Origin of the sequence: Glycomyces sp. NRRL B-16210, assembly GCF_000719515.1 — a bacterium.
GTDB lineage: Bacteria > Actinomycetota > Actinomycetes > Mycobacteriales > Micromonosporaceae > Glycomyces.
In genome coordinates, this window is the sequence record NZ_JOGR01000001.1 from 1 (window position 1) to 115,343 (window position 115,343).

Annotated in this window: 99 protein-coding genes and 1 tRNA gene (1 of these 100 running past the window's edge); 59 read left to right on the forward strand and 41 right to left on the reverse strand. The window is 68.6% G+C overall.

Features of this window, described 5'->3' with window-relative positions; all coding sequences use genetic code 11:
• Positions 1-408: 408 nt before the first annotated feature.
• Positions 409-1,260, reverse strand: coding sequence for a hypothetical protein (locus IF12_RS23530; RefSeq protein ID WP_133884107.1), 852 nt, complete (start codon positions 1,258-1,260; stop codon positions 409-411).
• A 259-nt stretch (positions 1,261-1,519) separates the two neighbouring features.
• The gene (locus IF12_RS0100015) at positions 1,520-2,353 is read right to left on the reverse strand and encodes a hypothetical protein (RefSeq protein ID WP_030144222.1); all 834 of its coding nucleotides are present in this window, start codon (positions 2,351-2,353) and stop codon (positions 1,520-1,522) included.
• Positions 2,354-2,749: 396 nt separating this feature from the next.
• On the opposite strand from IF12_RS0100015, the gene IF12_RS0100020 reads away from it, so the two are divergent.
• Entirely contained in the window at positions 2,750-3,940 is a 1,191-nt protein-coding gene (locus IF12_RS0100020) for a hypothetical protein (protein ID WP_133884108.1), read from the forward strand.
• Between the two features lie 108 nt (positions 3,941-4,048).
• Here the strand turns inward: IF12_RS0100020 and IF12_RS0100025 are convergent, their stop codons facing one another.
• Entirely contained in the window at positions 4,049-4,750 is a 702-nt protein-coding gene (locus tag IF12_RS0100025; protein ID WP_051703774.1) for a sensor domain-containing protein, read from the reverse strand.
• A 668-nt stretch (positions 4,751-5,418) separates the two neighbouring features.
• Between IF12_RS0100025 and IF12_RS23535 the strand changes: the two genes are divergently transcribed.
• Entirely contained in the window at positions 5,419-6,156 is a 738-nt protein-coding gene (locus IF12_RS23535; RefSeq protein ID WP_051703775.1) for a hypothetical protein, read from the forward strand.
• A gap of 258 nt (positions 6,157-6,414) precedes the next feature.
• Complete coding sequence (locus IF12_RS22410) at positions 6,415-7,161, forward strand: hypothetical protein (protein WP_133884109.1); 747 nt, start codon at positions 6,415-6,417, stop codon at positions 7,159-7,161.
• 10 nt (positions 7,162-7,171) lie between these two features.
• Here the strand turns inward: IF12_RS22410 and IF12_RS0100040 are convergent, their stop codons facing one another.
• Complete coding sequence (locus IF12_RS0100040; protein WP_197034550.1) at positions 7,172-8,110, reverse strand: UbiA family prenyltransferase; 939 nt, start codon at positions 8,108-8,110, stop codon at positions 7,172-7,174.
• A gap of 308 nt (positions 8,111-8,418) precedes the next feature.
• On the opposite strand from IF12_RS0100040, the gene IF12_RS0100045 reads away from it, so the two are divergent.
• Together IF12_RS0100045 and IF12_RS0100050 are read left to right on the forward strand one after the other, a co-directional pair.
• On the forward strand, positions 8,419-9,342 hold the full coding sequence (locus IF12_RS0100045) for a hypothetical protein (protein ID WP_030144227.1): 924 nt from the start codon (positions 8,419-8,421) through the stop codon (positions 9,340-9,342).
• Positions 9,343-10,824: 1,482 nt separating this feature from the next.
• The gene (locus tag IF12_RS0100050) at positions 10,825-11,076 is read left to right on the forward strand and encodes a hypothetical protein (protein WP_030144228.1); all 252 of its coding nucleotides are present in this window, start codon (positions 10,825-10,827) and stop codon (positions 11,074-11,076) included.
• 548 nt (positions 11,077-11,624) lie between these two features.
• Here IF12_RS0100050 and IF12_RS0100055 read toward each other — a convergent pair.
• Genes IF12_RS0100055 through IF12_RS0100085 form a run of 6 tightly spaced genes read right to left on the reverse strand, consistent with a single transcriptional unit; the run spans position 11,625 to position 19,238 of the window.
• On the reverse strand, positions 11,625-12,788 hold the full coding sequence (locus IF12_RS0100055) for a M23 family metallopeptidase (protein ID WP_231492256.1): 1,164 nt from the start codon (positions 12,786-12,788) through the stop codon (positions 11,625-11,627).
• A complete protein-coding gene (locus IF12_RS0100060) occupies positions 12,785-13,324 on the reverse strand; it encodes a hypothetical protein (RefSeq protein ID WP_030144230.1) in 540 nt (179 codons plus the stop codon). Before IF12_RS0100060 ends, IF12_RS0100055 begins: the two co-directional genes overlap by 4 nt.
• A 3-nt stretch (positions 13,325-13,327) precedes the next feature.
• Positions 13,328-15,283 carry a hypothetical protein gene (locus IF12_RS0100065; RefSeq protein ID WP_051703776.1) on the reverse strand — a complete coding sequence of 652 codons (1,956 nt, stop codon included), beginning with the start codon at positions 15,281-15,283 and terminating at the stop codon, positions 13,328-13,330.
• Positions 15,280-18,525, reverse strand: coding sequence for an ATP-binding protein (locus IF12_RS0100070; protein ID WP_081912792.1), 3,246 nt, complete (start codon positions 18,523-18,525; stop codon positions 15,280-15,282). The genes IF12_RS0100065 and IF12_RS0100070 overlap by 4 nt, the downstream gene beginning before the upstream one ends.
• Complete coding sequence (locus IF12_RS0100080; RefSeq protein ID WP_030144233.1) at positions 18,522-18,911, reverse strand: hypothetical protein; 390 nt, start codon at positions 18,909-18,911, stop codon at positions 18,522-18,524. The genes IF12_RS0100070 and IF12_RS0100080 overlap by 4 nt, the downstream gene beginning before the upstream one ends.
• 48 nt (positions 18,912-18,959) lie before the next feature.
• Complete coding sequence (locus tag IF12_RS0100085; protein ID WP_030144234.1) at positions 18,960-19,238, reverse strand: hypothetical protein; 279 nt, start codon at positions 19,236-19,238, stop codon at positions 18,960-18,962.
• Positions 19,239-19,693: 455 nt separating this feature from the next.
• Here IF12_RS0100085 and IF12_RS0100090 point away from each other — a divergent pair, with 455 nt between their 5' ends.
• The 18 genes from IF12_RS0100090 to IF12_RS23555 all read left to right on the forward strand — a co-directional run bounded on the left by IF12_RS0100090 (position 19,694) and on the right by IF12_RS23555 (position 33,156).
• The gene (locus IF12_RS0100090; protein WP_030144235.1) at positions 19,694-20,569 is read left to right on the forward strand and encodes a hypothetical protein; all 876 of its coding nucleotides are present in this window, start codon (positions 19,694-19,696) and stop codon (positions 20,567-20,569) included.
• A 116-nt stretch (positions 20,570-20,685) separates the two neighbouring features.
• Entirely contained in the window at positions 20,686-21,033 is a 348-nt protein-coding gene (locus IF12_RS0100095; RefSeq protein WP_030144236.1) for a type VII secretion target, read from the forward strand.
• A 4-nt stretch (positions 21,034-21,037) separates the two neighbouring features.
• A complete protein-coding gene (locus tag IF12_RS0100100; RefSeq protein WP_030144237.1) occupies positions 21,038-21,568 on the forward strand; it encodes a hypothetical protein in 531 nt (176 codons plus the stop codon).
• Between the two features lie 16 nt (positions 21,569-21,584).
• Positions 21,585-22,160 carry a nucleic acid/nucleotide deaminase domain-containing protein gene (locus tag IF12_RS0100105; RefSeq protein WP_030144238.1) on the forward strand — a complete coding sequence of 192 codons (576 nt, stop codon included), beginning with the start codon at positions 21,585-21,587 and terminating at the stop codon, positions 22,158-22,160.
• Between the two features lie 42 nt (positions 22,161-22,202).
• The gene (locus tag IF12_RS0100110) at positions 22,203-22,583 is read left to right on the forward strand and encodes a hypothetical protein (RefSeq protein WP_030144239.1); all 381 of its coding nucleotides are present in this window, start codon (positions 22,203-22,205) and stop codon (positions 22,581-22,583) included.
• A complete protein-coding gene (locus IF12_RS22415) occupies positions 22,580-23,374 on the forward strand; it encodes a nucleic acid/nucleotide deaminase domain-containing protein (protein ID WP_035747989.1) in 795 nt (264 codons plus the stop codon). Before IF12_RS0100110 ends, IF12_RS22415 begins: the two co-directional genes overlap by 4 nt.
• A gap of 223 nt (positions 23,375-23,597) precedes the next feature.
• On the forward strand, positions 23,598-24,332 hold the full coding sequence (locus IF12_RS23545; RefSeq protein ID WP_051703778.1) for a hypothetical protein: 735 nt from the start codon (positions 23,598-23,600) through the stop codon (positions 24,330-24,332).
• An 11-nt stretch (positions 24,333-24,343) separates the two neighbouring features.
• The gene (locus tag IF12_RS0100125; RefSeq protein WP_030144241.1) at positions 24,344-24,619 is read left to right on the forward strand and encodes a hypothetical protein; all 276 of its coding nucleotides are present in this window, start codon (positions 24,344-24,346) and stop codon (positions 24,617-24,619) included.
• Between the two features lie 135 nt (positions 24,620-24,754).
• Positions 24,755-25,456: a hypothetical protein gene (locus IF12_RS0100130; RefSeq protein WP_030144242.1), complete on the forward strand. Its 702-nt coding sequence runs from the start codon at positions 24,755-24,757 to the stop codon at positions 25,454-25,456.
• 60 nt (positions 25,457-25,516) lie between these two features.
• The gene (locus IF12_RS0100135; RefSeq protein ID WP_030144243.1) at positions 25,517-26,269 is read left to right on the forward strand and encodes a hypothetical protein; all 753 of its coding nucleotides are present in this window, start codon (positions 25,517-25,519) and stop codon (positions 26,267-26,269) included.
• A complete protein-coding gene (locus IF12_RS0100140; RefSeq protein WP_030144244.1) occupies positions 26,266-26,580 on the forward strand; it encodes a type VII secretion target in 315 nt (104 codons plus the stop codon). Before IF12_RS0100135 ends, IF12_RS0100140 begins: the two co-directional genes overlap by 4 nt.
• Positions 26,581-26,583: 3 nt before the next feature.
• Positions 26,584-27,546, forward strand: coding sequence for a hypothetical protein (locus IF12_RS0100145; RefSeq protein WP_030144245.1), 963 nt, complete (start codon positions 26,584-26,586; stop codon positions 27,544-27,546).
• Positions 27,547-27,652: 106 nt separating this feature from the next.
• Entirely contained in the window at positions 27,653-29,215 is a 1,563-nt protein-coding gene (locus tag IF12_RS23550) for a hypothetical protein (RefSeq protein ID WP_133884110.1), read from the forward strand.
• A gap of 15 nt (positions 29,216-29,230) precedes the next feature.
• Positions 29,231-29,569: a hypothetical protein gene (locus tag IF12_RS0100155; RefSeq protein WP_030144247.1), complete on the forward strand. Its 339-nt coding sequence runs from the start codon at positions 29,231-29,233 to the stop codon at positions 29,567-29,569.
• Positions 29,570-29,765: 196 nt separating this feature from the next.
• Positions 29,766-30,071, forward strand: a complete 306-nt coding sequence (locus IF12_RS0100165) for a hypothetical protein (RefSeq protein WP_030144248.1) — start codon at positions 29,766-29,768, stop codon at positions 30,069-30,071.
• Positions 30,072-30,321: 250 nt separating this feature from the next.
• Positions 30,322-30,648: a hypothetical protein gene (locus IF12_RS0100170; protein ID WP_030144249.1), complete on the forward strand. Its 327-nt coding sequence runs from the start codon at positions 30,322-30,324 to the stop codon at positions 30,646-30,648.
• A 91-nt stretch (positions 30,649-30,739) separates the two neighbouring features.
• Complete coding sequence (locus IF12_RS0100175; RefSeq protein ID WP_133884111.1) at positions 30,740-31,456, forward strand: hypothetical protein; 717 nt, start codon at positions 30,740-30,742, stop codon at positions 31,454-31,456.
• Entirely contained in the window at positions 31,453-33,156 is a 1,704-nt protein-coding gene (locus tag IF12_RS23555; RefSeq protein ID WP_051703780.1) for a hypothetical protein, read from the forward strand. Before IF12_RS0100175 ends, IF12_RS23555 begins: the two co-directional genes overlap by 4 nt.
• Positions 33,157-33,231: 75 nt before the next feature.
• On the opposite strand, the gene IF12_RS0100185 is transcribed toward IF12_RS23555, so the two are convergent.
• Together IF12_RS0100185 and IF12_RS0100190 are read right to left on the reverse strand one after the other, a co-directional pair.
• A complete protein-coding gene (locus IF12_RS0100185; RefSeq protein ID WP_030144252.1) occupies positions 33,232-34,311 on the reverse strand; it encodes a hypothetical protein in 1,080 nt (359 codons plus the stop codon).
• The gene (locus tag IF12_RS0100190) at positions 34,311-34,637 is read right to left on the reverse strand and encodes a type VII secretion target (RefSeq protein ID WP_030144253.1); all 327 of its coding nucleotides are present in this window, start codon (positions 34,635-34,637) and stop codon (positions 34,311-34,313) included. Before IF12_RS0100190 ends, IF12_RS0100185 begins: the two co-directional genes overlap by 1 nt.
• 155 nt (positions 34,638-34,792) lie before the next feature.
• Between IF12_RS0100190 and IF12_RS0100195 the strand changes: the two genes are divergently transcribed.
• The 5 genes from IF12_RS0100195 (at position 34,793) to IF12_RS0100215 (ending at position 38,264) form a co-directional block, all read left to right on the forward strand.
• Complete coding sequence (locus IF12_RS0100195; protein ID WP_030144254.1) at positions 34,793-35,647, forward strand: Bax inhibitor-1/YccA family protein; 855 nt, start codon at positions 34,793-34,795, stop codon at positions 35,645-35,647.
• A gap of 96 nt (positions 35,648-35,743) precedes the next feature.
• Positions 35,744-36,556 (forward strand): hypothetical protein, encoded by an 813-nt coding sequence (locus tag IF12_RS25305; protein ID WP_030144255.1) that lies wholly within the window; start codon positions 35,744-35,746, stop codon positions 36,554-36,556.
• Positions 36,557-36,588: 32 nt separating this feature from the next.
• Positions 36,589-36,921, forward strand: a complete 333-nt coding sequence (locus IF12_RS25310) for a YbaB/EbfC family nucleoid-associated protein (protein WP_030144256.1) — start codon at positions 36,589-36,591, stop codon at positions 36,919-36,921.
• Positions 36,918-37,304 (forward strand): YbaB/EbfC family nucleoid-associated protein, encoded by a 387-nt coding sequence (locus tag IF12_RS0100210; protein ID WP_030144257.1) that lies wholly within the window; start codon positions 36,918-36,920, stop codon positions 37,302-37,304. Before IF12_RS25310 ends, IF12_RS0100210 begins: the two co-directional genes overlap by 4 nt.
• A gap of 78 nt (positions 37,305-37,382) precedes the next feature.
• A complete protein-coding gene (locus IF12_RS0100215) occupies positions 37,383-38,264 on the forward strand; it encodes a hypothetical protein (protein ID WP_133884112.1) in 882 nt (293 codons plus the stop codon).
• Positions 38,265-38,309: 45 nt separating this feature from the next.
• Here the strand turns inward: IF12_RS0100215 and IF12_RS0100220 are convergent, their stop codons facing one another.
• Positions 38,310-39,302, reverse strand: coding sequence for a Gfo/Idh/MocA family protein (locus tag IF12_RS0100220; protein WP_030144259.1), 993 nt, complete (start codon positions 39,300-39,302; stop codon positions 38,310-38,312).
• Between the two features lie 180 nt (positions 39,303-39,482).
• Here IF12_RS0100220 and IF12_RS0100225 point away from each other — a divergent pair, with 180 nt between their 5' ends.
• Entirely contained in the window at positions 39,483-40,136 is a 654-nt protein-coding gene (locus IF12_RS0100225) for a copper resistance CopC family protein (RefSeq protein WP_051703781.1), read from the forward strand.
• Between the two features lie 65 nt (positions 40,137-40,201).
• On the opposite strand, the gene IF12_RS0100230 is transcribed toward IF12_RS0100225, so the two are convergent.
• From IF12_RS0100230 to moaC, 5 genes are all read right to left on the reverse strand, one after another.
• On the reverse strand, positions 40,202-41,401 hold the full coding sequence (locus IF12_RS0100230; protein ID WP_030144261.1) for a sulfotransferase: 1,200 nt from the start codon (positions 41,399-41,401) through the stop codon (positions 40,202-40,204).
• Between the two features lie 123 nt (positions 41,402-41,524).
• Positions 41,525-41,938, reverse strand: a complete 414-nt coding sequence (locus IF12_RS0100235) for a molybdenum cofactor biosynthesis protein MoaE (protein WP_030144262.1) — start codon at positions 41,936-41,938, stop codon at positions 41,525-41,527.
• Positions 41,935-43,128: a molybdopterin molybdotransferase MoeA gene (locus IF12_RS0100240; protein ID WP_030144263.1), complete on the reverse strand. Its 1,194-nt coding sequence runs from the start codon at positions 43,126-43,128 to the stop codon at positions 41,935-41,937. The genes IF12_RS0100235 and IF12_RS0100240 overlap by 4 nt, the downstream gene beginning before the upstream one ends.
• Complete coding sequence (locus IF12_RS0100245; protein ID WP_030144264.1) at positions 43,128-43,649, reverse strand: molybdenum cofactor biosynthesis protein B; 522 nt, start codon at positions 43,647-43,649, stop codon at positions 43,128-43,130. The genes IF12_RS0100240 and IF12_RS0100245 overlap by 1 nt, the downstream gene beginning before the upstream one ends.
• On the reverse strand, positions 43,646-44,143 hold the full coding sequence (moaC, locus tag IF12_RS0100250; protein ID WP_030144265.1) for a cyclic pyranopterin monophosphate synthase MoaC: 498 nt from the start codon (positions 44,141-44,143) through the stop codon (positions 43,646-43,648). Before moaC ends, IF12_RS0100245 begins: the two co-directional genes overlap by 4 nt.
• Before the next feature lie 114 nt (positions 44,144-44,257).
• Between moaC and IF12_RS0100255 the strand changes: the two genes are divergently transcribed.
• Together IF12_RS0100255 and IF12_RS0100260 are read left to right on the forward strand one after the other, a co-directional pair.
• Positions 44,258-44,623, forward strand: a complete 366-nt coding sequence (locus tag IF12_RS0100255; RefSeq protein WP_030144266.1) for a hypothetical protein — start codon at positions 44,258-44,260, stop codon at positions 44,621-44,623.
• On the forward strand, positions 44,616-45,038 hold the full coding sequence (locus IF12_RS0100260; RefSeq protein ID WP_030144267.1) for a hypothetical protein: 423 nt from the start codon (positions 44,616-44,618) through the stop codon (positions 45,036-45,038). Before IF12_RS0100255 ends, IF12_RS0100260 begins: the two co-directional genes overlap by 8 nt.
• Here the strand turns inward: IF12_RS0100260 and IF12_RS0100265 are convergent.
• From IF12_RS0100265 to IF12_RS0100285, 5 genes are all read right to left on the reverse strand, one after another.
• A complete protein-coding gene (locus tag IF12_RS0100265) occupies positions 45,035-45,655 on the reverse strand; it encodes a hypothetical protein (RefSeq protein ID WP_133884113.1) in 621 nt (206 codons plus the stop codon). The two genes, IF12_RS0100260 and IF12_RS0100265, sit on opposite strands and share 4 nt — an antisense overlap.
• A gap of 15 nt (positions 45,656-45,670) precedes the next feature.
• The gene (locus IF12_RS0100270; protein WP_030144269.1) at positions 45,671-46,918 is read right to left on the reverse strand and encodes a hypothetical protein; all 1,248 of its coding nucleotides are present in this window, start codon (positions 46,916-46,918) and stop codon (positions 45,671-45,673) included.
• Positions 46,919-47,112: 194 nt separating this feature from the next.
• Positions 47,113-48,006, reverse strand: a complete 894-nt coding sequence (locus tag IF12_RS0100275) for a DUF4351 domain-containing protein (RefSeq protein ID WP_051703782.1) — start codon at positions 48,004-48,006, stop codon at positions 47,113-47,115.
• Between the two features lie 163 nt (positions 48,007-48,169).
• Positions 48,170-48,796: a hypothetical protein gene (locus tag IF12_RS0100280; RefSeq protein WP_030144271.1), complete on the reverse strand. Its 627-nt coding sequence runs from the start codon at positions 48,794-48,796 to the stop codon at positions 48,170-48,172.
• Complete coding sequence (locus IF12_RS0100285; RefSeq protein WP_051703783.1) at positions 48,793-51,237, reverse strand: FtsK/SpoIIIE domain-containing protein; 2,445 nt, start codon at positions 51,235-51,237, stop codon at positions 48,793-48,795. The genes IF12_RS0100280 and IF12_RS0100285 overlap by 4 nt, the downstream gene beginning before the upstream one ends.
• A 417-nt stretch (positions 51,238-51,654) precedes the next feature.
• On the opposite strand from IF12_RS0100285, the gene IF12_RS0100290 reads away from it, so the two are divergent.
• From IF12_RS0100290 to IF12_RS26955, 3 genes are all read left to right on the forward strand, one after another.
• Positions 51,655-52,326, forward strand: coding sequence for an OB-fold-containig protein (locus IF12_RS0100290; RefSeq protein WP_030144273.1), 672 nt, complete (start codon positions 51,655-51,657; stop codon positions 52,324-52,326).
• Between the two features lie 139 nt (positions 52,327-52,465).
• Positions 52,466-54,535: an SPFH domain-containing protein gene (locus IF12_RS0100295; RefSeq protein ID WP_030144274.1), complete on the forward strand. Its 2,070-nt coding sequence runs from the start codon at positions 52,466-52,468 to the stop codon at positions 54,533-54,535.
• Between the two features lie 135 nt (positions 54,536-54,670).
• A complete protein-coding gene (locus IF12_RS26955) occupies positions 54,671-59,623 on the forward strand; it encodes a DNA repair ATPase (RefSeq protein ID WP_030144275.1) in 4,953 nt (1,650 codons plus the stop codon).
• A gap of 121 nt (positions 59,624-59,744) precedes the next feature.
• Here the strand turns inward: IF12_RS26955 and IF12_RS0100305 are convergent, their stop codons facing one another.
• From IF12_RS0100305 to IF12_RS0100315, 3 genes are read right to left on the reverse strand one after another with little or no spacing between them, the layout of a single operon-like run.
• Positions 59,745-60,464, reverse strand: a complete 720-nt coding sequence (locus IF12_RS0100305; protein WP_030144276.1) for a hypothetical protein — start codon at positions 60,462-60,464, stop codon at positions 59,745-59,747.
• A gap of 5 nt (positions 60,465-60,469) precedes the next feature.
• A complete protein-coding gene (locus IF12_RS0100310; protein ID WP_030144277.1) occupies positions 60,470-61,576 on the reverse strand; it encodes a hypothetical protein in 1,107 nt (368 codons plus the stop codon).
• Positions 61,576-62,046 (reverse strand): hypothetical protein, encoded by a 471-nt coding sequence (locus tag IF12_RS0100315; protein ID WP_133884114.1) that lies wholly within the window; start codon positions 62,044-62,046, stop codon positions 61,576-61,578. The genes IF12_RS0100310 and IF12_RS0100315 overlap by 1 nt, the downstream gene beginning before the upstream one ends.
• A 304-nt stretch (positions 62,047-62,350) precedes the next feature.
• On the opposite strand from IF12_RS0100315, the gene IF12_RS25315 reads away from it, so the two are divergent.
• The 10 genes from IF12_RS25315 (at position 62,351) to IF12_RS0100365 (ending at position 75,508) form a co-directional block, all read left to right on the forward strand.
• Complete coding sequence (locus IF12_RS25315) at positions 62,351-63,019, forward strand: hypothetical protein (RefSeq protein WP_051703784.1); 669 nt, start codon at positions 62,351-62,353, stop codon at positions 63,017-63,019.
• Between the two features lie 237 nt (positions 63,020-63,256).
• The gene (gene clpB, locus IF12_RS0100325; RefSeq protein ID WP_030144280.1) at positions 63,257-65,860 is read left to right on the forward strand and encodes an ATP-dependent chaperone ClpB; all 2,604 of its coding nucleotides are present in this window, start codon (positions 63,257-63,259) and stop codon (positions 65,858-65,860) included.
• Between the two features lie 602 nt (positions 65,861-66,462).
• Complete coding sequence (locus IF12_RS0100330; protein WP_030144281.1) at positions 66,463-67,479, forward strand: hypothetical protein; 1,017 nt, start codon at positions 66,463-66,465, stop codon at positions 67,477-67,479.
• A 22-nt stretch (positions 67,480-67,501) separates the two neighbouring features.
• Positions 67,502-68,317, forward strand: a complete 816-nt coding sequence (locus IF12_RS23565) for a hypothetical protein (RefSeq protein ID WP_030144282.1) — start codon at positions 67,502-67,504, stop codon at positions 68,315-68,317.
• 42 nt (positions 68,318-68,359) lie between these two features.
• Positions 68,360-69,418, forward strand: a complete 1,059-nt coding sequence (locus IF12_RS0100340; RefSeq protein ID WP_030144283.1) for a hypothetical protein — start codon at positions 68,360-68,362, stop codon at positions 69,416-69,418.
• A 105-nt stretch (positions 69,419-69,523) separates the two neighbouring features.
• Positions 69,524-70,354 carry an MOSC domain-containing protein gene (locus tag IF12_RS0100345; RefSeq protein ID WP_030144284.1) on the forward strand — a complete coding sequence of 277 codons (831 nt, stop codon included), beginning with the start codon at positions 69,524-69,526 and terminating at the stop codon, positions 70,352-70,354.
• 11 nt (positions 70,355-70,365) lie between these two features.
• Positions 70,366-70,971, forward strand: coding sequence for a DUF4291 domain-containing protein (locus IF12_RS0100350; RefSeq protein ID WP_030144285.1), 606 nt, complete (start codon positions 70,366-70,368; stop codon positions 70,969-70,971).
• Positions 70,972-71,088: 117 nt separating this feature from the next.
• A complete protein-coding gene (locus tag IF12_RS0100355; protein ID WP_197034552.1) occupies positions 71,089-73,317 on the forward strand; it encodes a DEAD/DEAH box helicase in 2,229 nt (742 codons plus the stop codon).
• 139 nt (positions 73,318-73,456) lie between these two features.
• Positions 73,457-74,293 (forward strand): DUF6585 family protein, encoded by an 837-nt coding sequence (locus tag IF12_RS0100360; protein ID WP_030144287.1) that lies wholly within the window; start codon positions 73,457-73,459, stop codon positions 74,291-74,293.
• Positions 74,294-74,404: 111 nt separating this feature from the next.
• A complete protein-coding gene (locus tag IF12_RS0100365) occupies positions 74,405-75,508 on the forward strand; it encodes a hypothetical protein (RefSeq protein WP_030144288.1) in 1,104 nt (367 codons plus the stop codon).
• A 60-nt stretch (positions 75,509-75,568) separates the two neighbouring features.
• On the opposite strand, the gene IF12_RS23570 is transcribed toward IF12_RS0100365, so the two are convergent.
• The gene (locus IF12_RS23570; RefSeq protein ID WP_081912803.1) at positions 75,569-75,937 is read right to left on the reverse strand and encodes a ribosomal protein L7/L12; all 369 of its coding nucleotides are present in this window, start codon (positions 75,935-75,937) and stop codon (positions 75,569-75,571) included.
• A 197-nt stretch (positions 75,938-76,134) separates the two neighbouring features.
• Here IF12_RS23570 and IF12_RS25320 point away from each other — a divergent pair, with 197 nt between their 5' ends.
• Together IF12_RS25320 and IF12_RS0100375 are read left to right on the forward strand one after the other, a co-directional pair.
• Positions 76,135-76,536: a hypothetical protein gene (locus tag IF12_RS25320; RefSeq protein WP_133884115.1), complete on the forward strand. Its 402-nt coding sequence runs from the start codon at positions 76,135-76,137 to the stop codon at positions 76,534-76,536.
• A gap of 99 nt (positions 76,537-76,635) precedes the next feature.
• On the forward strand, positions 76,636-78,735 hold the full coding sequence (locus IF12_RS0100375) for an AIPR family protein (RefSeq protein WP_030144290.1): 2,100 nt from the start codon (positions 76,636-76,638) through the stop codon (positions 78,733-78,735).
• Between the two features lie 12 nt (positions 78,736-78,747).
• On the opposite strand, the gene IF12_RS0100380 is transcribed toward IF12_RS0100375, so the two are convergent.
• Both IF12_RS0100380 and IF12_RS24565 read right to left on the reverse strand, forming a co-directional pair.
• Positions 78,748-80,091, reverse strand: coding sequence for a hypothetical protein (locus IF12_RS0100380; protein WP_030144291.1), 1,344 nt, complete (start codon positions 80,089-80,091; stop codon positions 78,748-78,750).
• Between the two features lie 117 nt (positions 80,092-80,208).
• Positions 80,209-80,955 carry an MGMT family protein gene (locus tag IF12_RS24565; protein ID WP_197034553.1) on the reverse strand — a complete coding sequence of 249 codons (747 nt, stop codon included), beginning with the start codon at positions 80,953-80,955 and terminating at the stop codon, positions 80,209-80,211.
• A gap of 265 nt (positions 80,956-81,220) precedes the next feature.
• Between IF12_RS24565 and IF12_RS25325 the strand changes: the two genes are divergently transcribed.
• Positions 81,221-81,391, forward strand: a complete 171-nt coding sequence (locus IF12_RS25325; RefSeq protein WP_156036786.1) for a hypothetical protein — start codon at positions 81,221-81,223, stop codon at positions 81,389-81,391.
• Between the two features lie 144 nt (positions 81,392-81,535).
• A complete protein-coding gene (gene tcmP, locus IF12_RS0100390; protein ID WP_030144293.1) occupies positions 81,536-82,774 on the forward strand; it encodes a three-Cys-motif partner protein TcmP in 1,239 nt (412 codons plus the stop codon).
• Here the strand turns inward: tcmP and IF12_RS0100395 are convergent.
• The 3 genes from IF12_RS0100395 to IF12_RS0100405 all read right to left on the reverse strand — a co-directional run bounded on the left by IF12_RS0100395 (position 82,758) and on the right by IF12_RS0100405 (position 85,294).
• Positions 82,758-83,519, reverse strand: coding sequence for a phage Gp37/Gp68 family protein (locus tag IF12_RS0100395; protein ID WP_030144294.1), 762 nt, complete (start codon positions 83,517-83,519; stop codon positions 82,758-82,760). The two genes, tcmP and IF12_RS0100395, sit on opposite strands and share 17 nt — an antisense overlap.
• Positions 83,520-83,668: 149 nt before the next feature.
• On the reverse strand, positions 83,669-83,857 hold the full coding sequence (locus tag IF12_RS25330) for a hypothetical protein (RefSeq protein WP_133884116.1): 189 nt from the start codon (positions 83,855-83,857) through the stop codon (positions 83,669-83,671).
• Positions 83,858-83,962: 105 nt separating this feature from the next.
• The gene (locus IF12_RS0100405) at positions 83,963-85,294 is read right to left on the reverse strand and encodes an SWIM zinc finger domain-containing protein (RefSeq protein WP_030144295.1); all 1,332 of its coding nucleotides are present in this window, start codon (positions 85,292-85,294) and stop codon (positions 83,963-83,965) included.
• Positions 85,295-85,440: 146 nt separating this feature from the next.
• On the opposite strand from IF12_RS0100405, the gene IF12_RS0100410 reads away from it, so the two are divergent.
• The 4 genes from IF12_RS0100410 (at position 85,441) to IF12_RS0100425 (ending at position 87,389) form a co-directional block, all read left to right on the forward strand.
• A complete protein-coding gene (locus IF12_RS0100410) occupies positions 85,441-86,292 on the forward strand; it encodes a Scr1 family TA system antitoxin-like transcriptional regulator (protein WP_133884117.1) in 852 nt (283 codons plus the stop codon).
• Positions 86,289-86,486 carry a DUF397 domain-containing protein gene (locus tag IF12_RS0100415; RefSeq protein WP_030144297.1) on the forward strand — a complete coding sequence of 66 codons (198 nt, stop codon included), beginning with the start codon at positions 86,289-86,291 and terminating at the stop codon, positions 86,484-86,486. Before IF12_RS0100410 ends, IF12_RS0100415 begins: the two co-directional genes overlap by 4 nt.
• 110 nt (positions 86,487-86,596) lie before the next feature.
• Positions 86,597-86,869, forward strand: a complete 273-nt coding sequence (locus IF12_RS0100420) for a DUF397 domain-containing protein (protein WP_030144298.1) — start codon at positions 86,597-86,599, stop codon at positions 86,867-86,869.
• A gap of 208 nt (positions 86,870-87,077) precedes the next feature.
• The gene (locus IF12_RS0100425) at positions 87,078-87,389 is read left to right on the forward strand and encodes a hypothetical protein (RefSeq protein ID WP_030144299.1); all 312 of its coding nucleotides are present in this window, start codon (positions 87,078-87,080) and stop codon (positions 87,387-87,389) included.
• A 642-nt stretch (positions 87,390-88,031) separates the two neighbouring features.
• Here the strand turns inward: IF12_RS0100425 and IF12_RS0100435 are convergent.
• The 7 genes from IF12_RS0100435 to IF12_RS0100460 are packed head-to-tail and all read right to left on the reverse strand — an operon-like array spanning position 88,032 to position 99,950.
• On the reverse strand, positions 88,032-89,594 hold the full coding sequence (locus tag IF12_RS0100435) for a serine/threonine-protein kinase (protein WP_369807668.1): 1,563 nt from the start codon (positions 89,592-89,594) through the stop codon (positions 88,032-88,034).
• Positions 89,595-89,632: 38 nt separating this feature from the next.
• Entirely contained in the window at positions 89,633-92,806 is a 3,174-nt protein-coding gene (locus tag IF12_RS0100440; RefSeq protein WP_030144302.1) for a type I restriction endonuclease subunit R, read from the reverse strand.
• A 13-nt stretch (positions 92,807-92,819) separates the two neighbouring features.
• Positions 92,820-93,434: a DUF4276 family protein gene (locus tag IF12_RS0100445; protein ID WP_051703786.1), complete on the reverse strand. Its 615-nt coding sequence runs from the start codon at positions 93,432-93,434 to the stop codon at positions 92,820-92,822.
• On the reverse strand, positions 93,431-94,666 hold the full coding sequence (locus IF12_RS0100450; RefSeq protein ID WP_030144304.1) for an AAA family ATPase: 1,236 nt from the start codon (positions 94,664-94,666) through the stop codon (positions 93,431-93,433). Before IF12_RS0100450 ends, IF12_RS0100445 begins: the two co-directional genes overlap by 4 nt.
• On the reverse strand, positions 94,653-95,939 hold the full coding sequence (locus IF12_RS24570; protein ID WP_133884120.1) for a restriction endonuclease subunit S: 1,287 nt from the start codon (positions 95,937-95,939) through the stop codon (positions 94,653-94,655). The genes IF12_RS0100450 and IF12_RS24570 overlap by 14 nt, the downstream gene beginning before the upstream one ends.
• Complete coding sequence (locus IF12_RS0100455) at positions 95,939-97,927, reverse strand: class I SAM-dependent DNA methyltransferase (protein ID WP_030144305.1); 1,989 nt, start codon at positions 97,925-97,927, stop codon at positions 95,939-95,941. Before IF12_RS0100455 ends, IF12_RS24570 begins: the two co-directional genes overlap by 1 nt.
• Position 97,928: 1 nt before the next feature.
• Entirely contained in the window at positions 97,929-99,950 is a 2,022-nt protein-coding gene (locus IF12_RS0100460) for an N-6 DNA methylase (protein WP_166659553.1), read from the reverse strand.
• A 155-nt stretch (positions 99,951-100,105) separates the two neighbouring features.
• On the opposite strand from IF12_RS0100460, the gene IF12_RS22435 reads away from it, so the two are divergent.
• The 7 genes from IF12_RS22435 to IF12_RS27100 all read left to right on the forward strand — a co-directional run bounded on the left by IF12_RS22435 (position 100,106) and on the right by IF12_RS27100 (position 115,093).
• Positions 100,106-101,977 carry an AAA family ATPase gene (locus tag IF12_RS22435; RefSeq protein ID WP_035747993.1) on the forward strand — a complete coding sequence of 624 codons (1,872 nt, stop codon included), beginning with the start codon at positions 100,106-100,108 and terminating at the stop codon, positions 101,975-101,977.
• A 324-nt stretch (positions 101,978-102,301) separates the two neighbouring features.
• On the forward strand, positions 102,302-105,001 hold the full coding sequence (locus IF12_RS25340; RefSeq protein ID WP_030144307.1) for a hypothetical protein: 2,700 nt from the start codon (positions 102,302-102,304) through the stop codon (positions 104,999-105,001).
• Positions 105,001-109,542: a DEAD/DEAH box helicase gene (locus IF12_RS0100475; RefSeq protein WP_197034555.1), complete on the forward strand. Its 4,542-nt coding sequence runs from the start codon at positions 105,001-105,003 to the stop codon at positions 109,540-109,542. The genes IF12_RS25340 and IF12_RS0100475 overlap by 1 nt, the downstream gene beginning before the upstream one ends.
• 316 nt (positions 109,543-109,858) lie before the next feature.
• On the forward strand, positions 109,859-111,769 hold the full coding sequence (locus IF12_RS22445) for a hypothetical protein (RefSeq protein WP_051703787.1): 1,911 nt from the start codon (positions 109,859-109,861) through the stop codon (positions 111,767-111,769).
• Entirely contained in the window at positions 111,766-112,323 is a 558-nt protein-coding gene (locus IF12_RS23580) for a hypothetical protein (protein ID WP_133884122.1), read from the forward strand. The genes IF12_RS22445 and IF12_RS23580 overlap by 4 nt, the downstream gene beginning before the upstream one ends.
• Before the next feature lie 75 nt (positions 112,324-112,398).
• On the forward strand, positions 112,399-113,130 hold the full coding sequence (locus IF12_RS0100485) for a replication-relaxation family protein (protein ID WP_051703789.1): 732 nt from the start codon (positions 112,399-112,401) through the stop codon (positions 113,128-113,130).
• Positions 113,131-113,434: 304 nt separating this feature from the next.
• Positions 113,435-115,093: a recombinase family protein gene (locus IF12_RS27100; RefSeq protein ID WP_369807670.1), complete on the forward strand. Its 1,659-nt coding sequence runs from the start codon at positions 113,435-113,437 to the stop codon at positions 115,091-115,093.
• On the opposite strand, the gene IF12_RS0100500 is transcribed toward IF12_RS27100, so the two are convergent.
• A tRNA-Arg gene (locus IF12_RS0100500) sits at positions 115,056-115,131 on the reverse strand. The two genes, IF12_RS27100 and IF12_RS0100500, sit on opposite strands and share 38 nt — an antisense overlap.
• 115 nt (positions 115,132-115,246) lie before the next feature.
• Positions 115,247-115,343: the 3' end of a hypothetical protein gene (locus IF12_RS0100505; RefSeq protein ID WP_030144312.1), read on the reverse strand. The gene runs 593 nt beyond the window's last position; 97 of the gene's 690 nt are visible here — the last part of the coding sequence; its start codon lies off the right edge, out of view; it ends in the stop codon at positions 115,247-115,249.

Below are 115,343 nucleotides of genomic sequence, written 5' to 3' on the forward strand. Positions count from 1 at the left end.
TCCCGCACGGCCTCACCCACCCCGCCCTCACCCTCGCCCACCCACCGCTAACCACCCACCAGCCGCCCGCCGCCATGCGGCTCATGGCCAAGAGGCCTGTTGCCCTTCGGGCCGCTTGCCGCCAGCTCCGCTGAGCTGCCCGCCGGGGCCGCGGTCACCTGTCGCGCGCTGACAGGTGCCGCGCCCTCGCCGCCCTCCCTCTGCCGACCGGGCCGTTTCCCCTAGCCCTCTCTGCCCTCTCGACCCAGGCCCTCCACCTGGCCCCTCCACTCCGGCCCTACCCCTGGCCCTTCCCTCTGTTCTCCCTCTCGGCCGGCTCCGCTCGGCCCTTCCCTTCGGCCTTCCCCCGGGCTCCCCATCGGTCCGGCGGGCGGGAGGCGCCTTCCCGTCCCGCCGGATCTGCTTTCACTACTGCTGTTGCAAGGCCATCTGCACCGCTTCGATGCGGGCGTTGACATCTTTGAGCCTGCTCGTGTCCGGGTCCCAGCCCCGCCGCAGGAGCGTGTCCCTCAATTGCTCCAGCCATGGGCGGGGGTGGTCCATCACGTCAGTCGCCGTCAGGACCTGGACTTCCCATCCGAGGTTTCGCAGCACCACATGGCGACGCCGGTCCGAAGTCTCGGCGGCCAGCCCCAGATGGGTCGCCATGCCGTCGTACTCGACCCCGACCTTCCACGGCTCCCAGCCGAGATCGAGGAATGCCGACCTCCCGTTCGGCTGCCGTACCCGCAGTTGCGGGACCGGCGCTGGCAGCCCGGCGTCGCCGATGAGGCATCGGGTCCAGGACTCCATCGGCGATTCCGCCCTCGGATCGGCCGCGAGGAGCGTCGCGTTGGCCCGGTGCAGGCGCTCGCCGTGCACCCGTTCGAGCGTCGCCGCGAGTGATGCCGTGTCGACCCCCGCCCGAAGGAACTGGTCCGCGGCGGCCACCGCTTCCAGCCGCGGCAGGTCCGCGGCGCAGTCGATCAGGGTGCGCGCGAGCGTGGTCACCGGAAGTCCGTCGACCACCGTGATGTCCTCCAAGGGCGGATCCGGTGAGGTCTCCACCGGCCACTCGCGCTGGTCGGCACCCGGAGGCAGGACATCGAAGCCGTGGATCCAGGCCGCGGTGCGGCCGGTCGCCACGAGACTGAAGTCGGCCTCGAAGGCCGCCTCGGATCGCAGCAGGAGATCGTCCGCCGGTTCGGCGGCCTCCTCCGAAGCGAAGAACGGATCGGTCCTCGTGGCGGTCGCTGTCCGGTACATCGGTATTTGGGTCATGCATCAACTGTGATTTGTCGATGACCCAGCGTCAACTTTTTCTTTTCGCCTGTGGATAACTCGGTGTTTTGGTGGTGAAGTTCCAGTACACGGCCTGTGGATAACTTTCTCTTCAGTGTGACCCTCCGGGGCTTCGCGTGCTTCTGGTGGTCCTTCGTTGGGGTGGCACGATGCGCTCTTCGCCTTCGGGGACGGCTGTGGGCCCGACACCTACCGGTGCCGGGCCCACAGCCGTTCGAACAGGGCGCTCCGCGTCTTGCTACGGAGCCCCGTAGACCAGGTCGTAGAGCTTCCACTCGCCGTTCTCTTCGACCAGCGTGTACGTGTAGCCCGAGCTCAGGTCGTCCTCGCTCGCCGGAGGCTCGTCGGTCCACGTCCAGCCGGCCCACGCCTGGACCTCGCCGTTGTACTCCCGCGACACGCCCCAGATGAGGAAGTCGTAGGACGTGTCGTCGTTGAGCTCGTAGTCCAGGTCCCACGCCATGCTCTCGGTCGGGTTCGAACTCACCAGCGACTCCAGGGTCGCGTTGTCGTTCGAGTACCCCGCGAGCACGTACGAGATCGCCACGCCCACAGGGGACTTGGGGTCGAAATCGTCGTCGGAGCTGATCGGGGCGTCCCAGCCTTCGAGGCCGCCCGCCGGCGCCGCCTCGGTGGGCGTCGGATCGGGCTCCGGCTCCTCCTCCGTCGGCTCCGGTTCCGGCTCCTCGCTGGTGGTCGCGTCGCCGCCCCCCGCCTGCGGGTCGTCGTCATCGTCGTTGAGCATCCCCGGGATGATCAGCACCGCGGCGACGCCGAGCACGACAACGAGACCGACGATCACCGCCAGGATGACGCCGAGGTTGCCGCCCTGCTGCGCGGGCGGAATCGGCGGAGGCAGCACCGACCCGGGCGCCGTCGGGTAGCCCTGCTGCACGCCGACCGGCGGCATCAACGGCTGGCTCTGCGGCTGCGTGTAGTTCGGCTGCTGCTGGTAGTAGTTCCCAGGCGGAGGCGTGCTGCCGTACCCCTGCATGTAGGGGTCAGTGGGCGGCTGCGGCTCGGGTTGCAGTTGGTACTGCGGGTTCTCGCCGCCGGGGGGCGGATACGTCATCGCTCTAACACGCCTCGTCTTCTCAGGGGGCATCGGACGCGGTGAATGGATTTCACCGTGGGCTTTTCTCGATCGTACAGGCCCCGCGCGACATTGTGGCAGCCAGAAAGCCCGGCCACAAGCCTCGCACCCTGCGACAACGGTCCCAAAACGGCACGAACCGCGCCCGAATCGAGCCAGCGACGACCCCGCACCGGCGCCCGCCGCACACCCTGTGCGACCGTGACAGGCCAACGGGGACTACGATTTATGCCCAGCACTCCGCAGGCGGCCCCTCCACCTCGATGCCGAGGCCGCCCCGCGAGACCGCGATGAAAACCCCACTGCGGCCGCCGGCGGAGCCGTACCGAGAAGTTCTGGCAGCAAAGAGAGACGCTTCTACCCGAGGTTCGACGTATGGCGAATGCCAATGCAATGCAGCTTTGGACGCTCCGATTCTCCGCCGTGCTCGCACCGGTCCCGGTCGTCGAGCTCCTCGGCGTCAACCGCCTGTGGGGCTACGGCCTCATCGGGCCCGCGATAGCCGCGACCTGGGCGACCGGCCGCTGGCAGCGCCGCCGCCAACTCGCCCGACTCCGCGACGCACCCGCCCCCGAATCCGCCGCGATTTCGGCGACGCGCGCCGGCTTCTGGGACCGGGCCCGCACGAACGCGAAGGCCCCCGCAGGCCCGCTCGGCGCCGCGGGCGAGTCCGCGATCGGCACGGCCGTCTCCGACACCGTCGACGCCGCCGCGGTCGACGTCCCGGTCGAGCGTCGTGACCGCGCCATGGGCAACCTGGTCCGCTCGATCCAGAACGAGACCATCGACGCCGACCTGCGCGTCCAGCTCATCCAAGACCTCGTCGACCTCGGCGGTCGCGACATGGCCATGCGCCTCTCACCCGTAGCCACGGCGTCCGATGTGGATGTCGAGGTGCGGCTCGAAGCGGCCGAGCACATGAGCCGCTACAGCATCGAGGAGGCCGCCCGCGCCCTCGAATCGATCGCCGCCGACCGCGCCGTCGACGACAAGTACCGCCTCGACGCCGCCAGCGCCCTCGTCGACTGCGCGATGCGCCCGGCCGGGATCGTGCTCATGCAGCTGGTCACCGACGAGTCGGTGAGCGAATATGTGCGGCACAGTGCGGCGAACATGCTGCGGCAGGTCAACGGGTCCGCCGCGGCGATGGCGCTGCGGCATCTGGCGATCTCGCCGCTGGTGACGTCGCGGCTGCGGATCATCTGCGTGGAGCAGCTCGCCGAGTACTGCGTCTCCGATGCCGAGAACGCGCTGTGGCGGCTGATCAAGGGCGTCGAGGCGGTCATGGACTATCACTTGGGGATCGATGCGGCCGAGGCGATGTACGGGATCAGTCCGGTGGTCGGGGTCGAGGCGTACTCGGTGCTGGCGGCGGACGCGTACTTCCATTGGTTCGGGCGGATCGAGGCGGCGTTCCGGCTCGGTCGGCTCGGGGTGCGCGACGGGTTCGACCTGTTGAGCGATTTCGCGTGCGCGGAGGGCCTCGACGACGAGTACGGCATCGCGGCGTTGGACCGGTTGTTCCAGTTGGAGATCGAGTCGGGTTCGCTCGGTCCGGAGGATTGAGCGCCAAGGTTCGGCGGTCAGGTCGATCGTCTCGGTGGGGTGACGTGCGCGGGCGGCCGCGAAGTCGCGGCCGCCCGGTCGGTGCTCTGGGGTCGTCGTCGCCGGCCCTCAGGCGGCGGAGAGCTGCTCCTGGACCCGGGTGATCTCGGCGTCGGCCGTGGTCGTGCGGACCGGGTGGTGCGGCGTGTCGTGCTCGGTGAGGGACGCGAGGAGCCCGTTGGCGAGTCCGGCCTGGACGAGCGCGAAACCGCGCAGCACCAGCGGCAGGAACAGGGCCAGGACGAGTCCGCCGAGGACGGCGAGTGCGGCGGTGGCGGCGTAGGAGTCGCCCCAGCCGAGCCAGCGCGTCGCGTGTTCGAGGCCGTCGCCTTCGCCGGTGGCGCGGCGGATCGCCCAGGCGTAGAGCGGGTAGGTGAGGGAGGCGAGGGTGGCCGCCCACCAGGCCAGTGCCGCGACGAAACCGGCGAGGGCCACGGGGAAGTTGACCAGGCCCCACAGGAGGTTGAGCCAGGATTGGCCGTCGGCCAGCGGGGCCAGGAACCGGCGGGCTCCGGTGGATTCGGTGTGCCGGTAGTGCGGGGCGGTGGCGGGGCGGCCGGTGACGGCGGCGAGTTGGCCGCGTCCGGCGGCGGCCAGGCCGCGCATGGCGAAGAGGGTCGCGGCGAGGATCGGCGTGCCGATCCAGATGACGAGGGTGCTCAGTCCGGCGGCGAGTCCGGTGACGGTGATGAGGAAGGCGGGCAGGGCGATCGGGAGCGAGGCGAGCAGGTAGCCGGTGTCGGCGCCGAGCTGCTTGAAGATCTTGTTCATGGGGACAATCCTCGTCCGAACAAGGGCCGCTTTCGAGCCTGCGAGCAGGCATTTCGCGGGTAGGGCCTGCCTTACCCGGCTGTTCGGGGTCACCCCCGGCGCTCGCGCCACCGGGAACGTGAGCCGTGGCGTCGGCGGGGCCGTTCGGGTTCAGGTCCGGTATTTCCAGCAGGCGCGTCTCGGGCGGCGGTTGTTCGTCACTGCGAGAAATCTGCGCCGGATCGTTAAGAAGTCGGCCTCGACGGTCGGGAGGAGGTTGAGGCCGGTGTCCCTCGTCCGGGGGAAGTCGCTGAGGGGGAATCGGGTCGGTTCGGGTGGGCCCGACCAGGTGCGATGCCGTCTCGATGCCCGGCCTGGGTTTCCAGGGGCGGTGGTGGCCACGAGTTTCAAAAGTCCGTGTTTCAAGCAATATGACTCTGGGGTACTCACGGATGCAGCCCGCGGTCCGCCCGGCCCTGACCGATCGGATGGACGCCGGGTCCTACGATGATCGAGGCCGCCCTGGGGGGTCCGGCCGCGTCACGGCGAACGCCGTATGTGCGCAGCATCCTGCCATCGCCGACAGGTGGGCAGGTCGAATCCCGGAGCTTGTGCACGGACCGCGCCGGGAACAGCGAACACGCCCGCTGACCGGAAGCCGAGCGGACGTTTCGCGGACGGAGGGGCAGATGATCACGCGACTGGCCGAATCACTCGGCTACCAGGTGGTGGAGGTCGATGACGGCGACGGCACGATCGCCGTCGGCGGCCACGACGGGGCGAGCGCGCTCCGCGTGGGATGGAAACCGGTCATCGTCGAGGGCTATACCGGTTCGGGTTCGATCGACCGGTTCGCGATACGAGCCAAGGATCCCGCGCTGCGCACCTCGTTGCGGGAACTGCGCGGCCGCCTCCAGGTGCCGGCGGTCGACGACGACCCGGTCGAGCTGGCCGAGCCGCTGCTGCGGCTGCTCGAACCCGGCGACTACGGCGTGCGGACCTGGCACGACGCGAACGTCCACATCGAACCGTTCGGGGAGAACGAGACCGCCTGGTGGTACCCGTACGAGCCGATCGGCACCGAGGGGACCGCCGTGATCCCCACCGACTCGTGGCCGCCGCCCGACGACGAGGCCGTCGAGCGGTACACCGACGCGATCGAGCACGGCGAACGGCCCCTCGCCGTGCTGCTGCGCTCCGAGCCGCCGGGCGACGAGCAGGACTGCGCCGCGTTCCTCATCGACGGGCACCACAAGCTCGCCGCCTACCGCCGGAACGAGATCGCCCCGCACTTCCTCGACATCGCCCACCTCGCCGACCGCCACCCCTGCGCGCCGGACGACCTGCGCGCCGTCACGGCCGGAGACGAGCAGTTGGAGCAGTCCGCCGCGAACCTCCTGCGCTACCTCGAACGCGACCGCCACTAGGGCGTGTTTGGGAATCCCGGGCGGCCGTTATCCGGCCCATTTGCCCGCTCGCTTCGTTGTCGGCCTACCCGATACAACACCGGTATCGGGAAGGCCTTCCGCCTCGCGAGCGAACAAATGGACTCGGATACCGACTCACCGGGGATTCCCAAACACGCCCTAGCGCCGCCGACCCGCCCGACCGAGGTGCGAAGCCGCTTAGCGGTCGTTCGATATGGTGGGAATTCACCCTTCGCGAGCGACCCCTTGAGGCCCACCATGAGCTACCCTCCCCATCCTCCGAGCCGGATGCCCGACCCGAACGCGCGCAACCGGGCGAACCTGTGGATCATCGGCAGCGCCATCGTGGTCATCCTGGCCATCATCCTGGGCGTGGCCCTCATCCTCACCAAGCGGAGCGCCGAATACAACCGGGCGGACGGCGCCGACGGGGCCGGCGACTCGTCGGGTTCGGCCACGGTCACCGGCACGACCGAGGCGCCCTCGGAGGATCCGACCGACGAACCCGCCGGCGGCGACGGCCCGGGCGAGGGCGCGGGATTCACCGACGAGACCTGCGCGGCATTCGACCTCACCGCGTTCGCCGAGGCCTTCGACTCGCCGCGCAAGACCGAGAACGACCACACCTACGCCGACGGCGACGAGGACAACTACGGCTCCCTCATTTGCAGCTTCTACACCGAGAACAACGACGACCTGATCATCAACGTCACCGCCTACGGCTCCGCCGAGACCACGCTCGACTCCCTCATCGGGGACTGGGAAGTGAACGAGAACTCGAGCGACCACGAGGTCACCGAACTCACCGACCTCGGCGACAACGGCTACCGGAGCGTGACGGACGAGGGCGGGAAGCTGCACATCGAGTACCATTTCGTGCACGGCATCGTGGACGTCACCATCCTCACCGAGGTCGACACCGACGAGCACGACCTGGCGGCGGTCGACGCCATGGTCACCGGCATCGGCGAGCAGGCCATCGTCCTGTTCGACGGCTACTCCTGACACCGCCGGGTCAGAGCGACTCCACGTAGGTGAGGGCGAAGGCGGCGCACGGCACCAGGTAGGCGCAGGCCACGACGGTGATCGCACGGAAGGCCGGCTTGTCCTTCAACAGGATCCGGTACATCACCAGCAGGACCGGCGTGGCGACCACCTGGATCGGCAGCAGCGACCGGTCCAGCACGACATCGTTGAGCGCCAACCAGAAGGCCAGCGCCGCGCTGGCCGTCCACAACCCGAAGCCGAGCTCGAAGGTCGCCCGCGCACCGAGCCGCACCGCGATCGTGTCGATCCCCGCACTCCGGTCCGCATCGGCGTCGGCCGCCGTGGTCGGCAGGTACAGCGCGGCCGCCGCCAGCACGCCGAGGACCGCGATAGGCCACGGGAAGCCCTGCGCGCCACCGGTGAACGCCACCCAACCGCTCAGCGGGCCGAGCACCCCGACGACGGCGTTGGCCAACAGATCCGCCCCGGGCCTGGCCTTCAAACGGACCGGCGGGGCGCTGTAGGCCCAGCCGAGCAGCACCACCAAGGCGGTGCCGGTGGCGAAGAGCGACCCGAGCGGTAGCGCGGCCAGGACCGTCGACGAGGCCGCGAGAAGTGCGATCCGCACGGCGCCCCGAGGCGAGATGCGGCCCGCGACCAGCGGCGCGTTCGCCTTGCGCGGATTCACCCGGTCGCTGTCGAGGTCGTGCGCGTCGTTGACCGCGAGCACCGCCAGCCACAGGAGCGGACCGGTGACGAGGACGACGTGCCCCAGAGTCACCAGCTCGAAGCCGCGCGGGACGATCCGATGCGTCGCGAGCACGAACCCGATCTCCGCCATGACAACGGACGCGGTCCAGAACCGGGGCCGAGACATGGCAAGCACGTCCCGCACGAAGCGAATCCGGTGCCCCGCAGCAGGATCAGCCGCTGCGGCCTCCGGCGAGTGGCGAAGCTTGAGGCTCATGCGACCCAGTCTCGGTTCGCGGGCCTTCGCAGACCTCCCTCCGAAGCGTGGACCCGATCCCTCCCACGGGGGACCGGAGGCGGACACCGGGACCGCTCGATGTGCTGAGGGCTGACCACACCAGCATGTTCCTCGGATTGGCGGTTCTATGGGCCGTCGCTGCGGGGCAAGGGATTTCGGTATCGCCTGCTTTTGCTTGAAGTCGGTGGGGCCGGTCCAATAGGGTGTTCCTCATGCGTAGAGGTTTGTTCCGGCGTGTCGCTGGGCGTGGGCGTGCGAAGCGGGCAGCTCAACGCGCCTCGGTCCCGGTGGTCCAGAACGCCTCCGGCAGGCGGTACCGGGTCGTAGAGGTCGATGAGACCGAGGCCGCCGAGTTCGCCGATCCGCCCCGCACCTGGGGCCGCGTCGGCGCCATGGTCGCGGGCTGGGCCATCGTCCTGGCAGTCGGAGCCTGGGTCGCACCCGGTTTCGCGGCGGGCAGCAGCGACCAGGACCAAGATTCCCGTGACGAGCCCGCGACTGATGCAGTGGGCGCAGCCTTGCGATACCTCCGTAACGGCTCTGATGAGGATCTCAAGAGGGCCGAAGATGCGCTCTGCGATGATGCCGACCCCGAATTGAGTGCTGAGGGCCTCGACGAGATTCGCCAGTCCTACGTCGATTCGCTCGGGGGAATCACCCGTATCGATCTGAAGCCGGACGACCCCGTAGGCGTGGCGGATGGCGTGGTCATCCCCGTTACGGTTTTCTACATCTCCAAGGACACACAGCGCGATGAGGACTTCATAGTCACCGTCAGGCAAGAAGGCGAAGCGTTCTGCGTCGCCAACGCAGTTAGGGTGCAGGACGAGGAGCCCAGTTCTGGTGAGACCTCTGCTGAAGCGGTCGATCCCAAGGTGGTTGCGAACGACTTCCTGCGCTTGATCGTCGTGGAGAACAATGCGGCGGCCGCGGCTCTGCTCGAGTGCTCTCCGGCCCCCGAACTCGGTGCTCAGGACCTCGAAGCGGCGATCGAGGAATGGGCGAACCGCAACACCACGGCCGATGGCTCGGCAAAGGGCTTCATCAACAGCCTTGACGCCGCTGAGTCCGCAGAGAGCTCGATCACGGTCTTCTCTGCCGAAGTTTCCCTCCGGGGGGACCTGGAGAACGAAACGGTGACCTTTGAGGTTGGAGTGCAAGGGGATTGCATCGCATCGCTCGCCAACGAAGACGGCTTCTTCGATCGCTAGCCGGGACAAGGTCCATTTGAGATTCCACGACACGCCGTGAGCAAGGGTTGACAGTCTGACAACGATCGCTCACCATTTCATCAGTGCGCTTCTGCCTGATCGCGGTCGGAACCTGATCGGGTGAGGCTCGCCGCCAACTTCATACGGCCGTTTCATATACGCCGCCCGGTGGCTCCAAGTCGCCAAACTAGCTCCACCGGGCGGCCCTTACCCAAGGGAGCAAGCTCCATTGGCACCTCCGACCATACTCGATTCCGGGCTGCCCGGAAACAGCCATTCCGGTGCGAATCAGAACCGCCGACCGGGCATCCCCGCCTACCTTGAGCAGGTCGTTCACGCCTCCAGCGCGGACCCCGACTCGCCCGGCGCGTACCGCTACGACCCGGAATCCGCCGACACCGAACCCCACCACGCGACACTTCCCGACTCCGACCCGCGATCGCCGCGCTACGAGCCGCCGCACCTGCGTCACCGTCCTGGCGACACGTGGATCATCGACCGCAACCGCCCACACGACCCGCTCGACCCCGGTGCGTTCGGTGCACCCGGATGGCACCCCGATCCCCGTACCGGCAGGCATCGCCGGAACGAACTGCCGGATCCGCCTCGCGACGAAATCCCGAAACGGTCCTCGCCTGACCGCTCGCCAGGCCCGACTGCGGGAGTCGACGGACGATCCTCCCGGCCCTGGAAGGACCGAAACCACCAGAACCGTCCTTCTCCGAGTGCCGACTGCGAAAGGGCCGACCGACCGCGAACCGACTCCGGCGGCTCAGGCGGCGAACCCCCGCAGCCACCGCGATCGAGATCGCGGTTCTGGGCCGAAGACGACGACGCGAACTCGTTCGAGTTCAACCGGCTTCGCGAGGACGCCTGGGTGCGATTCCTGTCCGAATCCCACGAACTGCACCAGGCCCACCTTATGCAAGCACCGAGCGGGAATCGCTGGCGGCGCTGCTGGGAGCGACTCCTGGTCTTCCTTTTCCACCTGCTTCGATTGCACCCCGCCCGCATCGGAGCCGGCAACGACCACGTCGGTGCCGAACCTCTTGCACCGCAGGCAGATTCGGGCTCGACCTCGGTCCAGGTCGAGTGGCGCCGAGCGAACCCTGATGCTCGCGCAGCGCAAGCGGGTAGGGCGATCGGGCTCGCTCAGGTCAAATCCTTCGCGGCTCTTGCCAGTACTCCTACCCAGCCAGTCCTTCGATCGAACCCTCTCAGCCCTTACCTCGCCCAGTGGGAACGCCATTTCGATGCGCGGCTGGCCTTCCGAGAGGCGGTGGTGCTGTGACCACCGCGGAGCAGGGTGAGGCGGGAGAACTGGAGCCGGGATTCGTTCGAACCCTGGCGAACGGCATCGCGGGCTTCCGAAGGCTCGGTTCGGCCTCAAGCCGCCCAAGGCGTGACCGAGGCTCGGGAAACCGGGGAGTAGTCGCCGAGAACGCGGTCGTTCCCTCGGAGGACTACGACGGCGTACAAGCCGTGGCCGTCATCGGCGGGCGACGGCTCTACTTCGAGGCCCTCCCCGCGCAAGCGCGGCTTCGCATCACGATGGCGCACGTCTGGGCCGGATCGGTGGAGGCCCTCGGATCGGTGATCCGCCTCGACACCGCCCACCCGAGCCTGCGTGTTTGCGCCCCGCTCGAAGTCGAATGGGCCGCGAGGCACATGGACGAGATCGTGGCCGAAGCGATTGAGGTGTGGGCAGCCTTGACGCGGCACTGCGACGGTTGAGAGGCCGAGTTTCATTGCAGGGCCTGGGGGCGGTGCGGCTCCGGGCCCTGCGAACTCGATCGGGATCACCGGATGTGGCAGGTGACCGCATGAGGTCGCCACCGCCGCAAGGGAAGGCAAGGCGCCGGCGCGCCGCGGTGGGGCAGCGCGCCGACATCTTCGACTGTGCCACACCGGTACGACACGCAAGACCGGGGCATGGTCCTTCACACGGGACCGGTCGTCACGAACTGGATACCGCGGGAATGGGTAACTTGCGCCCGTGGAGGTTCATCACATTTCCGAAGAAACCTCGCGGTTCGTGTTTGGAACGTCCGATTGATGCCGAGGATCAATCCAAACGGGACGATATTTTGCACCGTTCATCCTGGAAGTACCCAGGACGCGGATGAGCCCACCGTGCGACAATGGTGAACGGGGTATCACGATCAGAACGGCAGGCACGTAGTGTTCGCCAGTTCTGCGTGGGGTTGGCGCGTCGCTGTCGAGAATACTCCGGCGGCGCGCCCATCTTTTCGCCCTTTTCACTGGGCCGGACCGGAACCCGGTCAGCCGAGCGGCGCGCCCACCTGGTTCATGAACGCGATCGGGTCCACCGCGCCCGCCGCACTGCGGTCGGCGTTCAGATGCGTCTCGAAGTGCAGGTGCGGCCCGCTGGAGCGCCCCGAGGAGCCCACGTACCCGAGCAGCTGCCCCGCCTGGACCACGTCGCCCTCCTTGACCAGCGGCGCGGAGCCGAAGTGGCAGTACCGGGTCAGATAGTCGCCCGCGTGCAGGATGTTGACGTACCAGCCGCAGCCGGCGACCTGGGGCGAGCCGTCGACGTCGCACGAGTACGGCGCCCCGTACAGGCTCGCGTTGCATTCAGAGGTGATCACCGTGCCGCTCGAAGCGGCCACCACCGCGGCGCCCCGCGGAGCGCCGATGTCGACGCCGTTGTGCGTCGGACGCTGCGGCGTCTGGAAACCGGAGTTGATCGGACCCTCGACCGGGATGATCCAACCCGCGGCCGAAAGCTCCCCAGGCTGCGTGCAGGTCCCCAGTTCGGTCGAGATACCGGGCATCCGAGCGCCGCCGCCGGTGAGGGTGTTGACGATCTCGACCGCGAGCGGCTCGTGCTTGGCGTACGCGTCGGGGAAGGCCGAGATCTGCACCTTCTGGGCGGCCACGGTGAGCGGCAGGCTCTCCCAGCCTTCGATGGTCTTGAGCTTCTCGTAGAACTTGGTCGAGGCGTAGACCGGGTCGGTGACTTGGTCGGGCGTGCCCCAACCGGTCGAGGGCCGCTGCTGGAACAGGCCGAGCGAGTCGTGGTCGTTGCGGTCGCCGAGGTGGCCCAGGTTCGTCAGCCCCGACTCCTGCATCGCCGTCGCGACGGCGATGACCCAACCGCGACTGGGGATCTCCAGGTCCTGCCCGACCGCGATGATGATGGCGGCGTTCTGGATCTGCTCGGCGCCGTAGGGACCGATCCCGTCGAACTGGGCGTCCGGGTCGATGACGCCGCCGCTGCCGCAGCCCGCGAGGACCACACTGCCGTCGTCGCCGTTCGACTGGTCGGACAGCAACTGCACGATCGACACCACGACGCCCAGGCAGCAGACGCTGATCACCGCGAGCGTCCACACGAGCGGCCGGAACCGCTTCGGGATCCTCGGCGGGCTCGGGTTCGTGGAGCGCTCGTTCTCGGCGGTCTCGTCTGCGAAGAGGTTCACGACTGCTCCCAGTCGATCGCCGAGACGAGCCAGCCGTTCGCGGTCCAGTCGTTGGCGCCCTCGGTCATCGTGAGGGTCAACGTGCCCGTGTCGAGCGGGATCGCGACCTTCGACCCCGAGGCGGTCGCCTCACCGGTGATCTCCTCGGCGGGCACCGAGACCGGGTCGACGCCCCGCATCAGCTCGGTGTGCGAGGGGGTGAGGAAGGGCACGATCGAGTCGTGCCAGCTGTTGGGCCCGTAGCCGTAGGGGTTCAGCCAGGCGCGGGTGAAGTCGAGCGCCCGGTCGATCGCCTCTTGCGGCAGCTCCTCCTCGACGTAGCAGCCCTCGGCCTCGCACGCCTCGGTGGCGAACCCGTCGTCCGCGGTGAGCGCCTCGGAGGTCGCGCTGCCGGTCGAGCCGCTCGTCCCGGGATTGGTGCCGTCCAGCGGCGTCTGCTCGCGGGTCTGCGCGAAGGCGATCACCAGCAGCACGAGGGTCAGGATGATGACGATGATCCCGTAGCGGGAGAAGATGATCCGGAGGGCGCGGTTCATCCGTCAGTCCCTTCTCGCGGGCCGGTAGACCTCTCCGCCGCCGCTGGAGCCGCCGCCCGAGGCCGATGCGTTCGCGCTGGGACCGGCCGCGGCGCCGCCGCTCGGCTGTTCGGGAACCGCGTCGTTCTTGTCGCGGATGCCCCGGATGTTCTCGGCCGTCTCGGACGGGCGGAAGTCCTCGACGTTCCGGTTGAGGTCCTGGATCGCGCCGCCCGCGGTCTCGGGGCGGCCGTTGTCGCGGGGCGGGGCGCCCGAACCGGGCTGGTCCTTGTCGCCGTGATCGGAACGGCGGGCGAACAGCACGTCGGACGGGCCGCGGCCGCCCACCATGCCCGCGATGCGCCGGCCAGGGCGCAGCAGCAGCCACGCCGCGACCCCGAGGAGGCCGATCATGACCACTTGCAGCCACACGGGCATCGCCGTCGCCAGGATGCGACTGGACGCCCAGACGTAGATGACCGCCGCCAGCGAGAAGATCGCGACGTTGATGGTCGCGCCGAGGACCGTATTGATCAGCCGTTTGAACGGGCCTCCGGCAGGGCGCAGCAGCGCGAGGGTGCCGATGATCGGCAGGGCCACGATCGCGAACCGCACGATCATGAACCCCAGGATGATGAGGATCGAGGCGGTGAGGTCGAACAGCGAGAAGAAGATCGCCGTCAGCAGGGCCAGGAAGCCGGTCCCCGTGCGCTCCCAGGCGCGCTGGCCGCTGAGGTTCGCGTACGCCTCAGGGTCCTCGGTCTGGATCTGGGCGGCGAGGTTCTGCCAGAGCTCCTGCTTCTCCTCGATGAGGTCGTTGCGATAGGTGGCAGAATTCTGAGCCGCGGCGTTCTCCTCCCACGAGAAGGCCTGCGCGGCGAAGAGCGCCGGACCGTACTTGTAGGCGGCGTTGGACTCCGCGATGACGGGATTGCCGTTCGAGTCCTGGACGATCTTGCCGTTGCTCCGCTCGTACCTGAACTCCTCGCCCTGGCCGAGCATCGTCCGCAGCCAGTTCTGGTAGAGCACCTGGCCGGACACGGTGTCGGAGGCGACCACGGCAGCAGAGCGCGTGTCGATGCAGAAGCTCTCGCCGTTGAGGTCTTTGAGCTCGTTGTAACGGGCCCTGGTGATGTCGGGCTCGCGGATGCAGCCGTCCACGGACTCGTCGGCGATGAGGACCGTGCTCAGGTTCATGCCGATCGTGAGCGCCTTGTCGGTGTACTCCGCGGCCTGCACCGGCCAGCGCACCACGGCCGTCACCAGCACCAGGATCAGCGCCGCCCAGGCGACGGTGGTGACGGCGTTGTTCATGTCCGCCTGCTTGGAGCGCCAGAGCAGGTAGACGCCGATGAGGCCGACGGTGACCGCGCCGAAGACGGTGAAGATCTGGCGGTAGAGCACCTCGGTGCCCTGCTCCATGAAGCGGTTCGACCAGCCCCACATGGTGTCCGGTTCCCACGCGGCCTGGCGCATCGAGTTCGAGGCGCCGACCACGGCGACCGAGAGATTGAACTCCATGTTCGCCAAGGCGTTCGCGGTGTCGGCGCCGTTGGGGATCGAGACCGCGTTCGTGCACTGGCCGCCGATGCTCATCTGCTGCGAGCCGTACATCGGCAGTTGGTAGCCGGCGTAGCCGTAGGCGCTGTAGGTGCCGATGCCCTCGCTCTTGTCGAGGGCGCTCGGGTCGGCGAACCAGCCCGCCATGCCCGAGTCGGGGGAGGCCGGCTGCGGGGCGGCTTCGCATTGCAGCTCTTGGGCTTGGGGCAGTTCGTCGACGCATTGCGTCCAGTAGTTGTGCCACTCGTAGTCGGTGCAGCCGTCGTCGCCTTGGGCCCCTGCGAGGCCGGGGGTGAAGGCGAGGGCTCCGGCGACGGCGACCAGGACGATGAGCATGCGTCCCAGGCGCGTGGCGGCGCGCCTGGCGAATCGGTGAGCGGTGGTGGGAGGGGCGAGGTCGTGCGCCGAGGGGTCGGTCACTTCTCCTCCCCGGGCGTGGTGTTCAGGTAGTCGAGCAGGCCGCGGACCCAGCCGAAGTCGGCGCGGATGCGCTGGACGCGCCCGTCCACGTCGCGCATGACGAACTCGCGGTAGGGGAGTTTGCTCGTCGCCGAGGCGTCCTGTTCGGACAGTGAGGCGAGGACGCTCTCGTAGCCGACGCCGGTGGGCACCCGCAGCAGCTTGAGCGCCTCTTCGGCGACTTCGGCGTCCTCGGCGATGCGGCCGACGAAGACGGTGGAGACGAGGTTCTGCACGTCCAGGCCGAGGATGTCCTTCGGGTTCTGGCTCGCCACCAGGGCCGCCAGGTTCCATTTGCGCGAGTCGCGGGCCAGGCGCACCAGGAACGAGCGGCCGGACTTCCAGCCCTCCATGAAGTGCGCCTCGTCGAGGCCGACCAGCTTGCGGCGGTGCATGTCCCCGCCGTAGGCGCGGCGCACCGCGAGTCGGTGCGCGGTGTGCAGCATCGGCAGTGCGAGGGCCTCTTCGGCCGACCAGTACTCGCGTTCGATGCCGAGGTCGGGCAGGCGCAGGCCGGACATGGTGATCACGGTGAGCGCGGTGTCGTCCTCCAGCACGCCTTTGTCGGGGGTGCCGAAGAACAGCTTCGCGAGCGGCATCTCGGCGGTGTCGAGCAGGAGCGCGGCGAGTTCGGCGCCGTCGCCGGCGACGTGGTCCTCGGCGTTCTGGAGGGCCTCCACGAGGTCTTCGAGGGCCGAGTCCTCCTCGGCCGGGACGTGGCGGGTGGCGTGGCGCAGGAGCCGGGCGGTGCTGGCCTCGCGCTGGACCTGCGGCGGCAGGAGCATCGAGCAGATGTCCTGGACGAGCATGCGGCGTTCGGAGCGGGCGTTGGAGATGGCGATGTCGTATTCGCGCTGGCCCTCGGCGGAGTCGTCGTAGTGCTCGCGCCTGGGGGAGGGGATGAGCGCGTACGGGGCGAGCGTCCCGTATTCGGAGCCGGTGAGGTTGAGGACGCGTGAGAACGGTTTGAGCTCGGGCATCTCGCAGAGCCTGGCGAGCGGGCCGGACGGGTCGAGCAGGGTGACCTGGACGCCGCGTCTGGCGGCGAGGTAGCCGATGGCGCCCATGAGGGTCGACTTGCCGCCGCCGGGTTCGGCGACGAAGACGCTCAGGCCCGACTTCTCGCGGACCTCGGTGGCGAAGTGCAGGTCGAGGAAGACCGGGCTGCGGGAGGTGCCGGCGGTGCGGCCGATGAGGTCGCCGCGGCGGTCGCCGACGACCGAGGCGGCCTGCGGCAGGGCCGCGGCGAAGAGCTTGACGGGCATGCGGCGCACGTACCCGGTCTGGGCGACCGGTTCGCCGGGGATGAACTCGCGGGCGAGCCAGTCCTGGTTCTTGGGGTGCTGGAGGCTGATGCGCATGTCCCGCTGGTACATCTGCATGAGCGTGCGGGCGCGCTCCAGGCACTCCTCTTTGGTGTCGGCGGTGACGGCGAGGCGGTGCCAGCCGTGGGCGCGGGCGGCGTCGATGGGCAGGCCGGTGGTCATCTCGTCGCCGACGCCGAGGGCGCGTTCGGCGAGGCGCTGGAGTTCGGGCGGGGCGTCCATCGAGTGCTCGTCGTAGTCGCGCTGCTGGCTGCGGATGAGGCGCAGGCGGTGGTCGAGGTCGCGGAAGGCCTCGCCGGGGCCGAGGATGTCGATGCGGCTGGAGAGTTCGACCGGCCAGGGGCAGCGCTCGTGGAAGTGCAGCCACGGCTCGTGGCGCTGGGGGATCTCCAGTTCCTCCATGCGGCCGACGGTGAGGACGGCGGTGTGCTTCTCCTCGCCGGTGAGGCGGTTGACGAGCTTGACGGTGGAGCCGTAGGGGCTGCGGTAGCGCTCGATGGACTCGGTGAGGGCGAGGACGTCGCCGGCCTCCCAGTCGGCGCCCGAGCCCGAGAGCAGGCGCGGCGGTTCCATGCCGAGGGCGACCGAGCGGTAGACGAGCCATTCGAGTTCGGCGGTGGTGGCGCGGTGGGCGCGGACGCCGAAGGAGCCGAGGACCTCGTCGAACTGGAGGCTGCGCTTCTCGATCTTCTCGCGTTCGGACAGGCGGGTGCCGCGGCCGACCATGCGGCCGAACTTCTCGCCGAGCTGGTCGAAGGCGCCCCGGCGCGAGAAGGTGATGCCGAGGAAGGTCTCGCCTTCGGCGTGGGAGAGCACCTGGAGGTGGCGCTGGGCGGCGACGAGGTGGTCGGCCCAGCTGGTGCCGCCGGGGACGGTGCGCAGGGGGCGGGCGGTGTGGCGGTCGACGGTGCGGGCCCACTGGTCGGCCGGGAAGGGCCGGGTGGTGCGCCGCAGGTGGACGCGCATCCCGGCGAGGCCGGCGAACTGCTCGGCAATGGCGACGATGAGCGCTTCGCGTTCGAGGTCGGGCCGGAAGGACCAGCGCACGCCCGGCAGCACGTACCAGGCGGTGACCGAGGCGGGCGTGAAGGTCACGTGCCCGGCGATCTCGGTCAGGCTCAGCTCGCGCAGCGGCTGGCGTTCCTTCGGGGTCGGCAGCGGCTTGACGCGCGAGGGCTTCGCCTCGCCGGTCTCGACGAGCTGCTGGGCCTCGGCGCGGGCCTGTTTGACCGGGACGAGGTCCTGGCCGGGCACGCGCGTCGCGCCCTTCGACGCGGCTGCGCGGCGGCCCGTGGACGGGGCTCCGCCACCTGCGGCGGTGCTTCCGCGGCCCTGGTCAACAGCCTGTGGATAACTCTGCCCCGACTGTGGATAACTTCCGTTGTGTTGTGGATAACCCTGTGGATTATCGCTGGTCGGAGCCTGTGCGTAACGCTGTGGATATCCCTGTGGATAACTCGGCTGATTCTGTGGATAACTCTGGGGATAACCCTGTGGACGAGCGATGGACGGAGGGGTCATCGACGCAGGTGGCGATGCGTGTCCCGCCGGGTCCACTGGGGAGGCCTGGGGGCGGGCGCCGCGCGGCGCGGTCGGGGGCGCGACCGGCTGGCCGCTCGACTGCCCGCTCGGCTGCCCGTTCGACTGCGGGGCGCTCGGCTGCCCGTTCGAGGGCGGCGCGGTCCGCTGGGCGGTCGGCGCGGCGGGGCGCCGCGGTTCGGACTGCGAGCGCGGCGGCTCGCCCCGGAAGACCGCGTCCGCGAGCGCGGTGGCGTCGTCGCCGAGGTCGCCGGTCTGCCGCTCGCGGTCCCGCACGGGTGCGGGCGGGCGCGGGGCGGAGAACTTGGCGACGGGCTGACGGCGATCCTCGCCGCTCATAGGCGCTCCTCAGTTCGGACGGGCTCCACGAGTGTGGGCCGCAAGCGGATCGAACGGGTCGTGAACGCCGGGATCCGCGTCTCGGTCCCCGCGTCGCGCGTGTGCTTCCAGTCGGTGAGCAGCGTGCGGACGACGGTGGTCGCGGGTCGGTCGGCGTCGACGTAGCGGAAGATCAGCGAGGTCGCGACGAGGGCGAGGGAGATCTCGATGGCGGGGAACAGGTCCACGTCGCCGGTGAAGGCCCAGCGCAGGAGCATGAACAGGGCCAGGAGCGCGGCGAAGGCGCCGTACTGCCCGTAGGGCAGGTGGACCGGCAGCGTGTATCCGGGAGGGCCCAGGTACAGAAGGCGGGCACGGTAGATGTCGTCATCGGTGCGCAAGCGCATGGGCGTCCTCCGTCCGGCCTGACTGCTCGGGGGCGATGTGGGGGCCTGCTAGTCCTCGGAGCTGAAGAGCACGTCGACCAGTCCGTTGCCGACGGCCACCAGGACCACGGCTCCGGCGATGAAGGCGATGCCGATGATGGCGATGGTCGATGAGGTGAGCACGCGGCTGACCTCGCCCTTGTTGGCGCGGGCGATGAAGATGAGTCCGAGGATGGCCAGGAGGATCGGGGCGATTTTGGACAGGAAGAACCCGATGATCCCCGAGGTGTTGATCTCGGCGCCGGCCTGCGAGTGCGCGGCCACGGTCCAGAGTGTCTCTCTCAGCATCGTACGTTCCATCCTCTCGTCACACGGGTCACTACAACCTCACGTAACGCAATTTTCACTCATGTTTCTTGTCTCCCAACCCGATGCGGGTTCTGCCCCTCATCATATGCCGGGCCCCTGACGGAACGCACCTTCGTCGGCTCGAAGAGCGACCGCGCGGCCCGTCTGAAGCGGTGTTCCCTTCAGTGAAGGCGATATGCCCCTTGAAGGCAATCCGATGAGCGCGATCACTCATTGTCGGGAATCCGACACCCCTTCGAGCGGGCCGCGGCGGGCCTGGCTGGGATCTTGAGGTGAGGGTCCGTCGCGAATTCGGCGGAGGGGTCGGCGTCGATCACCCTGCGTCGAGGCTCCGACACTAGGATGGCATTGCCAGGTGTCCTAGGCCCGGTGTCGGTCGCCATCGGCACAATGGACTTCGACCACATCGCCATGCGCCATCCGCGGAGGTCCCATTGGACGCAATCGACGACATCGCCGGGCGGCTCACCGTCGCCGCGATCGCCTTCGCCGTCGCCGGTCTCGCCCTCGCCGCGATCTCGGCCGCCGCCCTCGGCGGGGTGCGGGCCGCCGAGAAGTGGCCGTCGGCGCCCCTGCCGCGCGTCGGCCGCGGCGCCGTCATGACCGGCGCGCTCATCGGACTGGTCGCCTTCGCCCTCGCCGCCGGCCTGTTCTCCCTGGCCCGCATCGGCACCGGGCTCGACGCCAACCTGCGGGTCCTGCTCGCCGTCGGCATCGACCTGGTCGCACTGGGCGTGGGCCTGTGGATGGTGAGCGCCGTGGCCGGGCGCGTGGAGATGCGCACCCTCATCGCGGTGCCCGACCACCCCGCGACCCCGCCGCCGATCCCGGTCTCGGGGGACCCGACGCGCTACCAGATGCCCGACTACACCGAGACGCCCGTCGAGCCCGAGCCGCAGGACTACCCGCACCCCGGCTCCGAGCCGCGCGGATACGCCGCTCACCCCGGCTCCGAGCCGCAGGGGTACCCGCCGCGCGTCGCGCCCGAGCCCCGGCACCCCCTGCCGCCGTTCGCCCCCGACATCGCCGCGACCGGGCAGCAGCCGGCCGTGCGGTCCAAGGTGCCCACCATCCCGACCGACACCCGGCCCGGATGGGTCTTCCAGGACCGGGGGACCGGCGCGTTCTACGCGGCCGTCGCCCAGAGCCGGGGCGGCATCAGCCTGCTCGCCCTGGACGACTTCACCGTGGCGCGAACGGCTTCGCTCGTCGGCCCCCTGGAACTGGTCGGCTCCGTCGAGGCGACCGTGTGGCCGCTGGAGAACGGCGAGAACGGCGGTGCCGAGACCGGGGCCGAGCAGGAGGCCTGACCCTAGCCGGACGCGCCGGCGGCCCGGAGCCGTTGGCCTGGAAGAGGATCGAACCCGCGGCGGCTGCCTGCTAACCTGGTCCCGACACCACCGCCACGCCATTGGAGGTGCCACCGGTGTTCGGATTCGTCCAGGTGGAGAGCCAAGCCATTCGCAATGCGTCGCAGCAGATGCAGCAGTACGCCTCCCAGGCCGGGAGCCTCCCCGACAGCGCGGTGCAGGCCGCCGAACGCGCCGAGAGCGCCAACCGCGGCTTCATGTGCGCCGACGGCGCCAAGGACTTCGCCGACGACCTCAAGACCGATATGCAAGAGCTCCAAGAACATCTGGACGACACCGCCGAGCTGTTGCAGGACATAGCCGACGACTGGGACGAGGCCGACGAGCACGGCGCGAGCGTGTTCAAGCCCATCGAGTCCGACCTCAGCGGATTCCGCGTCCCCACGATCCAAGGCGGGGTGTGACACCGTGCCCACCTTCCAGCAGTGCCTCGACGCCAACCCGACCGAGCTCATGACCCTCGGCGCCTCCATCGGATCGGCCGCCGCGCAGCTCACCCAGCTCGGCGCCTCCTACGGCACGACCGTCGCCGGCCTCGCCGCCTCCTGGCAGGGCGAGGACTACCAAGGACTCGTCCGATGGTCCGGCCAGGTCGCCGCCTTCATCGGCCGCAGCGACGCCGCGATGATCACCTGCGCCGGCGGACTCGGGACCACCGGCGCCGCCTTGATGGCCACCTGCACCGCCATGAAGGCCACCAAGCAGGCCGCCGAAGGCATCGGCTACAAGGTCCTGCCGACGCCGTTCGTGATCCTCGGCCCCAGCCAGTGGTCCCAGGTCTCCGCGGCCGGACCCGGCGCGCCCGCGGTCCTCGCCGCCTACCAGGCCGGAGCGGTCGCCTTCACCACCGCCCTGGTCAGCATGTACACCGCGATCATCGCCCAGGACACGGCCGGGTACGCCGTCATCCGCACCGCCCTCGCCCTCAGCCCCTCCTGACGGCCGGAGACGAGCGATGCCGACGACCAACCACGGCGCCCTGCCACGAAGCGGCGAGCGCAGGCCGCAGAGCGCCAACCCGACCTCCGTCGCGGGCGCGTCCGACTTCCGGCGCACCATCGGCAACCGCGTCCCCTACGGGCAGTCGCGCCTGGGGCAGCACGTCGCCGACATGCGCACGGTGCAGCCGACGAAGCCGCCGTCGATCGCGCCCACGGTGAAGAAGAACCTCGCCGCCGCCGAACTCAGCGACGGCACGATCATCGACGGCACCAGCGGCGGCGCACTGGGGTGCTCGGAGAACGAGATCCAGTCGAAACTCGACGCGCTCAACCAGAGCCGGGCCCCAAGCGACCAGTTGACGATCAAGGAGCTCTACACCGAGCGTCAGCCGTGCTGCAAATGCGAGAACCTCATGAAGACCAAGCATCCCGACGCGAAGGTCGACTGGTCCGTGGAATTCTTCGACACTCCGGACGCGCAGTCCCTCTCGCCCGAGCAGCTGACGGTCATGCGCTCGCTCAACAAGTTCGAACTCGGTGAACTCAAGCGGGTGAGCTATGCCTACCATGGGGTCCCGTTGCCGGGTTAGCACGCCCGGACGGGCACCCGACCGCGTGAGGAGGAACCGGCGTTGAGCCTAGAGGACGCGACGACCGCCGAGCTCGAACGAGTGGCCCGACTCGTCGCCGAGGCCCTGGAGCGGGCGGGCATCCCCTGGTCGCCCACCGAACAGCCCCTCGACCACGATGTGGCGCAAGTGATCGTGGACGACTCCGATGACGACGACCGGGGCGTGTTCGTCTCCTGGACGCTCTCGGTGCAGGAGAACTCCGCCATGCACGCGCTCGTCGTCGAAGGCGACCACGCGAACCCGGCGATCCTCCAGGCCGGGCGCCGGTTCGAGGAGGCCCTGGACCGCATCCAACGGGTGCTCCGCGGCGCGGGGATCGCCTCGGTCAACCCCGAGGACGACTTCGACCCCTACATGCTGAAGATCGTCAGCGCCCCGTGAGCTTCGGCCCCGACCTCCCCGGCATCGCGTTCGAACGGCGCCGCCGGGACTACCCCGGCGCCCCGAGCCCGATCGCCCGCAACTACGCCGCCGCCGCGCTCGGCGACGGCTCGGTCGTCACCGGGCGAAGCCGCGGGAGCCTCCTGCACGCCGAGATCGACGTGCTCCGCCAGGCCTCGGCCGTCGGGTCCCCCGTCGCGGCGATCTACACCGAGCGGCAGCCGTGCTGCGAGTGCGAGGCCGCCCTCGAAGCGGCCGGCGTCGCGCCCGACGCGATCACCTACTCCGCCGAGTTCTTCGACACGCCCGGCGAACCGACCGCCGAGGACGGCGCCGAACTGGCGCGGCTCAACCTCGGCGTGTTCGAGCACCTGCGGCAGATGATCCGCGAAGCCGAGGGCTCTCAACCACGCCCGGCCGGAGCGGACCCGGCCGCGGCGCTCGCGCGTTCGGTCGCGGGGCATATGGAACGGCACGGGCTGCGGGTCGCCGCAGAACCGGACCTCGGCGCCGAGCCCGGCGTCGAACTGGCCGTGGACGGCCTCGCCGACGGCGCGGGCGGCGTCCACGTCTCCTGGCACGTCGGCGCCGACCTCACCGCGCGCGTCCTCGACGCGGTGCACGGCGACCGGCTGGAGGACCCGGCGCTCACCGAAGCCGCCGCGATCAAGCAGCACCGGCTCGCCGGACTCGCGGCGGTCCTCGACGAGGCGGGCATCGCCGCCGAACCGGTCACCGACGGCACCGCGCCCTACAGCCTCCACCTCCCCGTCCACACCGGTCCCCGGTGAAGCGCCCGCCGCGACTGGTTGCCGCGCATATATAGTCGCAACGACGAGTCATGTTCCCCCACCCCAGGAGCACTGATCCATGGCACCGATCCACACGCGACGGCAGGCACCCCGCGACGGTCGCGCCAGGACGCGGCAGCACCCGCCCGGCCCCGCCAGAGATGCAGCCGCCCGAGCCGCAGCCGCCCGCGCCGCGCTGGCCCTCTGAAGGTAAGGAGCAGCCGTGCCCGCAGGAAAACTCCCCCGAAAAGGCAACAAGAGCGGCTCAGCCGCCGAAGGCCCGGGCAGCGCGCCCCCGTCGTACCCGAGCGCCGACGATCAGCGCAGGCAGCTCATCTCCCAGTACCTCGAGAGCAAACCCAAGGGAGCCGACCCGGAGTTCACCCCCGAGGAACGCCGGGCCGCGGACGAGTTCCTGGCCCGGTCGGCCCGGAACGAGCCCGCCATCACCGACCGGATGCGCGACATCGCCGACGGCACCGGCGCGCGCCTGGAAGGCCTCGACTTCAGGCTGAAGGGGAAGAGCTCGTTCGACCGCAAGTTCAACGACGTGCTCGACGAACACGACGGCAACATCGACGCCGCCCGCGCCGACATGAAGGACGCCGTCCGCTACACGATGATCTTCGAAGAGGACAACTACGTCGACGGCGTGAGCCGGGCCGAGTCGATGATGAAGGACAAGGGGTTCGAGCCCGTAAAATGGAAGAACCTGTGGAACGGCGAGGGGTACAACGGCGTCAACTCGTTCTGGCGCGACCCCGAGACGGGCCAGGTGTTCGAGGCGCAGTTCCACACGCAGAGCAGCTTCGACGTGAAGATGGCCGAGCACGAGGCCTACGAGGTCGCGCGGGACGGCGACGCCCCGGCGGCCCTCCAGCGAACGGCGACCGAGCTGGCCAACGAGGCGTTCGCGACGATCCCGAAGCCCAGCGGCTTCGAGTCTCTCGACAGATAGCGGGTTGAGTCATGGAGCAAGTCAAGTACTACATGGTGGTCACCGACGGATTCACGCGCGAACGCCCGCGGTCGGTCCTGCGCCGCTCCGTGCGCGAAGGCGTCGAGCGCGACGAGGTGTACAAGTTCTACCGCGACGGCCGCCACGGCTGGGAGTTCAGCGACTTCTTCGTCCGCGAGCTGTTCGGGCAGAACGACGACAAGGAGCACTTCGAAGTCACGCAGGACGAGGCGGAGGCGGCCATCGAGCGCCGCATCCGGGAACGCGAGAGCCGCGGCATCGGATGACGCCGAACCGGCGCCGGTCACCCGGCGCCGACCCTTCCGATACGCCCCCACCGCTTCTCGAGGCGTGCGGGTCTGGGCGCGGCGCAGTAGGATCGGGTCGGCTTTCCCACCCGGCAACCGCGTCTGGAGCTGACCATGACCTCCCCTGAGCCGCAGCCGTTCACGTTCGAAGTGCCCGAGGACTACGAGCAGCGCATCGAAGACGCGCGCGCCGCCCTCGACGTCGTGCCCCGCAACGAGAACTGGGAGAACGCCCAGCGCCTCCTCGCCGACCCGCCCGACCGCGAGGCCGTCGAGGCCGCCCAGCGCGAAGCCGCCCAGGCCATGGCCCGCCTCGCCCGTTTCCAGGCCGCCCGCCACACCGGCTACGACCCCGACCAGACCACCAAGGTCGTCATCGACGCCTCCGGCAACCTCACCGAACTCGAACTCGGCGTCGACACCGTCCGCCTCGGCAACCACGGCCTCGCCGACGCGATCCGCCTCGCCTGGAACGAGGCCGAGACCCTCCGCGCCGAGAGCGCGACCGCCTTCGCCGGCGGCGGCGCGCCCGGCGCCGCGGACGCGGCCCTCCAGGTCCTGCGCGCCATCGACGCCGCGATCGACGCCCGCGCGCACGAACGCTTCGAACAGCTCACCGAAGACGGCCTGTGCAAGGTCGCCGTCAACCTCCGCGGCGCGCTCACCGAGGTCGTGTGCCTCAAGAACAACGTCCTCAACCTCACCGACCGCCACACCTTCGCCGAGCAGACCGCCGCCGCCGTCACCGCCGCGCAGGCGGCCGCCTCCGAGGCCGTGGGCCGGATCAGCGCGTCCCATTACGCCGAATTGGGGTAGATCACCGTCCGCGTTGGTTCGCTATCCTCGGTGTGAACCCCACCGAAGTGAGCCTCCGTCTTGAATGAACCTGACGACACCCTGACCGATTTCGACGAGTTCGTGACGTTGCGCCGGCGCGACGGCGCGATCCACGTCGAAGTCTCGGTCCCCGGTTTCCGGCAGCCCCCGGGCGTCATCGCGAGCCTCATCACCGAACTCGCCGCCAGGCTCCCGCGACCCGGAGCCGAGGCCGACGACGCGCTCGCCGCCGGCATCGACGCGATCGGACAGCTCCACCAGGCCGCCGCCACCGGCGGCTACGAAGCCCTCGCCGCCATGGCCCGCGGCCGCATGGGCCTCGACGGCCCCGGCTTCAACCAGGCCGACAATGCCGTCAGCCGCGACCCCGAGTTCGACCGGGCCGTCGCCCTGCGCCTGGACGGGGTCCTCAAGTCCATGCGCGAGGCCGCCGCCCCCCGCTCGCGCCCCGATCCGGAGGTCCTCGCCGCCGAGGTCGCCAGCGACACTGGCGACCTCGCAGTAACCTCCAGCACCGAACGCGTCATCGCCGCCGTCAGGATCGAGCCCCGCGCCCGCACCAGGGGCGTCGAGGGCCTCGGGGCGGCCCTCACCGACCTCGTCGCCCGCGCTCGCGCCGAACTGCGCAGGCGCTCCGAGGCCGAAGTGCGGGAACGGCTTCCCGAAGGGGTCGCCGAAGCGGTGGACGCCGCCCCGGCCGTCGCCGAGCGCGCCGCCGGGGAGAGCGCCGACGTCATCGACATCGCGACCCGGTTCGGTGAGGACTTCAAGCGAAAGGCAGGCAGGGAATGAGCAGAGTCTTCGACGCCGAGTTCGTGCGCGGACTGAGCGCGGACATCGACGCCAACGTCGTGCCGATCCTGGAGTCCACCAACGAGGTCCTGCCCGAGCTCGGAGCGATCGACCGCAGCCTGTACACGGTCGTCACCGTCTCCATGGCCGCCGCCTACACGATGGCGAACGCGACCGTGGCCGAGTCGATGGAGGGCGCCGCGCAGTGCTTCCGCGAACTCCGCGAGGCCCTCGACGGGTGCGCGGACGACATGGAGGCCGCCGACGAGGCCTGCGCGAGCGCGTTCGGTTCGAGCGAGAGCGGGGGCTAGCGGATGACAGCCGGAGAATCGCTCTTCGAGACCGGCAGCTCGATGTCGCCGTACTTCAACGGCGTCATCAAGAGCTGCGCCACCGGGATCATGCCGCCCGCGGTCGTGCTCGGGCCGGCGGTGCAGGCGCTGGCGACCAGCATCTACATGAACCAGTGCAACCCGGGCGACCTGATGAAGGCCGCGGGGGCGTGGATGACGCTCGCCGAGCGCAACTGGGACGCCGCCGAGGCGCTCCAGGCCGAGGTCGAGACGGTGAACGAGACGAACTGGAACGGCGACGACGCCGAGGCGTTCAAGGCCAAGGCCGGGGACTTCCAGGCCCAGTTGCAGGAGCTGGCGCTCAACGCGTGCCTGCTCGCCGCCGAGCTCATCGTCCTCGCCGTCACGCTCGCCGCCTACTGGGTGTTCCTGCTGACCTGCACGATCGCGATGGACGCGTATCTGGTGGCGTACCTGTCGGCGATGGCGACCGGGGTCGGCGCGCCCGCCGCCGCGGGGATCCAGGCGAGCGCCAACGCGACGGCGTCGGCGATGGCGGGGTACGCCAAGACCACCGAGGGGGTCATCTCGACGATCTCCCACACCTGCGCGGCCCTGTGCGGGGCGTTCACGGTGTTCACGTTCGCGTTCCAGAAGTCGAAGGGCAATCCGGCGAATCCACTGGAGATCGCCGGGGCGGGGATCGTGAACATGCTCGAGGGCCTGACCACCTACTACGCGCGGAAGTTCACGATGACTCCGGCCGGGCGCCACCATCAGACGGCGTGGTGGCAGCACGGGGTCCAGGCGGCGACCAACGTCTTCCCGACCTACCAGGGCGGGGACTTCTTCGACGCCGACAACTGGAACGGCGGGTACGACGGCGGCGGGGCGGGCCTGGGCGCGGCCGACGGGGTCGCCAACGGGATCGAGCAGTACCTGCCGGAGGGATTGACGAACCCCGATGAGGTGCGGTGGACGTGAGCGTGTGCCGCCTGCTGGGAGCGGGGCTTTCGGCGGTTCCGCCGATGGCGTTCGGTTGCTACCGTGAAGGGGACCGGCGGCCCTCTCCCTCGCGAGGTGAGTTTCGATGAGCGACAATACGTCCGAGTACCAGGGGCTCGATCCCGCGGCGCCGGCCGCGGGGGCGCCTGTGTTCGGCGATGTGGACGCGGCTCGGTCGGTGGCGCCCGTCGCGCCCGACGGCGCCGAGTCGCTGCCGGACACGATCGTGACGCTGCCGGACGCCCAGATCCCGGTCGTGCGGCCGGGCTGCTCGAATCCCGAGTGCGCCAACCCGACCGTGCATCCGGCCGAGACCGGCTGGCAGCAGCTCGCCTCCGCGGTTCCCGTCGAGCGGCAGCTGTACCGGTTGCGGCCCAAGGAGGCCGGGATGTCGTTCCCGACCGAGGCCGATTTCCGCACGGCGATCGCGGCGGTGCGGCCCGAGTACGCCGACGCGCACTCGATCGAGCGGCTGCGGGGGGCGTGGACCGAGCAGGTGGCCGGGCGGCTCGCCGACTGGTCGGAGCGGATCAAGTCGCACCTGACCGACCTGTCCGAGGGCTGGGCGGGCACCGACTTCGAGTCGTTCGAGACCGCGTGCACGCAGACGCGCGAGATGGTCGACGACCTCATCGACGACATCGACGGGACCGTCGCCAACCTCCAGTCCACTGAGGACTCGCTGTACGCGATCCAGGGTGGGGACTCCGGCGAGATCCCCTACCCCGCGCCGCAGTTCTGGATCGACGGCGACTGGCACAGCTGGGTGTCGGTGCACGTCAGGCCCGCCTGGTGGTACGGGGACTGCATCGAGCACACCTGCCAGGACGCCGAGCACGTGCTCGCCCTCGCCGGGGCCGAACCCGAGGTGGCCACCGAGATCATCGACTACATCGACGAGCGCATCCTGCATTTCGTCGACTACTACTCGAGCCCCGTCAACATCGAGGCCGAAGGGCTCGACCCCCGCGGCATCACCGTCGAGGAGGCCAAGTCGCTGGCCGTCGCGGACGCCATGGAGCACTACGGGAGCACCGTCGCGCAGAACTGGAACTCCTACGACGAGCGCCAGTCCGCGATCAACGAGGACATCGAGCAGCGCAGCGCCGACACCGACGACGAGGAGCGCTCGGTGCGCACGGTGCGCAGCGACAAGGACTACCCGGCCATCGCCGATCCGGCCTATATGGACTTGGAACCTCCGGCGATGGACCAGCCCACCGGGACCGGCTCGCCGCAGGCGAGCGAGGACCCGTCGCTGGAACCGCCCGCGGGCGAAGCGCCCCCCGCCGACGAGCCCGCCGATTCGTCCGAAGAGGACGAAGGACCCAGGGGCGGCCTCGCCAGCGGCACCGGCGGTCCGGGCGGCGCGGGACTGCCCGGCGGCATCAGCGGAGCGACGCCCGCGCCCACTGCCGGCTCGGTCGCGACGATCCCCGGCGCGGCGATGACGGCGACGGCGGGCGTGCCCGGCGGCGGCGCGGGCGCGGCGGGCTCGCGGGGGGCCTCCTCGGCGATGATGGGCGGCGGCGCCGGGGCCGGGCGCGGCCCGGGAGGCGACCAGCAGGACCGCGAACCCGACGTCGACCTCCTCGAAGACGAGAACATGTGGGGCTTCATCAACGAGGACGACGACCCCTACGCCTAAGACAAGGAGCTCCGCATGTCCACGCGCACTTTCGATCCGGCCGCGCTCGAACGCTACCGGCAGTTCCTGGGCGAACTGCTCGACGAGCTGGAGAACGAGATCATCCCGTCCCTGCGCGACGGCGACCTGAAGAAGGCCCCGGCCTTCGGCACCGCGCCGGGGGCCGCCGCGCACGCCGCCGTCGAATACGCCGACTTCCACGCCACCACCTGGCGCAACCTCCAGTACCTGAGAGGCACCCTCTACGGCTTGATCGCCGGACTCCAATCGGCGATCGAGAACGGCGGCGTCGTCGATCAACAAGTGGCAACCGAAATGCTCCGCCTCGCAGGCAACGAAGACCGCTACGCCTGAAAAACAGCACCTCCTGCGCCGACTCGTGCCGATTGCGCTTGCCGACCAGCGACTAGGACTCGCGCTGCACGCCGCGCAGCGCCCAAGCGATGTCGGCCGCTCTCGTCGAATCGTGGAACGCCGCCGTCCTCAACCGCGATGAAACCGCAGTCGAGGTCAATCGGGTGATCGCCCGCATCACCGGCGAGGAAGGCCTATGACCGGGATCGACCGGATGATCCGGGACTCGATGGACCAGGTCGAGCAGATCCAGACGGCCTTCGCCGCCGAACGCGGCCGAGTGTTCGAGCGCGTCTCGGAGTCGGGCCTGTGCAGGGTGTCCGTCGGACTCGACGGCAATCTTTGCGGCGTGGTGTTCTTCCGCAACGACGTCTTCGGCATCGAGGAGACCTCGATGGTGGCGGCGGAGGTCCTGACGGCGATCAAGGCCGCCAGGGCCGACGCGGCCGTCGAAGCCGCTCGGATCGTCGACCGGTTCGTGCCGTCGAGCGCTCGCGAATGAGACGGAACCCTCGGCGACAGAACATGCGGTGACCAGAGCGCTCGGATCCGGGACACGACGGTCTGCAACGGCAGCATCGGTCGTCCTCCACCGGGCGGTCTCACCGCGAACGGCGGAGTCCCTGCGCTGCAATCGTCGGCCTGCCGAGCTGGGATTTCATGCCAGTTCGCCTGAACTGTGCAGGTTGCGAGCCCCTGCTAACCTGAATCGAGACCTAGCACCCGATCTCCCCGGCCGTCGGAGGACCCCCATGGCGAAGCGTGTACTCGATCCTGAAGCCCTGCGCAAGTACCGCAACATCACCCAGGCGCAGCTCGATTTCGTCGAGGATGTGCTGATCCCGAAACTGAGGACCGGTGAGGTGCTCGGAAACGAGCCGGGGTTCGGTCTCCTGGACAGCTCGGAGGCCGCGCGGGAGTCCTACAAGGTCTACCACAAGCAAACCTGGGACAACCTCCAGGATTTGCGGAAGAACTTGACGGGGATCATCAAGACCCTGAACGACTCGGCCGACCTTTCAGAGGAAGCCGAGGAGATCAACGTCGACGAGACCTCCTCGTACGAGAACGACCTCTGATCGCTGGCGGTCGGCGATCTCGTGCGATCGGCAACCGGGTCGATCCGAACCGAGGCACTCACAACCCTTACTTGAAGGAGATTGCAGCAGCATGACTCGCGGCATTCTGAAAGCGATGGCCGGAGCGGGCGCGACCGTCCTGCTGTTGTCCGCATGCTCGGGCGATGGCAGCGAAAGCAACGGCACCGACGGTGATTCCGGTGGCGGCGACCCGGTGGCCTCCGAGATGCGGTCCTGGGAGCCTTGCCAGATCCTCGGGGACCTTCAGCCGATCGTGGATTTCATGGGCATCAAGGAGTTCACCGCCACCGTCTCGGGCACCGACGCACCCGACAGCGCCGGCTGGGGTGAATCGACATTGGACCCCGAGGCACTCGTGTGCGGGGCCGGGATCGACCTGGGTCCGATCGACAACATGCCGGCCAACGGCACCCTCAGCGTGAAGATCGTGCCGTTGGAGGACGAGGCCCAAGCCGAGGAGTCGTACGGCCTGCGAGTCGCCGCGAGCGAAGGCCAGGGCGATGTGGAAACCGCGCGGATCGACATCGGCGACCCCTGGGACGAGGGTGTGCTCATCAGCTCCGCGAAGGAGTCGGGGGCGACCGATTACCTCAATGTCGTCGCGCGCGACGGCCAATGGGTGCTCCACATCGATCTGGACTACACGGGTGACTACAACGCGCTCCAGGGCAACGAACCCGACTACCAATTCACCAAGGAAGAGCTTCAGCAGTGGCTGATCGACACCTATCTTCCTGAGGTCAACGCAACCGTCAATGACAACGCCTCGGAAGGAGCAGCGTCATGACCGACGAGGAATTCAAAGCAGAGGAGTACGCGAACGCGGAGATGACCGAATCGGTCACGACGCCGCTCGAGCGCGACGCCAACTCCGAATTCCTGACCTGGATCGCCTGCAAGGACGGGGACTGCACGAACACGGAGAACCCGGCCGAAGAGGCCTGGGTGAAACTGATGTCGGCGATCCCGGTCGAGGACCAGGTCTCGAACCTGACCTGCGCCTCCACCGGGTTCCCGAATCCCTCCCCGGCGGAGATCCAGTCGCTGGTCACCAAGATTCGCCCCACCGACCCGGATCGGTTCGCGATCAGGGCCATCGAGGACGAATGGAAGATCTTCAAGCAGGACTTCGCCGACAATGCGGAGACCGGCGTCGCCGGAAACCTGAAGGCGGGACTCACCGATCTGATCGAAGGCTGGCAGGGCGAGGACTTCGACGCGTTCTCCGACCAGCTCGACATCGTGCTCGCCAACTGCGAGAAGATCGCCGCGGACATCGGCGACCTCGGGGGTGGGATCGTCCAGTTGCTCGACCAGAAGTGGCGAGAGATCTACGCGCTCCAGGGCGGTGCGAGCGGTGCGCTGCCGTATCCGGCGCCGCTCTACTGGATCAAGGACAAGGGCGGCCTGTTCTCGAACCCGAACATCCACGTCCGCGTCCCGTTCGCGCCTGAAGGCTGCGAAGTCGCCGAGGGCTGCATGTTCGGCGACGGCGCCGACAACAAGGCCCTCGAACTCGGCGGCTTCGACCAGGGCATCGTCGACGAGGCCCAGCAGTACGTGCAGGCGCAGACCGACTACTACATGGCCGAAGGCGCGCAGTACGAGCCGCCGACGACCCTGGAGCAGGCCCAGCGGTGGGCCGCGGCCGATGCGGACCGCGAGCTCCAGAACACCGCCGACGTGAACTCGGACAACTTCGAAGAGCGCGCCAAGATCGCCAACGAGGACGTCGTCAACCGCTGGCAGAACGCGGAGACGGCAGCGGGAGGCTTCACGCCGCAGGCGACGCCGGCCGATCCGAGCACGTTCGGCGACTCGGCCGGAGACCTCAGCGACTCTGCATACAGCCCGCCTGGCGGCGGTGGTGGAGGCGGAGGCGGCGGCGGTCTGGGCCCCGGCGAGCTGCCCAAGGGCTCGGGACCCAGCGGGCTCGAACCGATCAGCACGCCGACCCCCAGCGGCGGCGGTGGCGGCGGACTCGGCGGTGGAGGCATCGGCGGCGGCGGTTACACCCCGGGCGGCCTGGACACCGGCGATCTCGATGACAATCCTTGGGGCGGTGGGGGTTACGACCCCGACAATCCCTCGGGTGGTCTGGCTTCCGGGGGGCTTCCTGGTGGTGGTCCTGGTGGTGGCTTCGGCGGGGGGCCTGGTGGGCTTCCCGGTGGCGGTGCCGGCGGCGGCGGGCTCGGTCCCGGTGGCGGCGGGCTCGGCGCCGGCGGTGCCATGGGCGGCATGATGGGCGGCGCCGGCGGCGGCCGCGGCATGGGCCCCGGCGGTGCGGGCGGCGGTCGCGGTGGCGGCATGGGCAAAGGCATGGGCGCCGGTGGCGGCCGTGGCGGCGGCATGGGCGGCATGATGGGCGGCGCCGGCGGCCGCGGCATGGGCGGCCAAGGCGAAGGCGAGCAGGAAGCCAACACCTGGCTCACCGAAGACGACGACGTGTGGGGCATCGGCAACGAAGAGGAAGACCCCTACGCCTAAGCGACACGACGGGAGCGGCATCGAATCCTCGATGCCGCTCCCGTCATTTCTCGGGCCGGAAAGAACCGGCCCCGGCTATCTGGTCGCCTGCTCCACCACGCCCGCACCCGCGACGATCATCGTCTTGTTCTTCTTGAGGAACTCCAGCACCGGCTTGATCTTCTCCAGGATCTCCCAGATCTTGGCGAGCACCCGCGCGGCCTTGCCGAAGATGTCCGTGGCCTGGCGGATCCGGTTGAACGCCTTCATCAGCATCGATGCCACCTTGTACACGGCGTCGGCGATCGCGGTGGCCACCGTCGCGCCGAAGGTCGCGATGCCCGCGGCGACCTGCGGCAGCAACCGGGTCAGCGCCCACGACACGCCCTTGGCGAGCAGGTCCACGATGTCCTGGCGCAAGGCCTTGGCGACCTCCGCCATGCAGGTCAGCAGGGCCTCCATGCCGACCGCCATGTACCCGAGCCCGTCGATCACCTGAGCGGCCTCGGTGACCCTCGTGCGCGCCGCGTCCCCGTCCGCGCCCTGCCAGTCGGCCAGGCCCGCGTCGCCGACTGCGATGACGTACTCCGACACCTGCGGCGCGCCCTTGGCGACGGTGTCCCACATGCTCGCCGAGGTCTTCATGCGGCTCTCGTTGCCCGAGACGATGCCGACGAGGTCCTCAAGCGGCTGGAACACCTGGATGAGGAAGTCGATCAGGCTGCCCGCCAGCCATTCGACGGGGTTGAACTTCGGGTCGGTGATGTTCTCGACGAAGCTCCAGAACTCCTCCGCCGCCCCCTGCACGCTGGTGATGTCCCCGGCCAGGCCGGTCACCAGGTTCGCGTACCCGTCCCAGTCGGTGAGGCTGTCGATCTTCCCGATGTTGATCGCGGTGTTCTGCACCAGGATCGCCGGGGAGGCGACGCTCTTGAACAGGTTCATGCCGTTGGTCGGGCCGTTCTTCGTCCCGTCCGGGTTGTCGGGGTTGCGGTACCCGTCGACCGCCTGATGGTAGAGCCCGCCCGAGTTGTTCCCCGAGTTCGACGACGGGGCGCCCTGGCCGGTCACGGCCCGCCACGCGTCCATCCCGCTGGCGCCGACGTCGCCGTCCAGCAGGGTCGGCTTCTGCTGCGGTGCGCTCTCGTCCCACGTGGGCTCTTGGACGTCCGTCATCAGTTCCCCTCCTGCCCGATCTCGGCGGCGATCTTCTCCAGCTCGGCGGCGATCGCCGCGTCATTGCCCTCGTGCTCGTCCGCGCATTCGGTGATCCGGTTGGCCAGACCCGAGACGGCCTCGACCGACTCCGCCATCGAGGAGTGGAAGACGTCCGCGAGCGCGAAGTACGCCGGGGCCATCACCAGGCCGGCCACGCCCCACATCCACCATTCGGGGTCGGCCTCCTGCGCGTAGTCGGCGAGGGCCTGGATCTCACCCTCGGACTGGTGCAGTGTGGTAGCCGCTTCGCGCAGCTTCTCGGCGTCGACGTCTATCCACGTCATGGGCGGGCCCTCCAGGGCATGAAGGTCGGATGGGTATCGGCACCGTCGGTCTCGTGCAGTACCTGTGTGCGAGCATACGCAGCCGGTGCAAACCGCGCCCGTCCAGCGGACGTACGCTGGGGCGACGATCGGATCCAGAACGAAGGTCGACGCCCATGGCACGCGGCAACCAGCTCTTCAACCGCCTCGTCCGCATCCAGGACGAGGGCGCGCCGACCCCGCGCGCCGCGAGCGCGGTGCACGTCGTCGGCGGCGACCGGTCGACCGCCGGGCAGGTCGCGGCCCGGGCGGCGCTGCTGCTGGGCCTCACCCTCGCGTCGATGCTCGCCGCCTGGCGGTTCATGGCCGGCAGGTCGGCCGACTCGGGCGACTGGTCGGTCCTGTCGGACGGCTGGCAGAGCCGCGAGGTGAACCTCGTCGGGATCGCGGGCCTCGTGGTCGTCGCGGGTCTTCTGGTCCTCGGGAGCTTCAGGCCGGTGTCGAACCCCGTCGCGGCGGCCGCCTACGCGGTCGCGCAAGGGCTGCTCCTGGCCTGGATCGGCGTCACCTTCAGCCTCGGCACCGGCTGGTTCCTCGCCAACGCGCTCCTGTCGACCGTGCTCACCGGGCTCGCGGCGATCGCGATCCGGCGCAGCCGGTGGGGCCGGCGGCCGGCCGTCGTCGTGGTCCCTGCCTCTGCCGCCGCGGGGCTCGCGGCGCTGGCCCTCGGGAACGCCGCGGCCGCCCTCGCCGGGGCCGATCGGGCATTGATCGGACCGGGCGGGGCCCTCGTGCCCTGGTGGGGCTGGTACCTGCTGGTGCTGCTGGCGGTCTGGGCCGCCTCCTCGTTCCGGACCGATCTGCGCCGGATCGACGCGTACACCGAGGCCGGGGCGCCCGCCCGGTACCGCTGGGCCGCGGCCCTGGCGGTCGCCGCCGGGCCGGTCGGGATCTACGTCTGGCGCCTCACCGACTTCCGTACGACGTACGGCGACCAGTACTCGGGGATGCACGGCCTCTCCTCCGACTGACCCGCGATCGCGCAGGCAGCGGCCGGTGCGCGATTTGCCGTCGGTGGCGGTCGGTCCGTACCATGGCCCGACGATCCCTATTCCCGGAGGTTGACGATGTCCTCGCACGGCGACGGCCCGGCGGACCTCTCGGCGACCGCGAAGCCGAACGCGAGGCGCCGGGCGGGCGACATCGCCGTGTTCATCCTCGACGCCGCCTTCGACGGCTCGGGCCCCGACTCGCAGCTGACCAACCGGAACTTCGGCGAGCTGCGCGCCCGCCAGTGGGGCAGGTTCGCCGCCAAGCACGGCTTCGCCTACAGCGAGCATCCGGTCCCGGACGAGATCGCGGGCGATCCGGCGATGGTCGCCATGTTCGAGGACCTCCGCGAGGCGGGGTTCCCGCTCAACGAGGTCGTGGGCCTGCTCAAAGGTGCCTGGCGGGGCGTCGACCTGCTGGGCTTCCAGACGTACGAGCCGGTCGGCGACGGGAAGGTCCAGACCTACCGGATCGTGTACGCTCCGCTCGGCCGCGAGTTCCCCGACCTGGTCCACGACCGGGGCTTCGGCGGCAGCGGCCACGCCCGCCGGACCTGGTACGCCCGGCGCGGCGGCTACGAGGAGGTCAGCGTCGCGCCGCCGCGGGCCCCCAGGACCGGGCTGCTCGCCCGCTCGCCGGTCGGCAAGGCGCTCGACGTGGTGTTCGGGCCCGTCCCGCCCAAGGTCCACACCGCCTCGCGCGAGTTCGGCGAGCGCTTCTTCGAGGCCGCCTACCGCGACTTCGACAAGCGGGTCTTCAAGCGCACGTGGGCGGTCCTGGGCCGCCGGCTCGTGTTCATCGAGGCCGAGGGCGACACCGGCATGATCGCCCACCGCCGCCGCGCCGAGTTCCTCGACGCCGTCGTGCAGGTGCGGCGTCTGTTCGTATAGATCCACGGGGCCCGGCCCCGGAAGGGAGACCCATGACAGAGGACGAAGTCGCCGCGATGCAGCGGCGCGCGCAGGAGGTCCAGCACCTCGCCGTCGAGGCCGAGGCCGAGGCGGTGAGCGAGGACGGCGGCGTGCGCGTCGTCGCCGGTCCCGCCGGCGACATCAAGGTGCTGGACCTGCGGCTCAACGCGTTCGAGTTGAGCGGGGTCGAGCTGGGGGAGGCGATCGTCGCGACGGTCAACGCCGCCGAGAACAAGGCCAAGACCGAGCTGTCGGCGGAGATCGGCCGCATCCTGGGCACGGGGCCGACCGATTTCGGCGGCGGCTTCGGAGGGATCGACACCGACACGGAGGGACCGCGATGAGCGACCGCAACCGACCCGCTCCCGAGGAGATGTTCCGGCGCCTCCAGCAGATGCAGGAGGACGCCGAGCGGACCCTCGCGAAGTACGAGCAGTTGTCCGAAGAGCTGGGCACGGTCGCGATCGAGGCCTACTCGGACGACGGCCTCGTCCGCGTCAAGCTCGACGCCGACGGCCGGCTCGCCGAGATCGGCATCGACGAGCACGCGATGCGGATGCGCCAGTCCCTCGGGCCGACGATCCTGGCCGTCATCGCGCAGGCGAAGGCCGAGTACGGCGTCAAGATGGCCGAGATGGCGCAGGCGCTCGTGGGCGACAAGTTCGACGTCAACGCCTTGGTGCGCAACACCTTGCCCGAGCACATGAGGGACCGTTTCGAGCGCTGACCGGAGGCCGCCCGGGCGGCCGGGAAGGGCCCGTGACCAGGTCGCCACTGCTGGTGCGCGGCTTGTACATTGATCCGCATGGGTATGAAGGACCGCCTGGACCAGATGCGGCAGCGCGCTCAGGACGCCGGGAAGACGGTCGTCGACGTCGGCGCCGATGCCGCCCGGCAGAAGCGCGACGCCGCAAAGGGTTTCGCGCGCGGCAAGGTCGACGCGGCGACCGGTTTCGCGACCGACCGCCGCGACGCCGCGAAGGACTTCGTCGGCGACGCCAGGTCCGCGCTGCGGGAGGGCGACCTCGAGGAGCTGCTCAAGCGGCTCCCGCTGCCGTCCGACCCGGTCGCCGAGCACTGGAAGTGGAGCCTCGGGAAGCTCGTCACCGCGGGGCAGAAGCCGCCCAAGGGGACCGGGATGCTCCTGGGCCTGCTCGACAAGTTCGGCACGATCGACATCGGCCCTGACGAGGTCGGTTTCGACGGCGCGACCGCGAAGTGGCACAAGGTGAAGGCGATCCGCACGCGTTCGCTCGACGGCATCGTGCAGAAGCTCTCGACCGACGGCTTCACCGACAGCATCCAGGCCCTGCTGCCGCCGGTGCCCGGCCGCGGCTGGGTCTCGGAGAAGGCGACGTCCGCGATCTTCACGCTGTGGGCCATGGTCGCCGACCTCGCCATACGCGACCCCGAAGCCGGTCGCCGCCAAGTGGTCTGCGAGATCGAGTACAAGGGCTGGATCCGCACCAAGGAGGCCGAGACCGGGTACTTCACCGGTCCGGTCATGGCGCTGCTGCCGAACCTCGACGCGGTGTTCAGGGCCGAGGCCGGGCGGCGCGGCGTGGTCATCGAGCAGGCCGAGCAGACCGCGATCGAGGTCGGCGAGGCGAGGGTGGCGTGGCTGCGCGAGCGCCACGCGGCGATAACCGCCAAGCGCGAGGCCGCCCGCAGGCAGATCGAGTACTGAGCGTCCGGGGCGGGCCGGTCCGCGGACCGGCCCGCCCCGGGGCGTCTACTTCGGGTGGGTCTCGCCGGGGTAGCGCAGCCCGATCTGGGCGCGCACCTCGTCCATGACCTCGAGGACTTCGATGGTGCTCTGCGGCGGCACGAGCGTGGACTCGAGCCGGCCCTGGCGCAGCGTCCGGTGGACCTCCAGGGCCTCGTGGACGTAGCCGTGGCCGACGTAGGGCGCCTCGAACTCGCGCGGCGCCTCGTTGTAGCGCACGAGGGTGTAACCGCTGGGGCGGTAGGCGAAGTCGCGCAGTTCGATGCGGCCCTCGGTGCCCGCGATGGTGACCTCGTTCGCGGCCCCGCCGCGGATCGAGCAGGCCAGCTGCGCGATCGCGTTCGGGTAGCGCAGGGTCATCGCGGTGTAGGCGTCGACGCCGGTGGTGTCCATGACCGCGGTCGCGGTGACCGACTCGGGCGCGCCGAGGGCCAGGTGCGCCAGCGTCAGCGGGTAGACCCCGAGGTCGAGGAGAGCGCCCCCGGCCAGTTCGAGGTTGCGCAGGCGGTGGCTGGGCGGCAGGTCGGCGGCGAGGGCGAAGTTGCCGTTGACGGACACGACCTCGCCGATCATGCCCTCCTGGATGGCCCGGCGCATTTCCCTGATCGCGGGGTTGCAGCGGGTCCACATGGCCTCCATGAGGAAGCGCTGGTGCTCGCGGGCGACGTCGAACATGGTGCGGGCCTGGGCGGCGTTGTAGGCGAAGGCCTTCTCGCACAGGACGTGCTTGCCGGCTTCCAGGAGCTGCAAGGTGGGCAGGTAGTGGTGGGAGTGCGGGGTGGCGACGTAGACGATGTCCACCTCGTCGTCCGCGGCCAGGGCTTGGACGGAGTCCCAGGTGTTTTCGATGTCGTACTTCTTGGCGAACGCGGCGGCGCGCTCCGCCGATCGAGAGGCCACAGCGGTGACGCGGCAATCGTCGAGGAGGGCAAGATCTTCCACAAAGGTCGATGCGATTCCACCGGTCGCCAGGATTCCCCATCGGATCGGTTCAACCATGGACGTAAGCACATCACAACTTCCGGCGATCGTCAACACGAGGGTCAGCGGTACTATCGCCGTTAATCGGGCGATTTCCACGCAAGATCCCTACGGTGCGTGACCAAATGGTCGGCATCGGGTACGGAATGTGACCTTTCCCCCAGGCCGGTCCCGGCCCGCGCATGGCACTATGGCCACATGCAGCGGATATCCATCAAGCGCGCCTTCGCGCTCCTCATCGCCGCCGCGGGCGGCGGACTGCTCGCGATCGCCTCGGCCGCCCCGGCGTCGGCCCACGCGGGGGTCGTCGGCACCGACCCCGAGAACGGGGCCACCCTGGCCGAGGCGCCCGCCGCGGTCACGGTGACCTTCTCCGAGATCCTCGACGGCCCCTCGACCGAGATCGCCGTGACCGACCCCTCGGGCGCGGTCGTCGCGGTCGAGGACGCCTCCTTCGACGGCGACACCTTCACCCAGCCGATGCTGTACACCGAGCCGGGGGAGTACACCGTGGCGTTCCGGCTGATCTCCGAGGACGGCCACCGGGTCGACGACGCGCTGACGTTCACCGTGGAGGCCATCCCCGAGGACCTCGCCGCGGCCGGTGCCGAAGCGCCCGAGACCGAGGCCGAGACCGCCGACGAGGCGACCTCGGAGGCCGAGGCCCCCGAATCCACCGAGGAGGCGACCACCGAAGCGGCCGAAGAGGATTCGAACACCTTCGCGGCCCTGGCCGCGATCCTCCTCGGCGTGCTGGTCGTCGTCGTGGGCGGCGTGGTCCTGGTGAAGACCCTGGGCCGCAAGCAGAACGACACCACCGAAGACGACGAGAAGGACGGCGGCGCCGAGTAGGCGCCGCACCCGACTTCTTCAGGGGCGCCCGCGCGCGGTGATCCGCGCGCGGGCGCCCCGTCCGTTCACCCGTTGAGCTTCGCGACCAGACGCGTGTAGTCGCCGAAGGCCGCCTCGACGCCGCCGAGTTCGAGACCGTAGCGGGCCACGCCGTACTCGTGCTTGCGGTCGGTGGCCGGGCGGGCGAGCACGCTCTCCAGGTTCCCCGCGTCCTTCTCGGTCCACCGCGCGCCCAGGGCGTCGTAGATCTTCGGCACCAGGCGCTGCGGGTCGGAGTTGAGCTGGTGGTAAGGAACGTCCACGATGGACTCGGCGGGGAGCGCCACCCGCGAATCGCGTCCCTTCTGGACTGACTCGGACATGAGCTCCACGGCCAGCCGGCCGATCTCGTGGAGGTCGGGGTGCTTGAGGTAGGTCGACCAGGAGGTCTCCATGAGGCTGCACAGGGAGCCGATGACGGTGACCGGGTCGCGGTGGGTCCACACGAAGGTCGCGTCGGGGAAGATCTCGCGGATGATCTCGAGGTCCGAGAGGTGTCCGGGGTACTTGAGGATCCAGCGCTTGGGCTCGCGCCCGTGCTGGAGGATCTGGAGCACCTGCTTGAGGTAGCCGTAGTCGGGCCTGACGTCCCGCTGCTTCAGCCACTCGCGGTAGGCGGGCATCGGGCCGCGCAGGAAGAGGTGGTAGAAGCCGTGCGGCATGACCATCATGGACTCTTCGGGGCTGTCGACCGAGCTGGGGTGGATGACCTTCCACGACGGGGCGACGCGCATCATGAACTGGATGCCCTTGTCCAGGTCGGAGATCCGCTTGCCGATCACGGCCGGGTCGGTCTCCAGATCGGTGTGGAGCATCTCCCACATCCGCGGGCCCCGGTGGTCGTCGGAGGCGGCGAGGACCTTGTGCGCCAAGGTGGTCGCCGTGCGCGGCATCCCGACGACGAAGACCGGCCTCTCGATCCGCTCCTCGAGGACGGCCGGGTGCTCGGCGATGAGCGCCTTGGTCTTGAGCCGGTTCTCCAAGCGCGACTTCGAATCGGCGACGGCCGAGGTCCAGCCGAGCGGCAGGAGTCCGGGCTCGTCGGCGAGACACTCGAGCAGGAATCCGAAGTCCTTGGCGAACGTCTCCTCGCCGTCGAGGGACAGGCCGGAGGCGACCACATCGGACACGACCTTGTCCCAGGCCTCGGCGGGCCGCTTGCGGCCGCCGGTGGAGGGGGTGAGTAGGAGGTTGAGGGCTCTGGCGGTGACGGTCACGCGTTTCATGGAGGGCGGGGTTCCTCTCCCGTTGCGGGGGTACGACTTTCCCGGCAGCCTATAGCAAGCCGGGCGCGTCCTCAACGCGTCACAATGTGACACGGGTGTTGCGGGGAGGGGAACGGGCCGCGGTCAGGGGCAGTTGACCCACTCGTCGGTGCCGTCGTCGAAGAACTGGTGCTTCCAGATCGGCAGGCGCGCCTTCACCTCGTCGACCAGGTCGGCGCAGGCGTCGAAGGCCTCCTTGCGGTGCTCGGCGGCGACCGCCGCCACCAGTGCGGGATCGCCGATCGCGAGGTCGCCGACGCGGTGCGAGACGACGACGCCGTGCACGCCGGGGCGGGCGGCGATCTCCTCGGCGATGGCGCGCAGCAGCTCCCCGGCCGAAGGGTGGCCCTCATAGGACAGACGCAGGACGCCCCTGCCGTGATCGTGGTCGCGGACGTTCCCCGAGAACGACACCACCGCCCCGGCCCGGGCGTCGGCAGCCGCCCGCTCGTGCTCGGCGGCGTCGAGCGGGGCGTCGAGGACTCTCGCGCGGATCATGCGGTCCCCCCGAACCCGGCGCTCACCCCGGGCACGGTCGCGAGGCCGATCGCCTCGCCCGCACTGCCGGTGGCGTTCGGGGCGATGACGGCGAACCCGGCGGCGCCCGCCAGGCCGCGCAGCATCGCCGAACCGTGGTGGCCCAGCCGCCGTCCCGCCGCGTCGACCAGCGCGAGGTGCGTGAAGGCGCCCCGGCCCGGCACGTCCTCGGCCAGGCGCGTCGCGCCGAGCGGCGGCAGCGGCAGGCCGCGCAGGCCCGCCAGCAGCGGGGCGACGAGGGTGACCACCGCGATCACCGCCGACTGCGGATTGCCGGGCAGCCCGGCGATGAACCTGCCGTCCTCGGTGCGCGCCAACAGCATCGGGAAGCCGGGCCGGACGGCCACGGTGTTGAGCACGTACTCGGCGCCGATCTCGGCGAGCGCGGGGTGGAGGTGGTCGACCGGGCCGACCATGGTGCCGCCGGTGGTGCACACCAGGTCCGCCTCGCTCAGGGCCGAGCGCAGGGCGGCGACGTGCGCCTCCAGGGTGTCCTCGACCGGTCCGAGGCTCGGCCCGGCCGCCGCTCCGGCGGCGGTGAGCAGGTGCGGGACCATCGGGCCGAGCGAGTCGCGGACCCGCCCGTCCCGGGAGACGCCGCCGGTCAGCAGCTCGTCGCCGAAGACGACGACGCGGGCGGCGGGGCGCGGGTGCGCCGGCAGCGTCACGTGGCCGGCGCTGGCGGCGAGGCCGATCACCGGCGGGGTGACCGGGGTGCCCGCGGGCAGCAGCTCCTCGCCGCGCCGGGCCTCCTCGCCGGTCTCGCGCCACTCGCGCTCGGCGGGCCCGGTAACGGACCCGTCAGTGCCGGTCTCGGTGTGCTCCAAGCGGATGAGGCCCTCGGTGCCCGCGGGGACCTGCGCCCCGGTGGCGATCTTGACGGCCCGGCCGGGCGTGATCGGCCCGGGCACCTGGCCGGCCAGAACCGCGCCGCCCGGGCGCCACGGCCCGGGCCCGGCGACGGCCCAGCCGTCGACCGCGGAGGTCGGGAAGGCGGGCAGGTCGGAGGCGGCCGTGAGCGGCGCGGCGAGCGCCGAGCCCGCGGCCTGGTCGAACGGCAGTTCGGCCGCGACCGGGCGGGCCGCGAAGCCGGCGGCCCAGGCGGTCTCGCGGGCCTCGGCCCAGTGCATCGGCTGCGCGCTGTCGGCCATCAGGCGCTTCCTCCGTGACCGGCCGCCTCGGTCTCGGGCCGCGGGTGGTCGCCGTCCTTGAGCTGGGAGACCGCGTGCGTCAGGAACTCGGCGGTGAGCACGGTCAGCGCGTCCTGCGCGGCGCCCTTGGACCCGGCGATGTTGACGATCAGAGTGGTGCCGGCGACGCCGGCGGTTCCGCGCGACAGCGCCGCGAACGGGGTCTTGGCGAGGCCCGCGGCGCGGATCGCCTCGCTGATGCCGGGCACCTCCCGGTCGATGACGCGCCGCGTCATCTCGGGGGTCAGGTCCAGCGAGGTCAGGCCCGTGCCGCCGGTGGTGACGACCAGGTCGAAGCCGTCGTCGACGGCGTCGCGCAGGGCCTGCTCGACCTCGCCGCCGTCATGGACGACGACCGGCCCGGCCACGCCGAACCCGGCCGCGGCGAACCCCTGGACCAGGACCGGCCCGGAGGTGTCCTCGTACACGCCGTCGGCCGCCCGGTTCGAGGCGACCACGATGAGTGCGCTGATCGACGTCATGCGTCTGCTCCCTTTGCATCGGACGGCTCCCGCCGCCACGTACCGGTTTTCCCGCCGAGCTTCTCTGCAACCCCGACCTCGGCGATCGTCGCCGCCGGGTCGACGGCCTTGACCATGTCCACCAGTGTCAGCCCCGCCACCGACACCGCCGTCAGCGCCTCCATCTCGACGCCGGTGCGGTCGGCGGTCCGCACCCGCGCGGCGATGGACACGCCCTCGTCGGTCACCGTCAGCTCGACCTCGACGCCGCTGAGGGCGATGGGGTGGCACAGCGGCACCAGGTCGGGGGTGCGCTTCGCGGCCATGATCCCCGCGATGCGGGCCGTCGCCAGAGCGTCGCCCTTCGCCAGCGAGTTCGCCCGCAGCGCGGCGACGACCTCGGGGGTGGTCACGAGCCGCCCGGTCGCGAGCGCCGAGCGCCGCGAGACGTCCTTGCCCGAGACGTCCACCATCCGGGCCGCCCCGGTCGAGTCCACGTGCGTCAGGTCTGCCATGCAGCGAAGTCTAGTCGGGACGGGGGCCTCGCCGCGGTTCCAGCGCGGCGGGCGGGCTCACGGCGGGCAGGAGGCCGGGGCGGCGCGCCGCGGCCCTGTATTAGCGTCAGGTGCGTGATCGATTGGCTCTACTTCGCGGTGCAGGCCGCCGCGCTGGCGATGAGCGCGTGGTTCTTCGTCGACACGGCCCGTTCGGTGCGGGTGGGCCGGCGCCACCTTGTGGGCGTCGCGGCCTTGGAGCTGCTGCTGCTCGCGCAGTTGGCGGCGTCGATCGCGATCGTGCCGGGGGAGGCGGGCGACGGGAAGGCGCTGTTCTTCTCGTACCTGGTCACCACGATCCTGGTGCCGGTCGCGGCGGTGTTCTGGGGGTCGATCGACCGCAGCCGCTGGGGCATCGGCACCGTGGCCGCCTCGGGGCTCATCGTCGCCGCGCTCATGGTGCGGATCCACCAGATTTGGGAGTTCCAGATCCATGTCTGAAGACACCGCGCCGGCGCAGGAGGCCGTGGACGAGCGCCCGCTCGCGGGCGGTTTCGGCCGCTTGATCGTGCTCGTCTACGTGGTCTTCGCCGTCTCGGCCGGGGCCAGGGCCCTGTTCCAGGTGGCGACGAAGTTCGGCGAGGCGCCGGTGAGCTTCTCGTTGAGCGCGATCGCCGCGGCGATCTACCTGGTGGCCGCGATCGCGATCATCCGCGGGGCGGGACGCCTCGCGATGGCGGCGGTGGTCGTCGAACTGGCCGGCGTGGTCGCGGTGGGCGCGTTGAGCTTCGCGGTCCCGGACTGGTTCCCCGAGCCGTCGGTGTGGTCCCACTTCGGCTCCGGATACGGCTATGTGCCGTTGGTGCTCCCGGTCGTGGGCCTCGCGTACCTGCTCAAGCGGCGCAAGGGCGTTTAGCCGCGTTCGACGGCTTCGGCCGCGGCGAGCAGGAACCGCAGCCGCTGACCTTCCCGGCCGGTGCGCAGGCGGCCGCGGCGCCAGCCGAAGACCCAGTCCTCGCGGACCGTCCACGACCGCTCGAGCGGTTCCAGTCCGGCCTGCGAGAGCGCTTGGAGCACGCCGCTGGCGAAGGCAGGGTCGGCGGACGCCGCCGTCCTCCCCGAACGTTTCGGCACGGGAAGGCGCCGGCCGTCGGAGCGGAACCACTGCTCGGTCATGGCCGCTTCCTTCGGGGCCGCGACGAGCAGGTCCGGGGCGGCGCGGATCAACCGCACCGCGGTGAACCGGTAGGGGACGTGGCGGCGTCCGCGCTTGTCCCACACGGCGTTCTCGAACCCGATCGCGTGCCTGCCCTCGAACGAACCCCAGAAGGCGTCCGCGACAGGCCGGGTGAAGCGCAGGCCCAGCATCTCCAGCGACGCGAGCCGGTCCGAGGTGTCCGGGTCCGGCGGAGGGCCCTCGGCGTGGAACCGCAGCCCGAGTTCGGCCGCGAAGGCCGCCGCCCGGCGCCTGCGCGCACTGCGCGAGGCCGCCGGGAACAGCGCCTCGGCGAAGAACCGCACGATCAATTCCACCGCGAACCCCCAGGGTCACATGTCGTTGTACTGCGCCTCGAACTCGCTGGCGGCCACTTCGTCGGAGGAGGCGTACTCCTCGCGGCAGTCGCGCAGGCGCTGCGCGTGGCCGCTGCACGCACCCGAGAGCTGCGCGGTGGAGTCGACCGCCTCATCGCACGAGCCGGTGTAGGAGTTCGCGAAGAACAGGCCGGTGAGGCCCCAGGTCATGTCCTCCGCCGCGGCCCCGGTCGCCACCGAGTGGATGGCGTCGCCGTTCCCGGCGAGCGCGTCGAGCTCGGTCGCGAGCGCGTCCAGCTCGTCGAGCTCGACGGTGAGGCCGTCGGCGCTGCCCGCCGAGAACTGGCCGGTCTGCGCCGACTGGCTCGTCAGCTGCTGGATGCCGGTCGTTGCGGCGCCGAGGCCCGCGGTGATCCCTCCGGTGATCAATCCGCGCATGAGGACCGCCTTCCACAGCGACTTGCCCGCCGGGCGGAAGAACTTCTCCAGGAGCGGGACGATCTTGGCGAAGATCTTGCTCGCCTCGCCGAACTTCTTCAAAGCCCGCTGGATCGCGAGCGTCGTCTTCACCATGCCGCTGATCAGGAACTCGGCGAAGGCGGCGCCGAAGGTGAACGAGCTGGCGGCCAGGGCGACCAGGCCGCGCATGATGAGCCAGGAGACCAGCTCGGAGAGGGCCGATTTGATGACGTCGTAGATGGTCTGGGCGATCACCTCGGCCCAGGCCAGGAGCTGCTTGATGCCGGCCGCCTCGTGGGACATCGCCCCGATCGCGGCCGACAGCCCGTAGAGCTGGTTGTAGGCGGCGTCGGCCGCCGAACCCGACCAGCTGGGGATGCACGTGCCGACGGCGGTGCCGACCTCCTCGCCGAGTGCGCCGAGGGCCTCTTCGACCTGGCCCCAGACCTGCTGCTGGTCGGCCATCTGGCCGGGGTCGCCGGAGACCATCTCAAGCAGGTCGTTGAGCGGGGTCACCAGTTCGAGCAGCATGGTGAGGCCCGCGTTCGCGAGCGCGTAGACGGGGTCCTTGATGAACAGGAGGCCGTCGATGGCGAGCATGCCGAGGTCGGCGGCGATCCCGCCGGCGGCGTCCGCGAGTGAGGAGTCGCCGTTGACGGCGTCGGTGATGTCGTTCGCGAGCCCGTAGACGCCCTTGCCGAAGGCCACGTCGTTCGCGATGCGCTCGCCCGTGCCGGGGCTGTCGATCGGGGCGTACTGGTCGATGTCGGAGCCGTACTGCTCGGCGTTGCCGGGTTCTGTCATGGTGTCGCCTCCGGGAGCGTGCCGCCGCGGGCGAGGTTCCGGGGATGCCGCGCGGACGATGATGGGTGGCCGTGGCGACAAATCTAACCGAGCGGTGCAAAACCGCTCTATACATTGCATGCGGAGGAAGAGCGCGGAAGCGGCAGTGCGCGCGAGGAGCGGCTCCCGTCACCGGAGCCGCTTCTCGCGCGGTCTCAGACGAACAGGTCCTCGATGCGCTCGATCGCCAGGGCGTTGTCCGCCCACTGCTCGAGCTGCTCGGTGCTGGCGCATTCGCGGATGCGCTCCCGCGAGGCCGGTTCGATGGCGATGCCGCGCGCTTCGAGGATCCGCAGCAGCATGCTCGCCTCGCCTTCGGTCCTGCCCTCGAGCCTGCCCTCGGCGAGGCCCTCGCGGTACTTCTCTCCGAACAACCCCAGACGGTAGGTGTTCGGGAGCGCGGTGTCGCTCATGATCATCTCCTGAAGGCTCATGAACTGCTCTCCTTGCAGCGCGTTCAGCGCATATTCAGCGTATCGCGACCAGAGCGTCCGGTCGAATCCTCGGATGGTCTCGTAGTAGGCCCGCATGACCTCGGCGCCTCGCTCGCCGTGCCCGTGGGCGATGAGCGAGAGCAGCGCGAACGACACGTTCTCGCGGCCCTCGGCCGGGTCGGTGATGACCGGGATGTTGTCCGGCCCGAGCACGAGCGGGCGCAGGACCAGGCCCGGGTGGCCGGTGTCGATCGGCCCGGCCGCCCACCGCGCCGTGGACGCGTCGAAGGTGAGCACGACGAGTGCGACCGGGCACCTGAGGCGGCTCCTCGCCGAGGCGATGTAGTCGAGCCAGGTGTAGCGCTTCCGGTCGTCGTCCCCGCGCTGCACCTCGAAGAGCAGCGCGAACACCGACCGGTCCCCGCTGTAGTACACCGCGACGTTGTCGCAGTTGCGAATGACCGCGTCGTCGCCGCGGGTCATCGCCTCGGAACCGGGCCGGACCTCGGTGTACTCGGGGAGGTCGCGGCCGAGCATCCCGCAGTACAGTGCCTCGGCGAGTTTCGGGTCGTACTGAAGCAGTCGCAGGGGCGCCTCATGTTCGTAGGTGGTCACGCCCAGGACCGTACGAGGACGTTTTCGAACAAACCCGAAGCGACACGCCGCGCCGCGGCGACGGCGGTGATTCGACGCCGTTGTGGTTGTCCTGCAATGAGATCCATAGTCAGCGGAGAAAAACCGTTGTCGACGTCACATGTTCGTTGCGGCGCAGGCGGAGTTAGCTGAAGAAGCCCATGCAGGCGACGATCATTGTTGAGCCGCATATGACCAGGCCGAGGCGAAAGTTGCGTTCGAGGCGCTTCTCCTCGTCGCCGATCTTCGGCCTCGCCGCCACCCCGATCGTCAACCAGCCCAGGCCGAACGCCGCCAGCGGCGCGGCGATGAGGATCGCGCCCAGAAGGATCGCGGCCGTCAGGTCGTCCGAGCGCGGCAGGCGCAGGACCACCAACTGCACGGCCACGCACGCGAGCGCGAACAGGCCGTAGATCAGGCCGTTGCGCTCGTCCGAGCGCCAGCGCGGCAGCCACGGCGGGCGGTGCGCCAGGTACCGGGCCTCTTCCAATGCGGCCCTTGACGCTTCGAGGTCCGCTTCGGCCGCGCCGAGTTCGGTCGCCGGGTCGCCGCTCATCGGCGGCTCGGCGCCCCTCTGCGGCGGCGCGACGCGGGCGGCGCGGGCGAGGGCGTCGATCGCCTCGCGCTGCGCGGCGGCCTGCTCGCCCAGCCGGGCGGCGCGCTGGCCGAGGGATTCGGTCGCGGTGGCGGTGCGGGCGGCGGCCTCGTCGGCGCCGCGGCGCGTCTCGTCGAGGCGGCGCAGTTGCGCGAGGTAGTCGTCGAAGGCGCTCATGCCCGGCCCCTTTCGCCTTGGGCCGCAGTGGGTGCGGTGTGGTCGCCGGTGCGTTGTGCGCCCGGTGCGCCGGGTTGGTCCTCGGGTCGGGAGAAGGGGACGATGAGTCTGCCGCCGGCGGTGTCGACGTGCCGGTCGATGAGCAGTGCCCTTCCCTGCCTTGGGGTCCAGTGCTGGAACTGCTGTCCGAAGTGGGCCATGATCTCGCCTCCGGGGAGGTTGAGGACGAGTGCGCAGGCGACGTCCTCGCGTCCGGCGCTGCCGCCGATGTCGTCGGTGAAGCGCCGGAAGCCGCGCCACCAGCCGAGCAGGTGGACGCCGCGGGCCGGTCCGGTCCGCAGGAGGTCCCGCAGGGCCTTCTGCGCCTTGATGTCGAGTGCGGCGGCGTCCAGGCCCCAGGCGGCGAGGACGGTGCCGTCGGGGATCTCGGCGAGTCGCTCCGCGAAGGTCTCGGGGGCGAGTCGCTCTGCGGCCCATGTCAGGTCGGCGGTCTGGGTGAAGTCCGCGGCCCACACTCTCGCGCCGTTCCCGGCGAGGGTTTCGACGGCCGCTTCGAGGGCTTCGCCGCCGACGGGGTCGGAGCCGAGCACGGCGAGGTGGCGTCCGGGCCGGCGGTCGAGGTCGACGCCTGCGGCGTCGAGTCGCAGCGAGACTTCGCGGCCGAGCAGTGCGCGTCCCGGTTTCCTCTCGCCGGGAAGGGTCTCGGTCAGGTGCACCGGGCGGTAGCCGTAGAAGACGCGGGGGGCGCCGACGTCGCCGTGGGCGGCGCCGAGCTGTTCGCGCAGGCGCAGCATCACGTCGGTATCGGTGTCGGGGAAGCGCGCGACGCGGTCGGCGCCGGCGGTGCCGCCCTCGGGGTTGACCACGACCTGTCCGAGGGAGATGCGGGTGGCGGCGTCGTTGTTCGGTTCGAGCACGGTTCGGGCGCCCGGCAGGGCGATGCGCATCGGGAACTGGCCGAAGATCGAGTCCTTCTTCGTCCACAGCGCTTCGATGCCGGAGATGGTCTGGGAGGCGAGCACGAGGTGCACGCCGTAGGAGCGGCCTTTGCGGGCGAGGTTCTCGAGGAGGGCGACGGCTTCGGAGGCGACGCGGTCGTTGCCGGCGAGGAGCACCTGGAACTCGTCGGCGACGCACACGATCCTCGGGTAGGCCTCGTGGGCGCGCAGTCCGGCGAAAGAGGCGACGCCGTGGCGCTTCATGACCGTTGAGCGGCGGGTCATCTCCTCGTTGAGGGTGCGCAGGACCGCGAGGCCGTATTCGCGGTCGGACTCGACGCCGACGGCGCGCGCGTGGGGGATGAAGGAGCGGTCGCGTTCGGTGGGGATGAACTCGGTGAAGGACACGCCCTCTTTGAAGTCGAGGAGGAACAGGGCGAGATCGCTTGGGGCGTAGCGGGAGGCGAGGCCGTAGAGGACGTCGAGGAGGAAGACGGTCTTGCCGCCGCCGGTGCGCCCGCCGATGAGCCAGTGCGGGGTCGCGTCGTCGAAGCGCAGCCGCACCTCCCCGGCCGCGTCGCGTCCGATGAGGACTTCGAGGCCGCGCGCGGGGTCGCCCGATTCCGGCCTGGAGGGAATGAGGTCGGTGAAGGTGAGGGTCGCGGCGGCCTTGGCGCGCTCGGCGAGGCGCTGCGCCTCACCGGCCACGAAGGACGGGTCGGGGGCCTGGGGCCAGGCGACGGGGGCGGCCAGGCGCTCGCCGCGCCCGAACGGCGCCGCGGGCGGGTTGGTCACTTCGACGTGGTCGCCGACCGCGTGCAGCACCGCGGCCTGCGGCAGGTGCGGCAGGCCGCAGCCGAGGACGGTGACGCCGTGGGACAGACCGGATCGCGCCACGGCGTCGATCCGCTCGACCAGGGTCCGCGGGGCCTCGCCGAGTGAGGCGACGACCAGGAGCATCCGGTCGGTGCGTCTGCCCGCGATGTGCTCGGCCACTTGGGTTTCGGCCGCCGCGACGGCGTCGGCGGCGCCGCGGGCGTCGGTGGCGACGGTCGCGATCACGCCCGCGTCGGCGAGCGGTCGCAGGGCCGCGAAGCTCGCGCCGAGGGTGGCGACGTCGATGCCGACCACGCGCAGGCCGCCCGCCTCGCGCGCGGCGACGGCGTGGAGGACCGCGAGGCGCACGAGTGCGGCGACGCCGCTTTCGCGGGCGTCGACCGAGGTCGCGAGGTGCCCGCGCTCTCCGAACGGGACCAGCAGCGGCACGGTCAGTCCTTCATGGAGCATGACGGTGCCGGCCTGGAGCAGTTCGGGATCGGTGCGTAGTTGCGCGGCGGAGGCGGTGGCCGCGTCGGATATCTGACGCTCGGCGGCCAGCAGCGCGGGGTCCACAGGGGTCTGGAAGGCGGCGTCGCCGAGGCGCCTGGCCGCGGCGGCGAGCTGGGCGGCGGCCGCGTCGCAGCCGGCGGCCGCGTTCGCCAGCGCAGTCTGGAAACCGGGCACCGGACCTCCTCATCAGCGGGTTCGCCGGCCGCGCGTGTCCCGGGGAGCGCCCGGGCGGCGGCTGTTCGACCGGTCACACCATATCGCGGCCGGGCTCGGTGCGCTTCCACTGCACGGCACGGTGGAAAGGCATGGCGGGACGGCATGGTGGAGCGGCACTGCGGGGCGGGCCCGCCGGTGCGGGCGCGTGCCCCTTCGCCCGGTTCGCGCAACCTTCCCCCGCTGGGGCGCGTGGATTACCCTAGAAGCAGGGCCCCGGAAGCAGGCCCGGATCCGCTGACCCTGTGCCCCTGCCCGCACCAATCCGCCCGCCCGGTGCTCCGCGCGTGCGGCCGACAGAACCGAACAGTGCCCGCGCGCCGCCGCCGAGGCGTCCGTGAGCCGTACCTCGGATTCGCCGAGAAGGACCCGTGCCCCATGAGTGAGTTCCTGGATATCGCCCTATCCTTTCCGCCGATCGTCTTCTCGTTCGGCCTCATTCTCGTGATCGTGTACTGGCTGACCGTGATCATCGGTGCGCTCGACGTCGACGTCGTGGACGTCGGCACCGACGCGTCCGGGGGCGAGATCGACGGCTCGGGCGGGTTCTGGTCGGCCTTCGGTTTCGGGTCGGTCCCCTTCACCGTGGTGCTGTCGCTGTGGATCACGCTGGGCTGGATCGTGACCGTGCTGGGCACCACCTGGGTGCGCAGCGCCGACGGCATGTTCATCCCCGCGGCCGCCTCCGGGACGGCCGTGCTCGTCGCCGGGCTCGGCGTCGGGATGCTCGGCGCGAAGCTCCTGACGCGGCCGCTGTCGCGGCTGTTCGACGACGCGCCGGCCACCGCCCACGCCGACCTGGTCGGCAAGGTCTGCGTCGTGCGCACCGGGACTGTGACGCTGGACTCAGGTCAGGCCGAGGTCACCGACGACGAGGGCTCGGTCCTGCTGATCAACGTGCGCCGCTCCCCGCACGAGCCCGAGGGCATCGACGACGCCCTGTTCGCCAGGCACGCAAAGGTGGTCGTGTTCGACTACGACGAGGTCGACCGGGTGTTCCTGGTCGTCCCGGTCGCGCTGCCGCCGGACGTCGCGGTCGTGGAGTCCTGACCCCGCCCGTATCCCCGATTCGTGCCGGAGCCCTGCTCGCGGACCCTGAAACTGGTACCGCCCGGATAGGGTGAGTTCACGCCCGCTCCCGCACCACCGACAACTCCTGTCCCCCCGAAGTCTCGTTAGGAACCATCTCATGGGTGAAACCAACTCGGCGACGATGCTGTTCGGGCTCGTCGCCCTCGCGCTACTGATCGTCGGACTGCTGGTGATGATCATCCGGCTGTACCGGAAGGTCGCGCCCGGCCAGGCCCTGGTCGTCACCAAGCTGCGGAACCGGAAGGTCTCCTTCACCTCGGCCCTGGTGCTGCCGATCATCCACCGCGCCGAGTACATGGACATCTCGGTCAAGACCATCGAGATCAACCGGGCGGGCAAGGACGGCCTGATCTGCCAGGACAACATCCGCGCCGACATCTCGATCACCTTCTTCGTGCGCGTCAACGCGACCGTGGACGACGTCATCAACGTCGCCGGCGCGATCGGCACCAAGCGCGCCTCGGACCAGGACACGCTCCAGGAGCTGTTCAACGCCAAGTTCTCCGAGGCGGTCAAGACCGTCGGCAAGCAGCTCGACTTCACCGACCTGTACACCAACCGCGACGAGTTCCGCGACCGGATCATCCACATCATCGGGACCGACCTCAACGGCTACTCGCTCGAGGACGCCGCGATCGACTACCTCGAGCAGACCCCGCTCGACAGCCTCGACCCGCAGAACATCCTCGACGCGCAGGGCATCCGCAAGATCACCGAGCTGACCGCCCGCGAAGCGGTCACCACCAACGAGCACCGCCGCCACGAGGAGAAGGAGCTCAAGCGCCAGAACGTCGAGGCCCGCGAGGCCGTGCTCGAACTCGAGCGCCGCGAGGCCGAGGCCGAGATCCGCCAGCAGCGCGAGATCGAGACCCTCCGGGCCCGCGAGAGCGCCGAGGTCCAGAAGGTCCAGGCCGAAGAGCGCCTGAAGTCCGAGACGGCCCGCATCAAGACCGAAGAGGCCACCGGCGTCCAGCACGAGAACCGCCTGCGCGAGATCGCCGTCGCCGAGAAGAACCGCGAGCGCGTCATCGCCGTGGAGACCGAGCGCATCGAGAAGGACCGCATCCTCGAGGTCGTCGGCCGCGAGCGCGAGGAGGAACTCGCCCGCATCGCCGCCAACAAGGAGCTCGAAGCCCAGAAGCGCGACATCGCCGACGTCATCCGCGAGCGCATCGCCGTGGAGAAGACCGTCGCCGAGCAGGAAGAGGGCATCAAGCGCCTGCGCGCGACCGAAGAGGCCGAGCGCGAGCGCCAGCGCGTCATCATCCTCGCCGAGGCCGAGGCCCAGGAAGGCCTGGTCAAGGACATCAAAGCCGCCGAGGCCGCCGAGGCCGCCTCCAAGCACCTCGCCCGCCAGCGACTCACCGAGGCCGAGGCCGCCCAGCAGGCCGCCGAGCTCGAAGCCCGCGCCAAGATCCGCCAGGCCGAAGGGGACCAGGCCATCGCCGCCGCCCCGGGCCTCGCCGAGGTCCAGGTCCGCGAGGCCGAGGCCGACGCGATCGAGAAGGGCGGACTCGCCGAGGCCAAGGCCGCCGAGGCCAAGGGCCTGGCCGAGGCCGAGGCGCAGACCGCCATCGGCCGCGCCGAGGCCAGCGCCACCGCCGCGAAGGGCACCGCCGAGGCGAACGCCCTGCGCGAGAAGCTCGTCGCCGAGTCCATCGGGCTCACCGACAAGGCCGCCGCGATGGACGCCCTGTCCGAGGCCTCCCGCGAGCACGAGGAGTACCGCCTCCGCCTGGAGATGGAGAAGGACCTGCGCGGCGCCGAGATCGACGCCCGCCGCTCCATCGCCGAGCAGCAGGCGAGCATCATCGCCGCGGGCCTGTCGAAGGCCGACATCTCGCTGGTCGGCGGCGACACCCAGTTCTTCGACCGGGTCGTCGGCGCGATCGGCTACGGCAAGGCCGTCGACGGCTTCGTCGCCAACTCCGAGGTGGCCCAGTCCGTGGCCGCCTCGTGGGGCAACGGCTCGACCTCGTTCGCCGAGGACCTCAAGGGCGTGCTCGCCGGGGTCGGCACCGAGGACGTGAAGAACCTGACCGTCTCCGCCGCGCTCGTCAAGCTCATGCAGGGCGGCGGCGACCACGACGTCCTGTCGGGCCTGCTCGGCAAGGCCAAGGAGTTGGGCGTCGCCGAGAAGCCCGCCTACGAGATCGCCGCGAAGTAGACCGCGCCCGGGACCGCGAACCCACCGGGGTTCGCGGTCCCGCCGCAGGTCGCGCCCCCCGCCGGGGCGACGCCGCGTCCAGGGCGCGGCGGCCCCGAGACCAGAGCCCGCTGACAACCACTCCCAGGGGAACCCATGGCCGATGTGAAGACCGCCGCCGCCGACGCCGCAGAAGCGGCCGCCCCCGATGCCGCGGCCGCCGCCGAAAGCGCCTCCCTCGACGTCGGCACCTACGAGGTCCTCTCCAGCCGCCTCGCCGACTACGCGGCCGAACTCACCGCGCGGGCCGAGGCGCTCAACGGCGCCCGCACCGACGCGTTCGGCTCCACCGGGCTCGGCCTCCTGGGCACCACCCGCATCCGCACGGCCAACAACTGCGTCCCGCGGGACATGGCCCGCGTCGGCGACCGCCTCCTCTTCGGCTACAACGTCCACATGGGACTCAAGTCCCAGACCGACGTCGCCGACGTGTTCGCCCTCCACGACCTCGTCAAGAAGGACGGCGACGGCACCACCTCCTTCTCCTTCAGCGAGGTAACCGAACCGGGTCATCTGTTCGACGACGCCCGCTTCACCGCCGACTTCCACGAGATGTACCGCTACTACCGCACCACCGAGCTGCTCCAGGTGCGCGAGGTCGACACGCGGCTCCTGGCGATCTTCCGCATCGGCGAGCAGCTCGCCGACCAGCGCGTCCTGCGCTGGCAGACCCACCCCGACGGCAGGGCCGAGTACATGGACGCGCGCGGCGACGCCGACGCGGTCTGGCCCGAGCCCTACGACTTCGAGTGGACCGAGACCACCCGCGAGCACCACGTCACCGGCCGCCACCCGCACGTGTCCATCGAGGACGAGATCTTCGTGGAGTGCATCGGCGGCGACCTCACCGTCAAGATCGAGGACAACACCGACTCCGGCGAGGGCCTCTACTCCGAGCCGGTCGCCGAGCCCCTCCAGTCCCTCGCCGACGCCGAGATCGCCTACGCGCGCATCGGGCCGCTCATCCTGCTGCGGATCCTCCCCTACAAGGAGACCGTCACCCGCTACCTCGTGTACAACACGCGCACCGCCACCATCGTGCGGGCCGACGCGATCGGTGCCGCGTGCCGGCGCCTGCCCGAGGACCACGGCATCATCTTCCCCGGCGGCTACTACCTCAACGAGGGCAAGCTCAAGACCTTCGACCAGGACACCGAGGACCTGCGCTTCAAGCGGGTCATCCGCTCGCCCAACGGCGAGGACGTCCTCTACGTCTTCCACCACGAGGCCGAGGGCCGCTCGCTGCTGCTGCCGTACAACGTCATCCGCAAGGAAGTCGCGGCGCCGATGACCGTCCACGGCTACGCGATCTTCGACGACGGCACCCTCGTCGCCTTCCGCTTCACCGGCGAGGAGGCCACGCGCGTCCACCCCGTGCAGATCTGGGCCACCCCGTTCGTCTCCGAGGCCCACGCCGCCGCCCAGGAGTCGGGCGACACGCCCATCCACCGCATCGGCAACGCCGAGGCGGTGCGCGCGGTCTCCGACACGCTCTCGGTCGCCCGCATGGTCCGCGAGATGGAGCCGGCCCAGGCGGTCTTCGAAGCGCTCATCAGCGCGGCGACCCGCTGCCTCGACGACTACCCCTGGCTCGGCGACGAGGGCCTGTACGCCCTCGACGAGACGCTGCGGCAGGTCCGCGACACCGCCGAGTCGGTCCTCGACGAGTACGCCACCGTCTCCGAGCTGACCGGCGAGGCCCAGAAGGCCCTCGACCAGGCCCGCACCGACACCGTCCGGCTGCTGCGCCGCGCCCGCGGCGAGGCCCCCAAGTCCGCCGAGCAGTGGGTGGACCTCCTCACCGAGCTGCGCGGCGCCGGCGGCCACCTCGTGACCCTCCGCGAGGTCCGCTACATCGACCTCGCCGGGATCGACGCGCTCGCCGCCGACGTCTCCGAGACCCTCGACTCCACCGGCCGGCGGGCCGTGGCCTTCCTCGAACGCGAGGACGCCTTCACCGCCTACTTCGAGCAGATCGCCGACCTCGAGCGCAAGGCCGAGACGATCGAGACCGTCGCCGAGTCGACCCCGCTCCTCGACGACCTCGACGCCCGCCAGCGGGGCCTGGAGACCCTCACCGAAGTGGTCGCCACCCTGGAGATCGGCGACGCCGTGGTGCGCACCGCGATCCTCGGGCGCGTCTCCGAAGTGCTCGCCGCCGTCAACCGCGCCCGCGCGACGTTGGCCGCGCGCCGCCGCGAACTGGCCGTCGGCGAAGGCCGCGCCGAGTTCGCCGCCGAGTTCGCGCTCCTGGGGCAGTCGGTGACGGCCGCGATCAGCGCCGCCGACACGCCCGCGGCCTGCGACGAGCAGCTGGGCCGGCTCCTGCTCACCGTCGAGAACCTCGAGACGCGCTTCGCCGACTTCGACGAGTTCCTCACCCAGCTCGCCGACAAGCGCACCGACGTCTACGAGGCGTTCTCCTCGCGCAAGCAGCACCTGCTCGACGAGGCCGCCCGCCGCGCCGAGCAGCTCGCCGCCTCCGCCGACCGCATCCTCGAAGCCGTCGCCCGCCGCACCGCGACCCTCGACTCGCTGGACGCGGTCAACACCTACTTCGCGACCGACCCGATGGTCGAGCGCCTCCGCAAGGTCATCGCCGAGCTGCGCGACCTCGACGACACCGTCCGCGCCGAGGAGATCACCGGGCGCATCGCCGCCGCCCGCGCCGAGGCCGGGCGGGCCCTGACCGACCGGCTCGACCTGTTCGACGGCGACGCCATCAAGTTCGGCGAGCACCGCATCCCGATCAACACCCAGCCGCTCGACCTCACCCTCGTGCCCTCGGGCGACTCGCTCGCGTTCTCGCTCACCGGCACCGACTACCGGCACGTGGTCGAGGACCCCGGATTCAACGACACCCGCCCGTACTGGCAGCAGTTCCTGGCCTCGGAGAACCCGACGGTGTACCGCTCGGAGCACCTGGCCGCCTCGCTCCTGGCCGAGCACGGCCCCGCGAAGCTCCTCGCCGAGGACCTGCCGAAGTTCGTCTCCGCCGCCGCGTCCGAACGCTACGACGAGGGCTACGAGCGCGGCGTCCACGACGCCGACGCCGCCGCGATCCTCGCCGAGGCCCTGCGCCTCTACGCCGCCTCCGGACTCCTGCGCTACCGCTCGGCCGAGCGTGCCGCCGCCCAGCTCTACTGGGGCCACGGCATCCCCAAGGAGGAGCGGATCGCGATCCGCACCCAGGCGCGCTCGCTCGCGCGGGCCCGCGCCGTCTTCGGCCGCACCGACGCCCTCGCCGAACTCGGCGCCGACATGGGCGCGGCCATCGGCGACTACCTCGCCGGCAGCCTCCCCTCCCTCCAGGTCGACGCCGACCTCGCCGGGGAGTACCTCGTGGAGGAACTCGCCGACCCCACCGGCGGCTTCGCCGTCTCCCAGCGGGCCCGCGCCCTCCTGGCCGCGTTCGAACGCCAGGTCGGCCCCGGCGCGAAGGCCGACTTCGAATCGGACCTGCGCGCCCTCGACGACGACATGGCGTCCAAATGGGAACTCGCCGCGGTGTGGCTGGAGTCGTTCCTGCGCCGCTCCGACGACCCCGAACCGGCCTTTGACGAGGCCGACCTCCCCGAGGCGCTCGCGGTGCTCCTGGCCGGCGTCGACGGCTACGACGTCACCGCCGAACTCTCCAGCCGCGTCACCGGCCTGCTCGGCACGCACGCGCGGATCGACAACCGGGTCCTGCCGCTGCGACTGGACGAGTTCCTCGCCCGCACCGGGCACTTCCGCCGAGTGGTCCTGCCCGGCTACCGCGCCTACCAGCGGCGCCGGGCCGACCTGGTCGAGGCGCACCGCCGCACGCTGCGCATCGAGGAGTTCAAGCCCAAGACGATGGCCGGGTTCGTGCGCAACCAGCTCATCGACGACGTCTACCTGCCGCTCATCGGCTCGAACCTCGCCAAGCAGATCGGCGCCGGCTCGGGCGACGCGCGGCGCACCGACCAGTCGGGGATGCTCATGCTCATCTCCCCGCCCGGCTACGGCAAGACCACGCTCATGGAGTACGTCGCCGACCGGCTCGGGATGCTCCTGGTCAAGGTGAACGGCCCGTCGCTGGGCCACGAGACGGTGTCGGTCGACCCGGCCGACGCGCCGAACGCGACCGCCCGCGCCGAGGTCGAGAAGATCAACTTCGCGCTCGAGGCGGGCAACAACGTCCTGCTGTACCTCGACGACATCCAGCACACCAACACCGAACTGCTCCAGAAGTTCATCTCGCTGTGCGACGCGCAGCGCAAGATGGAGGGCGTCTGGAACGGGCGCACCCGCACCTACGACCTGCGCGGGAAGCGCTTCGCGGTGTGCATGGCCGGGAACCCGTACACCGAGGCCGGGCAGCGGTTCCGCATCCCCGACATGCTCGCCAACCGCGCCGACGTGTGGAACCTCGGCGACGTCCTGTCCGGACGCGACGAGGTGTTCGCCCAGTCCTACATCGAGAACGCCCTCACCTCGAACCGGGTGACCGCGCCGCTGGCCGGGCGCGAGCGGGCCGACACGCAGCTGCTCATCCGCATCGCCAACGGCGACCCGACGGCCGCGCCGGAGGCCCTGCGCCACCCGTACTCGGCCGGGGAGCTCGACCAGATCCTGTCGGTGCTGCGCAAACTCGTGCACGTCCAGAAGACGGTGCTGGCCAACAACCTCGCGTACATCGCCTCGGCCGCGACCGACGACGCCTCGCGCACCGAGCCGCCGTTCCTGCTTCAAGGCTCCTACCGGAACATGGGCCGGCTCACCGAGCGCGTGGTGCCGGTGATGAACGACGAGGAGCTCGAAGCGGTCATCGACGACCACTACGCGGGCGAGGCCCAGACGCTCGCTTCGGGCGCGGAGGCGAACCTGCTCAAGCTCGCGGAGCTGCGCGGGCGCCTGACCGAGGAGCGCGCGGCGCGCTGGGAGGCGGTCAAGGAGGCCTTCCGCCGCGAGCAGACCCTGGGCGGATCGAACGACGACCCGATGTCCCGAGCCGTAGGAGCGATCACCCTCCTCTCGGACCGAGTGGCAGGCATCGAAACGGCCCTCAACCGCCGGGACGCATAGCGAACCGAACTCCCGCGAACGACGGCCATCGCGATCGTTCACCGAAACGCCGTAGTCGCCGACACCCCGGCCGCCTTTGCCAGGCGGCCGGGAAGCGGCGGTCGACCTCGGCGACCGGGAATCACTCGGTGGGCAGTCGCGCGAGCACCAGGTCGGCGACTTCGGCGGTCACCGCTTCAGCCCACGCCTCCATGTCACGATCGGTGTCGGCGGTGCCGAGGCCCACCGTGATCCTCAGCGACAGGTTGCCGTAGTCCCCGTCGAAATCGGTAGTTAGCTGTTGGCCCTCTATGGTGTCCGAGCAGAGCCAGAGCGTCTCGGCGTCGCGGAAGCAGTCGCCTCCCGGTCCTGCCCCGGGGTACAGATTCCATTCGTCGAAACGCCATCCGTCGAACGATGCCGGCCCGACGACACCGGTGTCCACCTCGCGAATGTCGAGCAGGGCGTCGTCAATCATCACGGAGATGCCGACTTCAACGACGTCGGAGGTCACCCGCTCCGTTCCGTCCTCGTTCTGCCGGGCGAGATACGAGCATTCGGCGTGGTGGCGGTTTGCGGCGGTGTCGGGATAGAACGAGCGTTGTTCTTCGTACCGGTAGCTGCCGTCGAAGTCGTTCGACTCCATGCCGATCACCTCCTCGACCTCCGGACACGGGTGCATGTCCTCCTCGTACACGAAGATCACGGGCGGCGGCAGCGGCGACGCGGAGGGGGAGGGCTCGGTGGACTCCACGACGGGTTGCGTCTCGTCGTCGCTGTCGCCGCCGATCGAATACGCGATGAGCCATCCGGCGACGAACAGCCCGATGACGGAGATGACTACGGCCTGGATGCGGGACATGGTGATCAGTAGCCTCCGCTGGAGGCGTTGCGCCCGAAGTCGTAGAGTTCCAGGCACTCGCTCGCCACCCCGTTGACCTTCGATCGGGTCTCGGCGATCTTGTTCCGGTAGTACTCCTCCGCCACTTCCAGGTTGCGCGTCATCTTCAGGATCTCGGTGTGGACACTGGCCACGACCTGATCTGGAGAGAACTCGTACTCCGTCACCTCGACGGTCCAGGAGCTGACGAACTTGTTTCCGGACCAGCCCAGAAGCCGGAGTCCCGATCCGGCGACCTTGACGATCTTGTCGAGGTTTCCCACGGGAGTGAGCGCGATGATGTCACCGGTCATGCCCGCGAGCAGGCCGGTCGCGGTCGTGGAGTCCCAGAGCGTCCCCTCGACCAGATCGACCGAGTTCGTCACGGTCGCCGCGAGCCGGTCCGTACCCGCACCGAGCACCGCGAGGGAGGATTCGCGAAGCGTCCTGATGATCTCGGCTCGTATGAGGATGAAGTTGCCGAGGCAGATGACGATGGCGATGTGGTTGTTCAACGTGGGCAGGGCTGAGTCGACGTACCCGGCTTTGACCGTGTCCGCGGCGAAGCCCGTCCATTCGGCCAGCCACTGGTCCTCGTCGGCTCCTATGTCCGACACCATCTCTTGGATCAGCGCCGACGGTTTCGACTGGTCGGCGTCCAATTCGATGATGGACTCCGGGTTGGCGGCGCCGAGCGCGAGGGCCGTCCGCTTGTAGCCCTCGTATGCCGCCTCCAGATTCGCGAGGTCGTGATCCGCGAATTTCGGGAGGGCTTTGAACAGCATGTTCCGGCTCGCCCATGCCCAGTCCTCGGCGCAGGCCAGGAGCGTACTGAAGCCGCAGCAGCTCGGAATCGATCCGTTCCGGCCGTCGTCGTACCATTTCAGGGCCTTGCAGCCGATGAAGTGGTCGACCAGGTCGGTGCCGGCTTCGAGGTGGTTCCAGGGCGGCTGGTAGTAGTGGCTGTAGACGCTGTAGGGCAGGGGAAGCGTGGTCTGGGTGGTGACCGCCCTGTAGATCGCCTCCTGCCAGCGCTCGGTCAGGCCTTTGCAGAATGCGTTGAGTGCGGCTTCGAGATCGGCGGCGTGGGACATCAGCCTTCTCCGCTCAGCTCGGATTCGTAGGCGAAGTCGTCCTTGCCGCCGTTGGCGGGAGCGTCGTCGGGCCGGTCGGTGGCCTCGGCCTCTTCGGCGGCGTCCCAGGAGTGGTCCGACTCGCCGATTCCGTAGGTCTCCATGTCCGCGAAGGCGACTTCGATGTCGTGTGCGGCGTCGGAGTCGGCGTCGTCGTAGGCGCGGAGGATCTCCTCGAGTTCGGCTCCGGCCACTTCATAGCGGCCCATCGTGGTCTTGACGTATTCGACCAGTTCATCGCGGAGAGCGACCAGGTCGGTGTCGGCGGCGGTCGGGACGCCGTCGGCGTCGCACAGGTCGGCGTCGCCGGTGAAGGTGTCGCCCAGCGCGGAGAGCACTACTTGATAGGCCTCCGAAGCCTGGTAGCTGCACCGGGCGAGTTTCGCCAGGGAGGCGTAGCTGACGGATGGATCCGAGTATCTTCCGGACATGTGGGAACTCCAAGGGGGTCGAGTTCGTGAACGGGAGTGCACTCACCGTAGCATGGCCGCGCTCCCACTTGGGTGAACGTTTTTCGGCGGTCCTATAGCGAGCGTTCGCGGTCGTGAGACCTCGATTTCCAGGCGGGTTTCCATGCTGCGGGCGGCTCGTGCGGTGGGGCGGTGTGCGTTCGGATTAAAGTCTCTCCGCTAGACGAACCAGGTACGACCACCCGGTACGCTTCAGAACTAAAGCTTGGCGCGTAGCCCGTAGTGCCCCTGCAAAGCCGTTAACCATCGAATAAGGGAGGTCCCCGTGCCGACGAAGACGGGAGACAAGGTCCGGATCATCGTCTTGGGCACCGGCCCCGACGCCGAAACCGTTCGCCTCATCGCTGAGTCCGACGCCGATGTCGCGCTCGCCGCGAAGTTCACCAAGACGGTGACCCACCTGGTCATCGACGACACCGTCAAGCCCACCGAGGCCCGGGTCAAGAAGGCCGAAGAGGCCGGCGTCCCGGTCCTCAACTTCGCCGAGTTCAAGGCCCTGCTGAAGGCCGGGGACGAGGACGAGGTCGACGAGCCCGCCGAGACGGAGGCCGAGTTCATCGAAGCGGTCGAAGCCGAGACCGCCGAGGCCGAAGCCGACGCCGTCGAAGCCGAAGCCGCCGCGGAGTCGGAGGTCGTGGAAGCGGCCGTCGAGGCCGCGACCGTGGAGCCCGAGGTCGTCGAACCTGAGGTCGTCGAGCCCGAGCCGGTCGCCGAGGCCGAGCCCGTCGTCGAAACCCCGGCCGAGGTCGTGGACGAGCCCGCCGCGGCGCCGCCGGTCGCCGAGGCGATCGAGGAGCCCGAGGAAGCCGCCGCCGACCCCGAGAAGACGGTCCCGTCCCAGGCCGAGGCCCCCGAGATCGAGTCCGAGCGGTCCAAGCCGGGCCTGTTCGCGAAGATCAGGTCGATCTTCGGCAAGACCGGCGCCAAGAAGTAACCGCGCGACGACGAAGCCCCGGGCCGCAGGCCCGGGGCTTCCCGCGTCCCAGGGGTCGTGCCCGAGCCCGTTCCGCCGCTCCCGGCCGGTTCGCGCGAGTCCGCCGATCGGGTGACCGGCGCGCTTTACGCTGACGGCGAACCGCGTCGAATGGCCTTCCGAAAGTTGAGTCGGATACACTCAACTCTGAGCCGCCTGTTCGGCCGAAGGCAGACAGCGAAAAGGAGCAAGGGGACCGTGGACGTCAACCGCCTGACCACCAAGAGCCGTGAAGTCATCTCCCAGGCCGCGCGCACCGCCGCCGCCGGCGGCAACCCCTCGGTCGAACCGTGGCACCTGCTCGACGCGCTCCTCACCGTCGACGGCTCCACCGCACCGGGCCTCCTCCAGCTCGTCGGCGTCACCCCCGGCACCGTCTCCGCCGAGACCGAGCGGCGCATCGACGACCTGCCGTCCGCGTCCGGGCCCTCGGTCTCCGAGCCGTCCATGGCCCGCGACTCCCTGCGCGCCATCAACGCCGCCGACAAGATCGCCACCGACTACGGCGACGAGTACGTCTCCACCGAGCACCTCCTCACCGGCCTCGCCCAGGCTGGCGGCGAGGTCGGCACGCTCCTGACCGAGCAGGGCGCGACCGACAAGAAACTCATCAGCGCCTTCCCGACCCTGCGCGGCGGCGACCGCAAGATCTCCAGCGCCGACCCCGAGCAGGGCTACAAGGCCTTGGAGAAGTACGGCGTCGACCTCACCGAGACCGCCCGTTCGGGCAAAGTGGACCCGGTCATCGGCCGCGACACCGAGATCCGCCGCGTCATCCAGGTCCTGTCGCGGCGCACCAAGAACAACCCGGTGCTCATCGGCGAACCCGGCGTCGGCAAGACCGCGATCGTCGAGGGCCTGGCCCAGCGCATCGTCGCCGGGGACGTGCCCGAGTCCCTGCGCGACCGCCGCGTCATGCTCCTCGACCTCGCCAGCATGATCGCCGGCGCCCAGTACCGGGGCCAGTTCGAGGAGCGGTTCAAGTCCGTTATGGAGGAGATCAAGTCCTCCGACGGCGAGATCATCCCGTTCATCGACGAGCTGCACACCATGGTCGGCGCCGGCAAGTCCGAGGGCTCGCTCGACGCCGGGAACATGCTCAAGCCCGCCCTCGCCCGCGGCGAGCTCCACATGATCGGCGCGACCACCCTCAACGAGTACCGCGAGCACATCGAGAAGGACGCCGCGCTGGAACGCCGCTTCCAGCAGGTCTACGTCGGCGAGCCGACGATTGAGGACACCGTGGCGATCCTGCGCGGCCTCAAGGAGCGCTACGAGGTCCACCACGGCGTGCGCATCACCGACTCCGCCCTGGTCGCCGCCGCACAGCTCTCGGCCCGGTACATCCCCGACCGGTTCCTGCCGGACAAGGCCATCGACCTCGTCGACGAGGCCGCCAGCCGCCTGAGGATCGAGATCGACTCGCGCCCCGAGGAGATCGACCAGGTCGAGCGGGCCGTGCGCCGACTGGAGATCGAGGAGACCGCGCTCCAGAACGAGACGGACGACCCGGCCTCGGCCGAGCGCCTCGCGTTCCTCCAGCGCGAACTGGCCGACGAACGCGAACGCCTCTCGGTGCTCTCGCGCCAATGGGAGTCCGAGAAGGACCGCATCTCGAAGGTCTCCGACCTCAAAGAAGAGCTCGACGACCTGCGCACGCAGGCCGAGCGGGCCGAGCGCGAATACGACCTAGAGAAGGCCGCGCAGCTGCGCTACGGCCGCATCCCCGAACTCGAGCAACTGCTCGTCGACGCCGAGACCGAGCTGGCGAGGGCCGACGCCGACCCGGGCCACCAGCCGATGCTCAAGGAGGAGATCGACGCCGACGAGATCGCCGACGTCGTTTCCGCGTGGACGGGCATCCCCGCCGGTCGCCTCCAGGAGTCCGAGACTCACAAGCTCCTGCACGCCGAGGAAGAGCTCGGCGAGCGGGTGGTGGGCCAGAACGAGGCGGTCACCATCGTCTCCGACGCGCTGCGCCGGGCTCGCGCGGGCCTGTCGGACCCGAACCGGCCCACCGGGTCGTTCATCTTCGCCGGCCCCACCGGCGTCGGCAAGACCGAGCTCGCGAAAGCGCTGGCCGAGTTCATGTTCGACGACGACCGGGCGATGATCCGCATCGACATGGGCGAGTACACCGAGCAGCACTCCACAGCCCGCCTCATCGGTGCCCCGCCCGGGTACGTCGGCTACGAGGAGGGCGGCCAGCTCACCGAGCCGGTGCGCCGCAGGCCCTATTCGGTGGTGCTGCTCGACGAGGTCGAGAAGGCGCACCCGAGGGTGTTCGACACGCTCCTCCAGGTCTTGGACGACGGACGACTCACCGACGGCCAGGGCCGCACGGTCGACTTCCGCAACGTCATCCTCATCATGACCTCGAATCTGGGCTCCCAGGTGCTCATCGACCCGCTGCTGGACGACCAGGCCAAGCGCGACCAGGTGCTGGCCGCGATCCGGTCGCACTTCAAGCCCGAGTTCCTCAACCGGCTGGACGACATCGTCATCTTCCACGCGCTGGAGCACGGACACCTGAAGTCGATCGTGGACGTCCAGTTGCATCATTTGGAGCGGCGTATGGAGACCCGCAGGCTCAAGCTCGCGGTCGACGACGCGGCGAAGTCCTGGCTGGCCGACCGCGGCTTCGACCCGGTGTACGGGGCGAGGCCGCTGCGCAGGCTCATCCAGTCCTCGATCGGCGACCCGCTGTCGCGGGAGCTGCTGGAAGGCAAGATCGTGGACGGCGACACGGTGAACGTCTCGGTCACCGAACAGGGCGACAAGCTCGTCGTGACGAAGGACTGAAAGCCGGAACCAGGCTCGCCCGGAAGGGCGAGCCGCCCGGAAAACCGAAGAGGACCCCTGGGTAGGAACCCTGCCAAAAACCAGTGCCACCCGTCAACGACAGAACTGCCGGGCCAAAGAAACCTGATGCGATCGGCCGGACTGAGGAACGACCGTCAGGTCCCACCGGCCCACGGAAGTACCGCCCGATCCCGCCCGACCCCGGGCACACCGTCCGATGCGAACAGACCAAATAGTCGGGGGCAGCGGCTTATCCGCTGCCCCGAATGTCATACCCCCGAGTCATCGTTGAATCGGGGGACCTGCGTTCCGACACGCCCGACCGCGGGTGCCGGAACGCCTAAGCCCCATTCCTCAATGTCACACCCCCGAGCAATATTTGATCGGGGGGCCTTGCACCCCAACACGCCCGACCGCGTGGGCCGGAGGCCTCCGGGTCACGACTCCCCGATGCCCCGATGCCCCGATGCCCCGATGCCCCGATGCCCCGATGCCCTAGCGACCCGCTCTTAGCATGCGAGTCATTCACGCGGAAATACCACTATGGAATGAATCTTCGTGGTTCTGCGGAATGACCCGGCACGATTGGTCATAGTGCTCCCATGGCCAATCACGCACGACCAGGCGTACCGCCGGGCCTGACCCGCCGCTCGGTCCTCACCGGTGCGGCCGTCCTTTTCGCCGCCGGCGCCGCCGGCGCCATCGCCCCGTTCCCCGCCTTCGCGGCGCCCACTGACCACCGCCAGATCCGCGCCGCCGCCGCGGGCTGGACCGGCCGGAACGGCGAACTACTCGTCCTCACCGCCGACCCCGACACCGAAGCCGACTTCGCCCTGCGCATCCTCACCGACCCCGGCGGCGACCCCGACACCCGCACACCCGCCGTCCCCGGGCCGCCGCTCCCGCTCCCCCTCCCCGCCGCCTTCCGCCCGCACTCCATGGCCGCGACCGGCCCCGTCCTGTGGGTCACCGGAGCCGTCGAACTCGCCCACGACCGCGCCCGCCCCGCCCTCATCCGCATCGAGAACGGCACCGCCACCGAGACCCCGCTCCCCGTCCCCGAGCAGATCCGATCCGGTATCGCCACCGCCATCACCCCGCTCGGCGAAGACGGCCTCGCCGTCGCCGTCGAAGGCGGCCCCGACCCGCACCTGGCCGTCATCACCCGCAGCCACCTCGCCCTCAGCCTCGACCGCGGCCGCACCTGGACCGAACGGCCCCTCGCCACCGGCCTCGGCGAGGGCTACGGCACCGTCCTCACCGAGACCGACCACGGCCTCTTCGCCGCCGTCGCCGACACCGGCGGCACCCAGACCCTCCACACCGCCGCCCGCCCCGCCAAGGCCGCCGACCTGCGCTTCGCATCCGTCGCCACCCTCCCCGACGCCGGAAGGGCGATGGCCGCCGTCGCCTGCGACGGCCACGTCTCCGTCTTCTCCGACCGCGACGGCACCGCCACCGAGACCCGCTTCACCCACGACGGCGAGCCCTTCGAGACGGAGACCGTCAGCCCCACCGAGAACTGCGGCTGCAGCGGCGAGATCCTCGCCGTCCCCGGCCGCCGAGGCCTGTGGCTCGAAACCGACGGCACCGCCGTCCACATCAGAGGAGCCAGGTAGCGCTCGAGAAGGAGGAGAACCGATGGCATTCCCCAGCAGCAGCACCGCGTTCGCGCAATCCTCGTGCGCCCTCCCGGACATCACCCGCGACTGGCTCTACCAGAGCACCATGAAGATGCGCTACCGCACCGCCTACAACGGCGACGGCTACGGCGTCCACCCCAGCACCACCTCCTTCACCATGCACGAGGAGGCCCACGTCCAGGCCGGCAAGGTCATCCTCGACCTGCACCTCCTCGGCCAGAACTTCGCCCGCGGCGGCGGCACCTGGTCCTACCAGTGGACCGGCATCGCCGGCGCGAAGGTCTGCAAACCCGGCTACCACCGCTACGGCGCCGCCGTCGACTTCACCAGGTTCGACTGGGGCTCGAACAACTTCGTCGACACCGCCGTCCACGGCAAGGACAGCCGCCTGTTCATGCGCCGCCGCTACCTCGCCGTCATCGCCACCTTCCGCAAGCACTTCGGCACCGTCCTCCACTGCCACAACGACCCCGACGGCTCCCACTGGAACCACATCCACGCCGACCGCGGCCGCACCGCCGTCGCCGCGAACTGGGGCTACCAGACCGACACCACCATCATCCAGTGGGCCGCAAGGGATCTCGCCGGCGTCAAGGACATGGCCATCGACGGCGACTTCGGTCCCCAGACCACCAAGGGCTTCCAACTGCTGCGGGAACGCTTCGGCGCCGCCGACGTCGACCCCACCAAATCCGGCGCGAACCTTCGGATCTGGCTCAACCTCATCGGCCGCCATGCCATGGCCGACAAGGAAGCCGGCGCGTACACCGTCAACGAATCCATGCGAGCGGAGGCCGCCGCGGAGGGCGAATAGCCGCGACGGAAGGCGGGAGAACCCCGCCGGAAGGAGGACGACATGGCCCCACAGCAGCGCGCCGAGACCCCGAGGCGGCGACTCGTCGCGGTCGCGGCGGCACTCGCACTGGCGGGAACCTCGGCCGCCTGCGAACTCGGCTCCGCGTCCGCTGAGGATGAAGGCGAGGGCGTCTTCTACGGCCTCGGCGACGACCACCGCCTCTACCGTTGGGAGCCTGGCGATCAGGATGGGGAGGAGCCCGAACCGGTGCTCGACCTCAGCGGCGTGTGGGAGGGCCAGGGCGATGTCGGAACGGTCCTGCGCGCCTCCCTCAGCATCGACCCGCGCCAGCGCTACGCCGTCTGGGTCGAAGGCGCGAATCCCGAAGCGGCCCTGCGGTTCGGCGACCTGGAGACCGGCGAGATCGATCCCGGTGTGGCCTATCCGGTCGACCACGCGTGCATCGATCCCACCTGGCTCGCCGACGGTTCCGCTGTTCTGGTCCACCGATCCCCGGTGTGGGGCCTCGCCTCCGAACCGGGCGGGCGCGCCGACACCGACGCGATCCCGCTGCCCGCCAAGACATGGGGACCGACCGAATGGCACTCGCCCGAGGTCGGCGAGCTGCCGACGACGGTCGACCTGGACGGTAGGGGTTGCCGTCTGCGCTGGTACACCACAGAGGACGGTGAACCGGAAGCGCTGTACCACAACCTCGACGTCACCGAGCTGTACCGGATCGACGCGACCGGGAAGATCCTCGACACGATCCCGGTCGAGACCCTGAAGGGCACTGACGGGGACACGATCGGGCTGTTCGGCGTGGACCCTTCGGGCCGTTACGCCTGCCTGGTCGACGGGTACGGTCCGTACGGGGCCGACAAGGGCGGCTTCACGATCCGGGCCGAGGCCGGTACCCGCGTGGTCGACCTCGAGGAGCGCGAGGCCGTCAGCGGCGACGGCACGAGCTGCCTCTCGCTCCATGCGGACGGGTACGTCTCGCGCGACGAGCACCAGGTCTCGCTCATCAGCTACAACGGACAGACGCAGTGGTCGGCCGAACTGCCCGAGCAGATCGCCGAATCGCCGGTCCTGTACCACTTCCCGGAGGCGCAGTAGCGAGACGCGAATTGGCCACCGAATGCCATGTCTGTGGGAGGCCCCGGCGGGAGCGCGACCATAAACCGAAGCGCGGCATCGCCCCATCGGCATAGGATCGCAGGCGTGAACCGAGTCCTCGGCATCCGCCGCCACCCGCTCAAATCGGCCGCCGCCGAGCACGTCAGCGAGGCCGTCCTCACCACCCGCGGCCTCGACGGCGACCGCACGTGGACCTGCCTTGACGCCGACGGCACCATCGGCAGCGCCAAGCAGCCGAAGCTGTGGAGCCGCCTCCTGGACGTCACCGCCGAATACGTTCCCGCCCAAGGGGACAAGGAATCGCAGGTCCTCGTGTCCGTGCCGGGCCTCGCAACCGCCCCCGCCGGCAGCCCTGAGGCCGACGCCGCCGTCTCGGACTGGCTGGGCCGCCCAGTCCAGCTCACCCGCCGCGCGCCCAAGCAGCTTCGCCGCCACCACTGGTGGCCCGACGAGCCGGGCATGATCCCCGAATGGGCCGCCGACGCCGAACCCGGCGGCGAAGCGGTCATGGACCTGCGCCGCAACGACACCGGACTCTTCTTCGACTTCGGCGCACTCCACCTGGTCACCACCGGGGCCCTGGACCGCTTGAGCGCTGAGCACGGCAGCGAGGTCGACCCGACCCGCTTCCGCCCCAACCTCGTCCTCGACCTCCCCGACGATCCGCAACCGGGCCAACGGGTCACGATCGGCGACGAGGTGACCGTCCAAGTGCTGGTACCCACCCCGCGCTGCGTGATCCCGTCCCTCGCCCACGGACGGGCCCAGGCCGACCGCACACTGCTCAAAACGCTCGCGGCCCATCACCGCATCGACGTCCCCGACTTCGGCCGCGCCACCTGCTTCGGCTTCTACGCCGACATCCTCACCCCAGGAACGGTCCGCTCCGGCGACCCGGTCCGCATCGAACACTGAAGGCAACACAAGTGAAAGACCCCCAGACCCCCGCCCGCCAGATCCGAGCCGAGTACGACGCCGAGACGATCACCGTCTACCAGGCGTACGACCCGCACATCGCCGAGCCCGCACTCGCGGCCCAGACCTTCGTCGCCCCGTTCAAACGCGCCCGCATGACCTGGATCAAGCCCTCGTTCCTGTGGATGATGTACCGCTGCGGCTGGGCGTCCAAGCCCGGCCAGGCCCGCGTCCTCGCCATCGCGATCACCCGCGAGGGCTTCGAATGGGCCCTGGCGAACTCCTGCGGCAGCACCCCCGCGCCCGGCGAGACCCGCGAGACCTGGAAGGCCCGCCTCGAATCCTCCCCGGTCCGCGTCCAATGGGACCCCGAACGCGACCTCCACCTCAACCGCCTCGACCACCGCTCAATCCAGATCGGCCTCTCCGGCGAAGCCGTGAACCGCTACGTGGACGAGTGGATCACCGGCATCGAAGACATGACCAGCACCGCCCACCGAATCGCCGAACACCTCCGAACCGGCGACATCGACAACGCGAAGGCCCTCCTCCCCACCGAGCGCCCCTATCTCCTGGAAGACCCCTCGCAGCATCGAGACCTGGTCGAGCAGCAATGAAGCCGTCCTAGCGGCCTCCGAACGGCACTCCGGCGAACCAGGGCCGGTGACGGGTCGCGGGCGTCCGCGACCGCAATTCGAGCGGCATTGCGCACGCGGCCAGATACAGTGAATGCTTTGCAGTTGCCAGACCCCTGGACGGCCATGCCCTTGACACCCGCACCCCACGGCGAGCGAAAGACCGGCGAGCACGCGCGCTCGCAGGTCGCCCGTGCCCGCGACACCTTGCGGCAGTACGAGAGCCTCGCCGCCGCGCCCGCGAAGTTGCGGAGCGCGGTGCGCGGGCATGTCGCGGCATTGGCACAGGAGGAGGTCTCCGGGCGGCTCGTGACGATGCGCGTCACGGAACTCAAGAAAGTCGCAAAAGGACTGCGGCTGGCGAAGCTCGAGCAGGCCGGGATCAGCACGGTCGCCGACGTGCTCGCCAACACCCGCGACCAGCTCCTGGAGATCCCGGGGATCGGCGCGCAGACCGTCGACGAGATCAAGGCCGCGGCCGAACTGCTCGCCGAGCGGTCTGTCGCCGACACGCGCCCCAGATTCGACCCGGCCCGCCGGGACCCGCGGCACTCCCGCATCCTCGCCCACCTGCGGGCCGAGAAGACCGCCACAGCGGCAGCGGACGACCTGCGGGAAGCCGTGCACCGCTTCCGGAGCCGAGCCGAGCCGTACTTCGCCGCCGCAGACCGGGCCGGCAGCAGACTCGCGATGTTCTTCTCCCGGCGCAGGCGCAAAGACGCGGCGCTGGCGGGCCTCGAAGCGCTCGAAGCGGTCAACGCCGACAACGAGACGAGAGCGCTGGAACGCGATCTCGCCGCAGCGCTCGACCGAGCCCGGCCCGAACGCTGGACCTCCGATGAGCTCTGGGGCGACTACGAACGCGAAGCGGCGAGCATCAACACGGCGCTCGCCAAGATCACGGGCGCGGACGAAGAGGACGCCGAACGAGCCGAGGACTTCGTCGACGCCGATCTGCGGCAAGCGATCGAGACACTGCCGTTCGACCGGTCGCTGCTGCGCACCGACCTCCGCTTCTACCAGCTCTTCGGCGCGAAGTACGTGGTCTACCAGAAGAGGGCGATCATCGGCGACGAGATGGGCCTGGGCAAGACCATCCAGGCGCTCGCGGTCGCCGCGCACCTCGCGGCGCAGGGTCAGCGCCGCTGCCTCGTCATCTGCCCGGCGAGCGTCGTCCCCAACTGGCTCAACGAGATCCGCAAGCACACCCGCCTTGAGGCGTTCGGCCTCCACGGTCCCGGGCGGGAGGAGGAGACCCGCAGGTGGCTGCGCCGCGGCGGCGTCGCGGTGACCACGTTCAACACGATCGACCGGCTCGAATCGCTGCCGCAGCGATCGAGGATCGCGCTGCTGGTCGTCGATGAGGCCCACTACATCAAGAACCCGAACGCCAAGCGCAGCATGGCGGTAGGGGCCGCGATCGGTCGCTCCAAGCGGGCGCTCCTGTTGTCCGGCACGCCGATGGAGAACCGCGTCCAGGAGTTCGCCTCGCTCATCGGCCACCTCCGGCCCGATCTCGCTCAGCAGGTCGCCGAGGGCGACGATGTGGTCGGGGCCGAGGCGTTCCGGCGGACGGTCGCACCGGTGTACTTGCGGCGCAACCAGGAAGACGTGCTCACCGAACTGCCCGAGAAGATCGAGGTCGAGGAGTGGGTTCAGTTCAACGCGAGCGACGAGGACGAGTACCGCGAACAGGTGCGCCGCCGCAACCTCATGGGCATGCGCCGCGCCTCCTCCGCCACGGCGGGTTCGGCGAAGCTGGAGCGGCTGGCCGAGCTCGTGGAGGACGCGGGCGCTGAGGGCCAGAAGGTCATCGTGTTCTCGTACTTCCTCGACGTGCTCAAGGCGGTCGGGGAGCGGGTCGGGGACGTCGCGATCGGCCCGATCACCGGGAAGGTCGCGGCCGCGAAGCGCCAGGGCATGGTCGAGGAGTTCGCACGGCGCGAGGGCCCGGCGGTGATCCTGGCGCAGATCGAGGCCGGCGGCGTCGGCCTCAACATCCAGGCGGCCTCAGTGGTGGTGCTCGCTGAGCCGCAATGGAAGCCGAGCATCGAGCAGCAGGCGGTGGCGCGGGCCCACCGCATGGGCCAGACCCGTCGCGTCCAGGTGCACCGACTGCTCGCCAAGGACGGTGTCGACGAGCGGATCAGAGAGGTGCAGGAGCACAAGGATCTCCTGTTCGAGCACTACGCGCGCCACAGCGACGCCAAGTCGACCGGCGCGATGGCGACCGCCACCGCCGTGGCGTCGCTCGGCGACGACTCGATCCCCTTGGAGCAGCGCATCGTCGCCGCCGAACGGGCCCGCCTCGGACTCGGTAGGCCCTGAACATCCACAGGTCGTAGACAACCCTCGATCCTTCCAGCCGATCCGTCCCGAACTGCTGCGATCAGGTCCGTGCGGCCCGCGCCTTGCTCCGATGACGGATCGATGACGGACTCATGGCCGCCGCTTTTACTGTGCAGACGTGAATCGACATGCAGCGCCCAACGAATTCGACGACATCGCCCACCGGGCCGGACTCGGCAACTGCCGGGCCGAATACAAGCCCCGACCCACACCGTTCGTCCTGCCGCTCTTCATCGCCGGCGTGATCTACCTGCTCACCGTGGTGTGCCTCGCCGGGACCAACATGCTGGAGAACAGCTTCGGCGTCATCATGCTCGTGATCTTCACGCTGTTCATCGGACTCGGCGTCCTCAACGTCGTCCACGCGAAACGGAAGTCCGGAGCAGGAGACGTGCTCCGCCTCTACGACAACGGCCTCATCGTCAAGGGCCCCAAGGCGCTCGTCTCGATCTTCTACTGGGACTCGGCTCGCGTCCACCAGCGCCTCTTCCGCTACCCGCAGACCGGACTCACCACCTACAACTACCTGCTGACCGGGCCCGATGCCAGCCCGATCGCCATCGGCGATCCCAAGGGCGCGGCCGCCTCTGCGATCGTCAACCTCCAGGGCGACCTCGCGAACTTCACGCTCGGCGCGGCCTTCTCCAGCCCCGAGGAGTGGGGCCCGGCGATCCAGCAGGCCGTCACCCGAACCCAGCTCCCCGACGTCCTCGCCCGCATCGACCGGGGCGAGCGCCTCGCCTTCGGCGACCTCGCGGTCGAACGGGACTTCCTCACGATCGACGGCACCGCCATCGCCTGGAACCGCCTTCAGGCCGTGTCGCTCCACGATGGTGTGGCGCTCTTCAAGTCCGCCGACCGCCTCTTCCGGACCCGCGAACCGGTCTACACGATCCCCAACTTCTTCGTTCTCCAAGAGGTGGTGCGGGCAAGGACCGGCCTCGAGTGGACCTGATGATGAACGATCCACAAGGGAATAACGGTATCCAGATCTGTCGGCCCTGGCGCCGAGCACCATTCCTCCCTGCGCTCCCGAACCCGACTGTCGAGCCCCGCTGGAACGAAGATGGACGACTCCGAACCGACTGAGCCCCGCGGTCGCCGCCCGGTCCTCGTCGCCGCCGTCGCGGTCGGGACCCTGACGATGTGCGCCACCTTCGCCGGTGCCGTGGTCAACCTGCTCACCGGGCCCGCCGCGCTCGCGATCGGCGCCACCGGCGCGGTCCTGGCCGGCATGGCCTCGATCATCGCGACGATCGTCTCCATGCCCGGGGGCGTGCCGTCCGAGTGGCGCGCGCCCGCGGCGTGGAACTGGCTCGACGTGGCCCGCCACCCGCTCGAAGCCGTCCGCAACATCCGTCTCCCGCTCGCGTGCGCTCTAGCGGTCTCCGGAGCGATGGCCGCCCCGGAGGCGATCCTCGCTCCGCTCCCCTTGGAAGGCTTCGCGGCGGTCCACTCCGCGACGCTGCTGCCGGTCGTGACGGGCGCTTGGGCGCTGCTCATCGCCATGATCGCGCAGGGCTGGAATCTCACTTGGGACGACTCCGAGCCCCGCCAGATGGGCGCGGGCCTCGACGCGCTCATCACCTACAGCGTCGCCGCAGGGCTCGGATTCTGGATCGGGACGATCACCGAGCTCTACCTCGGTCTTTTGATCGCCGGTGCGGCGATGTTCGTCCTCACCGCCGTCGCCGGCCGGATCGAGGACGACTATTACGCCAAGGGCCCCTTGCCGTTCCTCCTGTCCGCCGCGGCCGTCGCCACGACCGCGTTCGCGGCCTGGCGCACCGGCTTCGGTCCGTTCGGCACGGTCTTCGTGAGCATGGGCGCGATCATGGCGGTGACCTTCCCCGCCGCGATCCGCGGCAAGCACCCGAAGTTCGAGGTCGGCATCCTCGAATTCGTCCCGCTCATGGCCTTCGGCCTCCTCGGGCTCAACGGCCATCCCTGGTGGTTCGGCGTCGGCATCCTGCTCTTCACCGCGGGCGTCGTCAACTCCGGCGGCGAATCCCGCGACGCCCCCGACTTCAAGCAGGGCGCCCGCTTCGTCGCCCGCTGGTTCGGCCCTCTCCAACCCCTCATGGTCCTCTATGTGGTTCTCACGCCACTGGCTTCGATCTATGCGGGCGTGACGATGGCCTTCCCGCAACTCGGCTGGGAGCTTCCGTGACCGAAGGCTGCTGTCTTGACCGCCGGAGGAGACCGAGCCTCGTGAACAGATCGAGACGGTTCAGACCTTGGTGATCCGCACGGTGGCTCCCGCCTCGGTGAGCAGGCGGTGCGCGACTTCGGCCGACGAGCGGTCGACTCCGGCCAGCACGGTCGCAGGCGTGCGGTCGGTCAGGCGCTTCGCCTCGGCGATCCCCAGGCCGGTGATCGCCCTGAGCTCCTTGACGACCTCGACCTTGCTTGCTCCGGCGCTGTCCAGCACGAGCGACCATTCGCCGTCGCGGATCAGCTCAGCGGGGACCGGACGCGCGGTCTCGGCCTGACGGGAGTTGGCGCGATCCGCCCGCAGCGCCCCCACGATGGCCGCCACCGAACCCACCACCAGGATCAGTACCAACATCACCAAAGCGACGTTGGGATCACGGTTCATGGCGGACAAGTCCTTCCGGAGGGCTCGGGCGGTGGGGCGCGCTTGGCGCCGCGGGCGGTGTTCCCGGCGGCATCAGATCCAGGTTGCAATGAATGTGCAACGGCCGGCCACCCGAGGCCGCTCCTCGGCCAAGCCCCGCGCCCTTGCTCCGCGAAACTAAAAGGCCCACACCGCATCTGCAATGTGAGCCTTTCTTGTTGGCGCGCCTGCTCTCCGCCTATTCCAACAGGTTCACGCAGCTAGAACGCTTGCGCGAAACGTTGTCAACCTGCGTAAAGGCCCCAAACGACCACCGAAAGGTCGAAATGACGATCCTTCCATGGGCCGTCCGTAAACGCCTGACCCCGACAGAAATCAACGACCTGGTGACCGCTTTCCAAACCGGTGCCCGCCAAAAAGACCTCGCTGACAAGTACGCCATCAGCCTTTACAGCGTCAAACAACTCCTCAAGAACGCCGGAGTCCGCCGCTACCGGATCCGTGCCTCCGATGGGAACATTCAGGCGTCCGGCGCATCCGACCGGGCTGGTGGAAAGATGGATACTCATCCGATGACGTCGCCAATGCTGAAGTCGGTTTCCGGAGGTCGGCCGGTATGACCGTGCCACTCTGAGGGTTATCGCCGCAGAACCACACTCACCGTCCACACGCGGTAGCATCGAGGGCCTCCTGCTCAATCCCCTTGCCCCGGAGGAATCTTGGAACAGCGCGCCGCCCGCTGGCTTGCCGACTACCTCACGAGAGAGTTCAAGGGCCGCATCTACCTCGGCGACGTCCAGGGCCGCGGCCCGAACCAGACCGACCAGTTCCTCACCAGGGCGCTGTCCGCGATGGTCGTCCGGTACCTGCTCAAATGCAGCCACGAGCACGCGGCCTCCTGCGTGATCGACGGGAACGACGACCAGGACATCGACGCGGTCGCCTACGACGAGGAGCAGAATCGCCTATGGCTGATCCAGACCAAGTGGAGCAGCCTGGCGAAAGCCAAGATCCCCGAGAAGGAGCTCAAGACCTTCACGCTCGGCGCGGACTACATCCTCAAAGGTGAGCACTACCGGTTCAACGAGCGGTACCGTCCCCACGAGTCGAAGATCGAGGCGATCATCGAGAACGACCCGCGCCTGACCCTCGTCCTCGCGCTCGCCAACACGCACGGCATCTTCCCCGACCACATGCCTGTGCTGGAGGACTTCGCCCAGAAGTTCGGTATCTGGGCTAGCGAGCCCGCCGGGATCGAGATCTACACCCTCGACATGCTCAAGCGCATCGCCCAGGCCGGCATGGGCGAGCCGCCGATCGATCTTGACATCAGCTTGCGCGACACGGTCGCCCGGGAGCGTCCGCACCAGATCTACTACGGCACGGCTACTGCGGCCGAGATCGCCGGCTGGTACGAGACCCACGGGGACCGACTGTTCGAACGCAACATCCGCGGCTCCCTCGGCCGCACCACCGTCAACCAGGGCATCGAGCAGACCCTGATCGAAAGGCCGGAGCGGCTGTGGGACTTCAACAACGGCATCACCATTGTCGCGAAGTCGGGCTCGCTCTCCATGTACGGCAGGGGAGTGCTCAAAGACGTCGCGATCGTCAACGGCGCGCAGACCGTGTGGTCGATCGCGCAAGCCATGAAGCAGAACCCCGCCAATGGCGACGTCGCCGGAGTCCTGGTCAAGATCTCGTTCACGGGCAAGGACGGCGACGACCTCCTGCGCGAGATCACTGAGGCCACCAACACCCAGAACCGCGTCGAGGTGCGCGACCTGGCTTCGCTGGACGAACAGCAGGAACACCTCCGTATCGACTTCCAGGCCGAACTCATGCTCGAATACGCCACGCGGCGCGCGGAGTTCCCGCCCGAGGAGAAGCGTGGCTGCACCAGCGAAGAAGCGCTGATCGCCCTCGCATGCGCCCACCCGGACGTCAGATTCGCCGTCCAGGCCAAGGTCATGCCCGACCGGCTATGGGACCGCAGCGGTACCGGCGCCTACCGGAAGCTTTTCCGGGAGAACATCAAGGCCGTCGAGGTCTGGCGGACGGTCCAGCTCATGCGGGTGGTGCGCAGCACCTTGAGCTCCGAGAACAAGAAGCTTCAGAGCCGCGCTGAGTACATCTCCTACCACGGCGACCTCTTCTGCGCCCACCTCGTCGCCCGGATGTTCGCCGAAGCGCTGGCGGAGGCAGACAAGGAGGAGTGGGAAGAGGTGGTGCTACCGAAGGCCTCCAAGGAGACCCGCGCCATCCTCAAGCGGGTCATCGACGGAGTGAACACGCTGTACCCGGGGTCGATCGCCTCCTCGTTCTTCAAGCATGAGGAGAAATGCGCGGACCTGGCCGGGGAACTGCGGGGAGAGATCCGGGCCGGAAGCGCTGTACCCGAGATCCCGGACGAGTACATCAAGGGCAAGGAGGCCAGGCGGAACCGGAGTCCGAACCTCGTCCCGCTCATCGTCCAGCACGGCGCGATCGACGACGGCACCATCCTCGAATTCCGACCGACGACCACGGAACAGCGCAGGAAGTTCCATGTGTGGGCGGCGGTGGACCCGTGCCGATCCCGCGCGACCTGGGTCAACCACAAGTCGGCCCAGTTGCGGTGGGAGGCCGACGGCGAGGTCTACTCCACCACCGGCCTGGCCCAGAAGATCCTTGCCGAGGCTTTCGAGGTGGCGAAGTTCCGCTCCATCCGCGGCCCCGAGTACTGGCATGTCGCCGGCCGAGGCTCAGTGAAGGACATCGGAGAGCGTCTGCGCCAGGAGCTCGACAACGAGGCATCGGGATCGAGCGAGCTCTTCTGAGGAGGGTGTTCCCTAGAAGAGCGGAGTCTGCTTAGCTGGTGTTGCGGGACCGGGAGTGGTCGCCGCCTTCAGCTTGGGCCTTCGTTTCCTGACTCTCGCCATGGTGAGCGACTTGCCCTCGTCCAGCGCCTGGCGACAGTAGTGCAGCAGCGCCTTCATCCCGTCTTCGGCGGTGTGCGTGCCGAGCCAACCTCCTTTCACCATGTCGACGAGGTAGGTGCTGCTAAGGGAGCGCGATACGTTCCTTCTGGTGATGCAGGTCCCGCCGCGCGGCCCGATTCCCTTCAGCTCCTTGTGGACTTCGTCGAACAGATCTAGCGGGAAGACCATCCCTGGAACAGGTGCGGTTCCCAGGTCGAGATCGATCACGGGGTCGCAGAGTTTGATGAAGCACGGATCGGCATGGAGCCGGAACGCATCCGTGCCTTGCGCTCGGGGTTGGCCGGCGAACCAGTCGCGAACCATGCGCATGCGGTCCAGCTCCTTCCTCAGCTGTTCGTCGGGGCGGTACCCCGTGCCGCCGTCAGGGGCTCGATCGGCCATGCGCTTATATTGGATGAGCACGACCGCGTTGCGTGTCTTATCGATGTAGATCAGGTCGGCCCCGGTCGCGTGTTCAGGACGCTCGCGGTTGGCGTAGATCAGAGTCAGCTGGTTGCGCCCGCTCGGGCTGGTGAACGTGCGGCCGTCGAAGAAGGTGCCTGGTGGAGGATTCCAGCCGGTCAAGTTCGTCCAGTCGTGGCGGATCATGGAGTCTTCGCTTGGCCGGACGCCTCCGTGCAGGCCCTCGAGGTAGCTGCGGTGCGACTCCTCGTACGCATGGGCTTCAACCTGCTGAGGCGGCAGGCCCGCAAGCCCGAGTGGCATTCGCACGCAGTCACGCTCAAGCGACAGCTGGCCGACGACGTTCTCGGGAACCCGCGGCGGATCTACCTGACGGCGCCATGCCTCGACCGTGTCGGCGAGCCATGTTTCCCGCTCCGTAAGGGCGACGATCAGATCCCTTTCCTGCGGTTCGGTTAGCTGCTCGTCGCGGTCCAGGGCGTTCGCAACGGTCAAACCCGTCTGCTGCAGTTCCTTCACCCTGATCCCCGAACCGAACGGCCGCCAAGCACGTACCTCGAACATCGAGCCGACGCGCCCGACCCGATTGCCCCTGCGGGCGATGACGACCGCGCGGAGCTGGTCGCCGACTCGTAGGAACGCCACCTGCCAGCCGCGCCGAAGGCCCGAACGGGCGATCGGGTACGTGAAGTGCGCCCATCCGTCGTCATCGGGCTCGATCGGGCCGTGGGGGAGTCGTCTGAGGTAGGCCATTTCGTCTTCGCCGCAAGGGATGATCGAAATCGGGGTCATTCGACGATTCAACCAGAATCGACTCGTTCCGCGCAGTCCCCGCCCCTCGGCAGGAGCCGCCCGGCTTCACTCTCCGATTGCCGGCGGTGGGCCCAGACTACGCCGTCACCGAAGCTCTCAATCCTCCATGAGTTTGCGAAGGTCAGCGGCGCTCAACCATCGGTCACGCATGGCGGTATCGCCGTCCGGAGGGATTGACCCCTCCCCGCGGAGCATTTCGCGTGGGTCGCCTAGATCCTCGTCGATCCATCGAAAGCCGGGGGAGACGGTGCCGCCGTGTTGAAGCACCCGATGGGGGTTCGGGAGCTTGGTGGAGGCGAGGACGTGGCCGATTTCCCGTGGGTGGCGATCGAAGAGGTGTCCGAGAGTGCCGTAGGTGGTCCAGTAGCCCTTCGGGATTCGATCCAGCAACGAGGCGAGCCGAGATATCCAGTCGTCCTCCATGACCGGTTCGGCGCCGCCGAGTTGTGCGCGAAGCTGCGACAAAGTTAGTCCACTTTGGATTTGCTTCCAGACGTCCCAGCCTGGATGGTTGCCGCCTGCGAGCATCGTGGCTGCCCCCGAGGGGGAGGCCGCGATCGCCCCGTTCGCCAGCCGCATTGTTCCGTTCGGGCCGACTGTCGCCGTGTAGGTGATGTTCTTCTGGCTGCGGCGCCAAGAGAGTTGATCACCCTCGCGCAGGAGGCCTGCCTTGACCAGCGGCGCGAGCACACCGGCTTCGGGCGATGGAGGGGGCGACTGTTGAGTCTCGGGTCCATCCAGCCCGAGGAGGCGCGTAAGGACGGAGTCGACGGAATCCTCGAACGGAATGGCGTGACTCTTGATGTACTCATACAGATGTTCGGATATTTGTACGTTGACCATCATGCTTGCCTATGAGTAAATGAAATCTTATCTAGCATGCAAGATAGTCTAGCAAATCTTCCCTTGAGCTTGTGGATCTGTCGCAGTGAGATTCTATGTCTCGACCTAGGCTATGATAGTCTAGCAATTTCTCGTACGTGTCAGTTTAGCTGAACTTCCGCCGCTGCGAGGACGACGTACAAAGACGCCGCGCCGCCTTCTGGTTCGAGCCGCTAGGCGGCGCGGCACTGATGCCGTGCGGAAGCGCGGCGGAACAGGAGACGCCATGCTGGCAGTACCCCCAGGTGATTATCCATCAGCAGGCCCCCTGGTTGCGAAGGCCGCGACCAGTGCCACTGCCATTGCGGCGATTGCCGTCGTCGCGGTCGAGGCGTCGGCGGTGGTTGCAGTCATCGCCGTGACGGTCATCGGAGTCCTGTCCCTCACTGAGCGGTAGGGCCGTTGAGCATTGCCGGGTCGGGTTTCGAGGAACCCGGCCTGGCTCGTGATGAAGCCTGCGAACTCACTAGCGCCCCAAACGGGTTGCAAGTTCGATACGCTGAGTTGAAGACCGTGTCTCTCTCTTTCTCGGAGGTGCAGGTTGGCCACCGGAACATCGTCCGGGCTGCTCGATCTCCCCCAGGTCCAGTCGCTCTTCAAACTCAAGATCCTCAGTACCTACCTCTACCCGTTCGTCTCCATGGTCGGCTCGACCTCGACTGACGGACGACTCGTCGTCTTCGACGGCTACGCCGGACGTGGGCGGTACCCCGACGGGACACCAGGATCGGCGGAGCACATGCTCCGCTCGGCTACGAAGCTGCGGGGTGCCCGCAACGTCCGGGTGGTCCTCGTCGAGGCCGACGGCAAGCACTACAAGAGCCTCGCGCAGATCGCCGAGATCTATGCGAGATTCGTCGATGTCCGTGTCGAGCACGGGAACGCGGAATCGAACTTGCCGCGGGTGGTGGCCGACGCGGCGGGTCTGCCCCTGTTCATGCTCCTTGATCCGACCGGCGCGGTCCTTCCCTTCGGACTGCTCGAATCGGCCCTGAGCGGCCCTCGGCGGGCGAGTCGTCCGCAGACTGAGCTGCTCATCAACTTCAATGCCGACTTCGTGCGGCGGGCCGCCGGGATCGTCCTGAAGGAAGAGCGGGGAGCAAAGGCCCTGCATCAGGCGGAGCTCGCAGTCGACGGCACTGCCCGGACGGGCTCGGTCGATCCGACTGGCGGCAAAGGGAACGAGGAGAAGGCGAAGCAGCGCCTCACCGAGGTGTGCGGAGGCGATTGGTGGGAGGACATCGCCCGTGAGGTGCTCGCCGAGCAGCCGACACGCTTCGACCTCGTCGCCGACCGGGTCGCCCAGAGGTACGCCGTTGGACTCGCCGCAGCGGGTGGCATGACGCCCGTCGTCATCCCGGTTCGCCGACGTCCGGATAACCTGCCGCTGTACTACCTGGTGTTCCTCACCAGGAGCCGCTACGGGATCTGGGTCATGGCGGACGCGGTCGGCAGAGCCCGTGAGCATTGGGTGAAGCAGCTCGGACCGACGGCCGCAGAGGAGGACGGCGCGCTGTTCGCGTTCGAGCAGTCGGCTGAGGAGCAGATCGGCCTCGACCGCGTGCACGCGCAGGAGCGGGTCGAAGCCAATCTCTCTGACCTGATCGCCCGGGGGAGGAAGGTGAAGCTGGTCGACGTGGTCGAGGAGGTTTTCGGGGGTGTCTTCGGCATCGCCACCGAATCCACCGTGACGGCGGCGCTGCGGACCTTGAAGGCGCGGGGAGTCCTGAACCACGACAAGGCGAAGCGGGTGCGAGACCGGCTCATCTGGCCGGTCTGACCGTTGCGGTGCGCGGCGGCAGTTGACTCCATGTGGCGCCGTCGAGTTCTCTGCCGCCTGTCTTCGGTCGCGATCCGCCCCATTGCTTGAAGAAGAACGCGACCCTCGCCTCCAGGGCCTGGTCGCGAAGATCGCGTACCCAGTCGGCTTCGACAGGGCGGTGGCCCGGCCCCGACTCGCCGCCGACGATCAGCCAGTGGATGCCCGCGAGGTCCAGTTTGGGCAGCTCCGCGAGCAGTGGTTCGGCTGAGATGAACCGGACCGCCGCCGGAACCCTCCGCAGCTGATCGATACGGCGGGCCTGCTCCGGCGACTCGACGGAGACTCCCAGCCACACGTTCGGCGGCCAGGGAAGCCGAGCGGCGAGACGTGCCGCTCGCAGCGGACGTTTGGTGAGGACCTGGTAGGTGTGGTGCGGGGTCTCGGCCATCGTCGCGAACACCCGCGAGATGAACGCCGCCGGCACTTTCCCGTGGAACAGGTCGCTCATCGAGTTGACGAACACGAGCCGCGGCTTCCTCCATCGGCGAGGAAGATCCAACAGGTCGTTGTGTACGTTGACGGCGAAGCCCTCCCCTGAAGTGCGCGGGTCGCCGTCTTCCTGATAGCGGGCGTTGCCGGCGGCTTTGAGGCGCCTCGCCATGGTCAGCGCGTAGCAGTTGTCGCAACCTGGGCTGATGCGGTCGCATCCGGTGACCGGATTCCAAGTTGTCTCTGTCCACTCGATGCCACTGGTCTGCGCCATGTGGATCATCCCCCTCGATCAGAGCCGGGCAGTTTTATGGTACGGACGTTCTAAGGCCAATGATCGCGCGGAGGTCCGACATGCGAACCGGCCAGGACAGCTTGCCACTCGGCCGTACATGCGCGGTGCCCGGTCCGACCGGAGGCACGTCAGCGAAGACCGCGAGCGTCCAATGCCGCCAGGAAGTTGCGCTTGCGGCGGTGCTCCGCCCGGATCTCGTTGACGTAGAGGGTGCCGGTCCCCTTGCCTTCGTGTCGGTCGAGGCATTCAGCCGCGAGGGCGACCAGTTCTGCGGCGGCCTCGTAGGAGTGCTTGTTCATCTGTCTGATCAGGGACACGGCTCGGTCCTGGAAGACCTCACCTGCCGCCTCAGGGTCCTCAAAACGGTAGCGTTTCGCGACTTTGACGCGCATTTCAGGCAGCACGTGGTGCCTCTCTGCGGCCTACCACGATTCGGCGACGCGGTCTTGCTGGAGCAGGATCTCGGCCAGATCGTCGGCGAGGCCGATCCGAGGCATGGGGCTCTCGAGCAGGTCGCGCAGTTTCGTGACGGCCCATTCGAGGAGTTCGGATTCGTCAAGGGCAGCAAGGGCTTCGTAGGTATGGAGACCGGGATCGCGCCCGAAGCGGTCGCGGTGGAGCGCGACGAGCGATTCGCGGTCCCCGGCGGAGGTGTAGTGCTCGGCGAGGAAGTCGACCAGGCGCTGGTCCTGCCGTCCCGCGCGGAGCGCTTCGCGGGCTTTCTCCACCGCCTCTGGACGCCTGCCCATGCGGTCGAGCTGTTCCACCAGGGGCCAGGCATTGCCGTGCTCGGCTGCGGACTTGGCGTGCGTCTCCAGGAGTAGATCGTCGTCGCCGACGCATTCGGCGTAACTGATCAGCAGGTAACGGGATGTCCACGACTCGGCCCACTTCGGGCGGGAGCGCAGGATCGAGCCGTAGTGGGAGAGGCCCGAGTCGCCGAGCACCGCTACGTAGTCAGCGATGCCCAGTTCCGGCATGGTGTTGTCGTCGAGTTGGTGGGCGGCGATCCACTCGGCGGTCTTGATCGGGTCGACTTCAGCTGCGGCGCAGGCGTCGAGGTGCGCGGCCGCGAGTTCGGCCGCCGCCGCGCCGACCCGGTACTCGACCTCGGCCCGCTCCCAGTTCTGGCGGACTCTGTCGATCGCATGGCGGGCCAGATCTACCGCGTCGGCGGGCCGACCGTCCGCGAGGAGGGCTCTGACGTGCGCCGCGTAGTCGGCGACGGCCTCGGCGTAGTGCTCGTGCTCGTCGTAGTCGAGGTGGTAGTTGTCGTTGAGGACGAGCGCGTCGTCCACGGCTTTCAGGAGGCTGTCGACTGACGCTCCGCTACGGGCGTAAGTGAACGCGGCGCGCCGTTCCAGGCGCTCGCGCAGGCCCGAGTCCGGTTCGGCCGCTTCGAGAAGCAGCTCGACGAGTTCGCTCCGGTCGAGGGATTCGAGGTGCGAGCGGAGGTCGGCGGGCTCGGGGATGTCGCCGCCGTGTTCGAGCTCGTAGAGGTAGACGACGCCGACCGCGACGCAGTGCTTGCAGAAGTTCCCATCCTCACTCCACGGGCAGTCACACCAGCCTTCGACGCCTTTCCGTTTCAGGCGCAAGCTGACTCGGTAGCGATCGGTGCCCTGGACGTCGGCCTGGATCTCGGTCTTGGACGCAGTCAGGCGCGTGACCGCGTCGACGTATCCCAGGCCGCGGTCGTAGGATTTCGGGCCCGCCGGTTCAGCCAGGTCATCCAGAGAGAACGGGATCTTCACCAGAAAAGTCTAAGTTCCGGCATGCCTGGAAGCGAAGCGACACAACTGGATCGAGCGAATGTCGGAAATGCGACACGAAGCCGTACGCCTGGCGCAGGTGAGTTGATCTTGTAGCGAATCACTCACGATGTCTACAATTTCCTGTCATGACGGATCTAGAGGAAGACCTCCCTCCCGGGCCGCCCCCGCTAATGGAACTCGCGCGCCAACTCGCCGCCGAGCGGACCAGGCACCGTCAGCGACTGCCGAAGGGCTACAACAAGAACGAGATCCCCCGAGACATCTGCTCCACGAAGACCCTGGGCCGCTTGGAGTCCGGCCGGTATCGTGGAGTCAATCTTGGGACGGTCCTCAATCTGCTGCGGTTCTACCGCACGCCGCCCGAGCAGACCGACCATATTGCGCGACTTGCCGAGGCGTCCAAGGCGCACGACTGGTGTGTCCATTACGCCACCGTTCTCGAAGACCGGAACTGGTTCTACCAGCAATGCGAGGACAGCGCCAGTTACATGTTGTTCCACTCTTTCTCGGTGTTCCCGTCGCTCATCCAGGGCCGGGCCTACTACCGGATGCTGCGGGACACCACCCGGATCGGAATCGAGGGCGAGTTCGACTGGGAGGAAGGCGAGGAATTCCGTCTGGATCGCCGCGAGCGCTGGATTGCATCCGAGCGTCCGGCCCAGATCCTCATCGGCGAAGTGGCGCTCCGCATCGACCTCGGCCCGAGGAAGGACGCGATCCTGGCTGACCTGCGCGAGGTTGCGGCGTTGTCGTTCGCCGATGTGCGGGTCATCCCGTACAGCGCTGGTCGCTACGAGTTCCAGCCCTGGGCGCTCAACCTGCTCGAATACGATGATGGGGAAGAGACCGTGATCAACGTCGAGTCGCCCCGGGGAGCTGGCTTCATTCCGGCCGACTCATCTCGAGGTAAGTTCTTCACCGGTGCAGCCAAGCTGGCATCGGGTATGTCGATCGCATGGGAGGACTTCCAACAGTGAGCAGTACAGGACCCTGGCGTAAGTCGAGCCGCAGCGGTCAAGGCCAGGACAACAACTGTGTCGAGGTTCGCCTCGACGCCGGCACCCCCCAGGTCTCGGACAGCAAGCTGACCGACGACCGCCCCATCCTCACCGTCACCACCGGGACCTACAACGGACTGCTGGCCTGGGTGAAGGACCACGGCCGCAGCTAGGCCATGCCGAGGTCCGGTGTGGAGGGCAACGGGCCGCGCAACCAATCAAAGACGACAGCGGCGGGCCCCGGCCTGCCGCTCGTCGTTTCCAAAGGCCGCAAGGGAATCGCATGAGAGAGCACCCGCTGAAAGGCGAATTCGACACCGCCGCCGCCCGCTGGGCGCGCCCGGACGCTGACGACGGAACCCCCGGCGAACTCGAGATCGGCTTCGCCGACAACGGACTGGTCGCCATCCGTCGCTGCGACGACCCTGAAGGCACGGTCCTGATCTACACCCCGGAGGAATGGGAAGCGTTCGTGGGCGGCGTCCGCGACGGCGAACTCGATCTCTCCGTCCTGATCGAAGACGCCCGCAACGCCAAGGACTCCGACAGCGCGTAATCCCACCGGGACGGGACACCAAACCGCTCAATTTTGTCCCCTCCCGCTGCCCGATCCCCGATGCGCTCCAAGTGTCTCGGCATAATCGCAGGCCAGATCCAATTCTTGCCTCTACGTTTGACCTGCTCATAGGCTTGCTCTAACACTTCGCCGCTCCAGCGCGAAGTCCTGAAGCGACTGACACTCGGTCGTGCGGGGAGGGCAAAGCATGAGCCGACGACAGCGTCCGCCGCTCGAACCCGGCCGGGTCTACGGCGAGTTCCGCAACGCGAACGGCACCGCCTTCGTGCTCCGTGCCGCCCAGGGCGGCAGGCGGATGGACCTGTGCCTCCACCACGACGAGGGCCCGCGAATCGCCGCCGTCTGCAACCCGGCCGACCCTTCCGAGCGGTTTATCCGGTGGCAGGGCCGCCTCTGGTCCTCGAACCCCGCGCCCTGGAAGCAGGAGATCAAGCGGCTGACCTTCGCGGTGATCGACACGGCCCTCAAGGCCTCGAATGATGCCGAGGCCATGCCATGAATGGTTCCAAGCTACCGGCGCGCAACATATTCACGTCGCCGAGAACAGTCGGCCATGCCGCTGTCCTCTTCCACGAACTTGATTCCGACACCGTCGGTGAGCGGGGCAAGGTGGGGCCCCGCTGACCCGTCACGGTGTCCTGCTGCCTCTGCCCGGCCGCGATCACTCTTTCCGCCTCCGGGTACGGAGAGATGGCGCGCCGGGCAGAGGCAGTCGGGTGGCATTACACACCGGGGCTTCACCTCCACGAACGCGCCTGGTGTCCGCGATGCCGCGCGAACGCCGGGAGGGCCGTCGTCTGAACGCTCGACAAGGCCGCCTCCCGGCGGGGCCGACCGCCGCGCCGCTGATCCCGCGCGGCGGTCGGTCCGATTCCGCCGTAGTTCCTCTCGGGTCCTTCGTCCTCGATGACAGGAGGATCAAGCTCGTGTGGCTGACGCTCTCTGACTCGGTCCTGGTCGACTTCGCCGACATCGAGCCGAAGCGCATCGGCACGGTCGTGATGCGGCCGTGCGGGCCAGGCTTCGTCGCGCAGCCGGGCCACCTCGACTGGCTCCGCTACGAAGAGCGTGAGGCGCGTTTGCTGGGGGCAGTGGTCCGCCTTTACCCCGCAAGGGAATCGGCGGACCCGTCCTCGCCGCCTCACTCCTCCGGGACGCTCAGGTTGTCCCGCATGCCTTCTGCCCAGTGGCGCATCTCGTGACCAGGCGGGTAGACGAATACGGCGTCATGCGCGAACGACTCGACCGAGGAGGACGCCTCGGCACCGCGTCCCTCGGCCGCGAGGAGGGCGATCACGGCCCGGCGGATCTCCATCGCGCGTTCGCTCGTGTCCCCGCCTGTGCCGCGCTCCTCGTCCAGCAGCGCGCCGAACTCGCGAAGTGCCACCGTCCCTTGGCCGAGCGCGGCCCGACAGTGAGCCGCCTGGAGCCGACATTCGGAGGCGAGACGCTTCGGATCGGGCCCGGAACCGAAAACGTCGGCCAGGGAGACGAACTCCCGCAATGCGGTGCCGTGATCTTCGGCGAGATACAGGACGGCCGCGTGCTCCATGCGCAGGTCCAGCACGCGTGGATGCGCTGCGCCGACAGCCGCCGTCGCCGCTGCGATCGCTTTGCCGAGCACGGACGCCGCCTGATCGAAGCGCCCGTCGTCGAGCAGTCCGAACATGTGCTCACGTGCCAACTCGACGCTTCGCGACAGCACAGTGGGAAGATCGGCCGGCTTCTCGGGCCGCGCATTTTCGCGGCGGCGCACCGTCGGCTCGGGAGCCTTCGGCGCGTACGGCATCCGGAAGACCCTGGTCGGGTCCGCCGCCCGGTCAAGCCCGGAAGGCGGTTCGGTCGCGGCGGCACCGGATGCGGGCAGGAATCCCAGCAGTCGCTCGTAGACCTCGGTCGCGTTCTCCGGCCGCCGCTCAGGATGCTTTGCCAGCAGCTTTGCGACGAGTGCCGACAATGCCTCCGGCGTTCCGAGGCGGACCACCGTCAGTGGCTCAGGGACGGTGAACTCGTGGTGGTGGAGCTGGCGCGCCTCGATCGGCTCGGCGAACACCGGGCGACCCGCGAGCAGCTCGAAGGCGATGCAGCCCAAGGCGTACAAGTCGGTCTTCGGGCTGATCTGCCCGCCGCGGATCTGCTCCGGGGCCATGTACATGCAGGTCCCTATGAGCTGGCCGGTTCGGGTCAGCTTCATGCGGTCTCCGAGGAGTGCCGCGATCCCGAAGTCGAGCACCTTCACCGTCCCGTCACCGGCCAGGAGCACGTTGTCCGGCTTGAGGTCCCGGTGCACCACTGAGGCGGCGTGAGCGTGCGAGAGCACCGTGGCGATCTGCGCGCAGATCGCCGCCGCCCACTCGATGGGCAGGCCGCCGCTCGCGGCGGTATAGGCGGTGAGCGGCACGCCATCCACCAGCTCCATCACCAGGTACATGCGGCCCGCCCCGGTGTCCAGGTCGGCGTCGAAGACCTGCGGCACACCAGGATGGCGCAGCCGCGCCGTCACACGGGCCTCCCGCTGGAACCGGGCCACCGCTTCGGGCTCGTCGTCCCCGGCGGCCAGCGGCGGGATGAGCTTGACGGCGATCGGCCGGTCGAGGACCATGTCCCAGCCCGACCACACCTCGCCCATGCCGCCGCGCCCGATCAGCTCGTCGAGCTCGTATCGCTTCCCGATGACCCTAGCCAAGACTGCTCCCTTCGGCAATTAAGCCATTGTGGAGTAGAAGTCGCTTCCCGTCCAGCTCAGTCACGAGTCGGCACCCCGTTGGTGCGCCGCAGGATCCGCCAAGCGGCCCGCGCGCCCTCGCGGTGGAACTCCTGCCGGAACCGGGGGTCAGAGCTGTCGAAGTAGCGGTCGCTCAAGTCCTGCGCGGTCTCGAAGTGGTTGATCATGTTCCGCTCGAAGACCTCTTCGAACTTCTCCTGGAAGTTCTCGACGTCGTCATTGGCGGCGGCCGCCATCTGCAGGCCCGGGTCGGCCAGCGAGGCCTCCCAGGCCGGGCGGAAATCCTCCTCGGTGAAGCTGGTGCCCCACTTGGCGTTGAACTTCTCGACGACGTCCTGGAGCGGAGTCCGCTCCTCCTCGTCGCGGGGCCGGCCGGTGCCGTCCCCGAACCCGGGCAGGACCACCGCGCCCCCGGGCGCGAGTCGCAGGTCGTGCTCGCCGGACCGCTCGATCCGCAGGTGGCTCAAGTCCACGTCCCCGACGTCCACGCCGTCGCCGGTGCCCTGCGGCAGCAGCTTCAGCAGGAACCTGCCGTAGATGTAGAGCGCTTCCAGATCGGCATCGGCGTAGGTGATGATCGACGAGAGGAACCCGTACTTGCGCACGTAGCCCTTCAGATCCGCCCGGAAGTTCTCAGCGAGCTCGATCGACTCGTCATCGCCCGCAAGGAGTTCAGTGAACCGGTCGACCGCCGGCCCCAACCTCCGGTACAGCTCGGCGTGTAGCTCAGCGCGCTTCACCTGCGAACCGGCGGCCCGGTCCTCGGCGTCGAGCCACGCGGCCGCGAAGGACCGAATCTCGTCTTCGAACAGCAGCCCGGGGGCCATCACCTGGCTCTGGGCGACATACAGCAGGTTCGGATCGCTCGGCAGCGCCTCCGCCTGCTCGAAGAAGGGCCGGAACGACTCCTGGATCTCCTCGGTCTTGTTCACGAAGTCCAGCACCGCGAGATCGGACTGCGACTTGCGCGCGGCGGTGCGGTTGAGGCGCGAGAGCGTCTGCACCGCAGCGATGCCGTTCAGCCTCTTCAGCACATACATCGTCGTCAGCAGCGGCTGGTCGAAACCGGTCTGGTACTTGTCGGCCACCACCAGGATCCGGAACTCCTGCTTGCCCTTCGCGCCTGCCTTGACCGCCTTGTCGTCGGCGCGCGTGTACGCGAACTTCTCGGGCAGCTGGGACTCGGGAAGGCCGCCGTTCTCCTTCGACTCGGTGACCTCCTCGCCATCGAAATCGAGCGAGCCCGAGAACGCGGTCAGTACCCCGATGCCCTGATAGCGAGGGTCGTCGGAGCGAGCAGCCAAGTACTTCTTGATCTCTCTCGCGGTCTGCACCGCCGAATACCGCGACGAGGTCACCACCATCGCCTTCGCCCGGCCCCCGAGCCTGCCCCGGGTGTGGGCGACGAACTGCTCCACGATCACCATCGACTGCTGGTACGCCGTCGCCTCGTGCATGAACGCGATCCGCGCCAGCATCGCGTTCGCCTTCGTCGGGTCGACCTCCCGGTTGTCGGGGTTCTGGTTCACCAGCTTAAAGAACGTGTCGTAAGTGACGTAGTTGGCGAGCGGGTCGAGGATGAACCCCTCTTCGATGGCCTGGCGCATCGAGTAGGCGTGGAACGGCACGTAGTGCTCCTCGGCGGCGTCGAGGGTGCCGAAGTCCTCCAGGGTCTTCGCCTTCGGCGTCGCCGTGAACGCGAAGTACGACAGGTTCGGTGCCTTCTGTCGGCGCTCGGCTTTGCGGCGCAGACGATCGTCCAGATCCACAGGGGCGGACTCGGCTCCGGTGCCGTCGTCGTCGGCGTCGAGTCCGAGATCGCGGAGAGCGTCCTTGACCGCGTCGGCCGCCTGACCGGACTGCGAGGAGTGCGCCTCGTCGATGACGATCGCGAAGCGCTTCCCGTGGATTTCGGTCGGGTTCCGCTTGAGGTAGTCGAGCAGCGCAGGGAACGACTGGAGCGTGACCGTCACGATCTTGCCCTGGCTGGAGGCGAGCGCCCTGGCGAGAGCCTCGGACTTCGAGCCGCCCTTGTCGTCGACCGCGACGACGAGGCCGTTGGTGCGCTCGAATGCCGCGACGTTCTTGCGCAGCTGGGCGTCGAGGTTGCGCCGGTCGGTGATGACGATCGTCTTGTCGAACACCGGCCGGCCCGGCTCCACACCGCGCGCGAGCGCTTCGGGGTCGATCTCGGCGGGGTCGGCCGAGGTGTGCAGATCGGACAGCCGGTGGGCCAGCCATGAAATGGTGTTCGACTTCCCGGAACCGGCGGAGGCCATGACGAGGTAGTCCTCGCCGGGGCCGTGGAAGCGGGCGTGCGCGGCGAGCTTGCGGACGGCGTCCCACTGGTGGAAGCGAGGGAAGATCGTGGTGCGGCTGGACTTGTCCTTGAGCTCGATCACGTAGCGGTGCAGCAGTTCCAGCCAGTTGTCGGGCGCCCAGACCTCTTCCCAGAGATAGGCGGTGGCGTGCGCGCCAGGCCTGGTCGGGGCCGGGTTCCCGGCCCCGCCGCTGCTGCCGGGTCCATTGGAGCCGGTGTTGAACGGGAGGAAGAACGTCTTCCGACCGCGCAGCTTCGTCGTGACGAACACCAGATGCGGATCGACCGCGAAGTTCGCGACCGACCGGTGGGTGAAGATCAGCTCGGTCGGGTCGCGCTCCTCGCGGTACTGCTGCTTCGCGTGCTCGACGTTCTGTCCGGTGAGCGGGTTTTTCAACTCGGCTGTGGCGACCGGGATGCCATTGATGAAGAGTGTGAGGTCGAGTCGGTAGTCCTTATTCGCCTGTTTGAAGGCGTACTTCAGCTCGCGGAAGACCGTGAGCCGGTTGGCCCGGTACGGATCGAGGTCGGCGTCCTCGGTGATGAGGTTCGGCTTGAACTCGGCGAGCCGGAACAGGCAGCCGTGGTCCTTCACGCCGTCGCGCAGGACCTTGAGCACGCCGTCGGTGTTGATCGCGTTGTGGACGCGGCGGAGAAACCCGAGCTGCGCGGCGCCAGCGTCGCCGCCATAGGCGTGTTCGACCAGCCTGTTCCACTGCTCGATCTGCGTCGCCCCGATGAAGGTGAAGAGCTCGTGCTGCTCAAGTGCGAACTCGGGCAGGTACCCGGCCCCCTTGGACTCGGTCCACCCGCGCGCGGTCATGGAGGCGACAATCGCGTCGCCGAAGGTCTGCTCATCGTGTGCGGGCATTGTGGAGGTCCCTTCAAGAGGTGGGGGAGGGGAGATTCGTCATCTTCTGGAAGTCGGTGCAGAACTTTCGGAACGACCTGGATTTCTCGTAAGCCGCATCGATGTCGAAGGCGCTCGCGAGCTGCTTCTGGTGAACGGTCTCCTTGTACGGCTTGCCCTTCGGCATCCGATCGGTGAGCCAGCCTTTTGCATCCTGAGGAGTGTCATCGGGGTTCGAGGGACCTTCGAGATCGCTTGCGAGGCCGCACAGACCGCTGAGCGAGTCAGCGGCGGCGAGGAACCACGACTCGAACTCCCGGCTTGCGATGACAGCGAAGAAGGGGACATCGCCGCGTATCTCGGCGGCCATCTGTCGGAGTCGCGCTCCCATCTTGGGCGGACACCGCTCATCATCGGCATCGACTAGGAGCAGTACGGCCGAAGGCTTCGGCTGCTTCGACAAGACCTTGCTGAGTGCGATCCGAAGGCCAGATTCCTTCAAGAGCTTGTCGCGGCCTTCCCGAAAGGGCTCATGGAAGTGAACATACTGGTCAGGGGCGTATTCCAGGCGGAGCCGATGAAGCAGAGTCGGGAGCGCCTTGACTTCACCGTGGCTTTCCACGATCGAGGCGATCACGGGATAGCTCATGCTTCACCACCATGACCGGAGTTCTCATCGGGTCGGACTGGCCCCATGACACCCATACGCATGAGTTCGGTTAGGCTCGCGACCTTGTCGCGGTGGAGCGCGAGGGTGACCTCGTTCAACGGTGTGATCACCGTTTCGCCATCGACGTTCTCGACCGCGAGAATGTGCTCTGGCTTGGCGGCCTTGTTGTCCAACAGGTCTGGGCTTTGTGTGGTGACGAGGACCTGAGCCATGTGCGACGAGCTGTCCAGCACCTCGAACAGAACGCCGAGCTTCGGCGGGTGTAGGGCCTTCTCCGGCTCCTCGATGGCCAGGAACTTGATGTGCCCCTGCTGAACGCACCACTGGTTGAGAGCGGCGAGGATTCCGGCAAGCCGAAGGGTTCCTTCTGAGAGTGAGGTGCTCCTGAACACCTCGACAACGGGCTCGTCGCTGCCTGAGCCTTCCACTCGGAACCGGCCTTCGATCTCCGAGTAGTCACCCTGGCGCTTTTGGTCGATGCCGAGTGCGTTCGGAATCATGATCGAGAGATAGTCGTCGATCTCGGCCTTAACCTCGGGGTAGCCCTCAGCAAGTCGCCCGAGCACGTGCCCGAGATGCTCGCCCTTTTCGCCGAGCGCATCGCAGCGCTCCTGGGGCAGCGAGAGGTCGGTCTCACGGAGGACCTCCGAGTCGAGATCGTAGAAGTGTGCGCAGGACACCATATCCTTCAAATCAGGGGTATCAATGTTCTCCAAGTACCCATGCAGGTGGGGGCCGGGTCCCAATGGTTCACCGAATACCAGGAAGTTCCGCGCGGCCCTGGGTTCGGCGGCGAACCCAAAGGTTGCATCCCCCCAGTCTCCTCTCGCGTCCATAATTTCCTCGTACAGTTTCGGACGTCCTGCGCGGTCGCGCCCGACCGTCAAGGTGTATCGCGCCGCGGTGCCGTCCGGGACATTGCGATGGAAGCGGCGGAACATAAGCTCGATCTGGAACGAGTCGGCAACCTGGTTACCGGACCGGTACAGCAGGGCATCGATACCACCAAGCTTCTGCACCCGGTCCCGCAACGGGTCAGCGCTCAAAGCAAACGCGATCGCCTTGAGGAAGTTGGACTTCCCGGCGGCATTCGGCCCAGTAAGGATCGTCAACCAGCCAAGCTCCACCTCGCATTCCCGGATCGAGGCGAAGTTCTCGACCTTGACATGCGTGATGAAAATCCGCGAGTTGAACGGGTTAGGATCCTCCATTACACCCCCGCCCTGAAGCACTCGAAACATCAAACTGCCCGGTAACAGCAGCGGTAATCAACGCCTGCCGCCGCTCCGCAAGGAGTTCCCGCTGGCGTTGGATCGCATCGACAGCGGAATCGATATCGGCGTTCGTGGATCGGATGCTTTCTACGATTTGCTTCTGTTCGCTTCGTGATGGAAACGGAATTCGCAGCATTTGAAGATCAGGCACATAGATGGTCTTGTGCGTAGAGCCCATCGCGAGTCGCCCCAGCAAATCCTGGCGCATTGCTCGAAGACACCACAGGAGATAGGCTGGAAGCAGTGGGAATTCGCAGGTCCAGGTTACGAAGTCCTGGCTTGTCGCCATGTCGCGACCCATGATGCCTGAATATCCTGCGGATGCGGTTCGGGAAAGGAAGACCGTCCCCTTCGGATGAATTTCTGCTGCGGAGTTGGCAAGCCCGACTTCACTGATGCATTCGCGCGTTTCATGCAGCTCTTCAATGCGATCGTTGCGCAGCTGCTTTACTTCGCCGGTAGTAATCCAGGGAATGGTGCAGTCCTGCCACCACTCAGGGTGAGTCCGGCTAGGAGTGTGACCGCTTCCCATTCGTGAAACCAGGCCCAGTCTGATCTCATTCCAGTGACTCGGAATGGTTTGGAGCCACATCAGACTTGATTCTTTGCGATCGATGAACTCCTGCCCAGCGACAGCATGAGTTACTCCAGCGGCCCGTCGTTCAAAGAGTGCGGTGAGCAGTTGTTCCTGAGCCTTCACCATTGAGTCGATTCGAATGGTTTCGGTGTCCAGGAAGTCGGCGATCCGTCGCTGCTCGTCCAATTCAAGACAGCGAATAGGGAAATCGCGAACGAAATCATCCGGAACTCGTTGTTGACCTGCTACGCCGAACATTTCAGCCTTGCCGAGATTCAGGAAATCATGAGTACTGATGCTATAGAGCAAGAACCGTGCATCGATCAATGATCCAGGGCGAAGGATATGGAGCTCGGTGGTTCCTGTTCCCACGCCACCGAGCAATCCTGTCGCAATGACTGATCGGCTAGCCTCAAAAGTCGGAGTAATCTTCGGCAGCAGGATATCGCCTTCCTGGAACCGTGTATAACCGACCGCAACTTGATTTTTCGGTTTGCGAGCCGAGGTATCGAATCTGCTTCCGGGCCAAATGTTCTCCATTGGCAGGAAGGCAACCTCGGAATTCGAATCGACTGCATCGAACGCCGGGCTCGGGGGGTTGACTTCCGCTAGGAAACGCAATCGCTTGAACATCAAGATGCCACCTTGCCCAGGAGGTCTTGGATCTGGGCTTCCAAGGCCTTCAGTTCGGCGTCGATTTCTTCTAGTGGTCTCGGAGGCTGGTAAGTGTAGAAGTGCCTGGTGAAGGGGATTTCGTAGCCGATCTTCGTCTTCTCGTGGTCGATCCAGGCGTCGGGGACATGCGGCAGGACCTCTCGTTTGAGGTAGTCCTCGACATCCTCTTCCAGGGGCACATTCTCGAAGTCGCGCAGCTGCGGGTCGGGCTCGGGTGCGCCCTTCTTGAGCTGGACTTCTCCTTCGGGGTCTCTCACCCCGACAGTGTCGCGCAGCGTCTTGGCGAACGGGGTGCCTTTCGGCCAGGTCAGGCCGGCCTCGACGACTGCTGCTTGCAGGGCGTCCGTCATGGCCGCCTTTGTGGCCCACTCGGAGCCCAGCAGCGGGCGCAATGCTTCGATGAATCGGGCACTACCCGGCATGTTCTGGACCGGCTTCGATACTTCCAGGGCCGCCAGGGTCTCGTCTGTCAGCTCGAAACGGAGCTTTAGCGGGCGTTCCACCGTGATGCGCTGGTAGCCGAAGTCCTCGTTCTCGAAGAGCTTCACCCGGCCGTGGTGTTCGTGCTGTTCATCCGAAGCCGCATACACCGCCTCGCCATACAGCTTCGTCAGCTCGCCGATCTGGTCGATCGAGACTTCTTTACGCTTGTCTCCCTTGGACTTGCGCATCTTGACCCAGAAGTCACGGGCGTCGAGCAGGAGCACCTTGCCCTCGTGCGCCTTGTCCTTGCGGTTCGTCACGATCCAGAAGTAGGTCGAAATGCCCGTGTTGTAGAATAGCTGATCTGGCAGCGCCACCACGGCTTCCAGCCAGTCGTTCTCGATAATCCACCTGCGGATGTTTGACTCGCCCGAGCCAGCCGCGCCCGTGAACAGCGGGGAGCCGTTGAAGACGACCGCGATGCGGCTGCCGCCCTTACCGTCTCGCACCGGCTTCATCTTCGATATCATGTGCTGGAGGAACAACAGCGATGCGTCGTTGATGCGAGGCAGGCCCGCGCCGAAGCGGCCCGATTCGCCGAGGTCCTTGTGCTCGCTCTCGACGTCCTTCTGGACCTTCTTCCACTCCACCCCGAACGGCGGGTTGGCCAGGATGTAGTCGAAGGTCTGGCCGTGGTGGGCGTCGTCGGAGAACGAGTTGCCCAGCGCGATGTTGCTCGGGTCCTGATCCTTGATCATCAAGTCAGACCGGCAGATCGCCCATGACTCGCCGTTCAGTTCCTGCCCGTACAGCTTCACCGTGGCCTGCGGGTTGTGCTCCATGATGAGGTCCTCTGCCGCCGAGAGGATGCCGCCCGTGCCGCACGCCGGGTCGAGGATGCGTCGCACGGTACCCGGCACCTGGAGGAGGTCCTTGTCCGGCGTGATCAGCAACTTGGCCATGAGCCTGACGATCTCGCGTGGCGTGAAGTGTTCGCCCGCGGTCTCGTTCGACTGCTCGGAGAAGCGCCGGATGAGCTCCTCGAACACGTCGCCCATGTCGTGGTTGGAGACCTCCTCGGGGCGCAGGTCCAGGTCCGAGAACTTCCCGCCCACCTCGTACAAGAGGTTGGCTTCATGGAGGCGAGCGACCTGCTCCGCGAACTTGTACTTCTCCAGGACCTCCCGCGCGCTGGGGGAGAAGGCCGCCACGTAGTTGTTGAGTTTGCGGGCGGCGTGCTCGGCGTCGTCGAGGATCGTCTTCAGGGTCAGCTTCGAGGTGTTGTAGAAGCGGTGACCGCTCGCCTTGCGCAGGAACGGGTCGAGGTCGAGGTCCTTGCCCTTGAACCGCTCGACCGTGGCCGAGACGTCATCGCGGGTCGGCTCCAACACGCACTCAAGGCGGCGCAGCACCGTGAACGGCAGGATCACACCGCCGTACTCCGACTGCTTGTAGTCGCCGCGCAGCAGGTCGGCCACCTGCCAGATGAAGCCGGCGAGCTTGTCGATTTTGCGGGTGCTCAAGTCACTGTCCTCCGGAAGGTCCGCCGTTGCGGACGGTAGCGGTGTCGGTCTCATTGTGTCGCGTCCGGCCCGATACGGGCGGAGCGGCTGGGGGTGGCGTGAACGCGCCGCCGGTGAGGGCGTCGAGGGCTCGCCGTTCGATGTCGGCGGTCTGCGCGGCGGCGGCCCGTGCCGCGCGGCGCAGGGCGTCGGCGTGTTTGAAGACTTCAGCATAGGCGCGCTGCTTCTCCAGCGGCACAAGCGGAATCAGGATGTTCCTCGGGTTCAAGCGGGGAAGGGTGCCACTCGTGGTCGCCGGTCGGCGTGACTCCTCCGAGCGCAGGAAACCGGCGAGGAACCACGGGTCGATCCGCGCCGGATCGGCCCTGACCACGAACCAGCGTGGGCGGAGCCGCACCGGTTCGTCGGCGACAACGGCGACCTGCTCGGGCTCGCGGACCACCTCGGGGAACACCAGGTCCCCAGGACGCAGTTCGATCGTCTCCGGCTCGTTTCCGGTCTTGACCTGGACGCGCAGGATCTCGACGGCGCCTCCGCGTTCGAGGTCGCCGAGTGCGGCGCGGCTCCAGGCGGGGGCATTGTCCGCAGGTCGCAGCGTGAAGGGTTCCTCGTGCTCGGAGAGGACGGTGACGGCGTCGCGGAGTCGCAGCCAGGCCACGCGGGCGGTTTGCTCGGACCATGCTGATGCTGCGGTGTCTCCGTGCGGCTGCCGCACCGGGGTAAGATCGACCCGCCCGTCGATCAAGTCGACGATCGGGACCACCTGGGCCGCTTCGGTGCCGGGGTCGTTCCCGTTGAAGTAGGCCGAGACCGCCTTGTGGACCTTCGCTGCCAGATCAGCGCCGTGGGTTCGCGTTTCGTACCCGAGCAGTCGCATGGCGTCGAGGAGGAGCACTGAAGCCGCACCGTCCTCGTTGCGGGGCTGCAATACCCAGACGTGTGTCTGCCCCAGGCCGGTTCCGGTTCCGACCGGGAAGGCAATGACGCATCGCAGCACGCCCCGCCTGATGAGTTCGCGGCGGATCATGGTGCGGCTGGCGTGCCAGGAGTTCACGGGAGGCAGCGCCAGGACTGCCCGTCCGTTCGGATTGAGCTGCGCGAGACTGTGCTGGATCCAGGCGAGTTCGGTGTCGGTCGGGTCCGGGATGCCGTAGGTCCAGCGGGGGTCCATCACCAGGTCGGCTGACCACCATGCGTGGCCTTCTCGCGGAATCACGGTGGCCACAGCGTCGAAGCCTGCGTCGGGTATGCGGCCGGAACGCAGTGCATGGTGCTCGGTGATGGAGACCTTCGTTCCCGGGGCCTCTTCTCGCAGCCGGGCCTTGCAAAGCGTTCGCTCGTCCGGGTCGTCCTCTTCCCCGGAGAGGCGTTCGATCCCCGCCAAGGAAGCTGCGGCTAGGACCGCGCCTGAGCCTGAGGCAGGGTCGAGCAGACTCGCGGGCTTGGCGCCACGGCCTGCGGAAGCCAGATCAACCAGGAGCCTCGCGAACCAAGGGGAGACACGGCGTCCGGTCCGGATGCGGCGGGACTCTGCACCTTGCAGGGCCTCAAGGGTTTCCACGGCGCTCGAAGCGGTGATGCTCTGCAATGCCGTGCGGGCCCGGTCGGGGTTGGCCGCCAACCAGTCGAGCGCGGACTGCTCGATGCCCGACTCCTCGCGCAGGTGCGCGGCGAGCGGCTTGTTCTGCAGCTCCCAGATCCGCTCCAACGCATCGCTGGGCATACCGGCAGCGGCCACCACCAGGGCGGTGAGCGGTGCGTATCCGGAGGCCGGATCCTCGCGGGTCCGCGCCGCCAGGGACAGCCGCTCGGTAGGGGTCAGGTTGTCGGTGCGGCCGCTGTTCTCCATCCACTTCAGTGCGTCCCGGAGTCGGAACAGCGGACTGGAGTCGGTGCCGGCGGCGGGTGCGGGGAAGTCGGCGTGCCGTCGGCGCCAGTTGCTGACGGTGCCGCGGGTGACGCCGACGAGGCGCGCGAACTCCGCGGCGGTCACCAGCTCCGGTGCCCTTGGTGCCTCGGTCATCTCGACCTCCGATCCGTTGGAGTCCGACAACCATAGCATGACGCAATCGAGTGACAACATCTGCTTTCGTTCATGTTATGGTTTCATGGGTCAGCTCGTGGAGTGGCGCTGTGGGGGCGCTCGCTGACGACTCGAACACCAAGGGATGGTGAAGGATGCGCATCGAGCACGTCCGAATCAGGAACTTCCGATGCATCGAAGACGTCGCGGTCGTCTTCGAGCCCGACATGACCGCGTTCATCGGCAGCAACAACGCCGGCAAGTCCACGATCCTCCGAGCGCTGCACTGGTTCTTCAACGGCCAGCCGACAGAGCTCGACCATGCCGACCGGCACTCCGGGGCCCGAGAACACGAACCGATCGAGGTCGAGGTGACCTTCAGGGCGCTGACCGACGATGACCGGGAGGCGTTCGGCGAGGACTTCGACCTCAAGGACACGGAGTCCGTCACCGTCCGCCGCTCCTGGACCGACGGCGAAGACGCCATGGCGGTCCGGCGCGAGTCCGTTCCAGAGTTCACCGCGATCCGGAACTTGACGACGCTGAAGGCGCGACGCGAGGCCTACGCGAAGCTTCGCGAGGACCGGCCTGAACTCCAGCTGCCCATCGCGGGCCCGGAAGCGGCCGTCAAAGCCGCCATGGCGGCCTGGGAGGCGGCGCACCCGGAGCGGCTGCGCGACGAGTACTTCAGCGTCAAGCCCCTCTTCGGGTTCAACTCCAGAAACCGCTTCTCCGGCCTCTTCGACTACGTGTTCGTCTCCGCCGACCTCCGCGCCTCCGAGGAAGCGGCCAACGGCCGGAAGACCCTCCTGACCCAGCTCCTCAACCGCTGCGTCGACCTGTCAGAAGCCGAAATCGAGAGCGAGGCGTACGCGCTGGAGGCCGCCGCGAAGCGCGAGGAGATCTTCCGCCGCCGCGCCGGAGCCCGCATGGCGGAGATCCAGTACGCGATGACCGAGGTGATCGCCGGGTACCTCCCCGAGTGCGAAGCGCGCCTCGACTTCCGCTGCGACCCCCCGCGCGAGGTCCGCCCCAGCGTCGAGATGTTTCTCAGCGAAGCGGGCGGCGACATCCCCATCCACCTCCAAGGCCACGGCGCGCAGCGCGCCGCCCTGATCGCGCTGGTGCTGTTCCTGGCGAGCGAGGTCGCCCGCACCGGCATCGGCGGCTCGCTGGTCCTGGCCATCGAGGAGCCGGAACTCAGTCAGCACCGAAGCCAAGAACGGGTCTTCGCCTGCAGGTTCCGGCAGCTCGCCGCCGATCTCGGCTCGCAGACGCAGGTCGTACTGGTGACCCACAGTCCCAACTTCATCGACCCCGAGCAGTTCCACCAACTGCGCCGCGTGGTGAGCGAACCCGCAGTGAAAGGCGGGCGTCGGATCGTCGGCGTCCGAAGCGCCGGGGCATTCGCTGTCAGCGACCAAGGGCCGCTGAAGGAGCATTCGATCCGCAAGGCCCTGGGAAAGATGAACCCGGGAGAGCTGTCCGAAGCGCTCTTCGAAAAGGCAGCGGTCGTGGTCGAGGGCGTGACCGAGAAAGCGATCCTTCGCGGCATCACCAGCCGGCCCGGGCAGCGCCCATTCGACGACGACGGCATCGCCGTCGTCATAGGCGGCAGCAAGACAGGCCTGCTCGCGCCCTATGCGTTGCTGAGGGCGCTTGGAATCCCTGCGCTCATCGTCTTCGACACCGACGGGGCCCGACTCGGCGGCGACGGTGTGCTGGCCGCCCCAAACGGCGCGGCTTCCGGGCAGACGCTGCGGCTGCTCCAGTACTTCGGTGTCCCTGAAACGGATTTCGCGATCGGTGAGGGTGCTCCCGGGCTCTACGCGCTCGAAGGCAAGCTTGAAACGGCGCTGGACCGAGACTGGCCCAAGTGGGAGCACACCAGGGCGACGGTGGTCCGAGAAGGGCGCGGCGCGAGCGGGAAGGACTTCATCGCGTACGAGATCGCCGCCCGGGAGTGCCCGTCCGATCCGACCGGGCAGCTCGCCGAGATCGTCGAGCTCGCACGGAAGCTTCGTTAGGGCCCGGCCCGAGCCAACGATGTGTAGTCGGCTCGCCTCCCAGCGTTCGGAGGCGAGCCGAGCACCTATTAAGATCGAACCACCCTTGACACTCATCGGATCCTGAATATGACGCACCCTTCCCGCATCAAGCGGTCCCCTCGCGCTTTCACGTTCCTGCGCGCGCTCATCAGCCGCTTGCTCGGTCGCCGGACCCCGCACGGCACCCGGGTCGAGTCGCAAGCCGACCCCGCCCTTCCTCGTGTACCTGAACGCGTCTGGGCGACCCCTTCGTCTGAGACACCGGGCGTTCCGGTGGCGACGGTGCCCGCCAATGCGTCTACCGTGTCGTTGCCCGAGCCCGAGCCCGAGCCCGAGCCCGAGCCCGAGCCCGAGCCCGAGCCCGAGCCCGAGCCCGAGCCCGAGCCCGAGCCCGAACCCGAACCCGAACCCGAACCGGAGTCTGTCCCACGGCCTCCCGCGCTGGCCCCACCGCAGGAGCCACTGCCGGACCCCGACCCGGAGCCTCTCGAACCCGAGCTGGCGGCGCCAGAACCCGAAGCCGCGCTAGACCCGCATCGAACCGTCGACGCCGAGCCGCAACTCCTCCTGGACACGGCAGCAGGCGTCCTCGCAATCGAACTCCCGTCGATTCCAGCGCCCTTCGGCGCGGCGGAGTGGCATCTCCGATCAGGCGACCGGGATTCGATACTGACCGCAGCCGACGACTGGTCCGAAACGACCTCGGAGCGAACGCTCTGGAAGATCGGCGAACCTGTCGCGGCCGTGACGGTAGCACTCGCCGGGACCGCGTTCCGAACCGAAATCCGCGTCGTCGACGCCGACACCCCGCTCATCGCCTTCACCGAGAAGGGCAGGCACCTGCCGCCCGACCGGATCCGCGACGGGCGCATGTGGCTCGTCCACCCGGACCTGAACGAGCTGAGCACCGACGGTGAACTCACCGACATAGCCGAGATCACGCCCGGCCCGCACGCCTGGGCGGCATGGCGCATCCGCCTGGTGGAACTGCGCGATGCGACCCGTCTGGGGCTGCGTGACGGCACCGGTGGACTGCGTGTCACCGGAGCGGCCGCCACCGCCCGCCTGGTCTGCGGCGACCCGATCCCCGCCATCCTCACTGAGCAAGGCGAAGCGGTGTACAGCGAACCGCCGACCGTGACTCTGCCGCCGGAAGCCGACGTCCTCGGTGACTGGACCATCGAAGTCCGCTCCCTCACGGACACCGGATCGCAGCCGCGCGGCACCGCGTTCCCCGCACGGATGTGGGCAGGATTCGAAAGGCCGCTCCTCGGTCGCTACGCCGTCGCAGTCCGAGGCCCGCGGGGCCGCGGTTTCCACGAGCGGGTGGTCGCCGTCGCCGAAGGCGTGACCGCGGTCCTCTCCACGACCCTGCGCCGGATCGATAAAGCCGGGCTCGAACCCGCCGCGGTCCGCCTGGGATACCCCGTCGGCGTCTCCGTGGCAGGGGGCGGCCGCATCGACATCGGCCCCGAGGACACCACCCGAAATACGCGGCTGCGCCGAAGCGTCGACGAGTTCACGGTCAAGATCGCCGTTCCCCATGTCTCCTATTCGGTCACGCACCCCGCGATCAACCCTGTCATGTGCCACCGCGAATCCTCGATGCGGACCGAGGACCTCCTCGACCATGCCGCGACCCTGCGCATCCACGTCCCCGGTGCCGAATCGCCTGGGGAACTCGTGCTCATCAGCGGGACGGAGGTCGTCCACGAGACCGGCCCGATCCGCCCTCGTGGTGGCGCCTACGCCATCGACCTCTCCGTCTTCAACGACACGCTGCGGGCGGTCGAGCACGCAATGCTGGTCTTCAAAGACGCTGACGGACACCCGTCTAGGATGCTCGTCTGCAAGGGGCCGAAGCGCATTGTCGACACCGGTGCCCTCCCCGCCGATACCGCAGGGCACTGGTCATCTCCAGATGCGATAGCCACCGAGATCGACCAGCTCGGGATCGAACTCCCCCAAGAGCTCCATTCCTGGCTCGTCGCAGACGACCACGAGGAGACCCCTGAACCGAAGACCGAACCTGCGGAGCCCCCGAACGAGCCGCCGTCCGCTCCAGAACCGGAGCAGTTGCCCGAGCTGGCGGACGAACCGGCGGCGGCAGCGAATCTCGTCGAAACTTGGCTCGCGTCGGTCCGCTCCCAGCACGGAGCGATCCGCGACTTCCTGCCGTTCTGGAACGCGCTCGCCAGCGACCTGGAGCACGGGTACCCAGGCGTCGAGCACGCGCCGACCGTCAGAGCCCTGGCGCTAGAGCAAGTCGAAGCAGCCATCGACGACCTGGTCGACACCGACCTCGACGCAGACGCCCACATCCGGGTACTGGTCGCCACCGGGTTCGCCGCGCTTCACCTGCCCTACCGCAGGGGTGTGGCCGAGCGGCTCTGGCACCACGCCCCCGCGACAGCGGTCCTCATCGACGACCTCCAAGGCCCGACCGGCCGCAAACACGCCGCGATCCCGCGCGCGGTGTGCGGCGAGGACTTCGACACCGTCTACAACAATCCGGCCCATGACCCGCAAGCCGACGTCGGCAAGCTCGGCCCCGCCAGCGATCAGCTTGCCGCCCTCGACCCGCATGCCCTCGACGACTTCGGTGCACTGACCTGCGACACCGGTTCGCTTATGAGCAAAGAGAACCGTGAAGCCGCCGCGCGCCAACTCGCTTCCCGACACCGCGACTCCCCGCTCGCCAAAGCTGCCGAACCCGCCGAGGACATCATCGCCGCCGTCAACGCGCAGCTCGACGGCTACCTCCGAAGGCATCTCGCGCAACGCGCCCACCCGCGCCCCACCGAACCATGGCACCGCCTCGCGCACCTGTCCACCGCGCTCGCCCTCGCCGCCCGCCGAGCCGCCCGCGGTGACGAGTCCTGCCAGCACCTGATCGAAGAACACCACCTCACCTGGACCTACCTGGCATGCGGCGCACCGCGCCTCGTGACCCTCGACCTCGTCATCGCCGAACTCCTCATGACCGGAACAGGAATCGAATAGTGCTCGACCCCATCGCCACGAGCGCCAAGCTCGACGCCGTGTACCGCCGCTACCTCGCCTCGCTTCTGCCGGTCCGGGACCCGCTCATCAGAGAGAACCTCCTGGCCGCCATCGGGCAGACGGAGCTCACCAAAGGCCCCCTGCTCGAAGCCACGCCCCCGTACCAGATCGGCGCCTCGCTCCGCGAACTCGTGGCAACCGGTGCCCTCGACACCTCCGTGCTCGCCCTCGACGGGCCCGAACTGCCCGTCGATCGGCCGCTATACACCCACCAGGAGGCGGCGCTGCGCAAAGCCCGCGCGGGCCGCAACCTGATCGTCTCCACCGGCACCGGCTCCGGCAAGACCGAGAGCTTCCTCGTGCCGATCCTCGCCGACCTCATGGAACGCCACACGGCGAAGCGGCTCGGACCGGGTGTTCGCGCGATCCTCCTCTACCCGATGAACGCCCTCGCGAACGACCAGCTCAAGCGCCTCCGAAAACTCCTCCGCGACACGCCGCAGATCACCTTCGGCCGCTACACCGGCGACACCGCCGAGACACCCGGTGAAGCCGCGGCCGCATTCGAAGCGGTCAACCCGGGCGAACCGTCGCTCTCCAACGAACTTTTCAGCCGCGAGGAGATGCGGGCGAACCCGCCGCACCTGCTCCTCACCAACTACGCGATGCTCGAATACCTGCTGCTGCGGCCCGGCGACGTCCCCCTGTTCGATTCGGGCACCTGGAAGTACCTCGTCGTCGACGAAGCCCACGTCTACAACGGGACCCAGGCTGCGGAGCTCTCCATGCTGCTGCGGCGATTGAAAGTCCGCACCACTCCTGACTCGCCGCTCCAATGCATCGCCACCAGCGCGACCGTCGGCGACGACGAGGCTGCCGTCTGCCGCTTCGCCGCCGACCTGTTCACCGCCCCGTTCGAATGGCACGAGACGGAACCCGACCGCCAGGACCTCGTCAAGCCCGAGCGTGCAGCGGTCCCGTCTCCAGCATGGACCGCACCCGATACGGACCTCGCCACCTGGCGCGCGGCCGAAGGCGCGGACAAGCTGATCCTGGCCGCCGCTGCGGCCCAAGGACTCCACTACAGCGACGCCGCCGAGGCCCTGGTCGCCGAGCAGCGCATGGCCGACCTCCGGACGGCGCTCGCCGCAGGACCGGCGAGCCTGGACGACCTCCGCCGCATCGGCTCCCGCGACACGATCGAATCACTCGTGGCACTCGGCGCCGCCGTCACCGCCGGCAGCGGCGCCCCCGTGCTCTCAGCCCGCTTCCACTGGTTCGCCCGCGCCACCGAAGGGGCCTTCCTCTGCCTCCAGTGCTCCCATGTGATGCTCGGCCGACATGAGGAATGCCCCGCCTGCCAGTCCAAAGTATTCGAGTTCGGCACCTGCCAGCGCTGTGGAGCCGTCCATCTCACCGGCAGCATCGAACGCGAAGGCCGCCATCGCCGTCTGTCCGCTCGCAACCGCTCCGGCCGGCGGACGTGGCTGATGCTCGGCCCCGTCGGCGCCGTCGAGGACGAGGACGAGGAGATCTGGGGCGAGCACCCGCCGGGATTCGAGGACCGGCGCCTGTGCGGCTCGTGCGGCACCCTCTGCTCGGCTGAAGCCGCCGTCTGCGAGGTCCGCGGCTGCGGTGGAACACCGCGCCGGGTATCGAAGACCGCAGTGCGCGACGGCATGCCCGCCTCCTGCGGGGCCTGCGGGCACCGCTCGGGCAATCCCGTGCGCGACTTCACGACCGCCCGCCACGCGCCGATCGGTGTGCTCGCGAGCGCCCTATACGAGTCGCTGCCTCCCGGTGAGGGCGCTGCCGCCGAACTTCCCGGGGAAGGGCGCAAGCTCCTGGCGTTCAGCGACAGCCGCCAAGCGGCGGCGTTCCTGGCGACCTACCTCGAACGCAGCCACGACGACCTGCTGCACCGCAACCTCGTCTACCAGGCCCTGGAAGCGGCAGGAGAGACCCTGACCGTCGACGACCTCGTCGTGGACACTGCCCGCGGCGGGGCGCGACGCGGTGTGTTCGGCCGCAACGACGGCAAGCGGACCCGGGAACGGGAAGCCGGGACCTGGGCCATGGCCGAACTGGTCGCCGTCGGCGACCGCCAGTCCCTCGAAGGGCTCGGCCTCCTTAGGGTGCGGCTCGATTCCGACCCGCGCTGGTCGCCGCCGACCGAGCTGACCGCCTCGGGACTGAACCGCTCGCAGTGCTGGGACCTGCTCTCCGAGCTGCTTCGCACCGTACGCTCCCAAGGGGCCGTGACCATGCCCGAGGACGTCGACCCCGACGCCGAGGCGTTCGCCCCGCTGCGCGGCCCGATCTACATCCGTGAACAGGGCTCCGCCCGAGGCCGTACGAAAGTCCTCTCGTGGATCCCGATGCGCGGCACGAACCGCCGCGAGGACTACCTACGGCGCGTGCTCCGCGCGATCGACTCCGACGCCGACCCGAAGGCGCTTCTCGCCGCCTGCTGGCGGTGGCTCACCGCGCAGCGGGACGGCTGGCTCCGCGGCAGCACCGTCCGAAGCGCCGGCCGTGTCTTCCAAGTCGACCACGAGTCGCTTCGCCTGGACACAGGGTCCCCGCTTCACCGTTGCACGGCTTGCCGCCGCATCGCCCCGGTCGACGTGGCGGGCGTGTGCCCCGCCCTCGGGTGCGACGGCCGACTGGAGTCCTTCACCGTCCCACCTGCAGCGAACGAGACCGACCACTACCGCCATCTGTACCGCTCCACGATCCCGGCGCCGATGCGGGTCCGCGAGCACACGGCACAGTGGACGAGCGAGAAAGCTGCGGAGATCCAGCAGGAGTTCATCGCCGGCGAGACGAACCTGCTTTCGTGCTCCACCACATTCGAACTCGGTGTGGACGTCGGCGATCTTGAAGCGGTCATGCTGCGCAACGTCCCGCCGACCACCGCGAACTACATCCAGCGGGTCGGTCGGTCCGGTCGGCGCAGTTCCTCCGCGGCGCTCGCGGTGACCTTCGCGCAGCGCGCCGCCCACGACCTGTCACGCTACGCCGATCCCAAGGAGATGATCGCCGGAGAAGTTCCGGCCCCGAGAGTGCCGGTCGGCAACACCAGGATCGAGCGGCGGCACCTGCACGCGATCGTGCTGGCGGCGTACTTCCGGCAACGGTACGAGCCGCAGTCCGGCGGTTTCTTCCTCGGCGAGTGGGCACCCGCTGCGGGCCTGCGCGACTTCCTCGACCGTCTCCCTTCGGACGTCGAGTCGGAGATCCGGGCGGTGTTCGATGCGGGCGCCGCCGACCGACTCGGCATCACCTCTGGCCGCTGGAAGGACGAACTGGCAGACCGGGTGGATCGAGTCCGCGCCGAGGTGGTCGAGGACGTCGCGCAGTTGACGCTGTTGGCCGACGGTGCGTATGCCGCGCGCGAGGGGCAGGTGGGAGACCGGTACAAGAGGACCGTCGAGACCGTGCGGCGGAGGCAGCTCATCGGATTCCTCGCGAACCGCAACGTGCTCCCGAAGTACGGCTTCCCCGTCGACACGGTCGAACTCAGCACGTTCCATGCACGGGACAGCGGGCAGGACCTGCAACTCGACCGGGACCTGTCGGCGGCAATCTTCGAGTACGCCCCGGGCATGGAGATTGTGGCCGGAGGCAGGCTCTGGCGTTCAGCGGGCCTGCGGATCCTCCCCGGCAGGCAGTGGGTCACCAGGGAGTACTCGGTCTGCGGCGGCTGCGGTTACTTCTGGGACGCCTTGGAAGGCGTGAGCATCGAGCCGGAGTGTCCGGTCTGCGGGCAGCTCGGGGGCGATCGACATGTCTACGTCGTTCCCGAGTACGGGTTCGTTTCGGGGCACAAGCCCGAGCGTCCGGGCATCGTGCCTCCGCGGCGGAGCTGGAATGCCCAGACCCATGTGCGGTCCCTCGACCGGGGTGCCGGGACCACCCATGTATGGCGGGACAAAGACGGACAGACCGTTCACGCCTGGGCTGTGCCGCGGAGCCAGCTGATCGTCGTCAACGAGGGGCCGGGAGGCAGGAGGTTCAGGGTCTGCGACCGATGCGGCGCGGGCAGCTCGGGCGGCACCGGGGCTGGCGGCCACGAGCACCCCGTCACCGGCCAGCCGTGCCGGTCCAGGACCAGACTGGCGGCCCTGGCCCATCCTTTTGAGACCGACATCGCCGATCTGACGTTCCCCACCCGAACGCTGCCACGGGAGGCATGGCTCTCCGCGATGTACGCGCTGCTCGAAGGAGCGTCGCAGGCGCTCGGGATCAGCCGCGACGACATCGACGGCACCCTGTACGCCCATCAGGGCAGCCATCCGGGACTGGTGCTGTTCGACACGGTTCCCGGGGGAGCCGGGAACGCCCTCCAGATCGCCGAGCATCTCGACCGGGTCGTAGAAGCCGCCCTCGCCCGAGTCTCGACCTGCGACTGCGGCGAGGAGTCCTCCTGCTACAGCTGCTTGCGCGGTTACCGCAACCAGCGATTCCACGAGGACTTGAGCCGCCGCGCGGCCCTCGACGTTCTCGGAGGTCTCTCACTTCCGCTGTCCGCGGATTGAAATCCTGGAGGCGGTCACGGAAATCTGTCTGTGCGGGTTGTGCGGGTTCTCGACCCGCACAACCCCGCACAGATCTCGAGCGTGACAGCTCGTGACAGCCTTGTCGACGCCCGCGAAGGATCGCAGTCTTGAGCTGCGGTTTCGGCTGTCACAAGAATCTTGTGCGGGTCTTCTGTCAGGGTTTGTGACTCTGCTGTGCTGTCACATCCCTTGCATGTGACCCCGCACACGAGGGTTCATGGAGAGATCGGCGAAAGGCGCCGATGCGTCGTCGGGCTGAGGATGCCGGGCGGCAGGCATCGAGGAGGTGCCGGTCATGAACCCAATCGATCTGATCAAAGAACTCAGCCGCTCTCCGTTCGTGGAGCGGCTCGGAATGACGGTAGCCATCGCACTGGCGACCGTGCTCGCAGTCGCGGTACTGAGGCGGTTGCTGCTTGGTCGCGTGCATCGCAGATGGCGTGAAGGCGCGGCCTACGTCGCGATCGCAGCCCCGCCGGAAGTCGATCCGAAAAGCGCGCTTTTGGCATGGCGGACGATCGGCCGGTATCAGTCGGGCCGGTGGTCGCGGTTGCTGTTTGGGCAGGCGCACCTGGTCTGGGAGTACCGCTTCAGCGGCGCGGCATTGATGGTGCGGGTGTGGGTGCCGGGATGTTTGAATGCCGAGCGCGTCGCCGGGGCGATCCGGGCCGCGTGGCCGGGATCGACGACCCGGGTGTTCCCCGTCGAACCGCCGCTTCGCGACCATGGCTTCTCGGCCGGGGGACAGGTCCGCTGGGCGGTGAGCGCCTCGCCGGTCTGGACTGACGCCCCGCTGGACCCCCTGCGGGCGCTGCTGGAGGCCGGGCCGACCCCGCACGAGGGCGTGACCTCGGTGGTCCAGGTTGCGGCGCAGCCGGCGAGTCGGCGTCAGGTCGAACGGTTGCGAAGGTCTGCGGCCGGACCCAACGCCGCCCCGACGCTGGGTCAGGAGCTGTGGAGCTTCGTGCGTCCCGAGCCGCCGTCCTCGAACTCGCCCGAGACGCCTTGGGCGCGGGAGCAACGACAGGCCCTGTCGAAACGGCTCGGTGAGCAGTGCTGGAACGTCGCTGTCCGCTGGGCGGTCGACGGCCCCGAAGCTCGCAAGGATCGAGCGAAAGACTATGCCGCCTCGATCGGCGCCGCAGTGATGTCGATGCTCGACCACGGCCACCACCGGGCGCGACTGCCGCGGGCCGCATCGGCATGCAATGAGCACCGGCGGGGCCGCACCACGGTGCTCAACACGACCGAACTCGCGCAGCTCGCGCACCTGGCGGTGGACACGATCGTCCCTGCCCTGGAACGGGCCGGTGCCAGAGCGGTCCAGCCGGTGCAGGCGGTGCCCTCAGGCGGGCGCGGCACGAAGCCACTCGGGCGCGACCTTGGCGGAGGCCGCAAGATCGCCGTCAAGACCGTCGACGCCCGCTGCCATCTGCACGTGATCGGCAAGACCGGGACGGGGAAGTCCACGCTGCTCCAGCACTTGGCACTCGCTGACATCCGGGACCGCCGCGGGCTCGAGTTGATCGACCTGAAGGGCGACCTGGTCGACGATCTCCTCGACCGGCTCGATCCCGCTGACGTCGCCGGGCGGCTGTATCTCATCGATCCGCGCCAGGACATCAATCCCGGACTCGCGCCGCTGGCGAGGGACGACCAGTATCTCGTGGTCGATCACCTGGTGAGCATCTGCCGGAACATCTGGCACCAGTTCTGGGGTCCCAGAGCCGACGACGTGCTGCGGTTCTCGCTACTGACGTTGAGGGAGCTGAACCTCCCGCTCACGCAGTTGCCGAACCTGCTCTCCTTTGACGCGTATCGCAAGAGCCTCATCCGGCGCCTGCCGGAGAACGCCGGGGCCGCGATCAAGTTCGAGGAAGCCGACGTGGCAGGCCTGCGCGGATTCTGGGGATGGTTCGATCAGAACACGTCCGCCAAGCAGGCCGAGATCGCGAGCCCCGTGCTGTCCCGGGCGAGGGCGCTGCTCTTGCGGCCGTTCGTACGCAATCTCGTCGGCGACCCGGTTGCGCCCATCGATCTGGATCAGGTCCTGTCCAGGGGCGGGATCGTTCTCGCGCGATTGTCCAAAGGCGAACTCGGTGAAGGCACCGCCGCATTGCTGGGGTCGGTCTTGGTCTCGAAAGTCTGGCACACGGCTACGGCCGCATCGGATTGCCCGAGCGACTGCGGCGGGACGCGTCCTTGATCCTGGACGAGGCGCACAACTTCCTGAACCTGCCCGGCAGCGTCGACGACATGCTCGCCGAAGCACGGGGGCTCCACCTGTCGATGACGCTCGCCCATCAGTACATGGCACAGCTTCCGCGCGAGTTGCAGTTCGCGGTCTCGTCTTCGGCGCGCACGAAACTGTACTTCTCGGTCAGCCCCGAGGACGCCAAGCAGCTCGTCCGGCACGTCCAGCCACACGTCAGCGAACACGACCTGTCCTGGCGTGACGATTTCACCGCCGCCTGCAGGATCCAGGTCGACGGAAAGGCGCTGCCCGCGTTCACGCTCGAAACCGAGCCGCCTGCTCCTATGGTCGGGAAGGCCGATCAGATCCGCGCCGAAGCCGCCGATCGGCTTCGTGCCATCAGCTCGAAGACGACGAGCGGCATGGTGCGGTCGCCGAATGACTCCTCCGGGCTGAGTGCGCAAGTCAACCGGCGTCTCCAACGTCGTTGGCCCGTACAGAGAGACGCGCAGGGACCCGGCCGGTCACAGCCCAGGTCGCGGCCGGATTCGGAAGAGGCGGCCTGATGGTCCGACACGAATACGTCCGATCCGAGTTCCTCACGGCGGTGCTGCGCAGGCTCACCCCCCAGGGACTTCGAGATGATCGAACTCCTGGGACGGCATGGCATGTTCACCCTCGACCAGCTCACCTCGCTCCTGTTCACCTCCGAGCGCTCCGCTCGCAGGCGGCTGGAGGTGCTGCGCGGACTCGACGTGGCCATACGGTTCCGCACCTGCGTCAGCCCCGGCAGCCAGGCGTACCGGTATACGCTCGGCCACACCGGCGCGTATCTCCACGCCGCTGCGCGAGGCGAACCCGCCCCACGCAGGCCCGCCTGGGAGCGCCGGATGGCCGAGCTGGCCACCTCTCCGCGTTCGGGGCATCTGCTGGGCGTCAACGACTTCTTCGCCCGCCTCACCGCGGCCTGTCGCAGCGGCGCACTCGAACTGGTCGAGTGGCTCAGCGAAGCCGAGACCGCGGTGCTGAGCGGCGGGATGGTGCGCCCCGACGCCTCGGGACTCCTGCACGGGGTGAACGGCGTCATCGAGGTGTGGTTCGAGCACGACACCGGAACCGAGACGGTCGAACAGGTCGCCGCGAAGCTGGACCGGTACCGGCTTCACCTTAGCGGATGGCCGCGAACCGTCCTGTTCGAGCTCACCAGCCAGCGGCGCGAAGAGCACCTGCACACGGCATGGGCCGAGACCCGCGCCGGGTTCCTGGTCGCCACCACCGTGCAAAATCGAGCTACCGACCCGACCGGGCAGGTCTGGCGCCTCCTGCATAACCCAGGCCTCTGCCGCCTCGATGAGATCGGAAGAACTCCATGACGGCCCCGTCTCTGGCAGCGCCGTGTCGAGTCGGCCGCGAGCGTTCAAAACCTGTTGGGGCGCAGGCTCGTAGGTCCGACGAGTTCGAGCTACGGTCGCTGAAAACCGCTGATTTGGCGATGAAAGCCCAGGTAGGGCTGCACATGGTTGAGGCCCGGAATGGCTAGAAAGTCAGTCCGGGTGACCGTGTCGGGCCGGTTGCGGAAGCGGATCGATGCCCACCTGATCGCGCAGATCTTGCTGGATCACGGCTGCCACGCGGATGAACGGCCTTCCGGTCGGAGCGAAGGAGAACGGACGAACGATGAGCGATGAAGTACGACGTGCGGCGGGTCGCGCGGTGATTTATCTGCGGGTCTCCTACCAGGGCCAGGTCGACAATGACTATGACCCCGAGGGGAACTCGATCCCGGCCCAGCGCAAGGCCTGCCGGCGAAAGGCCGAGGAGCTCGGTGTCGACGTCGTCGAAGAGTATGTCGACCCGGGCCGATCAGCGCTCGAGGTGAAGAACCGGCCGGAATTCCAGAAGATGATGGCCCGCATCCGTAGCAGGCGCGACGTCGACTACGTGATCGTCTACGCCCGCTCCCGGATGCACCGCAATGCCACCGACGCGTTGTTGACGCGACGGGAGCTCAAGCAGCTCGGCGTCGCTTTGATCTCGATTCGCGACTTCACCGACGACTCCGACATGGGCGACATGATCGGGACCATCCTCGACGCCGTCAACGAATACCAGTCCAGGGCGTCGGGCGCCGACGTCGCCTTCAAGATGGAGGCCAAGGCGAAGAACGGCGGCACTCCCGGTGCCGCCCCGCTCGGGTACCTCAACGTTGTCGAGGAGATCGACGGCCGCAAGGTCAACACGGTCGCGGTCGACTCCGAGCGCGCCCCTTACGTCCGAGCCATGTTCGAGCTCTACTCCACGGGCAAGTACTCGTTCGCGCAACTGCGCGACGAAATGACCGAAGCCGGGCTGCGAACCAGGTCCACCAAGCGCTTCCCCGGTGGCAGGGCCGTCTCCATCCACAAGATCGGCAAGCTCCTACGCGATCGCTACTACCTCGGATACGTCATCCACAAGGGGAAGGAGTCTCCCGGCCGCCACGAGGCCCTGATCGACCAAGGACTCTTCGACCAAGTCCAAGAGGTCATCGAAGCTAAGCAGTCCTCGGGTATCCGCCAGCGAGTGCACGACCACCCGCTCAAAGGCCCGCTCGAATGCGGACGCTGCGGCGGCAGGCTCTACCTCGACCGCGGGAATAACAGCCGTGGCACGGTGTACTTCTACTTCAGCTGCCTCGGTTGGCTTGTCCGCAGTTGCGACCTGCCTCGGCTCAAGGCCGAGCTGGTGCAGGCCGCCGTCGAGGATCACCATGCGACGCTTCGCCTTCCCCAGCCGACCGTCGACACGACAAACAAGGCCCTCAGCTCCGACACCCGCGAACGCAGGCAGATCGGGCAAGGCCTCCGCCGCAAGCTCAAAGTAGAGCGCGCCCGCTTCATCGAGCAGCAGGGCCAGTACCTGGACCTCGTCGGCAATCCCGACTGGCCGCAGGAGGTTCTCGCCGAGAAGATGCGGGAGGTGCGTGACCGGATCGCCCGCATCGACAAACGGCTCGAAACGATTGACGACGACCCCGTGGAGCAAGCTGGGCAAGCGGTGCGGGCGCTGCTCGAACTTTTGGAAGGCCCGCGTTCCTACTTCCGCAGCCTCACCGACCAGGGGCAGCAGCTCACCCTGGCCTGCTTCGCGAAGCTCGTGGTGGAGGCGGATCAAGACACACAGGCGCCCTGGATCGAACGGGACGAGGTCAAGGCCCCGTTCTCGCCACTTGTCGGGAGATACGAAAAACGCCAGCGGATGGTATATCCGCTGGCGTCGGCAGCCGCTTTACCAGCTGTGTGTTCGAGTAACGAACTATTGGCGCGCCCCGAGGGATTCGAACCCCCAACCTTCTGATCCGTAGTCAGATGCTCTATCCGTTGAGCTAGGGGCGCATGCCCGTCTTGACCGCTTCGATCAGGACCCGGATAACGATACCTGGGCTGAAAACGGGACTGCAAGCGGGTATGCGGATGTGCGCTGTGTCATCGACCTCGGCGTGAGTTCCCGTCAGCAGTTGTCCAGGACGGTCTTGGCGAGGTTCCGCCAGGCCTCCGGCAGGCGCTCGGCGCGCTCCGGGCGGGGCGCCTCCGCGGCCGCCCACACG

Bases quoted from the DNA above. Each gene is read 5' to 3' on its own strand.
- IF12_RS0100170 (WP_030144249.1), top strand. From the start codon at position 30,322: ATGGCGAAGCGTGTACTCGATCCTGAAGCCCTGCGCAAGTACCGCAAC.
- IF12_RS0100440 (WP_030144302.1), bottom strand. From the start codon at position 92,806: ATGCCCGCACACGATGAGCAGACCTTCGGCGACGCGATTGTCGCCTCC.
- IF12_RS0100015 (WP_030144222.1), bottom strand. From the start codon at position 2,353: ATGACGTATCCGCCCCCCGGCGGCGAGAACCCGCAGTACCAACTGCAA.
- IF12_RS0100125 (WP_030144241.1), top strand. From the start codon at position 24,344: ATGGAGCAAGTCAAGTACTACATGGTGGTCACCGACGGATTCACGCGC.
- IF12_RS0100210 (WP_030144257.1), top strand. From the start codon at position 36,918: ATGAGCGACCGCAACCGACCCGCTCCCGAGGAGATGTTCCGGCGCCTC.
- IF12_RS0100395 (WP_030144294.1), bottom strand. From the start codon at position 83,519: ATGGCGCAGACCAGTGGCATCGAGTGGACAGAGACAACTTGGAATCCG.
- IF12_RS0100020 (WP_133884108.1), top strand. From the start codon at position 2,750: ATGGCGAATGCCAATGCAATGCAGCTTTGGACGCTCCGATTCTCCGCC.
- IF12_RS0100060 (WP_030144230.1), bottom strand. From the start codon at position 13,324: ATGAACCGCGCCCTCCGGATCATCTTCTCCCGCTACGGGATCATCGTC.
- IF12_RS0100340 (WP_030144283.1), top strand. From the start codon at position 68,360: ATGGCCCCACAGCAGCGCGCCGAGACCCCGAGGCGGCGACTCGTCGCG.
- IF12_RS0100195 (WP_030144254.1), top strand. From the start codon at position 34,793: ATGGCACGCGGCAACCAGCTCTTCAACCGCCTCGTCCGCATCCAGGAC.
- IF12_RS0100315 (WP_133884114.1), bottom strand. From the start codon at position 62,046: ATGTCCGGAAGATACTCGGATCCATCCGTCAGCTACGCCTCCCTGGCG.
- IF12_RS0100185 (WP_030144252.1), bottom strand. From the start codon at position 34,311: ATGACGGACGTCCAAGAGCCCACGTGGGACGAGAGCGCACCGCAGCAG.
- IF12_RS27100 (WP_369807670.1), top strand. From the start codon at position 113,435: ATGAGCGATGAAGTACGACGTGCGGCGGGTCGCGCGGTGATTTATCTG.
- IF12_RS0100260 (WP_030144267.1), top strand. From the start codon at position 44,616: ATGTCTGAAGACACCGCGCCGGCGCAGGAGGCCGTGGACGAGCGCCCG.
- IF12_RS24570 (WP_133884120.1), bottom strand. From the start codon at position 95,939: ATGTTCAAGCGATTGCGTTTCCTAGCGGAAGTCAACCCCCCGAGCCCG.
- IF12_RS0100280 (WP_030144271.1), bottom strand. From the start codon at position 48,796: ATGAGCGCCTTCGACGACTACCTCGCGCAACTGCGCCGCCTCGACGAG.
- IF12_RS0100040 (WP_197034550.1), bottom strand. From the start codon at position 8,110: ATGAGCCTCAAGCTTCGCCACTCGCCGGAGGCCGCAGCGGCTGATCCT.
- IF12_RS0100380 (WP_030144291.1), bottom strand. From the start codon at position 80,091: ATGACCCCGATTTCGATCATCCCTTGCGGCGAAGACGAAATGGCCTAC.
- IF12_RS26955 (WP_030144275.1), top strand. From the start codon at position 54,671: ATGGCCGATGTGAAGACCGCCGCCGCCGACGCCGCAGAAGCGGCCGCC.
- IF12_RS0100140 (WP_030144244.1), top strand. From the start codon at position 26,266: ATGAGCAGAGTCTTCGACGCCGAGTTCGTGCGCGGACTGAGCGCGGAC.
- IF12_RS0100330 (WP_030144281.1), top strand. From the start codon at position 66,463: ATGGCCAATCACGCACGACCAGGCGTACCGCCGGGCCTGACCCGCCGC.
- IF12_RS0100420 (WP_030144298.1), top strand. From the start codon at position 86,597: ATGAGAGAGCACCCGCTGAAAGGCGAATTCGACACCGCCGCCGCCCGC.
- IF12_RS0100155 (WP_030144247.1), top strand. From the start codon at position 29,231: ATGTCCACGCGCACTTTCGATCCGGCCGCGCTCGAACGCTACCGGCAG.
- IF12_RS23555 (WP_051703780.1), top strand. From the start codon at position 31,453: ATGACCGACGAGGAATTCAAAGCAGAGGAGTACGCGAACGCGGAGATG.
- IF12_RS0100215 (WP_133884112.1), top strand. From the start codon at position 37,383: ATGGGTATGAAGGACCGCCTGGACCAGATGCGGCAGCGCGCTCAGGAC.
- IF12_RS0100165 (WP_030144248.1), top strand. From the start codon at position 29,766: ATGACCGGGATCGACCGGATGATCCGGGACTCGATGGACCAGGTCGAG.
- IF12_RS0100445 (WP_051703786.1), bottom strand. From the start codon at position 93,434: ATGAGCTATCCCGTGATCGCCTCGATCGTGGAAAGCCACGGTGAAGTC.
- IF12_RS23565 (WP_030144282.1), top strand. From the start codon at position 67,502: ATGGCATTCCCCAGCAGCAGCACCGCGTTCGCGCAATCCTCGTGCGCC.
- IF12_RS23535 (WP_051703775.1), top strand. From the start codon at position 5,419: ATGATCACGCGACTGGCCGAATCACTCGGCTACCAGGTGGTGGAGGTC.
- IF12_RS0100230 (WP_030144261.1), bottom strand. From the start codon at position 41,401: ATGAAACGCGTGACCGTCACCGCCAGAGCCCTCAACCTCCTACTCACC.
- IF12_RS0100130 (WP_030144242.1), top strand. From the start codon at position 24,755: ATGACCTCCCCTGAGCCGCAGCCGTTCACGTTCGAAGTGCCCGAGGAC.
- IF12_RS0100270 (WP_030144269.1), bottom strand. From the start codon at position 46,918: ATGACAGAACCCGGCAACGCCGAGCAGTACGGCTCCGACATCGACCAG.
- IF12_RS0100105 (WP_030144238.1), top strand. From the start codon at position 21,585: ATGCCGACGACCAACCACGGCGCCCTGCCACGAAGCGGCGAGCGCAGG.
- IF12_RS0100290 (WP_030144273.1), top strand. From the start codon at position 51,655: ATGAGTGAGTTCCTGGATATCGCCCTATCCTTTCCGCCGATCGTCTTC.
- IF12_RS0100450 (WP_030144304.1), bottom strand. From the start codon at position 94,666: ATGGAGGATCCTAACCCGTTCAACTCGCGGATTTTCATCACGCATGTC.
- IF12_RS23570 (WP_081912803.1), bottom strand. From the start codon at position 75,937: ATGAACCGTGATCCCAACGTCGCTTTGGTGATGTTGGTACTGATCCTG.
- IF12_RS0100485 (WP_051703789.1), top strand. From the start codon at position 112,399: ATGATCGAACTCCTGGGACGGCATGGCATGTTCACCCTCGACCAGCTC.
- IF12_RS0100410 (WP_133884117.1), top strand. From the start codon at position 85,441: ATGACGGATCTAGAGGAAGACCTCCCTCCCGGGCCGCCCCCGCTAATG.
- IF12_RS0100080 (WP_030144233.1), bottom strand. From the start codon at position 18,911: ATGCGCTTGCGCACCGATGACGACATCTACCGTGCCCGCCTTCTGTAC.
- IF12_RS0100365 (WP_030144288.1), top strand. From the start codon at position 74,405: ATGGACGACTCCGAACCGACTGAGCCCCGCGGTCGCCGCCCGGTCCTC.
- IF12_RS0100220 (WP_030144259.1), bottom strand. From the start codon at position 39,302: ATGGTTGAACCGATCCGATGGGGAATCCTGGCGACCGGTGGAATCGCA.
- IF12_RS0100190 (WP_030144253.1), bottom strand. From the start codon at position 34,637: ATGACGTGGATAGACGTCGACGCCGAGAAGCTGCGCGAAGCGGCTACC.
- IF12_RS22435 (WP_035747993.1), top strand. From the start codon at position 100,106: ATGCGCATCGAGCACGTCCGAATCAGGAACTTCCGATGCATCGAAGAC.
- IF12_RS0100175 (WP_133884111.1), top strand. From the start codon at position 30,740: ATGACTCGCGGCATTCTGAAAGCGATGGCCGGAGCGGGCGCGACCGTC.
- IF12_RS25325 (WP_156036786.1), top strand. From the start codon at position 81,221: ATGCTGGCAGTACCCCCAGGTGATTATCCATCAGCAGGCCCCCTGGTT.
- IF12_RS0100070 (WP_081912792.1), bottom strand. From the start codon at position 18,525: ATGAGCGGCGAGGATCGCCGTCAGCCCGTCGCCAAGTTCTCCGCCCCG.
- IF12_RS25305 (WP_030144255.1), top strand. From the start codon at position 35,744: ATGTCCTCGCACGGCGACGGCCCGGCGGACCTCTCGGCGACCGCGAAG.
- IF12_RS0100460 (WP_166659553.1), bottom strand. From the start codon at position 99,950: ATGACCGAGGCACCAAGGGCACCGGAGCTGGTGACCGCCGCGGAGTTC.
- IF12_RS0100235 (WP_030144262.1), bottom strand. From the start codon at position 41,938: ATGATCCGCGCGAGAGTCCTCGACGCCCCGCTCGACGCCGCCGAGCAC.
- IF12_RS0100145 (WP_030144245.1), top strand. From the start codon at position 26,584: ATGACAGCCGGAGAATCGCTCTTCGAGACCGGCAGCTCGATGTCGCCG.
- IF12_RS0100295 (WP_030144274.1), top strand. From the start codon at position 52,466: ATGGGTGAAACCAACTCGGCGACGATGCTGTTCGGGCTCGTCGCCCTC.
- IF12_RS22410 (WP_133884109.1), top strand. From the start codon at position 6,415: ATGAGCTACCCTCCCCATCCTCCGAGCCGGATGCCCGACCCGAACGCG.
- IF12_RS25310 (WP_030144256.1), top strand. From the start codon at position 36,589: ATGACAGAGGACGAAGTCGCCGCGATGCAGCGGCGCGCGCAGGAGGTC.
- IF12_RS0100085 (WP_030144234.1), bottom strand. From the start codon at position 19,238: ATGCTGAGAGAGACACTCTGGACCGTGGCCGCGCACTCGCAGGCCGGC.
- IF12_RS0100225 (WP_051703781.1), top strand. From the start codon at position 39,483: ATGCAGCGGATATCCATCAAGCGCGCCTTCGCGCTCCTCATCGCCGCC.
- IF12_RS0100240 (WP_030144263.1), bottom strand. From the start codon at position 43,128: ATGGCCGACAGCGCGCAGCCGATGCACTGGGCCGAGGCCCGCGAGACC.
- IF12_RS23530 (WP_133884107.1), bottom strand. From the start codon at position 1,260: ATGACCCAAATACCGATGTACCGGACAGCGACCGCCACGAGGACCGAT.
- IF12_RS0100245 (WP_030144264.1), bottom strand. From the start codon at position 43,649: ATGACGTCGATCAGCGCACTCATCGTGGTCGCCTCGAACCGGGCGGCC.
- IF12_RS22445 (WP_051703787.1), top strand. From the start codon at position 109,859: ATGAACCCAATCGATCTGATCAAAGAACTCAGCCGCTCTCCGTTCGTG.
- IF12_RS0100305 (WP_030144276.1), bottom strand. From the start codon at position 60,464: ATGTCCCGCATCCAGGCCGTAGTCATCTCCGTCATCGGGCTGTTCGTC.
- IF12_RS0100425 (WP_030144299.1), top strand. From the start codon at position 87,078: ATGAGCCGACGACAGCGTCCGCCGCTCGAACCCGGCCGGGTCTACGGC.
- IF12_RS0100025 (WP_051703774.1), bottom strand. From the start codon at position 4,750: ATGAACAAGATCTTCAAGCAGCTCGGCGCCGACACCGGCTACCTGCTC.
- moaC (WP_030144265.1), bottom strand. From the start codon at position 44,143: ATGGCAGACCTGACGCACGTGGACTCGACCGGGGCGGCCCGGATGGTG.
- IF12_RS24565 (WP_197034553.1), bottom strand. From the start codon at position 80,955: ATGGTCAACGTACAAATATCCGAACATCTGTATGAGTACATCAAGAGT.
- IF12_RS23550 (WP_133884110.1), top strand. From the start codon at position 27,653: ATGAGCGACAATACGTCCGAGTACCAGGGGCTCGATCCCGCGGCGCCG.
- IF12_RS0100310 (WP_030144277.1), bottom strand. From the start codon at position 61,576: ATGTCCCACGCCGCCGATCTCGAAGCCGCACTCAACGCATTCTGCAAA.